Annotated in this window: 107 protein-coding genes and 2 tRNA genes (1 of these 109 only partly in view); 40 read left to right on the top strand and 69 right to left on the bottom strand. The window is 65.1% G+C overall.

Annotated features, from left to right (window positions below; all coding sequences use genetic code 11):
- Nucleotides 1–534: the 5' portion of a ComEC/Rec2 family competence protein gene (locus tag CN97_RS21270; RefSeq protein ID WP_248700102.1), read on the bottom strand. The gene continues 288 nt to the left of window position 1, outside the view; only the first 534 of its 822 coding nucleotides appear in the window; the start codon lies at nt 532–534; the stop codon falls past the left edge of the window.
- A gap of 99 nt (nt 535–633) precedes the next feature.
- Here CN97_RS21270 and gltX point away from each other — a divergent pair, with 99 nt between their 5' ends.
- From gltX to CN97_RS15385, 5 genes are all read left to right on the top strand, one after another.
- Nucleotides 634–2040: a glutamate--tRNA ligase gene (gltX, locus tag CN97_RS15405; RefSeq protein WP_035713154.1), complete on the top strand. Its 1407-nt coding sequence runs from the start codon at nt 634–636 to the stop codon at nt 2038–2040.
- Nucleotides 2041–2107: 67 nt separating this feature from the next.
- The gene (gltA, locus tag CN97_RS15400; protein ID WP_035713243.1) at nt 2108–3403 is read left to right on the top strand and encodes a citrate synthase; all 1296 of its coding nucleotides are present in this window, start codon (nt 2108–2110) and stop codon (nt 3401–3403) included.
- Between the two features lie 138 nt (nt 3404–3541).
- Nucleotides 3542–4651, top strand: a complete 1110-nt coding sequence (gene exbB / locus CN97_RS15395; protein ID WP_051911299.1) for a tonB-system energizer ExbB — start codon at nt 3542–3544, stop codon at nt 4649–4651.
- Between the two features lie 3 nt (nt 4652–4654).
- Nucleotides 4655–5101 (top strand): TonB system transport protein ExbD, encoded by a 447-nt coding sequence (gene exbD, locus CN97_RS15390; RefSeq protein WP_035713151.1) that lies wholly within the window; start codon nt 4655–4657, stop codon nt 5099–5101.
- Complete coding sequence (locus tag CN97_RS15385; protein WP_035713149.1) at nt 5098–5976, top strand: TonB C-terminal domain-containing protein; 879 nt, start codon at nt 5098–5100, stop codon at nt 5974–5976. Before exbD ends, CN97_RS15385 begins: the two co-directional genes overlap by 4 nt.
- 152 nt (nt 5977–6128) lie before the next feature.
- Here the strand turns inward: CN97_RS15385 and CN97_RS15380 are convergent, their stop codons facing one another.
- The 5 genes from CN97_RS15380 to CN97_RS15360 form a co-directional block, all read right to left on the bottom strand.
- A complete protein-coding gene (locus tag CN97_RS15380; protein ID WP_035713147.1) occupies nt 6129–6905 on the bottom strand; it encodes an enoyl-CoA hydratase-related protein in 777 nt (258 codons plus the stop codon).
- A gap of 73 nt (nt 6906–6978) precedes the next feature.
- Nucleotides 6979–7434, bottom strand: a complete 456-nt coding sequence (locus CN97_RS15375; protein WP_035713144.1) for a cytochrome c-type biogenesis protein — start codon at nt 7432–7434, stop codon at nt 6979–6981.
- Nucleotides 7431–9404, bottom strand: a complete 1974-nt coding sequence (locus CN97_RS15370; RefSeq protein WP_035713239.1) for a heme lyase CcmF/NrfE family subunit — start codon at nt 9402–9404, stop codon at nt 7431–7433. The genes CN97_RS15375 and CN97_RS15370 overlap by 4 nt, the downstream gene beginning before the upstream one ends.
- A 219-nt stretch (nt 9405–9623) precedes the next feature.
- A complete protein-coding gene (locus CN97_RS21525; protein WP_084684196.1) occupies nt 9624–9992 on the bottom strand; it encodes a holin family protein in 369 nt (122 codons plus the stop codon).
- Nucleotides 9983–10612: a holin-associated N-acetylmuramidase gene (locus tag CN97_RS15360; protein WP_035713141.1), complete on the bottom strand. Its 630-nt coding sequence runs from the start codon at nt 10610–10612 to the stop codon at nt 9983–9985. Before CN97_RS15360 ends, CN97_RS21525 begins: the two co-directional genes overlap by 10 nt.
- 155 nt (nt 10613–10767) lie before the next feature.
- Here CN97_RS15360 and CN97_RS20750 point away from each other — a divergent pair, with 155 nt between their 5' ends.
- The gene (locus tag CN97_RS20750) at nt 10768–10911 is read left to right on the top strand and encodes a hypothetical protein (protein WP_156969591.1); all 144 of its coding nucleotides are present in this window, start codon (nt 10768–10770) and stop codon (nt 10909–10911) included.
- Between the two features lie 167 nt (nt 10912–11078).
- On the opposite strand, the gene ccmE is transcribed toward CN97_RS20750, so the two are convergent.
- The 4 genes from ccmE to CN97_RS15335 all read right to left on the bottom strand — a co-directional run bounded on the left by ccmE (nt 11079) and on the right by CN97_RS15335 (nt 14181).
- A complete protein-coding gene (gene ccmE / locus CN97_RS15350; RefSeq protein WP_035713139.1) occupies nt 11079–11525 on the bottom strand; it encodes a cytochrome c maturation protein CcmE in 447 nt (148 codons plus the stop codon).
- A gap of 9 nt (nt 11526–11534) precedes the next feature.
- Entirely contained in the window at nt 11535–12563 is a 1029-nt protein-coding gene (gene argC / locus CN97_RS15345; RefSeq protein WP_035713136.1) for an N-acetyl-gamma-glutamyl-phosphate reductase, read from the bottom strand.
- A gap of 91 nt (nt 12564–12654) precedes the next feature.
- Nucleotides 12655–13266 (bottom strand): hypothetical protein, encoded by a 612-nt coding sequence (locus CN97_RS15340; protein ID WP_035713133.1) that lies wholly within the window; start codon nt 13264–13266, stop codon nt 12655–12657.
- Nucleotides 13267–13368: 102 nt separating this feature from the next.
- Complete coding sequence (locus tag CN97_RS15335; protein WP_035713130.1) at nt 13369–14181, bottom strand: glutamate racemase; 813 nt, start codon at nt 14179–14181, stop codon at nt 13369–13371.
- A 253-nt stretch (nt 14182–14434) separates the two neighbouring features.
- Between CN97_RS15335 and CN97_RS15330 the strand changes: the two genes are divergently transcribed.
- The 5 genes from CN97_RS15330 (at nt 14435) to CN97_RS15310 (ending at nt 19254) form a co-directional block, all read left to right on the top strand.
- Nucleotides 14435–15343 (top strand): LysR family transcriptional regulator, encoded by a 909-nt coding sequence (locus CN97_RS15330; RefSeq protein ID WP_035713129.1) that lies wholly within the window; start codon nt 14435–14437, stop codon nt 15341–15343.
- Nucleotides 15344–15691: 348 nt separating this feature from the next.
- Nucleotides 15692–17854, top strand: coding sequence for a phosphoribosylformylglycinamidine synthase subunit PurL (gene purL, locus CN97_RS15325; RefSeq protein ID WP_035713125.1), 2163 nt, complete (start codon nt 15692–15694; stop codon nt 17852–17854).
- A gap of 92 nt (nt 17855–17946) precedes the next feature.
- A complete protein-coding gene (locus CN97_RS15320) occupies nt 17947–18189 on the top strand; it encodes a BolA/IbaG family iron-sulfur metabolism protein (RefSeq protein WP_035713124.1) in 243 nt (80 codons plus the stop codon).
- A gap of 43 nt (nt 18190–18232) precedes the next feature.
- Nucleotides 18233–18610, top strand: coding sequence for a Grx4 family monothiol glutaredoxin (gene grxD / locus CN97_RS15315; protein WP_035713122.1), 378 nt, complete (start codon nt 18233–18235; stop codon nt 18608–18610).
- 2 nt (nt 18611–18612) lie between these two features.
- Nucleotides 18613–19254: a bifunctional 4-hydroxy-2-oxoglutarate aldolase/2-dehydro-3-deoxy-phosphogluconate aldolase gene (locus CN97_RS15310; protein ID WP_407059738.1), complete on the top strand. Its 642-nt coding sequence runs from the start codon at nt 18613–18615 to the stop codon at nt 19252–19254.
- A 455-nt stretch (nt 19255–19709) separates the two neighbouring features.
- On the opposite strand, the gene CN97_RS15305 is transcribed toward CN97_RS15310, so the two are convergent.
- Entirely contained in the window at nt 19710–20936 is a 1227-nt protein-coding gene (locus CN97_RS15305; RefSeq protein WP_035713117.1) for a UbiH/UbiF/VisC/COQ6 family ubiquinone biosynthesis hydroxylase, read from the bottom strand.
- A gap of 130 nt (nt 20937–21066) precedes the next feature.
- On the opposite strand from CN97_RS15305, the gene CN97_RS15300 reads away from it, so the two are divergent.
- The 4 genes from CN97_RS15300 to CN97_RS15285 all read left to right on the top strand — a co-directional run bounded on the left by CN97_RS15300 (nt 21067) and on the right by CN97_RS15285 (nt 27407).
- Complete coding sequence (locus CN97_RS15300) at nt 21067–22404, top strand: amidase (RefSeq protein ID WP_035713114.1); 1338 nt, start codon at nt 21067–21069, stop codon at nt 22402–22404.
- A 130-nt stretch (nt 22405–22534) separates the two neighbouring features.
- On the top strand, nt 22535–23716 hold the full coding sequence (locus CN97_RS15295; protein ID WP_035713113.1) for an aminotransferase class I/II-fold pyridoxal phosphate-dependent enzyme: 1182 nt from the start codon (nt 22535–22537) through the stop codon (nt 23714–23716).
- An 8-nt stretch (nt 23717–23724) separates the two neighbouring features.
- Entirely contained in the window at nt 23725–26757 is a 3033-nt protein-coding gene (locus CN97_RS15290; protein ID WP_035713110.1) for a DNA translocase FtsK, read from the top strand.
- Between the two features lie 47 nt (nt 26758–26804).
- Nucleotides 26805–27407 carry a LolA family protein gene (locus CN97_RS15285; protein WP_035713107.1) on the top strand — a complete coding sequence of 201 codons (603 nt, stop codon included), beginning with the start codon at nt 26805–26807 and terminating at the stop codon, nt 27405–27407.
- Nucleotides 27408–27563: 156 nt separating this feature from the next.
- On the opposite strand, the gene CN97_RS15280 is transcribed toward CN97_RS15285, so the two are convergent.
- A complete protein-coding gene (locus CN97_RS15280; RefSeq protein ID WP_035713105.1) occupies nt 27564–28145 on the bottom strand; it encodes a transglycosylase SLT domain-containing protein in 582 nt (193 codons plus the stop codon).
- 222 nt (nt 28146–28367) lie between these two features.
- Between CN97_RS15280 and hspQ the strand changes: the two genes are divergently transcribed.
- Nucleotides 28368–28694: a heat shock protein HspQ gene (hspQ, locus tag CN97_RS15275; protein WP_035713104.1), complete on the top strand. Its 327-nt coding sequence runs from the start codon at nt 28368–28370 to the stop codon at nt 28692–28694.
- Between the two features lie 37 nt (nt 28695–28731).
- Here the strand turns inward: hspQ and zapE are convergent, their stop codons facing one another.
- Both zapE and CN97_RS15265 read right to left on the bottom strand, forming a co-directional pair.
- Nucleotides 28732–29826, bottom strand: coding sequence for a cell division protein ZapE (gene zapE / locus CN97_RS15270; protein WP_035713101.1), 1095 nt, complete (start codon nt 29824–29826; stop codon nt 28732–28734).
- Nucleotides 29814–30710 (bottom strand): hypothetical protein, encoded by an 897-nt coding sequence (locus tag CN97_RS15265; RefSeq protein WP_035713098.1) that lies wholly within the window; start codon nt 30708–30710, stop codon nt 29814–29816. The genes zapE and CN97_RS15265 overlap by 13 nt, the downstream gene beginning before the upstream one ends.
- Nucleotides 30711–30873: 163 nt before the next feature.
- On the opposite strand from CN97_RS15265, the gene CN97_RS15260 reads away from it, so the two are divergent.
- Nucleotides 30874–32124, top strand: coding sequence for an MFS transporter (locus CN97_RS15260; protein WP_035713095.1), 1251 nt, complete (start codon nt 30874–30876; stop codon nt 32122–32124).
- A 681-nt stretch (nt 32125–32805) separates the two neighbouring features.
- Here the strand turns inward: CN97_RS15260 and CN97_RS15255 are convergent.
- The 10 genes from CN97_RS15255 to CN97_RS15210 form a co-directional block, all read right to left on the bottom strand.
- Complete coding sequence (locus CN97_RS15255) at nt 32806–33729, bottom strand: ornithine cyclodeaminase family protein (RefSeq protein WP_035713092.1); 924 nt, start codon at nt 33727–33729, stop codon at nt 32806–32808.
- Nucleotides 33726–34358, bottom strand: coding sequence for an HAD family hydrolase (locus tag CN97_RS15250; protein WP_035713090.1), 633 nt, complete (start codon nt 34356–34358; stop codon nt 33726–33728). Before CN97_RS15250 ends, CN97_RS15255 begins: the two co-directional genes overlap by 4 nt.
- Nucleotides 34355–34813 carry a YaiI/YqxD family protein gene (locus CN97_RS15245; protein WP_035713087.1) on the bottom strand — a complete coding sequence of 153 codons (459 nt, stop codon included), beginning with the start codon at nt 34811–34813 and terminating at the stop codon, nt 34355–34357. The genes CN97_RS15250 and CN97_RS15245 overlap by 4 nt, the downstream gene beginning before the upstream one ends.
- Nucleotides 34810–35739 (bottom strand): AEC family transporter, encoded by a 930-nt coding sequence (locus CN97_RS15240; RefSeq protein ID WP_035713085.1) that lies wholly within the window; start codon nt 35737–35739, stop codon nt 34810–34812. Before CN97_RS15240 ends, CN97_RS15245 begins: the two co-directional genes overlap by 4 nt.
- A gap of 539 nt (nt 35740–36278) precedes the next feature.
- Entirely contained in the window at nt 36279–36755 is a 477-nt protein-coding gene (locus CN97_RS20970) for a c-type cytochrome (RefSeq protein WP_051911297.1), read from the bottom strand.
- A gap of 720 nt (nt 36756–37475) precedes the next feature.
- The gene (locus CN97_RS15230) at nt 37476–38600 is read right to left on the bottom strand and encodes an acyl-CoA dehydrogenase family protein (RefSeq protein ID WP_035713082.1); all 1125 of its coding nucleotides are present in this window, start codon (nt 38598–38600) and stop codon (nt 37476–37478) included.
- A 9-nt stretch (nt 38601–38609) separates the two neighbouring features.
- Nucleotides 38610–39401, bottom strand: coding sequence for an enoyl-CoA hydratase/isomerase family protein (locus CN97_RS15225; RefSeq protein WP_035713079.1), 792 nt, complete (start codon nt 39399–39401; stop codon nt 38610–38612).
- Nucleotides 39398–40780, bottom strand: coding sequence for an enoyl-CoA hydratase-related protein (locus CN97_RS15220; RefSeq protein WP_051911296.1), 1383 nt, complete (start codon nt 40778–40780; stop codon nt 39398–39400). The genes CN97_RS15225 and CN97_RS15220 overlap by 4 nt, the downstream gene beginning before the upstream one ends.
- A gap of 5 nt (nt 40781–40785) precedes the next feature.
- Complete coding sequence (locus CN97_RS15215; RefSeq protein ID WP_035713076.1) at nt 40786–41994, bottom strand: acetyl-CoA C-acetyltransferase; 1209 nt, start codon at nt 41992–41994, stop codon at nt 40786–40788.
- A gap of 17 nt (nt 41995–42011) precedes the next feature.
- Nucleotides 42012–42773, bottom strand: a complete 762-nt coding sequence (locus CN97_RS15210) for a 3-hydroxyacyl-CoA dehydrogenase (protein ID WP_035713075.1) — start codon at nt 42771–42773, stop codon at nt 42012–42014.
- Nucleotides 42774–43051: 278 nt separating this feature from the next.
- On the opposite strand from CN97_RS15210, the gene CN97_RS15205 reads away from it, so the two are divergent.
- A complete protein-coding gene (locus CN97_RS15205; protein WP_035713072.1) occupies nt 43052–44206 on the top strand; it encodes a phosphoserine transaminase in 1155 nt (384 codons plus the stop codon).
- A gap of 66 nt (nt 44207–44272) precedes the next feature.
- Nucleotides 44273–45868 carry a phosphoglycerate dehydrogenase gene (gene serA, locus CN97_RS15200; RefSeq protein ID WP_035713071.1) on the top strand — a complete coding sequence of 532 codons (1596 nt, stop codon included), beginning with the start codon at nt 44273–44275 and terminating at the stop codon, nt 45866–45868.
- Nucleotides 45869–46037: 169 nt separating this feature from the next.
- On the opposite strand, the gene CN97_RS15195 is transcribed toward serA, so the two are convergent.
- From CN97_RS15195 to CN97_RS15165, 7 genes are read right to left on the bottom strand one after another with little or no spacing between them, the layout of a single operon-like run.
- Nucleotides 46038–46976, bottom strand: coding sequence for an AEC family transporter (locus CN97_RS15195; RefSeq protein WP_035713069.1), 939 nt, complete (start codon nt 46974–46976; stop codon nt 46038–46040).
- On the bottom strand, nt 46976–47776 hold the full coding sequence (locus CN97_RS15190; RefSeq protein ID WP_035713068.1) for an MBL fold metallo-hydrolase: 801 nt from the start codon (nt 47774–47776) through the stop codon (nt 46976–46978). The genes CN97_RS15195 and CN97_RS15190 overlap by 1 nt, the downstream gene beginning before the upstream one ends.
- A complete protein-coding gene (locus tag CN97_RS15185) occupies nt 47773–48612 on the bottom strand; it encodes a TatD family hydrolase (RefSeq protein ID WP_051911295.1) in 840 nt (279 codons plus the stop codon). Before CN97_RS15185 ends, CN97_RS15190 begins: the two co-directional genes overlap by 4 nt.
- A 7-nt stretch (nt 48613–48619) precedes the next feature.
- Nucleotides 48620–49717: a DNA polymerase III subunit delta' gene (locus CN97_RS15180; RefSeq protein ID WP_035713067.1), complete on the bottom strand. Its 1098-nt coding sequence runs from the start codon at nt 49715–49717 to the stop codon at nt 48620–48622.
- A complete protein-coding gene (gene tmk, locus CN97_RS15175) occupies nt 49714–50322 on the bottom strand; it encodes a dTMP kinase (protein WP_035713065.1) in 609 nt (202 codons plus the stop codon). Before tmk ends, CN97_RS15180 begins: the two co-directional genes overlap by 4 nt.
- A gap of 42 nt (nt 50323–50364) precedes the next feature.
- The gene (locus tag CN97_RS15170) at nt 50365–51537 is read right to left on the bottom strand and encodes a D-alanyl-D-alanine carboxypeptidase family protein (RefSeq protein ID WP_035713063.1); all 1173 of its coding nucleotides are present in this window, start codon (nt 51535–51537) and stop codon (nt 50365–50367) included.
- Between the two features lie 26 nt (nt 51538–51563).
- Nucleotides 51564–52268, bottom strand: a complete 705-nt coding sequence (locus CN97_RS15165; RefSeq protein WP_035713061.1) for an SPOR domain-containing protein — start codon at nt 52266–52268, stop codon at nt 51564–51566.
- 106 nt (nt 52269–52374) lie between these two features.
- On the opposite strand from CN97_RS15165, the gene CN97_RS15160 reads away from it, so the two are divergent.
- Nucleotides 52375–52462 (top strand) — tRNA-Ser (locus CN97_RS15160).
- Nucleotides 52463–52492: 30 nt separating this feature from the next.
- Here CN97_RS15160 and CN97_RS15155 read toward each other — a convergent pair.
- From CN97_RS15155 to pdxH, 6 genes are all read right to left on the bottom strand, one after another.
- The gene (locus tag CN97_RS15155; RefSeq protein WP_051911294.1) at nt 52493–55240 is read right to left on the bottom strand and encodes a vitamin B12-dependent ribonucleotide reductase; all 2748 of its coding nucleotides are present in this window, start codon (nt 55238–55240) and stop codon (nt 52493–52495) included.
- A 324-nt stretch (nt 55241–55564) separates the two neighbouring features.
- Complete coding sequence (locus tag CN97_RS15150; protein WP_035713060.1) at nt 55565–58084, bottom strand: cation:proton antiporter; 2520 nt, start codon at nt 58082–58084, stop codon at nt 55565–55567.
- Between the two features lie 828 nt (nt 58085–58912).
- A tRNA-Pro gene (locus CN97_RS15145) sits at nt 58913–58989 on the bottom strand.
- Nucleotides 58990–59051: 62 nt separating this feature from the next.
- Nucleotides 59052–59498: a DUF192 domain-containing protein gene (locus CN97_RS15140; RefSeq protein WP_088217310.1), complete on the bottom strand. Its 447-nt coding sequence runs from the start codon at nt 59496–59498 to the stop codon at nt 59052–59054.
- Between the two features lie 20 nt (nt 59499–59518).
- Complete coding sequence (locus CN97_RS15135; RefSeq protein WP_035713058.1) at nt 59519–60061, bottom strand: cold-shock protein; 543 nt, start codon at nt 60059–60061, stop codon at nt 59519–59521.
- Between the two features lie 144 nt (nt 60062–60205).
- Entirely contained in the window at nt 60206–60811 is a 606-nt protein-coding gene (gene pdxH / locus CN97_RS15130) for a pyridoxamine 5'-phosphate oxidase (RefSeq protein ID WP_035713057.1), read from the bottom strand.
- Nucleotides 60812–61002: 191 nt separating this feature from the next.
- On the opposite strand from pdxH, the gene fabI reads away from it, so the two are divergent.
- From fabI to CN97_RS15105, 5 genes are all read left to right on the top strand, one after another.
- Nucleotides 61003–61824 carry an enoyl-ACP reductase FabI gene (fabI, locus tag CN97_RS15125; protein WP_035713055.1) on the top strand — a complete coding sequence of 274 codons (822 nt, stop codon included), beginning with the start codon at nt 61003–61005 and terminating at the stop codon, nt 61822–61824.
- A gap of 1 nt (nt 61825) precedes the next feature.
- On the top strand, nt 61826–62461 hold the full coding sequence (locus tag CN97_RS15120; RefSeq protein ID WP_035713054.1) for a LysE family translocator: 636 nt from the start codon (nt 61826–61828) through the stop codon (nt 62459–62461).
- Nucleotides 62462–62473: 12 nt separating this feature from the next.
- Nucleotides 62474–62983 carry a xanthine phosphoribosyltransferase gene (gpt, locus tag CN97_RS15115; protein ID WP_035713052.1) on the top strand — a complete coding sequence of 170 codons (510 nt, stop codon included), beginning with the start codon at nt 62474–62476 and terminating at the stop codon, nt 62981–62983.
- A gap of 116 nt (nt 62984–63099) precedes the next feature.
- On the top strand, nt 63100–63684 hold the full coding sequence (locus CN97_RS15110; protein WP_035713051.1) for a Dps family protein: 585 nt from the start codon (nt 63100–63102) through the stop codon (nt 63682–63684).
- 18 nt (nt 63685–63702) lie between these two features.
- Complete coding sequence (locus tag CN97_RS15105; protein WP_165496678.1) at nt 63703–64710, top strand: FUSC family protein; 1008 nt, start codon at nt 63703–63705, stop codon at nt 64708–64710.
- Here CN97_RS15105 and CN97_RS15100 read toward each other — a convergent pair.
- Nucleotides 64670–65128: an Lrp/AsnC family transcriptional regulator gene (locus tag CN97_RS15100; RefSeq protein ID WP_035713050.1), complete on the bottom strand. Its 459-nt coding sequence runs from the start codon at nt 65126–65128 to the stop codon at nt 64670–64672. The two genes, CN97_RS15105 and CN97_RS15100, sit on opposite strands and share 41 nt — an antisense overlap.
- On the bottom strand, nt 65125–65580 hold the full coding sequence (locus tag CN97_RS15095) for an Lrp/AsnC family transcriptional regulator (protein WP_035713214.1): 456 nt from the start codon (nt 65578–65580) through the stop codon (nt 65125–65127). Before CN97_RS15095 ends, CN97_RS15100 begins: the two co-directional genes overlap by 4 nt.
- A 130-nt stretch (nt 65581–65710) precedes the next feature.
- Between CN97_RS15095 and ilvC the strand changes: the two genes are divergently transcribed.
- From ilvC to CN97_RS15075, 4 genes are all read left to right on the top strand, one after another.
- Nucleotides 65711–66733, top strand: coding sequence for a ketol-acid reductoisomerase (ilvC, locus tag CN97_RS15090; protein ID WP_035713049.1), 1023 nt, complete (start codon nt 65711–65713; stop codon nt 66731–66733).
- Between the two features lie 248 nt (nt 66734–66981).
- Nucleotides 66982–67488, top strand: a complete 507-nt coding sequence (locus CN97_RS15085; RefSeq protein ID WP_035713047.1) for an SH3 domain-containing protein — start codon at nt 66982–66984, stop codon at nt 67486–67488.
- Between the two features lie 58 nt (nt 67489–67546).
- Nucleotides 67547–68443, top strand: a complete 897-nt coding sequence (locus CN97_RS15080) for a cation diffusion facilitator family transporter (protein ID WP_035713046.1) — start codon at nt 67547–67549, stop codon at nt 68441–68443.
- A gap of 36 nt (nt 68444–68479) precedes the next feature.
- Nucleotides 68480–68755, top strand: a complete 276-nt coding sequence (locus CN97_RS15075; RefSeq protein ID WP_035713044.1) for a hypothetical protein — start codon at nt 68480–68482, stop codon at nt 68753–68755.
- On the opposite strand, the gene CN97_RS15070 is transcribed toward CN97_RS15075, so the two are convergent.
- From CN97_RS15070 to CN97_RS15045, 6 genes are all read right to left on the bottom strand, one after another.
- A complete protein-coding gene (locus CN97_RS15070; RefSeq protein WP_035713042.1) occupies nt 68752–70779 on the bottom strand; it encodes a M3 family metallopeptidase in 2028 nt (675 codons plus the stop codon). The genes CN97_RS15075 and CN97_RS15070 overlap by 4 nt on opposite strands.
- Before the next feature lie 125 nt (nt 70780–70904).
- Nucleotides 70905–71984, bottom strand: coding sequence for a HesA/MoeB/ThiF family protein (locus CN97_RS15065; protein WP_035713041.1), 1080 nt, complete (start codon nt 71982–71984; stop codon nt 70905–70907).
- A gap of 3 nt (nt 71985–71987) precedes the next feature.
- The gene (gene dut / locus CN97_RS15060; protein WP_035713038.1) at nt 71988–72455 is read right to left on the bottom strand and encodes a dUTP diphosphatase; all 468 of its coding nucleotides are present in this window, start codon (nt 72453–72455) and stop codon (nt 71988–71990) included.
- A gap of 14 nt (nt 72456–72469) precedes the next feature.
- Nucleotides 72470–73666: a bifunctional phosphopantothenoylcysteine decarboxylase/phosphopantothenate--cysteine ligase CoaBC gene (gene coaBC, locus CN97_RS15055; protein ID WP_035713037.1), complete on the bottom strand. Its 1197-nt coding sequence runs from the start codon at nt 73664–73666 to the stop codon at nt 72470–72472.
- 61 nt (nt 73667–73727) lie between these two features.
- Nucleotides 73728–74531, bottom strand: coding sequence for a ChaN family lipoprotein (locus tag CN97_RS15050; RefSeq protein WP_035713035.1), 804 nt, complete (start codon nt 74529–74531; stop codon nt 73728–73730).
- A complete protein-coding gene (locus CN97_RS15045; RefSeq protein ID WP_035713033.1) occupies nt 74528–75397 on the bottom strand; it encodes an RNA polymerase factor sigma-32 in 870 nt (289 codons plus the stop codon). Before CN97_RS15045 ends, CN97_RS15050 begins: the two co-directional genes overlap by 4 nt.
- A 102-nt stretch (nt 75398–75499) precedes the next feature.
- On the opposite strand from CN97_RS15045, the gene cobU reads away from it, so the two are divergent.
- From cobU to CN97_RS15030, 3 genes are all read left to right on the top strand, one after another.
- Nucleotides 75500–76048 carry a bifunctional adenosylcobinamide kinase/adenosylcobinamide-phosphate guanylyltransferase gene (cobU, locus tag CN97_RS15040; RefSeq protein WP_035713032.1) on the top strand — a complete coding sequence of 183 codons (549 nt, stop codon included), beginning with the start codon at nt 75500–75502 and terminating at the stop codon, nt 76046–76048.
- The gene (locus CN97_RS15035) at nt 76045–76629 is read left to right on the top strand and encodes a histidine phosphatase family protein (protein ID WP_084684194.1); all 585 of its coding nucleotides are present in this window, start codon (nt 76045–76047) and stop codon (nt 76627–76629) included. Before cobU ends, CN97_RS15035 begins: the two co-directional genes overlap by 4 nt.
- A gap of 76 nt (nt 76630–76705) precedes the next feature.
- Nucleotides 76706–77575 (top strand): glutathione S-transferase, encoded by an 870-nt coding sequence (locus tag CN97_RS15030; RefSeq protein WP_035713031.1) that lies wholly within the window; start codon nt 76706–76708, stop codon nt 77573–77575.
- On the opposite strand, the gene speB is transcribed toward CN97_RS15030, so the two are convergent.
- Nucleotides 77576–78538, bottom strand: a complete 963-nt coding sequence (speB, locus tag CN97_RS15025) for an agmatinase (protein ID WP_035713030.1) — start codon at nt 78536–78538, stop codon at nt 77576–77578.
- Between the two features lie 334 nt (nt 78539–78872).
- Between speB and CN97_RS15020 the strand changes: the two genes are divergently transcribed.
- Together CN97_RS15020 and ilvN are read left to right on the top strand one after the other, a co-directional pair.
- Nucleotides 78873–80660 (top strand): acetolactate synthase 3 large subunit, encoded by a 1788-nt coding sequence (locus CN97_RS15020; RefSeq protein WP_051911302.1) that lies wholly within the window; start codon nt 78873–78875, stop codon nt 80658–80660.
- Between the two features lie 11 nt (nt 80661–80671).
- Nucleotides 80672–81229, top strand: coding sequence for an acetolactate synthase small subunit (gene ilvN / locus CN97_RS15015; RefSeq protein WP_035713028.1), 558 nt, complete (start codon nt 80672–80674; stop codon nt 81227–81229).
- 148 nt (nt 81230–81377) lie between these two features.
- Here the strand turns inward: ilvN and CN97_RS15010 are convergent, their stop codons facing one another.
- Both CN97_RS15010 and CN97_RS15005 read right to left on the bottom strand, forming a co-directional pair.
- The gene (locus tag CN97_RS15010; RefSeq protein WP_035713026.1) at nt 81378–82544 is read right to left on the bottom strand and encodes a CaiB/BaiF CoA transferase family protein; all 1167 of its coding nucleotides are present in this window, start codon (nt 82542–82544) and stop codon (nt 81378–81380) included.
- The gene (locus CN97_RS15005) at nt 82544–83761 is read right to left on the bottom strand and encodes an acyl-CoA dehydrogenase (RefSeq protein WP_407059737.1); all 1218 of its coding nucleotides are present in this window, start codon (nt 83759–83761) and stop codon (nt 82544–82546) included. The genes CN97_RS15010 and CN97_RS15005 overlap by 1 nt, the downstream gene beginning before the upstream one ends.
- Before the next feature lie 66 nt (nt 83762–83827).
- Between CN97_RS15005 and CN97_RS15000 the strand changes: the two genes are divergently transcribed.
- On the top strand, nt 83828–84751 hold the full coding sequence (locus tag CN97_RS15000; protein ID WP_242685221.1) for a LysR substrate-binding domain-containing protein: 924 nt from the start codon (nt 83828–83830) through the stop codon (nt 84749–84751).
- A 154-nt stretch (nt 84752–84905) separates the two neighbouring features.
- Here CN97_RS15000 and CN97_RS14995 read toward each other — a convergent pair whose 3' ends face one another.
- From CN97_RS14995 to CN97_RS14970, 6 genes are all read right to left on the bottom strand, one after another.
- On the bottom strand, nt 84906–86042 hold the full coding sequence (locus tag CN97_RS14995; RefSeq protein WP_084684193.1) for an HlyD family secretion protein: 1137 nt from the start codon (nt 86040–86042) through the stop codon (nt 84906–84908).
- 39 nt (nt 86043–86081) lie between these two features.
- Nucleotides 86082–87812, bottom strand: a complete 1731-nt coding sequence (locus tag CN97_RS14990; RefSeq protein WP_051911291.1) for an MFS transporter — start codon at nt 87810–87812, stop codon at nt 86082–86084.
- A 2-nt stretch (nt 87813–87814) separates the two neighbouring features.
- Nucleotides 87815–88285 (bottom strand): MarR family winged helix-turn-helix transcriptional regulator, encoded by a 471-nt coding sequence (locus CN97_RS14985; RefSeq protein WP_035713023.1) that lies wholly within the window; start codon nt 88283–88285, stop codon nt 87815–87817.
- A 136-nt stretch (nt 88286–88421) separates the two neighbouring features.
- Nucleotides 88422–89714, bottom strand: a complete 1293-nt coding sequence (locus CN97_RS14980; protein WP_035713021.1) for an FAD/NAD(P)-binding protein — start codon at nt 89712–89714, stop codon at nt 88422–88424.
- Nucleotides 89711–90160 (bottom strand): RrF2 family transcriptional regulator, encoded by a 450-nt coding sequence (locus CN97_RS14975; RefSeq protein WP_035713019.1) that lies wholly within the window; start codon nt 90158–90160, stop codon nt 89711–89713. Before CN97_RS14975 ends, CN97_RS14980 begins: the two co-directional genes overlap by 4 nt.
- 62 nt (nt 90161–90222) lie before the next feature.
- On the bottom strand, nt 90223–91113 hold the full coding sequence (locus tag CN97_RS14970) for an NAD(P)-dependent oxidoreductase (RefSeq protein WP_035713017.1): 891 nt from the start codon (nt 91111–91113) through the stop codon (nt 90223–90225).
- A gap of 78 nt (nt 91114–91191) precedes the next feature.
- On the opposite strand from CN97_RS14970, the gene CN97_RS14965 reads away from it, so the two are divergent.
- Nucleotides 91192–93654 carry a penicillin acylase family protein gene (locus CN97_RS14965; RefSeq protein WP_035713016.1) on the top strand — a complete coding sequence of 821 codons (2463 nt, stop codon included), beginning with the start codon at nt 91192–91194 and terminating at the stop codon, nt 93652–93654.
- Nucleotides 93655–94369: 715 nt separating this feature from the next.
- On the opposite strand, the gene phoB is transcribed toward CN97_RS14965, so the two are convergent.
- The 8 genes from phoB to CN97_RS14925 form a co-directional block, all read right to left on the bottom strand.
- Nucleotides 94370–95056, bottom strand: a complete 687-nt coding sequence (gene phoB / locus CN97_RS14960; RefSeq protein ID WP_035713014.1) for a phosphate regulon transcriptional regulator PhoB — start codon at nt 95054–95056, stop codon at nt 94370–94372.
- On the bottom strand, nt 95053–95772 hold the full coding sequence (gene phoU, locus CN97_RS14955) for a phosphate signaling complex protein PhoU (protein ID WP_035713012.1): 720 nt from the start codon (nt 95770–95772) through the stop codon (nt 95053–95055). Before phoU ends, phoB begins: the two co-directional genes overlap by 4 nt.
- A gap of 12 nt (nt 95773–95784) precedes the next feature.
- Complete coding sequence (gene pstB / locus CN97_RS14950; RefSeq protein WP_035713011.1) at nt 95785–96582, bottom strand: phosphate ABC transporter ATP-binding protein PstB; 798 nt, start codon at nt 96580–96582, stop codon at nt 95785–95787.
- Nucleotides 96583–96594: 12 nt separating this feature from the next.
- On the bottom strand, nt 96595–97956 hold the full coding sequence (pstA, locus tag CN97_RS14945) for a phosphate ABC transporter permease PstA (protein ID WP_035713010.1): 1362 nt from the start codon (nt 97954–97956) through the stop codon (nt 96595–96597).
- Nucleotides 97953–99164, bottom strand: coding sequence for a phosphate ABC transporter permease subunit PstC (pstC, locus tag CN97_RS14940; RefSeq protein WP_035713008.1), 1212 nt, complete (start codon nt 99162–99164; stop codon nt 97953–97955). Before pstC ends, pstA begins: the two co-directional genes overlap by 4 nt.
- A gap of 58 nt (nt 99165–99222) precedes the next feature.
- Nucleotides 99223–100248 carry a substrate-binding domain-containing protein gene (locus CN97_RS14935; RefSeq protein ID WP_035713007.1) on the bottom strand — a complete coding sequence of 342 codons (1026 nt, stop codon included), beginning with the start codon at nt 100246–100248 and terminating at the stop codon, nt 99223–99225.
- 333 nt (nt 100249–100581) lie between these two features.
- A complete protein-coding gene (locus tag CN97_RS14930) occupies nt 100582–100911 on the bottom strand; it encodes a hypothetical protein (RefSeq protein WP_051911290.1) in 330 nt (109 codons plus the stop codon).
- Between the two features lie 32 nt (nt 100912–100943).
- A complete protein-coding gene (locus tag CN97_RS14925; RefSeq protein WP_035713003.1) occupies nt 100944–102005 on the bottom strand; it encodes a sensor histidine kinase in 1062 nt (353 codons plus the stop codon).
- 206 nt (nt 102006–102211) lie between these two features.
- Between CN97_RS14925 and CN97_RS14920 the strand changes: the two genes are divergently transcribed.
- Nucleotides 102212–102622, top strand: a complete 411-nt coding sequence (locus tag CN97_RS14920; protein WP_035713001.1) for a hypothetical protein — start codon at nt 102212–102214, stop codon at nt 102620–102622.
- Nucleotides 102623–102625: 3 nt separating this feature from the next.
- Here the strand turns inward: CN97_RS14920 and betA are convergent, their stop codons facing one another.
- The 3 genes from betA to betI are packed head-to-tail and all read right to left on the bottom strand — an operon-like array spanning nt 102626 to nt 106372.
- Entirely contained in the window at nt 102626–104335 is a 1710-nt protein-coding gene (betA, locus tag CN97_RS14915; RefSeq protein ID WP_084684192.1) for a choline dehydrogenase, read from the bottom strand.
- Nucleotides 104336–104348: 13 nt separating this feature from the next.
- On the bottom strand, nt 104349–105800 hold the full coding sequence (gene betB / locus CN97_RS14910; protein WP_035712999.1) for a betaine-aldehyde dehydrogenase: 1452 nt from the start codon (nt 105798–105800) through the stop codon (nt 104349–104351).
- Nucleotides 105797–106372 carry a choline-binding transcriptional repressor BetI gene (gene betI, locus CN97_RS14905; protein ID WP_051911289.1) on the bottom strand — a complete coding sequence of 192 codons (576 nt, stop codon included), beginning with the start codon at nt 106370–106372 and terminating at the stop codon, nt 105797–105799. The genes betB and betI overlap by 4 nt, the downstream gene beginning before the upstream one ends.
- A gap of 81 nt (nt 106373–106453) precedes the next feature.
- Between betI and choX the strand changes: the two genes are divergently transcribed.
- Genes choX through choV form a run of 3 tightly spaced genes read left to right on the top strand, consistent with a single transcriptional unit; the run spans nt 106454 to nt 109333 of the window.
- Nucleotides 106454–107383: a choline ABC transporter substrate-binding protein gene (gene choX, locus CN97_RS14900; protein WP_088217301.1), complete on the top strand. Its 930-nt coding sequence runs from the start codon at nt 106454–106456 to the stop codon at nt 107381–107383.
- A 46-nt stretch (nt 107384–107429) separates the two neighbouring features.
- Nucleotides 107430–108266: a choline ABC transporter permease subunit gene (gene choW, locus CN97_RS14895; RefSeq protein WP_035712997.1), complete on the top strand. Its 837-nt coding sequence runs from the start codon at nt 107430–107432 to the stop codon at nt 108264–108266.
- The gene (gene choV / locus CN97_RS14890) at nt 108263–109333 is read left to right on the top strand and encodes a choline ABC transporter ATP-binding protein (protein WP_051911288.1); all 1071 of its coding nucleotides are present in this window, start codon (nt 108263–108265) and stop codon (nt 109331–109333) included. Before choW ends, choV begins: the two co-directional genes overlap by 4 nt.
- Here choV and CN97_RS14885 read toward each other — a convergent pair.
- The 4 genes from CN97_RS14885 to CN97_RS14870 all read right to left on the bottom strand — a co-directional run.
- Nucleotides 109300–110226 carry a DMT family transporter gene (locus CN97_RS14885; protein ID WP_051911287.1) on the bottom strand — a complete coding sequence of 309 codons (927 nt, stop codon included), beginning with the start codon at nt 110224–110226 and terminating at the stop codon, nt 109300–109302. The two genes, choV and CN97_RS14885, sit on opposite strands and share 34 nt — an antisense overlap.
- 228 nt (nt 110227–110454) lie before the next feature.
- Nucleotides 110455–111195: a YebC/PmpR family DNA-binding transcriptional regulator gene (locus CN97_RS14880; protein WP_035712996.1), complete on the bottom strand. Its 741-nt coding sequence runs from the start codon at nt 111193–111195 to the stop codon at nt 110455–110457.
- 76 nt (nt 111196–111271) lie between these two features.
- Entirely contained in the window at nt 111272–111673 is a 402-nt protein-coding gene (locus tag CN97_RS20745) for a hypothetical protein (RefSeq protein ID WP_131389431.1), read from the bottom strand.
- A gap of 259 nt (nt 111674–111932) precedes the next feature.
- On the bottom strand, nt 111933–112419 hold a 487-nt coding region (locus CN97_RS14870; protein ID WP_211253706.1), incomplete at its 5' end, for a hypothetical protein.

Genomic DNA, 112419 nt, shown 5'->3' with positions numbered 1-112419 from the left:
TCCCGGCGCGAGGGCACGCTCCGGCTCCTCCATCAGCGACACGCGCACCCGATGCGGCGTCCGCTCGGGCGCCATGCGGGCCAGCGTCACCTGATCCAGCGTCAGGCGGAGCCGGTCGCTTCCAGACCGGTCGATCTCCACGAGACGCCCCTCCACAGGGCCGTAGTAACGGAAGGAGAGCACGGGGGCGGCGACCATATGGGTGCGGAGCAGGATCAGCAGGAACCCAGCCAGCACGAGACAGGGCACCGCCGCCACGGGTCGCCAGCGAGGCGGCCCCCAGAGCCAGAAGCCAGCGGAGACCGCGCAGAGAATCACAGCCAACCAGACGAAGACGTGGGATGGCTCCCGCAGAAGCGCCAGATACCACGCGATGCCAAGGCCGAGCAGCACCGGCACGAAGGGAAACAACTGCCCCCGCGCCTGCGCAAGCCCCTCGAGCGGAAGGGCCAGAAGCCACGAAATACGCCGCGAAGCCCCGCCTCCGTTCCGCGCGGCGTCGGGCGAGCGCTGTCCTTCGTCCAAGATCGCCATCGCGCGCGGCTTGCCCTCCCCCGGCCGATTGCCTACAGAGACGCCGAAGCCATAGCGCAGACATGGTTTCTGAATGGTTAATTCCGAAAGGCCCCGCGCATGTCCGCTGCCCGCCCGGTTGTCACCCGTTTTGCCCCCTCGCCCACCGGTTATCTGCATATCGGCGGTGCGCGGACGGCCCTGTTCAACTGGCTCTATGCCCGCGGACGCGGAGGCCGGTTCCTGCTCCGTATAGAGGATACGGACCGCGAACGCTCCACGCCGGAGGCGACGGCGGCGATCCTTCGCGGCCTGACCTGGCTCGGCCTCGAAGGGGACGGCGATGCCGTGAGCCAGTTCGAACAGCGGGGCCGTCACGCGGAGGTCGCGCATGAGATGATGGCGCGCGACTGCGCCTATCGCTGCTACTCCACGCAGGAGGAGATCGAGGCCTTCCGGGAAGCCGCGCGGGCGGAGGGACGCTCCACGCTCTTTCTGTCACCCTGGCGCGATGCCGACCCGGCGACCTGGCCCGATGGCCCCTATGTCATCCGCCTGAAGGCGCCCCGCGAAGGGACGACCGTCGTCGAGGATGCCGTGCAGGGCGAGGTGACCTTCCGCAACGATCAGCTCGACGACATGGTCCTTCTCCGCTCGGACGGCACACCGACCTATATGCTGGCGGTGGTGGTGGACGATCACGACATGGGCGTGACCCATGTCATCCGGGGCGACGACCACCTGAACAATGCCGCGCGGCAGACGCAGATCTACCGTGCGATGGATTGGGAGGTGCCTGTCTGGGCGCATATCCCGCTCATCCACGGGCCGGATGGCAAGAAGCTCTCCAAGCGTCACGGCGCGCTGGGGGTGGAGGAATATCAGGCCATGGGCTATCCCGCCGCGGGCATGCGCAACTATCTTGCGCGGCTCGGGTGGAGTCATGGCAATGACGAATTCTTCACCACGGAGCAGGCATTGGAATGGTTCGACCTGCCCGGCATCGGCCGGGCGCCTGCGCGACTCGATTTCAAGAAGCTCGAGAACATCTGCGGGCAACATATCGCCGCCACGCCGGACGAAGAACTTGTGCCTGAAATAGAGGCATACCTTGCTGCGGCCGGTGAACCGGCGCTGACCGAGAAACAACGCGCCGGCCTGCTGCAGGCCATGTATTCACTCAAGGACCGTGCAAAGACCTTTGTCGATCTCATTGAGAAAGCACGGTTTGTCCTGGTCGAGCATCCGATTTCGCGGGATGACGCAGCACAAGCCGCCTTGACGGAAGATGCGCGCGGTATACTGCGGGATACGGCTGCGCTCTTGCGGACCACACCCTGGGAGCGGCATACACTCGAAGCGGCGGTGGCGGAGGTCGCCGGAGCGCGCGGACTGGGCCTGGGCAAGGTTGCCCCGGCCTTGCGTGCGGCTCTGGCGGGGCGCATGCTTTCGCCGAGCGTTTTCGACATGATGCTTGTCATCGGTCGCGACGAGACGATTTCCCGCCTGGAGGATGCGGCTTCCTGAGCCGCCACCGGGCTTCCAAGACAACCGGCATCCCCGCCGGAGCATGAAAGGGACGAAGATGGCTGACATGGCAGAGACGAGCAAGAAGGCGACGCTGACATTCGAAGGCAAGACCATCGAATTGCCGATCATGTCGCCAACACTCGGCCCGGACGTGCTGGATATCCGCAAGCTTTATGCGCAGGGTGACGTGTTCACCTTCGATCCGGGCTTCACCTCGACGGCCGCCTGCGAATCCACGATCACCTATATCGACGGCGACAAGGGCGAGCTCCTGTATCGCGGCTACCCGATCGAGCAACTGGCCGCCGAGTCGCATCACCTCGAAGTCTGCTACCTGCTGCTTTACGGCGAACTGCCGACGGCCAAGCAGCTCGCCGATTTCGAGACGCTGGTCACGCGCCACACCATGGTGCATGAGCAGATGACCAACTTCTTCCGCGGCTTCCGCCGCGATGCGCATCCGATGGCGACCATGGTCGGCGTCGTCGGCGCCATGTCCGCCTTCTATCACGACTCCACCGACATCAACGATCCGTGGCAGCGCGAAGTGGCCGCCATCCGGCTGATCGCGAAACTGCCAACCATCGCGGCGATGGCTCATAAATACTCCATCGGCCAGCCCTTCGTTTATCCGAGGAACGACCTCGATTACGCGTCGAACTTCCTCTACATGTGCTTCGCCGTCCCGGCGGAGGAGTACAAGGTCAACCCGATCCTCGCGAAAGCGCTCGACCGGATCATGATGCTCCACGCCGATCACGAGCAGAACGCCTCCACCTCTACGGTGCGTCTCGCAGGCTCCTCGGGCGCGAACCCGTTTGCCTGCATCGCGGCGGGTATCGCCTGTCTGTGGGGCCCGGCCCATGGCGGGGCGAACCAGGCAGCGCTGGAAATGCTCCGCCAGATCGGCACCGTGGACAAGATCCCGGAATATATCGCCAAGGCGAAGGACAAGAACGATCCTTTCCGCCTGATGGGCTTCGGCCACCGGGTCTACAAGAACTTCGACCCGCGCGCCAAGGTGATGAAGGAAAGCGCTGACGAGGTGCTCGGCCTGCTCGGCGTCGAGAACAACCCGACGCTGCAGGTCGCCAAGGAGCTGGAGCGCATCGCGCTCGAGGATCCGTACTTCATCGAGAAGAAGCTCTACCCGAACGTGGACTTCTACTCGGGCATCATCCTTGAGGCGATGGGCTTCCCGACCGCGATGTTCACGCCGATCTTCGCGCTGTCCCGGACGGTTGGGTGGATCTCCCAGTGGAAGGAAATGATCTCCGATCCGCAGCTGAAGATCGGTCGTCCGCGCCAGCTTTATGTGGGCGCAACGGCCCGCGATTACAGCGATATCAGCACGCGCTGATCGCATCAAACCGCTTGTCGAGGCCGCCCTTCCGGGCGGCCTCTTTCATTTCCGGGTATTTCTGACAGTTTTAGGGGTGCAACTTTCAAAACACGGGCGTATGGAGAGGCGGAAAAGTTGACAAAAAGAATCTGCATCATGCTGAAAGCCCCGTCGAAGACCAAGTTGAGCCGGGCAGCAGGCGCTGCTCTCGCCTTCGCCCTTCTTTCCAGCGGTGCGATGGCGCAGGACGTGCCGCAGCCGCAGGTCCAGCCGCAGGCGCCGGAAATCACCGCGCCTTCTGCCCCCGTGCTTCCCAACGGAGAGGGCAGCGGCGCGCCGGCGGCCGAAAGCGTGCCTTCTGCTGCCCCCACCCCCACCGGAGTGGCACCGGAGGCAGCAGCTCCTGCTGATGCAGCCTCTCCCGCCCGCTCCGCTGCGCAGCCTGACGGAACATCGCCGGACACCGCAACCGCGCCCGCCACGGCGCAAGCGGACGCGGACATCGCTGCGGAAGCAGCAGCCCCGGACATGCTGGCGATCCCCGCCGATACCCTGCCCCATGACCTTTCCCCCTGGGGGATGTTCATGGCCGCCGATATGGTGGTGAAGGGCGTCATGCTTGGCCTTGCCATTGCCTCGCTGGCCTGCTGGACGATCCTTGTGGTCAAGGCGTTCGAGATCGCCGGCGCCAAGCGGAATGCGAGCCGCGCCCTGCGGGCCATCCATAGCGCACAGACCCTGGCGGAGGCGCGCGCCTCCGCGGGCGATCGCAGGGACCCCGCCGCCTTCATGCTCCGTGCCGCCGAGGAGGAATACCAGCGCTCCGAAGCCGCGATCGACGAGGCGGGCGGCGACGGCGTGAAGGAGCGCGTCTCCTCCCTGCTCGGCCGGATCGAGCTTCAGGCGGGGCGCCGGTTGTCACGCGGCACGGGCATTCTGGCCACCGTCGGCTCCATCGCGCCCTTTGTCGGCCTGCTCGGCACGGTCTGGGGGATCATGAACTCGTTCATCGGTATTTCCGAATCGCAAACCACCAACCTCGCCGTCGTCGCCCCGGGGATCGCCGAGGCGCTGCTGGCGACCGCCATCGGCCTCGTCGCGGCCATTCCCGCTGTGGTGATCTACAACATGTTTGCCCGGTCGATCACCGGCTACCGCGCGTTGCTCGGCGATGCCGGAGCGGGGATCGAACGGCTGGTGAGCCGCGATCTCGACTTCCGCAACGTGCGGCGTGGCGGTCTGCGTCACCGTCAGGCGGCGGAGTGAACCATGGCAGGCGGCATCCGCGAAAATCAGGGCGACGACCTTCCCGAAGCGCATGAGATCAATGTCACGCCGTTCATCGACGTGATGCTCGTGCTGCTCATCATCTTCATGGTGGCGGCACCGCTCGCCACGGTGGATGTGAAGGTGGACCTGCCCGCCTCCACGGCACAGCCCGCGCAACGGCCCGACAAGCCGCTCTACGTCACCGTGGGGTCGGACCTCGGCCTGTCGATCGGCAACGATCCGGTGACGGAGGACGGGCTGAAGGCGGCGCTCGACACCTTCACCGGTGGCGATCATGAGCAGCGGGTGTTTCTGCGCGCCGACAAGACGGTGGCCTATGGCGACCTGATGGAAGTGATGAACAAGCTGCGCGAGGCGGGGTATCTCAAGATCGCGCTGGTCGGGCTGGAGAGCTTCGCGACCCCGCCCGCGGGGTTGCAGCCATGACCGCCGCCCATGTCGACTGGACCGATACCATCGGAACGGGTCGTCGGCTGGGCGAAGTGTCGCTCTGGGCGGGGGGCGCGGTTCTGGTGCTTGGCGTCCACATGGCTGCCGCGGCCTATCTGCTGAACCATACCGCACCGCCGCCGCCCGGCATGCCCGAGACCTATGTGATCGACATCGCGCCGGAGATGTTCGCCGCGCCGGAGGATCTGGTTTCCGACGACTCCCCCATGGCGATGCAGGCCGCCCCCGACCTGCCGCAAGCGCCCGAGGAGATCGAGGCGGAGGACATGCCCGACCCGGTCACCGACCCGATCCAGCAGGCGGAGATGACACCGCCGCCGGACGTCACACCGCCCGATACGCAGCCCATCATGGATGAGCCGCCGCCACCCGAGCCGGTGGAGGAGCTGCCAACCGTCGCGGAGCAGGCGGAAGTCGCCTTGCCTCAGGTCTCCTCACCCCCGCCGCCGCGGCCGCAACGCCGTCAGGCCACCACCACCCGGCCGCCCGCGCCGCAGACGCAGGCGCCGCCCCGCGTGGAAGCCCCGCGCGCCCAGGCCGCTGCTGCACCGCGCGCCGCGCAGGGCGCCAGCAATGCGCAGGTTGAACAGAAGTGGCGCGACCGTGCCTATGCCGTTGTCGCACGGCACATGAAGCGCTGGCGCAACACCAGCCGCAAGCCGCTGACCGTCATGATGACCATTCAGCATGACGCAGGCGGGCGGATCGCCGCCGTATCTCTCCGGGGTTCCACAGGGGATTCGCGGCTCGACCAGTCGCTGAATGCCCATGCGCAACGGCTGCCAAATCTGCCTCCGCATCCGGGCGGGAGCGGCACGGTGAGCGTGCCGCTGGTGCTTGAGGGGCTGTAGGCCCCGCTGGCGGACCGCATCGCCCCATGGTCGTGCGGTCCACCTTGCGTTGAAAACAGGGGCTGCCGTCTTTGCGTCTGCGGGGGCGACGTAAGGGTAACCGAGTCAATAAACTCCTCAGCCCTGGCGTCCCCGCGTCTGCGGGGGCGACCTTACACGCCGCTGAAGACCGGTTGCCGCTTCTCCCGGAAAGCGGTGACGCCCTCCACAAAATCCGCTGTTCTGCCACAGGCGGTCTGCAACTCCGCCTCCAGCGAGAGCTGCGCGGAGAGGTCGTTGTCGAGGCTCTGGCGCAGCGCCTGCTTCACCGCGCCGAAAGCGACGCTCGGGCCACTGGCCAGCTGCATGGCGCGGCGTTCCCAATGGGAGCGGAATTCTTCATCCGGCACCGCTTCCCAGATCATGCCCCAGTCGACTGCCTTGGGCGCCGGGACCGGATCGGCAAACAGCATGGCTCCCATCGCGCGGGCGAAACCGATCTGACGGGGCAGGAAATAGGTGCCGCCCGCATCCGGGATCAGCCCGATACGGGTGAACGCCTGAAGGAACACCGCGCTTTCCGCAGCAATCACGACATCGGCAGCCAGGGCGAGATTGGCCCCTGCCCCGGCGGCGACGCCGTTCACCGCAGCGATCACCGGCACGGGACAATCTGCGATGGCCTTCAGCATCGGCTCGTATTCGTCGCGCAGAACGCGGCCGAGATCCATGGGGCCGTCGCCGCTCTCCGTCAGGTTCTGCCCGGAACAGAAGGCCCGCCCCTCACCGGTGAGGACCAGCACCCGCGCACCGAGGGAGGGCGCCTCCTCCACCGCGCTGCGGATCTCGCTCCTCATGCGGGAGGAGAGTGCGTTCATGGCGCGCGGGTCGTTCAACGTGATGACGCCAACACCGTCGTGCTGCTGCCAGAGAATGGTTTCGTAAGTCATGACTGCCTCCCTTTGTCCGGGAGCATAGCCCTGCCGAAGCGCCACGGAAGGGCCAACCTTGCGTCACCCGGCGCTACTCTCCAAGGATGCGGCGCACCTTCTCCGCCTCTGCCTCCGTCAGCGGTTCGGGCTGCTCCCGACTGGATGAGCGCCGGCGGACATAGGCAAAGGCGATCCCCCCGGCGGCCAGCAGCATGACAGGCCCGGCAAGCCAGAGCACCCAGTTCACGCCCGTCACCGTCGGCTGGAGCAGCACGAATTCACCATAACGGTCAACGACGTAATCGACGACCTCGCCGTCGCTATCGCCCGCCACCAGCCGCTCCCGCACCAGCAGGCGGAGGTCTCGGGCAATTCCTGCATTCGATTCGTCGATATTCTCGTTGCGGCACTGGGTGCAGCGCAGGCCCTGGCTGATCTGTCGCGCCCGCGCCTCCAGCGCCGGATCGGACAGCATCTCATCAGGCTGGACGGCAAAGGCCGGCCCGGCAAGCAGCAGAACCGCGACGAGCAGGCGGAGAACCCTCATTCCGCCGCGACCTGCACCGACGATTGCCGCCGCGCGCCCGCCGCGACACGGTAGCGCCGGTCCGTGAGACTGAGGACGCCGCCCAGCGACATCAGGATGGCACCCCCCCAGATCCAGTTCGCGAAGGGCTTGATATAGCTCCGGACCGCCCAACCGCCCCCCGTCTGCGGATCGCCGATGACGAGGTAGATGTCGCGCAGGAAGCCGTTGTGGATCGCCGCCTCCGTGGTGGGCATGCCGGCAACGGGGTAGAAGCGTTTCTCCGGGTGCATGGTGGCGATGAAGCGCCCGCCCTCCCGTACGGTGATATCGGCGGTGGTGGACTGATAGTTCGGCCCCTGCACACGCCGGACGCCATCGAGCGTGATGGTATATTGCGCGACCTCGAAGCTTTCTCCCGTCTGGACGACGCGGATATCCTCCACGTTCCAGGCGAGCATCGCGGCAATGCCGATGAAGGTCACGCCCAGGCCGCCATGCGCGACCGCCCGGCCCCAGTCGGCCCGCGGCAGACGGGTCAGGCGGCCAAGGCGGCGGCTGATCCCCTCCCGCCCCGTGCGCTGCCACAGGTCCACGCCCGCGCCGAGGATCAGCCAGACGCCGAGCGCCACGCCGATCGGCCCCAGCCCGGAATGCCCGGTCTGTACCGCATAGACCAGCAGCCCGATGGCCACCGACAGCGCCAATGCGCCCCGCAGCGGCAAAAGGACACGACGCACCTCCCCCCGCTTCCACGGCAGAAGGGCGCCGGCCGGCAGGATCAGCGCCAGCACGATCATGAAAGGGGTGAAGGCGGCATCGAAGAAGGGCGGCCCGACGGAGAGGACGCGCCCGAAGGCAAGCTCTGCAATCAGGGGCCAGATCGTTCCGATGAACACCACGAAAGCCGCGACGGCGAGCAGGATGTTATTCGCTACCAGCGCGGATTCACGGCTGACGAGGCTGAAGATGCCCTTGGCCTGCATCGTTCCCGCCCGCGCGGCATAGAGCGTGAGCGCACCGCCCGTGAAGACCGCGAGGATACCCAGGATGAATACCCCCCGCGTCGGATCCGACGCGAAGGCATGGACGGAGGTGATGACGCCCGACCGCACGATGAAGGTGCCGACCAGCGAGAAGCCGAAGGCGAGGATCGCGAGCAGGATCGTCCAGCTTTTCAGCGCCTCGCGCTTCTCCACCACGATGGCGGAATGCAGCAGTGCCGCCGCGATCAGCCAGGGCATGAAGGAGGCGTTCTCCACCGGATCCCAGAACCAGAAACCGCCCCAGCCCAGCTCGTAATAGGCCCACCAGCTTCCAAGCGCGATGCCGATGGTCAGGAACAGCCACGCGGCCAGTGTCCAGGGCCGGACCCAGCGCGCCCAGGCCGCATCCACCTTGCCCTCGATCATCGCGGCAACGGCAAAGGAGAAGGACATGGAGAGCCCGACATAGCCGAGGTAGAGGAACGGCGGATGGAAGGCGAGGCCGGGATCCTGCAGGAGCGGGTTCAGGTCCGTCCCGTTGAAGGGCGGCACGGCAAGCCGCAGGAACGGGTTCGAGGTGAAGAGGATGAAGGCGAGGAAGGCCACGCCGATCGACGCCTGCACCGACAACACCCGCGCGCGGAGCCGGGGGGGCAGATTGCCCCCGAACCAGCCCGCACAGGCCCCGAACAGCGCGAGGATCAGCACCCAGAGGAGCATAGACCCCTCATGGTTCCCCCAGACCCCGGCGACCTTGTAGAGCATCGGCTTATCGGTATGCGAATTGGCAACCACCAGCCGCACCGAGAAATCCGATGTGACGAAGGCATAGGTCAGCGCGGCGAAGGAGAAGGCGAGCAGGAGGAACTGTGCGGAGGCCGCGGGCTCCCCTATCGCCATCCACGCGCGCCAGCCTTTCTGGGCACCGATGAAGGGAACGACCATCTGCAGGATGGCCACCATGAAGGCGAGGATGAGGGCGAAGTGGCCAAGCTCTACAAACATGGCGGCGATCATATGCCCTGACCGCAGCCGCGCCAATCCCCCGGAAGTCTGGTCACGAAGCGCTGATGTCGCGGCTTGAGGGCTCGGCATGTCCGATGCTCGGAGTTGGGGGAAGCCTCTGCGCGGATCGGCGCGGGTATCGACCATATCCAGTGCTCGCACAGGCGGAGGTTTCGGGCGTGGCCAGCCCGGCGGAACGACAGGCGCTCTGCCGGACCGTCAGCCGTTATCCTCTGGCGGACCAGAGCGGCCGGAGCGGAGATAATGCGCCTCGCGCGCGCCGAAATGGAAGGACACGACCGCTCCCAGCAGCCACCAGAGCGGCTCGGGGACGGCGGCGAGGCCCGTCATGCGGCGGGCAAAAGCCTCCGGCTCCATCATCGCATGGATGAACAGCCCGATCGTTCCCAGAGCGAGCAGCGGGCGTGGCAGGCGGTTCAGCCCGTCGATGACCCGATCATAACGCGACAGCTGACCCGGCTTGCGCAGCAAGACATCCTCCCTCCGTGCGGCAATCTGACCAAAGAGCGCGGCGGCCGCCCCCAGCGCCTCCACCGCCCGCAAACCTGCGCGCGGTGTCAGGCCCATGTTGCCACCCGCGCGCGATGCTGGGCCGGGGTATAGTGCAGTGCCGGGGGCAGGAACGCCTCGGCCCGGACGATCCAGCCGCCCTTGCCCCCATCGCGGCGGAGGCAGTATTTGCGGCTGGCCGGTCGCCTGTCGGCGAGGCGGTAGTAATGGTCCCGCCGCGCGATGCCATAGCTTTCGGCCAGCCGATCCTCCCCGGCCTGGCGGGCGGCACGGCGGGCGGCGGCGGCGGTCTGCGGCCCGACGATACCGTCCACGGCGCAGGGCTGACCCAGACGGACGAGCATCTCCTGCAGCAGACGCACCGCCGTATCGCCGGAATGGACGCGCATGTCGAAAACCGGCGGCTGAAGCGCACCGGGCAGCAGGTCGAGCCGCGGCCTGCGCCAATAGTGCTCAAGGTAGATATCCGTGGCCAGCGGCGGGGTCAGCGCCAGAAGGTCGTTCTCCGTCACCCGGCCGTCTCCGTCGATGTCCAGCCCCAACCCCCGCAGGGTATTCAGCGTGATGCCAAGGTTGGTGACCCCGCCCGGATCGTCGGGATCGTTGACATAACCGCCCTCGCGCAGGACGATTTCCTCGGCAACGCGGCGGATCGACAGATGGCGGCTCGGCAGCATGACAGTCCCTTTCTGAGCGGTTGCTCTAATCGGGGCATCATGGGCAAGGAGACCTAAGGTGAGGTTTGGGCACCGTGCGTTGCAGGGAGGGGCCGTTCGACTGGCAAGATCCGGGCTGCACGGCCGGGATACGGCGATAGCGGGCTGCGCCGGGCGTGCTCCACCGCAGGCGCCACCGGATCGAGAATCTACTCGGCAAGCTCAAGGGCTGGCGGCGCATCGGCACCCGCTATGACTGGTGCGCCCGCACCTTCATGTCCGCGATCGCCATCGCCGCAGCTGTCAGGTTCTGGATATGATCCATGAGTCCTGAGCCGAGGCAAGCGCGTGGCCTGCCGAACTGGCGCAGGCACCCACGCTGGTCCGGCGCAATCGCGGTGGAGGGAGAGAAATCAGGGCCGGGCTGAGCCTCAGGCAGGCAGATCCGACGCGATCAGCCGACGCGATCAGCCGGGGCGCCGGGCCGTCAGCTCGCGCCCGGCTCCTTGTAGACGCCCTGTTCCTTCAGCGCATCCACGACCTCTTTCGGCATATAGGTCTCATCGTGCTTGGCGAGGATTTCGGTCGCCTCGAAGACGCCGCCGACAAGCCTGCCCATGCCGACCATGCCCTCATCCTCTCCGAACAGGTCTGGAAGGACGCCGGTGAAGGTCACGGGCACGGAAGCGCCGCCATCCGTGACACGGAAGCTCACGGTCGTGCCCTCCCCCCGGATCAGGCTGCCCTTTTCGACCAGTCCGCCGATGCGAAAGACCTCACTGGGGCCGGGGGGCGCCTCCACCACCTGACTGGGCGAGCGGAAGAAATTGATCCCGTCGCGCATCGCATAGCCGATCATGGCGGTGGAGAGCACGAGTGCGACCACCGCCACGAGGATCACCTGAATCCTGCGCTTTTTCTTCAGTCCCCTCATCCGACCCCCTTACGGGAAGACAGGTGCCAGTGTCAGCCCCGCCGTCTCCTCCACTCCCAGCATCAGGTTCGCATTCTGGATCGCCTGACCAGACGACCCCTTGGCAAGGTTGTCAAGCACCGCGACGACCATGGCACGGCCGGGAATGCGGTCGCCGATCACGCCGATATGGACATAGTTGCTGCCGCGCACGTGACGGGTTGAGGGCAGTGTACCAAAGGGCAGGACGTGCAGGAACGGCTCCGTCGCATAACGCTCCGCCAGCGCCTGATGCACGGCCTGCGGATCGCCCTTCACATAGACATTGGCGAGGATGCCGCGGTTCATCGGCAGCAGATGCGGCGTGAACTGGACCCGGACGGGGCGACCCGCGGCCTTGGAGAACTCCTGATCGAACTCGCCCAGGTGGCGGTGGGTGCCGCCCGCGGAATAGGGATGCGCGCCCTCCGACAATTCCGCGTGCAGGTTCGGCTCCTTCAGGCTCCGGCCCGCACCGGAGACACCGGCCTTCAGGTCGATCAGAATATCGTCGAGGTCGATCACCCCGGCCTCGATCAGCGGACGGAGCGCATACTGGCCGGTCGCGGCGTTGCAGCCGGTGCCCGCAACGAGACGCGCACCGCGGATGTCGTCACGGTAGAATTCCGTAAGGCCATAGACGGCCTCTTTCTGAAGCGCCACGGCGGCATGGGGCTTGCCGTACCATTTCTCATACTCCGCCGGATCGCGAAGCCGGAAATCGGCGGAAAGATCGACGATCTTCAGGTCGCCGGGAAGCGTGCTGATGACGGCCTGCGACGTGGCATGGGGCAGCGCGCAGAAGCACAGGTCCACCTTCGTGAAATCCACATCCTCGATCTTCTCCAGATCGGGGAGGGTCATATGGCGCAGGAAGGGGAATACGTCGCCCATGGACATGCCGGCCTTTCGGTCGCCGGTGAGTGCGGCGATACGCAGCTCCGGATGCGTAGCGATCAGGCGGACAAGCTCCGCTCCGGTATAGCCGGACGCACCAAGGATGGCGACGGAAAGGGTCATCGGACGGGTTCCCTCTTGCATGGACGATCAGGGCCGGACGATCCCGACCGGCCCCCTGACGGCACCCTTTTCGACCGCACCACCCCCAAGGTCAAGAAGCCGTTGCGTCGCGCCTCCGGCGAAGGGCGAAAAGGCCGCCCGCGCCAATCGCGGAGCCGAGCAGCATGAGACTTGCCGGAAGCGGAACGGCGGCCGGAACCTCCGGCTGAACACGGGCGGCGCTGGGAGCCATCAGCCCGTTGATCGCATAATCCATCGTACCATGGGTGTTGTAGAGCGCGAGGTAGAGCGTGCCCGCGAACGTCTCGTCCAGCGAAAGCTGCAGGATCCGGTCTGCCTGCTGGTTCCAGTCGATCTGGACCGTGCCGAGCGTCGCCCCGGACCAGCCCCATGGAAACCCGGTCAGCGAATACATCAGCGTAGAACCGGCGGAGTAGGAATAGCCCATGCGCGACCCGGCCGAGAAGCTGATCGTCAGCTCACGCGCGCCGCCCGGCAGATCGAAGCGGAACATATCGTAGCCGTCGCCGGTCGTGCCCGTGACCTCCGACATGCCGGAGACGATGCTGGGGCTTGACCATTCATGGCTGAACATCCCCACATCGGCTTCGCTCAAGGTCGCTGCCGCAGCGGGAGAGGCAAGAAATCCCCCCGCCGCAGCGAGGCAGAAAAGGCGGCCTACCGCCCTTGAGGTGAAGCGCATGGTCGATCCCCTGTGATGGAGACAGGAAGATCATACCGGCCCCGTGCGGACGCAAGAGGGATGATCGGAAATATTTATTTAAATTAGTATCTTAACAAGGCACTAAGCGGCTTCGAATTCCAGACGACGGCGCAGGAACTGTGTCGCCTTGTGAGAGACGGCGACAGGATCGCCGGTGGTCAGGAAACGCGTCTGCCCGCCCCTGCCCCGCATATGGGTATGGCGGGAGAGGTAATCCGCGAGGCTCTCCGCCACGATATCTGCCTGCGAATAGACCTTCACCTCCGGCCCCAGCGCCTCGCGGAACACCCGCTCCAGCAATGGGTAATGGGTGCAGCCGAGGATCGCGGCCTGCGGGCGCGGCATGCGGCGTTTGAGGGCTTCCACATGGGAATGCACGAGCGCCTCCGCCAGCATCTCGTCCCCCTGCTCGATCGCATCCACGACACCTGCACAGGGCTGCGCCTCCACATCCACGCCGATGGCACGAAAGGCGAGTTCCCGCTGAAAGGCGCGGGAGGAGACGGTGGCGGGCGTGGCGAACAGGGCGACATGCTGCACGGCCACCTCCCGCGGGGGAGAATTGTCGCCCCATTGCCGCTCGGTCAGCGCCTCTATGAGCGGCACGAAGACGCCCAGAACCCGCTTGTCGGCAGGAATCCACGTTTCCTGCATCCGGCGAAGCGCCGCGGCGGAAGCGGTGTTGCAGGCAAGGATCACCAGATCGCAGCCCTCATCCCACAGCCGCTCGACCGACCGGCATGTCAGGTTGAAGATGTCATCCGGAGTCCGCACCCCATAGGGCGCATGGGCATTGTCACCCAGATAGACGAAAGGCACGTCCGGCAGGCGACGGGCGACGGCATCGAACACGGTCAGGCCACCAAGCCCCGAATCAAACACTCCGACAGCCATGCCCGCACCTCCGACTCGCAGAGCCATTGCTTAAGCGGACGGATGGAGAAAATCCATTGGCACCATTTCGCTGCGATGCAGCGCAACTTCCGGCAGCAATGCGCTGAAAATGCGGGCACATAGGCCCAGAAGGGTCAGATGAACGCCCGCAAGTGCCATTCCGGCACCGAAAGACGCTGCGATGCGGCTTGCGCCTGTTGCATGGCTGACATTCCATTTTATATGGGAACTGTCAGAATGAGGGCGTGAAAAAATGGACTGGGACAAGCTGCGCATCTTCCACGCGGTGGCCGATGCGGGAAGCCTTACCCATGCGGGCGAGACGTTGCACCTCAGCCAGTCTGCTGTGAGCCGTCAGATCCGCGCGCTTGAGGAAAGCCTCAATGCCACGTTGTTCCACCGCCATGCACGGGGCCTGATCCTCACCGAACAAGGAGAACTGCTGTTCGAGGCCACCGATGCGATGGTCAAGCGGCTGGATGCCGCCGCTGCGCGGATCCGGGACTCCTCCGATGAGGTCTATGGCGAACTGCGGGTGACGACCACGACGGGCTTCGGCACCATCTGGCTCGCGCCGCGGCTGGCGTCGCTCTACGACAAGTATCCCGATCTGAAGATCGACCTGATCCTTGAGGAGCGGGTGCTGGACCTGCCCATGCGAGAAGCGGACGTGGCCATCCGCCTGAAGGAGCCGACGCAGGCCGATCTCATCCGCAAGCGGCTGATGAGCGTGAACATCCGCCTCTATGCCAGCCCGGAATACCTGGAGAAGCACGGCACGCCGACGCAGCTTTCGGAACTCAAGAAGCATCGGCTGATCTGCCAGAGCGCCTCCACCCCGCAGGTCACGGCGGGCAAGAACCTCATCCAGATGCTCACCACATATGAACCCGGGGCGACGCTGCACGTGAACAACTACTTCGGCGTGCTTCAGGCGGTGCGCAACAACCTCGGCATCGGGGTGCTGCCGCATTACGTGGTCGAATCGGACCCTTCTCTCGTCCGCGTGCTGCCCGATGTGGACAGCGGCGAGGTGCCGGTCTTCCTCGCCTATCCCGAGGAGCTGCGCCATTCCAAGCGGGTCGCGGCGTTCCGCGATTTCGTGCTGGAAGAGATTTTCCAGCACCGCAAGAAGCTTCAGGAAGAGGAAATCGAGGCCTGAAGACGCCCGCCATACCCATGACACATGTCAGGGTTGCAGGATGCGCAAGGCTCTCAGCCTTGATACCCCGGGCCGGCGGGCATAGATGGTCTCTCGAAGGCGCGGCAGTTGCTGCCGTTCCTTTACCTCCCTGTTGGACTTGGGCCGAGCTTTTGCTCGGCCTTTTTTTTGGTTTTCGGTATTCTCGGGGCTTAAAGCCAAAGAATAGGGCAGTCACACCCGCCCCTGCACGAAATCCCGCCGCTTCCCGCATGACTGCCTCTGCATTCCCACCTTTCCGGCGGGGGTATCATCGCTTAAGGAAACGCCCATATCTTCCATCCCCGCCAAATCTCCCGGAGACCGCCAATGGACGAGCCCAAGATCACTCCCGACCTGATCGCCGCACACGGGCTGAAGCCGGACGAATACGACAGTATCCTTGAGATCATCGGCCGCGCGCCGACCTTCACGGAACTGGGCATCTTCTCCGCCATGTGGAATGAGCACTGCTCCTACAAATCGTCGAAGAAATGGCTCCGCACCCTGCCGACCACCGGGCCGCAGGTGATCTGCGGGCCCGGAGAGAACGCGGGCGTGGTGGACATCGGCGATGGCCAGGCCGTGGTCTTCAAGATGGAGAGCCACAACCACCCCTCCTATATCGAGCCCTATCAGGGCGCGGCGACCGGCGTGGGCGGCATCCTGCGCGACGTGTTCACCATGGGCGCGCGACCCATCGCGGCGATGAACGCGCTCTCCTTCGGCGAACCCAGCCATCCCAAGACCGCGCATCTGGTCAAGGGCGTGGTGGAGGGCGTGGGCGGCTACGGCAATGCCTTCGGTGTACCGACCGTGGGCGGAGAGGTCCGCTTCCACCGCGCCTATAACGGCAACTGCCTGGTCAACGCCTTTGCAGCGGGCCTCGCGGATGCCGACAAGATCTTCTACTCCGCCGCCTCCGGCGTGGGGATGCCGGTCGTCTATCTGGGCGCGAAGACGGGGCGTGACGGCGTGGGCGGCGCCACCATGGCCAGCGCCGAATTCGACGACACGATCGAGGAGAAGCGCCCGACCGTGCAGGTCGGCGACCCCTTCACCGAAAAGCGCCTGCTGGAAGCCTGCCTGGAGCTGATGAAGACCGGCGCGGTCATCTCCATTCAGGACATGGGGGCGGCGGGCCTGACCTGTTCGGCGGTGGAGATGGGCGACAAGGGGGGCCTCGGCATCCGCCTCACACTCGACGCCGTGCCGCAGCGCGAGGCGAACATGACCGCCTATGAGATGATGCTGTCGGAGTCCCAGGAGCGGATGCTCATGGTGCTCCGCCCTGAGAAGGAGGCGGAGGCGAAGGCGATCTTCGACAAATGGGATCTCGACTTCGCCATCGTGGGCGAGACGATCCCGGAGGACCGCTTCCTCATCCTGCACGGGAATGAGGTGAAGGCGGACCTGCCGCTCTCCAAGCTCTCCTCCTCCGCGCCGGAATACGATCGCCCCTGGGTGGCGACGCCTGCCGCCGCGCCGCTGGGCGAGTTGCCAGACATCGACCCGATCGAGGGGCTGAAGGCGCTGATCGGCTCACCCAACCATGCGCGCAAGCAATGGGTCTGGGAGCAGTATGACAGCATGGTCATGGCCGATACCGTTCGCTCCCCAGGTCTTGGCGCGGGCGTGGTGCGGGTGCACGGCACGCAGAAGGCGCTGGCCTTCACCTCCGACGTGACCCCGCGCTATGTGAAGGCCAACCCGGTGGAGGGCGGCAAGCAGGCGGTGGCCGAGGCCTGGCGGAACCTGACCGCGACCGGTGCTCTGCCGCTTGCCGCGACGGACAACCTGAACTTCGGCAATCCGGAGAAGCCGGAGATCATGGGGCAGTTCGTCGGCGCGATCCGCGGCATCGGCGAGGCGTGCCGCGCGCTCGACTTCCCCATCGTCTCGGGCAACGTGTCGCTTTACAACGAAACCGACGGCGCGGGCATCCTTCCGACGCCGACCATCGGCGCCGTCGGGCTGATCGATGATGTGGCGAACCTGATCGCCGGCCGCCCCGCGGAAGGCATGGTCGCCATCGTGATTGGGGAGACAAAGGGCCACCTTGGCCAGTCCGCGCTGGCGGTGGAAGCCTTCGGCATCGAGGCGGGCGACGCGCCGCCGGTCGATCTTGCGGCGGAGCGGCGGAATGGGGATTTCCTCCGCGCGAACCGGGCGCTGGCAACCTCGGCCGCCGACCTGTCGGACGGGGGTCTGGCACTGGCGGCTTTCGAGATGGCGGAGGCGGCGGGTGTTGGTCTTGCGCTGGAGACGGCGGAAATCCCGGCACTGTTTGGCGAGGATCAGGCGCGTTACCTGTTGGCCTGCACGGATGAAGCGGCCGATGCGCTGCTTCGCGCGGCGACGGCGGCAGGCGTCCCGGCCGAGCGGGTCGGACGCTTCACCGGCAGCGAGTTCCGCATGGGCCATTCGGCGGCCCCGCTGACGGACCTGTCGGCGCTTTACCGTTCCGCCTTTGAAAAGGCAGTCGCGGCCTGAGCCTATCTGCCCATCCCGGTTGGCCAAAGCTTGCAGGCGGGGGGTGGGCGGATTACATCTTTGGAAACGGAAACAGGACGACGAGCCCCTTCATGCCGATGGAAGCCCAGGATATCGAAAACCTGCTTCGGGAAACGTTTCCCGAGGCCAAGATCGCGATCACCGATCTCGCCGGGGACGGGAACCATTTCGCGGCAGAGGTGATCGACGAGAGCTTTCGCGGGCTGAACCGCGTCCAGCAGCAACGCGCGGTCTATGCCGCGCTGAAGGGTCGGATGGACGGGGCGCATGGCGAGCTGCACGCGCTGGCGCTGACGACCAAGGCACCGGACTGACTTCGCGGGCAGACGCCCGCCCAACTTCATTATGAGGACCGAGATGAGCGACACAGCCTCCTCCCCCGTTCAGGACCAGATCCGCAATCTGGTGGACAGCCATGACGTCGTACTCTTCATGAAGGGCACGAAAACGATGCCGCAATGCGGGTTCTCCTCCCGCGTCGCGGGGGTGCTGAACTACATGGGCATCGACTATACCGACGTGAACGTGCTGGCCGAGGCGGATATCCGTCAGGGGATCAAGGACTTCTCCGACTGGCCGACCATTCCGCAGCTCTACGTGAAGGGCGAGTTCGTCGGCGGCTGCGATATCGTGACGGAGATGACGCTGTCGGGCGAGCTCGACCAGCTGCTCACCGCAAAGGGCGTGGCCTTCGATCAGGAAGCCGCCGACCGCATCCGTGAGGCCAACGGTTGAGTCTGTCGCCCGCTGAGGCCAGCCGCCAGACCCTGGAGATCTGCCGGAAAGCGCCCGTCATTCCCGTCATCCTGATCGAGAATGCCTCCACCGCCGTTCCGATGGCGGAGGCGCTGGTCGCAGGCGGCCTTCCGGTGCTCGAGGTGACGCTGCGCACGCCGGCGGCGCTGGATGCGATCCGCGCGATGGCAAAGGTGCAGGGCGGCATCGTCGGCGCGGGCACGCTGCTCCGCCGGGAGGATGTGTTGCGGGCCAAGGAGGCGGGCGCGACCTTCGGCGTGTCTCCCGGCGCGACATTCAGCATTCTTGAAGCTTGCGAAGAAGCGGAACTGCCGCTCCTTCCGGGCGCCTCCACGGCGAGCGAGGTCATGGCCCTGCTGGAGCGCGGCTATACCACGATGAAGTTCTTCCCAGCGGAACCCGCAGGTGGCGTGCCCTTCCTCAAGTCCCTCGCCTCACCCCTGCCTGCCGCGCATTTCTGCCCGACGGGCGGCATCACCCCGGCGAACCTGCCCCGCTATCTCGAACTGCCGAACGTGATCTGCTGCGGCGGGAGCTGGGTCGTTCCGGCCGACAAGGTGGCCGCTGGCGACTGGGCAGGGATAGAGGCTTTGGCAAAAGCCGCCGCGCATCCTTCTGTCTGACCCCGCCTGCCGGTCTGACCCCGCCAGTTTGACAGAGCCAGTCTGACAGAGCCGGCCTGACAGCGCTGCGCCGGAACCGGGCCGGGCGACAGGGCCCGCCGTTCCGGCGCAGAGCACCCGTCCGCCAAAGCGGATGGTACGAACGCATTCGGGACGCTCGTCTTCGCCTCGGCCATCCGGTCGTAACGTACAGCGCAGCCCCGAACGCTCACGCTGGCCTGGGCCGTCCGGACATAGAGGATGAAGCACCGAACGGAATGCTCTTCTCTTCCTCGACTGACTGCGGAGGCGCGACCGCCCCCTGAACTCTCCCCCTCACCGCGACCGGTCGCAGCGGATGGGGCAGTCGCAGCGGTTGGGGCAGTCGAACTCTGGATGCTTTTCTTCCCTTCGACCGTTCGGTCACAGCGTAGGGCGCGGCCGCAGCCCGGACGCTCCCGCCTATCAGATGGGCGTCATGCCGGCAGGCCGCGAAGCAGGCGCGGCGTATCGCCACCCAGACCCGCCGCTTCACGCATGAAAGCACGCCGAAGGGGGGGCAGCGCCTGAACCATGCCCATTCCTGCCCCTCGCATGGCGGCCAGCAGCGGATTGCCGTTGGAGAAGAGCCTGTTCATCCCATCCATGCCAAGCGCGAGCGCCGTCGCATCGAACCGCCGCCAGCGTTCGTAGCGTCCGAGCACCGGGAGCGTGCCGGGATCCTCGCCCCGCCGATGCGCTTCCGCCAGCACCTCGGCCAGTGCCGCGACATCGCGTAGCCCGATGTTGAGCCCCTGACCCGCCAGCGGATGCACCCCATGCGCCGCATCCCCCGCGAGTGCGAGACGAGGGCGGATGTAATGATCGGCGAGCGAAAGGCTCAAGGGATAGGAAAACCGCCCACCCGCCAGTGCGATATCCCCGAGAAAGTCCCCGAAAGCCGGGCGGAGAACCTCAAGAAACGCGGCATCGTCCAGCAACTTCAGCGCCTCCGCGTCACGCGTGGGCAGGCTCCAGACGATGGAGGACCGGTGGCCGCCCGGCAGGGGCAGGATGGCCAGCGGCCCCCCGGGCATGAAGAACTGATGTGCGGCGCCCTGATGGGGGTGTTCATGCGTCACGGCGCAGACCAGCGCGGTCTGTTCGTAGGACCAGCCGCTGCGGTGGATGCCTGCCCGCTCCGCCACGCCGCTCCGCCGCCCGTCGCAACCCACCGCCAGCCGCGCGGTGATCGTGGTGCCGGAGGACAGGCTGAGTGCCACACCGGCGGGGCCGATATCCTGCCCGGTCACTGCGGTATCATTGATGCGCCGAATCGCAGGGGTGGCGTCCAGCACGGTCGAAAGGGCGGCAGAAAGGTGGCGATCCTCCACCATCCAGCCCATCGGCCCGTCATCCAGCTCCGCATGGTCGAAATGCAGGAAGAAGGGCGATGCCCCCTCTCCCGCGCGGCCCTGACTGGCAACCACGTCAAGGATCGGCTGGCTCTCCGCCACCTGCTCCCACACACCCAGCACGGTCAGCAGCTTCTGCGATGCCGCGGCGAGCGAATAGGCCCGCCCGTCGAACCCTGCCTGCCCCCGCGCGCCTGCCGGGCCTGCGTCGATCAGCGTCACGGAAAACCCCGCCCCGGCAAGCGCGAGGGCAAGGGCCGGTCCGTTGAGGCCGCCGCCCACGATGGCAATGTCGCTGTCGGTCTGCATCGTCCGTCCTTTCGTCCCGCCGCCTGCATCGGGGGACACGGGTGGGAAACTAACGTTCCGGGCGGGATTGTCCATGCGACAAGGGAAAGCTAGCCTCCCGCCGATTCATGGAACCGCGGGGGATTGACGGATGAACGAGGACTGGCTCTGGATGACGGCCGCCGATCTGGGACGCGGGATCGAGAGCGGGCAGATTGATCCGCGAGAGGTGACCCGCGCCTATCTTGATGCCATCGCCGCCCATCCCGAACGCGACCGGATCTATGCCCGCGTCACCCCTGACCGCGCCATGGCGGAGGCCGAGGCCGCCCATGCCCGCCAGAAGACGGGCCAGCGCCGGGGGCTACTGGACGGGGTTCCGGTGTCTTGGAAGGATCTGTTCGACACGGCGGGCGTGGCGACGGAGGCCGGCTCCGCCCTTCTTGCTGGCCGCGTACCGGGCCGGGATGCGGAGGTGCTGATCGACGCCACGGAAGCGGGGCTGGCCTGCCTTGGCAAGACGCATATGTCCGAGCTGGCCTTCTCCGGGCTGGGGCTCAACCCGGTAACGGCGACGCCGTCCAATGTGAACGATCCGAAGGCGGTGCCGGGCGGGTCCTCCTCCGGCGCAGCAGCTTCCGTGGCCTTCGGCCTCGCACCGGCGGCCATCGGGTCGGATACGGGCGGCTCCGTGCGGCTCCCGGCGGCGTGGAACGATCTCGTCGGGCTCAAGACGACGCATGGGCGGTTGTCGCTGCAAGGGGCCGTGCCGCTCTGCGAGACGCTGGACACTGTGGGGCCGCTGACCCGGTCGGTGGAGGACGCGGGCCTGATCCTCGCGGCGCTGGAGGGGGGCAAGCCCGCCGATCTGCGGGGCGCCACGCTGGAGGGCACGCGATTCCTCGTGCTGGAGACGCTGGCTCTGGATGACGTCCGCGAGGCGCCCATGCGCGGGTTCGAGCATGGGCTGAAGGCGCTGGAGGCTGCGGGCGCGCGGCTCGAGCGGGGGCGGATCCCGGAGGTGACAGAGGCGGCGTCGCTCTCCGGCCTCCTGTTCGCCACCGAAGCCTATGCCATCTGGCGCGAGGCGATAGAGGCCGCGCCGGAGAAGATGTTCCCCCGGATTCTCGACCGATTCCGTGGCGGTGCGAATACCAATGGCGCGGATTACGTGGCCGCCATGCGCCGGCAGACCGCGCTGCGCAAACGCTGGCGGGAGGTGACGGCGGGCTATGACGCGGTGCTGACGCCAACCTCACCCATTCTGCCGCCCGAAGCGGATCGGCTGCTGAGCGACAGCGATTACTACGTGAAGGAAAACCTGCTCGCGCTCCGCAATACCCGGATCGGCAACCTGTTCGGTCTGTCCGCGCTCACGCTGCCGACCGGCGTGCCGTCTGCCGGGCTGCAACTGCTTGGCGCGCCGATGGGCGAGGAGCGTCTGCTCCGCCTTGGCGTCGCGGCGGAGGCGGCGCTCGCCCGCGCGTGAGCCGTCAGGACACCATGTCACACCCTCCGCGACAAGCCGCGGAGGGTGATGCGTTTTTCTGGACCGCCGTCCCGCTCCCGGCTATTGTCATCGCGAACGGGGCGCCACGACCCCGAGACGAGGCAGCAGTATGAAGTTTCCCGAGCGGTTCGCGGCTTTGCCAGAGTACGCCTTCCCGCGCCTGCGCGCACTCCTCGACCATCATGAGGCCGGGGGCGAACCCGTGTCCATGACGATCGGGGAGCCCACGCATCCCTTCCCCGACTGGGTGGCAGAGGTGCTCGCGAGCCACTTGGCGGGGTTCAACCGCTATCCGCCGAACGAGGGCACGCCCGAACTCCGCACCGCAGTCGCCGGTTGGGTGAAGCGGCGCTATGGCGCGGTTCTCGACCCGGCGACGCAGATCTGCAACGTCAACGGTTCTCGGGAGGCGCTGTTCAACGCGTGCCTCGCCGTTTCGCCGGAGCGGAAGGCGGGGCAAAGGCCATTCGTGCTGGTCCCGAACCCTTTCTATCAGGTCTATGCCGTGGCCGCCGTCGCCTCCGAGGCTGATCCGGTCTATGTGCCCGCGACCGCCGCGACCGGCTTCCTGCCCGATTATGCCGCCCTTCCGGCCGAGACGCTGGACAGGGTGACGGTCGCCTATCTCTGCTCCCCGGCCAATCCGCAGGGCGCTGTCGCCTCGCTCGACTACTGGCTGGAACTGCTCGCACTGGCAGAGAAGCACGATTTCAAGATATTCGCCGACGAATGCTATTCCGAGATCTGGCGGACCGCGCCGCCGCCGGGCGCGTTGGAGGCGCTGGTGCGTTCCGGGGCCGACCCGGAACGGGTTGTCGTCTTCAACTCGCTTTCCAAGCGCTCGAACCTGCCCGGAGCCCGCTCGGGCTTCGTCGCGGGCGGACCGGAGACGATGGCGCGGATCAAGCAGCTGCGCAGCTACAACGGCGCGCCCGTGCCGCTGCCGCTGCAGGCGGTTTCCACGCGCGCCTGGTCTGACGAGACGCATGTGATCGCCAACCAGGCGCTTTATGCCGAGAAATATGCTTTGGCCGACGAGGTCTTTGCCGGTGCGCAGGGCTATCAGCCCCCGGAGGGTGGATTCTTCCTCTGGCTGCCGGTGGAGGACGGGGAGGCGGCGGCGCTGAAACTCTGGACACAGACGGGTGTCCGCGTTCTGCCCGGCGCTTATCTCAGCCGTGATACAGACAGCGGAAACCCCGGAAAGGGATATATCCGCGTGGCGCTCGTCGCGCCGAAGGACGAATTGAAGCGCGGCCTGATCCGGCTCCGCGACTGTCTCTACGGGTGAGGTGAAGGATGGCTTCCTATCAGATGAGACAACGCGACCCGCTGTTTGACTCCTCCACACAGGCGGCACTTGAACGCCGTGGCAAGGAGCTGATCGGCGTTCTTCTGGTCGTGGTCGGGGTGCTGATCGGCATGATGATCGGCTCCTACCATGCCGACGACCCGAGCTGGATGTCCGCCACCGACGAGCCTGCTCAGAACCTGCTTGGGCGGACGGGAGCCTCCATCGCCTCGCCGCTGATCGTGATCGCGGGCTATGGGGCATGGGCGCTGTCCATCGCCTTCGTGGTCTGGGGATTGCGGTTCATCACCCACCGGGGGGAGGATCGGGCAATCAACCGTTCGGTTTTCGTGCCGATCGCCGCGGCGCTGGTCTCGGTCTATGCCTCCACGCTCGTGCCGTCGCACGACTGGGGCCATTCCTTCGGTCTGGGCGGGCTGTTCGGCGATACGATACTGGGCGCGCTTCTGGGTGTGGCTCCGCTGAGCGCCGGACTCGGACTGAAGATGATGTCGCTGCTGAGCTTCATCGCCGCCGTGGCTTTCGGGCTTTACGTGCTGGGCTTTGACCGTGCCGAACTGCGGGGGCTGTCGCGGTTTCTCGCCCGCGGGCTGGTCACCGGCTATGACCGGCTGATGAACGGTGCGGGCCGGGGCGCGAACGGGGCGTTCCGGGTGGCGCAGTCCGCCGCCCAGTCCGCCGTGCAGACGGCCGCCGAGAAGCGGCGGGAGAAGCGGGAGGCGGCGCTCGCCGCTCCGTCAAGCCGCGTGACGCGGCAGGCGGAACCGCAGGACGCATGGTCCGCCCCGCAGCCGATGGTTGCCGCAGCCACGCTCCGCGCCGAGCCGCGTTACGAGGAGGAGCAGCCGCCGAGAGAGCGGCCCGGCCTGCTGGCCCGTGCCTTCGTCAAACGCGCGCCGGAACCCGAACCGGAACCGGAGCTGGTGGAGCCGCTGCTCTCCCGGCACCTGCCGGAGGATCTGCCGGACAGCGACCGCGTCCGCGCCCGGATCACCAGCGTCGTCCGCGCCAGGGCGAGCCGCAGCGGCAGCCCCCGGCTGGAGCCGCCGATCGTCGCCGGTGCGCGGTCCGAGCCGCCGCTCGTGCGCGCCCGGCGGCCGATGCCGCTGATTGCCAATACGCGTCCCCGCCCTCCCCTGCCCCCTGTTGCCGCACCCGCTCTGTCAGAGGCGCTCGGAGAGGACGAACAGCTGCCGCTCGACCTTGCAGACGAATTCGACGATCTGGAGATGTTCGAGGATGTGATGCCAGAGCCGGTGATGCCGCCGGTGATGCCGCCGGCTGCCCCGCCCTCGCCCGCACCGCGCCGCTCCGATCCGGTCGAGATGGCCGACGAGGACGAGGAGGAGGACACCACGCGCAACATCTTCGCTCTGGAGGATGAGCGCGCTCCGCAGGAGGCGTTCGACGCCCGGCGGATCAAGGTGCAGCACGGCTCGCGCCGGACGGCACAGGCGACGACGGCACAGGTCGCGACTGCGCCCCGCCGCCCGCCGGTCCCGAGCTATCCCGATTACGAGCATCCGCCGCTTGCGCTGCTGATGGATCCGGCCGAGATCTCCCGCCATGTCCTGCCCGACGAAGCGCTCGAGGAGAACGCGCGCACGCTGGAATCCGTTCTGGACGACTACGGCGTGAAGGGAGAGATCGTCTCCGTCCGGCCCGGCCCGGTCGTGACGATGTATGAGCTTGAACCCGCGCCGGGGCTGAAGGCCTCTCGCGTGATCGGGCTGGCCGATGACATCGCGCGATCCATGTCGGCGCTCTCGGCCCGCGTCTCCACCGTGCCGGGGCGCTCGGTGATCGGGATCGAACTGCCGAACGAGAAGCGGGAAAAGGTCGTCCTGCGGGAAATCCTCACCTCCCGCGATTTCGGCGATACGGCGATGCGGCTGCCGCTGGCGCTCGGCAAGGACATCGGCGGTGCGGCTGTGGTCGCCAACCTTGCCAAGATGCCCCACCTGCTCATCGCCGGGACCACCGGTTCGGGCAAGTCGGTCGCCATCAACACGATGATCCTGTCGCTCCTCTACCGGCTGTCGCCGGAGGAATGCCGGCTCATCATGATCGACCCGAAGATGCTGGAACTGTCGGTCTACGACGGCATCCCGCATCTGCTCTCCCCCGTCGTCACGGATCCCAAGAAGGCGGTCGTCGCGCTGAAATGGGTCGTGGGCGAGATGGAGGAACGCTACCGCAAGATGTCCAAGATGGGCGTGCGCAACATCGAGGGCTACAACGGCCGCGTCCACGAGGCGCAGGCCAAGGGCGAGATGTTCAAACGCACCGTCCAGACCGGCTTCGATGAAGAGACGGGCGATCCCATCTTCGAGACGGAGGAGATCGAGCCGAAGACCATCCCGTTCATCGTGGTGATCGTCGACGAGATGGCCGACCTCATGATGGTCGCGGGCAAGGAGATCGAGGCCTGCATCCAGCGGCTGGCGCAGATGGCGCGGGCCTCCGGCATCCACCTCATCATGGCCACGCAGCGCCCCTCCGTGGACGTGATCACCGGGACGATCAAGGCGAACTTCCCCACCCGCATCTCCTTCCAGGTCACCTCCAAGATCGACAGCCGCACGATCCTCGGCGAACAGGGGGCGGAGCAGCTTCTGGGCCAGGGCGACATGCTCTACATGGCAGGCGGCTCCAAGATCACCCGCGTGCATGGGCCCTTCGTCTCCGACGAGGAGGTCGAGGAGATCGTGAACCATCTGAAGTCCTTCGGGCCGCCCGAATACATGTCGGGCGTGGTCGAAGGGCCGGATGACGAACGCGCCGACGACATCGACGCGGTCCTGGGTCTCGGCGGCAATACCGATGGTGAGGATTCCCTCTACGACCAAGCGGTTGCCATCGTGGCGAAGGACCGCAAATGCTCCACGTCCTACATCCAGCGCAAGCTCGGCATCGGGTACAACAAGGCCGCCAAGCTCGTGGAGCAGATGGAGGATGAGGGTGTCGTGTCCTCCGCCAACCATGTCGGCAAGCGCGAAGTTCTGGTCCCGGAGCCGTGATCGCGCGTGGGGATGGCAGAGCGCGCGGGATGCGATAGATAGGCGATATGAAGATCTTCTCTCGCGTTATCGCCGTCATCCTCGTGCTCCTCATGGCGCTTCCCGCCTTTGCGCAGGAAGTGCCGCTGGCGGAGTTGTCGCGTTACCTGAACGGGCTGCGCACCGCGGAAGCGCCGTTCACGCAGATCAACGCTGACGGCTCCCGCGCGGAGGGTACCGTCTATATCCGCCGTCCGGGGCGGATGCGGTTTGAATACAATGCCCCCGTTCGCAACCTCGTCATGGCGGGTGGTGGGCAGGTGGCGATCTTCGACGCGAAGTCGAACTCCGGCCCGCAGCAGTATCCGCTGAGCAAGACGCCGCTGAACCTGATCCTGGCTCCCACCGTCGATCTCGGGCAGGCGCGAATGGTTGTGGGACATGGGACGCAGGGCAGCGATACCTATGTGATCGCGCAGGATCCCAGGAACCCGCAATACGGACAGATTAGGCTGGTCTTTTCCTCCAACCCGATTGCGCTGAAGCAATGGGTCATCACCGACGAAGCGGGTACTCAGACGACGACTCAGCTGGGCCCGCTGAAACTCGGCGAGAACTACGCGCCCTCCTTCTTCAACATTCCGCTGGAGACGGCGAAGCGGCAGCGCTGATCTGCCGCCCCGCAGGCTTCAGGCCCGCTTGGTAGACGCTGTGATCAGGTTCTCATGTCTGACCGGGGTATCCGGGCCAGCTCTCCGCACTGTCGCGGCCATCTGCCGCACGGGGCCTGCCGAAATCTCATCGCCGTCAGCCGTGAAGCCGGCGCTTCAGATCTTGCGGCAGGAGACCAGCTGGGCACGATATTTCTCGGACCGCGCCGACATGCTGTTCGCAACCGACATGAGCCATGGCTTGCCCCGATAGGTCTTGCGCGCGTAGCCGCCCCGCCCCTCATGATAGGCGAGATACTGGTTGTAGATGTCATATACCGGAATGCCGAGGGCCCGACGTGTCTGGTTCATGTACCAGCCCATGAAGTCGGTCGCGTCATGAATGTCCCGGCGGTCGGCTCCGCGGTTCCGGGTGTCGCGCTTGTATTCCTCCCAGGTGTCGTCCAGCGCCTGAGCATACCCGTAGGCAGATGACTGACGGCCCATCGGGATGATCCCGAGCGTGTAGCGGAACGGCGTCTTGGCGTCGCCGATGAACTTGCTCTCCTGGTGAATCACTGCCATCTGAACGTAGACCGGCACGCCCCAGCGCGCCTCCGTCCGCCGCATGGCTGAGAGATATTTCGGCCGTTCCCTCACGATGGCGCAGGCATCGTCGAGATTCTGCGGGGCCGTGTATTTGCCGCCGCCGCATGCCGCCAACAGCAACAACACCGATAGCCGGAGGTATCTGCCCATCTGCCCCTCGTGTTCTGTCTTATTGTTTTCCAAGGTTATACGCGAAACAGGACGCCAGAGAAATGCCGCTGTCGTCCGATTTGCGATCAGATCCGCGAGAGCGCGCCCCTTTACCCCTTGCCAAGCGCGCATCAGACACCGCTGCGAGACAGATTGTGGCCGGGGAGATCATGGACTTTTCGGCCGGCAAATCGTAACAATGATTAAAAAGAGGCCCCGCTCATGATCAAGTCAGAGGCGAAGTATCATCTCGGACAGGTCCTGCGCCACCGGAAGCATCCCTTCCGGGGGGTGGTTTTCGACGTGGATCCCGAGTTCAACAATACCGAGGAATGGTATGCCTCCATCCCGGAGGACAGCCGCCCCTCGCGCGAGCAGCCGTTCTACCATCTGCTGGCCGAGAATGACCGGAGCTACTACGTGGCCTATGTCTCGGAACAGAACCTGCTGCCCGACGAAACCGGTGAGCCGGTCGAGCATCCCGACCTGACCGATCTGTTCGGTGAGTTCGAGGGCGGGCGCTACTCGCTGCATTTCCGGCTGAACTGATGAGGCGAACGCCAATGAACAGGCACGCAGCGCGGATCTAAGTCGCGGTCGACGTCGCGGCCCAATCCGCGCCCTGCATCTCCCGCAGGCGGCTTGCCGTGCGCTCGAACTCGAACGCCCCCTCGCCTTCCTGATACAGGTGCTCCGGGATGTCCGCTGCGGAGCAGATGAACCGCAACCGCGCCTCATAGACCGCGTCGATCAGCGTGACGAACCGTTTCGCCTCGTTGAAGTTGGACCGGGAGAGCCGGGGGATTTCCTCAAGGAGAAGCACCCGCGCCGCCCCTGTCAGGGCAAGGTAATCCGCCGGGCCGAGCGGCTTGGCACAGAGATCCCAGAACCGGGCCCGCGCGACACCATTGTGGAAGGCCGGGATCTCCACGTCACGCCCATTGACCTTCAGGAACATCGGGCGCTTCGGCGCATGGCCGGTCAGGTCGTTCCATATCCCTTCGATCGCCGCGGAGGCAGCGGCATTGGCGGGAGAGAAATAGACCGGCGCACCGGAAAGCCGGTGCTGTCGGTAATCCGTCTCGCTCGCGATCTCATGGACGGCAAGGCGCTCCTTCAGAAGCGCGATGAACGGCAGGAAAAGCTGCCGGTTCAGCCCGTCCTTGTAAAGATCGTCCGGCGCGCGGTTGGACGTGGTCACGACCACCACCCCCGCATCGAAGAGCTTCTGGAACAGCCGCCCCACGATCATCGCATCGGCGATATCGGTGATCTGCATCTCGTCAAAGCAGAGCAGCCGGAGTTCGGTCGCGATCTTCTCCGCCACGGGGAGGATCGCATCCTGCACCCCCCGCGCCCGCGCGTCATTCAGCCCTGCCTGCACTTCCTGCATGAAGGCGTGGAAGTGGACGCGACGCTTCTCCGGAATATCGACGGACTCCATGAACAGGTCCATCAGCATGGACTTGCCCCGCCCTACCCCGCCCCAGAGGTAAAGACCGGGGATCGGCTCCGCTGGCTTGCGGGTCAACCGGGCGAGAAAACCCTTGGGCTTGGGCGGCTGCGTCTCCAGCGCCGTGCGGATCGTCTCCAGCAATGGCAGGGTGGCTCGCTGCCCCGGATCCGCGCGCAACGTACCCTCGGCGACCTTGCGGTCGTAGATTTCGGTCAATGTGGCCATGGGTCAGTCCGTCCGAGTGTCGCGCGGCAATGGTCAAGGATGCGGCGCCAGGCGGGCCCCATCGCGGCTGTGCTCCAGATGAGCTTGCGCCCCTTCCGGTCGGTCAGTTCCGCGCCCTCCGGCATGTCGATGAGGATCTCCGGTTTGATATCCTCGCCATTGAGGGTGATCGCCGCCTGACGGGCGCGCCGCGCCACCACCCAGGGGAGTTTCGCGCGAATGAGGATAGGCCAGCGCCACGGGAACATGAACTCCCATGTGAACTTCACCGCGTAATCCTTTGGTAAGGCGGTCATATGGGGTTGCGCGCACCAGCTGATGAACCGCTCATCCGCGATCATCGGGCGGAAATCGCCGTGATTGGGGAAACGGGCGTCCAGCTCCCTGAAACGTTGCGCGATGTAATGCCCCTCGACCGGATGCCAGACCACGACAGAGGAATTGCCCCGGGCATAGTGCTTTCCCTTCGACAGCCGGTAGACCAGCCGCCCGAGGGCGCCAAAGGGAATGATCGCGCTTTGCAGCATGAGCACGGATCGCCGATCCTTCATGAAAGCGATGCCCCGAGACATGTCGCCTGTGATCACGGTATCCAGATCGACATAGGTGGCCGGCAGATCGACCGGCACCACGCCATCCTCGAACATCGCCAGCTTCGCCTGACAGCCGGAGCGGCGGAAGCGCTCACGCAGGAAGAACTCCGGGAACGGCCGCAGTATCACTGCGGGATCCAGTCCCGGCTTGGGAAGTTCGGTAATGAGGACGAAGCGCGGCACGCTTGCTGCCTGCCTGCGGATTTCTCCGACCAGATGGTTCAGAACTTCCACCGGATAACGCGTGCCCCAGCAGACCATGACGCATTGCCATGTCTCCGCACCGGCCATGTTCATCCTCCTGAAAGATCGCGTGCGACCCTATCCGCTGCCCGCGGGGGAAACAACCACCCCTCCGTTAAGCAGCATTCGTATTCCGTGATGCTCACATCACAAATCATCAATTGACGGCGGGAGAGCCCCTGCGCAAAACCTGAAAGCGAGGAGACATCTCATGACCAGCACCCTGCCCCGCGACCGCCTGTTCACCCCCATTCTCATCGGCGGCTGCATCATCATCCTGATCAGCTTCGCGATCCGCGCTTCCTTCGGGGTGTTCCAGATCCCGGTGGCGGAGGAGTTCGGCTGGCCGCGTTCGTATTTCTCGCTCGCCATCGCCATCCAGAACCTTGCCTGGGGGATCGGGCAGCCGGTGTTCGGCGCGATAGCAGAACGCTGGGGCGACAAGCGGGCGATCGTCATCGGCGCGCTGTTCTATGCGGCGGGGCTGGTGCTCACCGCATGGGCCTCCACCCCCGGCACGATCCAGTTGCTGGAGGTGCTGGTCGGATTCGGCATCGCGGGTACGGGGTTCGGTGTGATCCTCGCGGTCGTGGGACGGTCCGCCTCGGATGACAACCGCTCCCTCGCGCTTGGCGTGGTGACTGCGGCGGGCTCGGCGGGACAGATCATCGGTGCACCCATTGCCGAACTGCTGCTCGCTCAGTTCCCGTGGCAGACCGTGTTCATCATTTTCGCCATGGCCATCCTTTGCGCGCTCTTTGCCCTGCCCCTCATCCGCACGCCGGAGCGGGCAAGTACGGAGGTGGATGAGCCGATGGGGCGTGTCCTCGCCCGGGCGGTGAAGGACCCCTCCTATATCCTTATATTTCTTGGTTTCTTTTCCTGTGGCTATCAACTCGGGTTTATTACGGCGCACTTTCCTGCCTTCGTGACGGAACTTTGCGCTCCCATTACTGCCGGAAGCTGGCTCGCCTCCATCGGCATCACGACGACCTCGGCGCTGGGGGCACTGGCCATCGCGGTCATCGGGCTGATGAATGTCGGCGGCACCATCCTTGCGGGGATGCTGGGCAAGACTCATTCCAAGAAATACCTGCTCGCGGGCATCTACCTTGCCCGGACGGTCGTTTCGGCGGCCTTCATCATGGCTCCGGTGACACCCGGTTCGGTGCTGCTGTTCTCGGCCGCGATGGGGTCGCTCTGGCTCGCCACCGTGCCGCTGACATCTGGCCTTGTCGCGCAGATCTTCGGACTGCGTTATATGGGGACGCTCTATGGTCTCGTATTCTTCAGCCATCAGCTCGGCAGTTTCATGGGCGTGTGGCTGGGCGGCGCTCTCTATGACATGTATGGCAATTACACCCTGGTCTGGTGGATCGGCGTGGGGATCGGGGCGTTCTCGGCGCTCGTCCACCTGCCCGTGAACGAACGCCCCTATGCCATGCGCGGCGTGGCGGCTTGACGGTCAGGATTGCCAAGCTCACTGACCGGTTCAATTGCGACATAGATACGGCGCGACGCGGGACGGCGACACGAGATTTGCTGATATGCAAGCGGTGGAGAGGGCGGCTTAAGGCGACTTGCCCGAGCAACCGCCTCTTCATGACTGGATACCGCTGATGAGACGCGATGCCGCGCGCCATGGCAAACGGACGAGAGTGCATCGTGGCCTCACCCCCTGCCACCACGCCGGCGCTTTGGTGACACCCCTTCGACAGGACTGACGACCGGGACGGACAATATCCGATGATCCGAAGCGGAGAAGGCTCGCATTTGCTCGGGTGCTGGCGAATTCCCAAAGCGGACTGACACCCAAAGCCGACACCACAACGCTTAACCAATTGGCCGCGGCTTCGCGCCATGGATGCAGTTACCAGCAGCTTAACGGGCATCGCCCTCCGCGGCCAATGAGCCGGAGCCGCCCATTCCTTTGAGCAGGAGCGGGAAAACACAGCTCATGAGCAGGAGCAGGAGCAGGAGCAGGAAAAGCTCAGTCGCGTGACGCGACCATCTTCAACCTCTGCGCACCGACACGTCCGCCACAGGCGCTTCGGCCGCTTCTTGCGCGCCATGACCGGCGGGCCATCCGCTTCCGCGGCCAGTTAGCCACCCGCCGTCACGGCGAAGGAAATGTCGCTCTGCCCTATCCGTTCCGCGCGCGCCAGGCGTCGAGGATGTAGCGGCTCGTCATCAGGTCCAGATGCGCGCCGCCACCGTTCTTGCAGAGCGTGATTTCCTCCGCGCTCTCCCGCCGGAAATCACCCCGGTCGATGTCGTAGAAATCGGCGATCACGTCATCCTCGGTGATCACGCCCGCAGCGACAGGTTTCATCAACTCCCCGATGTGGTGAATGGTCGTCGCCCGCGCGTTGACGAAGATGCTGGCCCGCCGCATCGTCTCGTCATCCACCTCCCGCATGTCGGGGCGGTAGGCGCCGATCAGATCGAGATGCGTTCCCGGCTGGATCCAGCGACCCTCTATCACCGGTGTGGAGGACATGGTGCAGGTCGCGATGATGTCGGCGGTGCTCGCGGCCTCTTCCAGATCGCTCACCGCCCTTACGCCGGGATAGCGGAGCGCGAGCGCCTCGGCAGCATCCCTCTTTCGCGCCCAGACGCGGAAGCTCGCCTCGGGGAACGCGGCCGAATAGGCCTCGATCATGGAGGCTGCGACAGCCCCCGCCCCGACGATGAGGATGTGCCTGCTCTCCGGTCGTGCCAGCAATCGCGCGGCGAGCAGGCTGTCCCCCGCCGTCTTCCACTTGGTCACCAGATGAAAATCGACGAGGGCCAGGGGGTAGCCGGTCACATCGTCGAACAGCGTGACGACCCCGTTGACGAGCGGCCTGCCCGCCCTCCGGTTCTCCGGCACGATGGTCGCGGATTTCACCGCAACACCCAGCCCGTCGATCCAGGCGGAGCGCGAGAGAAGCGTATCGTCCTCCCGATAAAGAAACGTATCGCCGATGCCCGAAAGCGGCAGCAGGTGCCCCTGCTTCAACGCCTCCGTCAGCGCGATCCAGTCGAGATGGGCCTCCACCTCCGGACCGATGATCTCAATGGTCATGGCCGTGCTTCCTCCTCCGTCAGCAAGCCTTCCTGGACGAGCCGCCGCCCCCAGCCCTCAGGGCCGTCGAAATGGTGTGTCCGCCATCCTCGCGCGCTGGCCGCCGCGATATTATCGATCCGGTCATCAGTGAAGAGGAGGTCGCCGGGCGCAACGCCGCTGTCCTGCTCCAGAATCGCGTAGATGCGAGGGTCCGGCTTGATGACCTTCAGTTCGCCGGAGACATAGCGGCGGTCGAATTCATCCAGAAACGGATAGGCCTTCCGGGCGAGCGCGAATGTCTCCACTCCGAAGTTGGTCAGGGCAAAGACCGGGATCCCCTTCCGCCGAAGCGCCCGCAACAGATGCACCGAACCGGGTATCGCCGGCTGCGCGATATCCAGCCAGCGGTCGTGCCACAGCCGGATCTGCGGCCTCCAGGCGGGGTGACGGTCGGCGGCGGCATAAACGGCATCGCGAAAGCTCTCGCCCCGGTCTATGCCATCGTTCATGCCGTGCAGGTCGATCTCCGCGAACATCCGCGCGCGGTCTCCGGCGGGCATGACGCCATCGAAGAAGCGCTCCGGCTGCCATTCGATCAGCACGTTGCCGATGTCGAAGACAACGGCGCTTGGGGGCTGTGCGGTCATGGGGCTTCCTTCATCGCGGCGCGAAGCTCACGCTCCAGCGCATCCAGAAAACGGGATCGGTCGGCCTTGGCGAAGGGGCGCCCGCCACCCTGCAGGAAGGGATCGGCGGAACGGATATCCGCCATCAGGTTCCGCTGGGCCAGCACTGGACCGATATTGGCCTGTGTCAGCACGGACCCCTCCGGCCGCACGACGCGCGCGCCCCGTTCGATCACCCGCGCGGCGAGCGGGATGTCATTCGTCACCACGACATCGCCGCGCGCCGCCCGCTCGGCGATCCAATCGTCCGCAACGTCGGGCCCAGCCGGGACAAAGATCATCTCCACCAGCGGGTTCGGCGAGGGGCGAAGCCCGCCGTTCGACACCATGAACAGCCGCAGCGTGTGGCGAGTCGCGACCCGCTCCGCCTCCGCCTTGACCGGGCAAGCATCCGCATCGACATAGATCGCCGTCATGGCATGAGCACCCTTGCAATGATGAGCGGGAGCGTGATCACACTCGCCGCCGTGGAGAAGAGAATGGCCGTGGAAACGCGCAGCGGCGCCACGCCGTAGTGCTGGGCGAGCATGTAGACATTGCCCGCCACCGGCAGCGCGGCCGTCGCCACCATCAATCCCGCCGCGAATGGGTCCACAGGGAGCAGCCAGAACGCCACCACGGCGCAGGCGAGCGGATGCAGCAGCAGCTTCACCGCGGAGAGCCACGCGGCGACCGCAGGCCGCTCCGCATTCCGCCCCGCGAGCGAGGCACCAATGGCAAACAGCGCGCAAGGCGTTGCCGCCGCGCCAAGGAGCGTGACGAATTCCTTCGTGGGCGCGGGCAGCGGAACGCCCGAGGCCGACCACAGAACACCCGCCCCCATGGACACGATCATCGGATTGCCGATGAGGCCGCGCAGGAGCGAGGGGAAGATCCGCAGGTCGAACCGCCTGTCCCGCCACAGCGTCATGATGACGGTGATGAGCGTGGAGAACACGACAAGGTCGATAAGCAGCATGATGAGGATCGGCGCAGCCGCCTTGGGGCCAAGCAGGGTCACGAACATCGGCAGGCCGAAGAAGCCGGTGTTGCCCACCACGCCGCATTGCGCCTCCACCGCGGCCTCCGCCACAGAGCAGCCCCGAAACAGCGCGACCGCTCCCGTCAGCGCATAAACCGCGAGGCTCGCAGCAGCGTAGGCGGTAATGAAAACCGGCTCATTCAGCGCGGAGAGCGGAAGCTGCGCCGCAAAGCCGAACAGCATCGCCGAGAGCGGCAGGAAGAACACGAACCGTGTCAGCCACGCCGTTGCCTCCGGGGTGCAGAAACCCCGCCGCGCCGCGATCCAGCCAAGGCCGATCAGCGCGAAAAAGGGCAAGGTCTTGAGAAACACCGGAAGCATCGGTTTCGCCTAGCATGGTCGGCGCTGCCGAGCCAGTGTTCCGCGTATCCCGGCGCCATGCTGTGTCGGCGGGAGCGCGATGGTCGCCCGATACTCGGTCCGCGTGCAGGCAGGCGAGCGCCGGGAGAGAGGAGCTCGCCTGCCCCGATGGCGGGTGTGGGCCAGGGCGATGATTTTCAAGCTCCGGTGAGCGCGCGACGATGAGGAAGGCCGCAAGCGTCAGATGCAGCCTCGGCGTCGATCTTGACAGGATCATCGCCTGCCCGCGATCATCGCCCCCTCCATGCTGGCGTTTTCCGCCCCTCGCCGGCACGCGGACGATCTCTCTCTTCGCGTTCCAACGCTGTCAGCCGCCGTTCATGGCCGCCGTGGCTGCGCCCCCATCGCTGACAGCCGAACCCGTGCCGATCACCGCGCCCATGCCTGACCACGCGCATCGGATCGGCGGAGCATCAAGATGCCCCGACGGCATCCGCGCGGGCCGATCATGGCCCCCACTCCATCGGCTCCCCGTCTCCGGCTGCGCGCTGATCCGACGGTCAGTCGTCCATCCGGTAACTGTCATGGCAGCTCTTGCACGCCCCCGCCATCGGCCGGAAACCGGCGGCGAGCGTCTCTGCAGAGGTCGCGTCGATGGCTTTGGCGGCGGAGGCGAGCTTGTCGGCATGGGCGACGAAATCGTCCCATTTCTCCCAGATGACCGGAAGCGCTTCTGAGGCGGGATCGCTCTCTCGCGGCTTGAATACGGCTGGGATACGCTCGGCATCGGCGGCGATGGTGCCTGCTGCGGCTTGGGCGGCCTGGCCCTCGAACGGCGCCTTCTGCTGAACCATGTCGGCGATGGACTTCAGGTTCCGGCCGATATCCTTCATCAGCGCCATCCGCTCCCGCACCGCGGGGTTGGTTGCCTCGCCCTCCGCATGGACCGGGCCGGACACTGTGCCGAGGCAGAGAAGTCCGAGAGCGAGAAACAGGCCGGGCGCTCGCGCCGACCGAGGGGTAGCTACCGTCTTCACGTGGCTGTCTCCTCCAGATTGTCCATTGATCTTAACATGAACGAGGCGGTTGAACAGCTTATTGGCACCCGGCTCCTTCGCCGACAGGAATGTGCTGCTTAGGCGTCGGTTGCGGCTTGGACTGAACAGTCTTGGTGCCATCCCATGGCTCTGCTGCCCGCGGGGCGTCGCGGTGATGCATAAACTCGCCCAGACAGACGCGGGCGACGCGGGCTCTGGCGGGCCGCGCGGCGTCCGAAAAGCAGTTTTCGCGTCGAAAGGAGGCATCGGACGCAACGGACGCGGTTGGTCAGAAGTATCCGATCCGCGCCTGCAAGGCATTAAGGACTAAAACCGGCCTCGCGGCACCATGGGCGGCGACAGGATCTCCCTCGCCCTTCGTACCAACAGACCCACTTTGCGCCAGTTGACCAGCGGCAAACGAAGGCTGAGCGGCGCATGCCCTTCGGGGCGCAGAATGCCCGCGGGACCGCATGCAGGTCCACCGTCGAGCGGCTGCCGGGTAACGAGCGGATGCGGCCGCGGGACAGGCCGAGTGTAGGCGATCACCCACCACTCTTATGGCTCACGCAGAAGCGGCTTCAGGGACGGTCGTTGCACGGCGCGGCGGCAAGCCTCCGGCACCGCCGCGCTGCAACCACCGCCGCGGGGGCTCATCTGCAACCTGGCCCAAGTGTAGCCTCGACCCGAGCCGAGAGCAGGCCGCGCGAGCCGGGCTTTTCACTGATCGAGCTGCCGGGAGATGATGATCTTCTGGATGTCCGAGGTGCCCTCGTAGATCTGGCACACCCGCACATCGCGATAGATGCGCTCCAACGGAAAATCCTGCATGTAGCCATAGCCGCCAAAGGTCTGCAGGGCACCGGAGACCACCGCCTCCGCCGTCTCGGACGCGAAGAGCTTGGCCATCGCCGCCTCGTTCAGGCAGGGAAGGCCCGCGTCTTTCATCCGCGCCGCCAGCAGCACGAGCTGCCGCGCCGCCTCCAGCTTGGTGCGCAACTCCGCCAGCCGGAACGCCACGGCCTGATGTTCGATCAACCGCTTGCCCATGGAGGTCCGCTCGCGCGCATAGGCCACGGCTGCGTCGAAGGCCGCCTGCGCCATCCCGACCGACTGCGAGGCGATGCCGATCCGACCCGCCTCAAGGCTGGACAGCGCGATACGGTAGCCCTCCCCCTCTCCACCGATACGGTATTCCTCCGGGATCTCCAGCTCCGTGAAACGGAGGGAGCAGGTGTCGGAACAGCGCTGACCCAGCTTCTCCTCCACCTTCGCCACTTCGTAGCCCGGCGCGGAGGTCGGTGTCAGAAAGGCGGTGATCCCCTTCCGCGTACCGTCCAGCGTAGCGAAAAGAATGCACCACCCGCCGATCTGGCCAGAGGTGATGAATTCCTTGCCGCCGTTGATGACGTAGCGATCGCCGCGTTTCTCCGCCTTCGTGCGGATCGCGGCGGCGTCGGAACCGGCATGGGCTTCGGTCAGAGCAAAGGCGCCGATGAATTCCCCCTTTGCCGCGGGGCGGAGCACCTGCTCCTTCTGAAAGTCGCTGCCGAAGCGGGTGAGGATCGCGTTGAAAGGCGCGTTATGCACCGACATGATCGTCGAGATCGCGCCATCCCCAGCGGCGATCTCCATCAGAGCCAGTGCGTAGCTGACGTAATCCGCCCCGACCCCGTCCCATTCTTCCGGCACCGTCATGCCAAGGAACCCGAGTTCCGCCATGTCGGCAAACAGGGACGGCTCCACCGTCTTTGTCCTGTCGCGCTCGGCCGCGCCGGGCGCGAGGACATCCTGCGCAAAGGCGCGGGCGGTGTCGCGGATCAGGGTCTGTTCTTCGTTGTACATTCTTGATCCCTATCGACCGATAAAGGCAGGTGTCCGTTTGGCGGTGAAGGCAGCGGTGCCTTCGGCGAAATCCGCCGTGCCTGTGCCCGCGAGAAAGGCCGCGCGTTCCTTCTCCAGCTGCTCGGCGAGAATTGTACGCTCCGCCTCATCCACGAGCCGCTTGGACTGGCCGAAGGCGAGCGTCGGTCCCTGTGCCAGCGTCTCCGCGAGTGCCCGTACCCGGGTGTCCAGATCGTCGGGAGGCACCACCTCGTTGATCAGTCCCCAGTCGCGGGCGGTTTCCGCATCGAGCACCCGGCCCATCAGCAGAAGCTCCATCGTCCTCGCCCGTCCGATGAGCCGCGGAGCGAACCACGTGGCACCGCAATCGGGCGAAGAGCCGAGCTTTTCGTAGGCCATGAGGAACTTTGTTCCCGCAGCGGCGACGACGATATCAGCGGTCATCATCAGCGACAGTCCGGCCCCGGCCGCAGCCCCCCGCACGGCCGCGATCACCGGCGCATCCGCCCGCCGGAGTGCCACGATGGCCGGATTGAGGGCATCGAGAAGATCATTCACCACGGGCACCGCAACGTCGGGACCGCCGGCGAAGCTCGCCACATCGCCGCCGGCGACGAAGGCGCGTCCCTCCCCTGTCAGCACGATGGCGCGCACCCCCTTCAGCGCAACCACCTCCCGCACAGCAGCAAGGAACGCGCGTGCGAGCGGCACGTTCAGCGCGTTCAGCACCTCCGGCCGGTTGAAGGCGATACGCGCAATGCCGGTTTCGCCGTCAAAGTCGGTAAGGATCAGATCACTCACGGCTTGGCCTTGTCGGTGATGGCCGAAATCACCGGCGATGACACGAAACGCGGTCCATAGGCGTATTCCAGTGCGCCCATGCGCTTCCTGAGTTCCTCTTCTCCCAGGTGACGGGCGAAGTAAATCGGACCGCCGAGATGCACCGGGAACCCCCAGCCCATGACTGCGCCATAGTCAGCCTCCGCCGCGAGCGCCACCGCCCCGCCCTGAAGCGCGGTTGCCGCGGTCGAGACCTGACAGAACAGCAACCTGTCCTTCACATCCTCCAGCGAGACGGTGTCCACGGCCTTTTTGAAGGTGGTTATGCCGCTCGCCCCGTCACGGATGTCTTCCGGTGTGAGTGACATGCCGAGCTGGCTCGCCGCGGTCTGAAGCGTTTCATCCGAGACCCCTTCCGCCCGGAGCAGACGCGTCTCCTCCAGCAGCGCGGAAAGGCCTGCCGTCACATAGGGGCCCTTCGGATCGGTCACGTTGCGTCCTGCCTTAGCGGCGGCGACCCGCGCTTCGAACGTGACCCAGATCATGGCTGGCGCAACATCGCCGGTCACGAGCGTGCCGAAATAATCCCGCTCGATCTTCAACCCCGCGTCGATCGGCACGCGCGTGCCCTCGAACACGCAGGAGAGAATGGCCTTCGGAGCAGGCTGGTGACCGCCGGTTTCAGCCAGAACCTTTGCATTCCAGGTCGTGAAGAGATCCATCACCTCGGCGGATTCAGGCGCTGGTCCGGGCAGGGCGAAACCCTTCTCATCCCAGGGCTGGACGGATCTGACGCGTCCTTCGCGGATCGCGGATTTTGCAGCAGAGAGCAGGCTTTCCGGCGGCACGACCTCATCGAGAATACCTGCCTCCAAAGCCTCGGATACGGTCATCGGCTGCCCCTCGACCAGAACCGGCAAGGCGCCGGGAATACCGATGATCCGCGGCAGGCGCTGTGTGCCACCAGCACCCGGCAACAGGCCCAGCGTCACTTCCGGCAGGCCGAACCGCGCCTTCGGGTTCTCCGCCGCGATCCGGTAGGTGCAGCCGAGCAGGATCTCCAGCCCGCCGCCGAGCGCGGTGCCCGGCGCGGCACCCACAACGGGTTTGCCGGAGGTTTCAAACGCGCGGACCATCGCGCCCAGTGTGCCGATCCTACCGGAGGCGGCCTCCGGCGTCAGGTCATAGAGGTCGTGCATGATCGCGAGATCGGCTCCGGCGACGAAATCCTTCTTGCCGGAGGTCAGCACGACGGCCTTGACCGCCGGATTGGCCGCGAGCGCGCGCGCTTCCGCGTCCAGCGCATCGGTGAGCGCCCAGTCGATCACGTTCATGCTCCGCCCTGGCATGTCGATGGTGACTGTCGCGATGCCTTCTGCGTCGATATCGGTCGTGAACATGTCTCTCAGACCCTTTCGATGATCGTTGCAACGCCCATGCCCGCCCCGATGCAGAGCGTGACGAGGGCCGTCTCCTTGTCCTGCCGCTCCAGTTCATCGAGCGCGATGCCAAGGATCATCGCCCCCGTCGCCCCGAGCGGATGGCCCATCGCAATGGCGCCGCCATTGACGTTGACGCAAGCCGGGTCGAGGTCAAGCGCCTCGGTGAAGCGAATGGCAACGGCGGCGAAGGCCTCGTTGATTTCATAAAGATCAATGTCCCCCGGCGTCATTCCTGCCCGCCTCAATGCCTTCTCGGCGGCAAAGGACGGCGCGGTGAGCATGATCGTCGGTTCCGAGCCGATCTCGGCAAAGGCGCGGATGCGGGCGCGGGGACGCAACCCCTGTGCGGCACCCGCCTCCCGCGTGCCGATGAGCACCGCCGCCGCGCCGTCCACGATGCCGCTGGACGAGCCCGCGTGGTGCACATGGTCGATCTCGCCCACCTCTGGGTATCGCAGGCGGGCGATGGCGTCGAAGCCCATCTCCGACCCCATGCGCGCGAAGGAAGGGCGGAGCTTTGCCAGATCCGCCACAGTCGCATTGCCGCGCACCGTCTCGTCCCGGTCGAGCATCACCCGCCCGACCCGATCGCGTACCGGCACGACAGAGCGGTCGAACCGCCCCTCGCTCCAGGCACGGGCAGCGCGGCGGTGGCTTTCGACGGCGAAGGCGTCCGTCCGCTCCCGCCCGTAGTGCCATTTCGTCGCGATGAGATCGGCGGAAATTCCCTGCGGCACAAAGCGTGTGTGGAAGGAGACCTGCGGATCGGAACTCCATGCCCCGCCATCCGACAGCATCGGGATGCGGGACATGCTCTCCACCCCGCCGGTCACCACCATGTCCGCCTGACCCGCCATGACCTTGGCGGCGCCCATGTTGGTCGCCTCCAGCCCCGAGCCGCAGAAGCGGTTGATCTGGACCCCCGCCACATCCTGCGCATAGCCCGCCTGAAGTGCGGCGATGCGGGGCAGCACCTGCCCCTGCTCACCCACTGGCATGACGATGCCCATCACGATGTCGCTCACCGCCCCGGTGTCCAGCCCGTTGCGGTCCCGCACTGCCTCCAGCACGGTGGTGGCAAGGGTGACGGACGTTGCCGGATGCAGGGCGCCATCCGGCTTGCCCCGGCCGCGCGGGGTGCGCACGGCATCGTAGATACAGGCCTCGGTCATGATCCCCCCTTCGCGGCTTACCGCGGCGCCATGCGGATCGCGCCGTCCAGCCGGATCGTCTCGCCGTTCAGCATCTCGTTCTGGATGATGTGCAGCGCGAGCGCGGCATATTCCTGCGGGCGGCCAAGGCGCGAGGGGAACGGCACCATCTTGCCCAAGCTTTCCTGTGCCGCTTCCGGCAGGCCCTTCAGCATCGGCGTCTCGAAAATGCCCGGCGCGATGGTGCAGACGCGGATGCCGATCTGCGCGAATTCCCGCGCCGCAGGCAGCGTCAGCCCGGCGACCCCCGCCTTGGAGGACGCATAGGCCGTCTGCCCGATCTGCCCCTCGAAAGCCGCGACGGAGGCGGTGTTGATGATGACACCCCGTTCGCCGGAAGCCTGCGGCTCCAAGCCCTGGCAGGCATCGGCAAAGAGCCGCAGCATGTTGAACGTACCGATCAGGTTCACTTCGATCGCGCGGCGATAGTCGTCAAGCGGCATGACGCCGTTCCGCCCCAGCACCTTCTGAGCCGGCGCGACACCCGCACAGTTGATGAGCACGCGCGGGGCGCCAAGGTCATCGAGGATCCTCGCGAAAGCCGCTTCGCCGCTTTCCGCCTTCGACACATCGCACTGCACGGCGATACCGCCGATCTCCTCCGCAGTCTTGCGCGCGCCTTCCTCGTTGTAATCCACCAGCGCCACCTTTGCGCCGCCCGCGGCCAATGCCCGCGCCGTCGCATCGCCGAGCCCGGAGGCCCCCCCGGTGACGACAGCGACGATTCCCTTGATATCCATATGTCCCTCCTTCCGGCGCAGGGCCGGTGACTTCGGTCGAGACGCTAGCACGGCGATGAATGTTACTGAATAGTAAAATTCACAAATGATATTTCATTGTAATCAGCTACTTGCGAGATATTGCCAAAGGGTTGGCGATTTTCCTCTCTCGCGAGAGAGAATAACAGAATGTGCCAATCCGCCGCAGTCTCCGCTTGATTTTCGAGATGACGCGGCGTATCCGCATCAGCGGGACACCTCTCCCCAACGAGAGGCGATTATCTGTAAGGATACCAGCGATGGCGATCTCCGCTCCGGCTCAACGCCCGGCTAATCCGCGTTTTTCTTCTGGCCCCTGCGCCAAGATCCCCGGCTTCACCCTCGACATGCTGTCCGACGCGCCGCTTGGCCGCTCGCACCGTGCTGCCGTCGGCAAGGCGAAGCTCAAAGAGGCGATCGACCTCACCCGTGAAATTCTGAACGTGCCGGCGGACTACCGCATCGGCATCGTGCCCGCCTCCGACACCGGCGCCGTGGAAATGGCGCTGTGGAGCCTGCTGGGCCAGCGCCCGGTGGAAATGCTTGCCTGGGAAAGCTTCGGCGAAGGCTGGGTCACCGATGTGGTGAAGCAGCTGAAGATCGATGCGACGGTGAAGAAGGCCGGCTATGGCGAGATCGTCGATTTCGCCACAGTGGACTTCGACAAGGATGTCGTCTTCACCTGGAACGGCACCACCTCCGGCGTGCGTCTGCCGAACGGCAATGCGATCCCTGCCGACCGTCAGGGCCTGACCATCTGCGACGCGACCTCGGCGGCTTTCGCCATGGACTTGCCGTGGGACAAGCTCGATGTCGTGACCTTCTCCTGGCAGAAGGTGCTGGGCGGTGAGGGCGGGCATGGCGTCCTGATCCTGTCGCCCCGTGCGGTGGAGCGGCTGGAAAGCTATGCGCCTGCCTGGCCGCTGCCCAAGATCTTCCGCATGACCAAGGGCGGCAAGCTGATCGAAGGTATCTTCGTCGGCGAGACGATCAACACACCTTCCATGCTCTGCGTGGAGGACTACCTCGTCGCGCTGAAATGGGCGAAGGCGCTTGGCGGGCAGAAGGCGCTGATCGCGCGGGCGGAAGCCAATGCCAAGGCACTGAACGACTTCGTAGCGACCAAGGACTGGATCGCCAACCTCGCCGCCGATCCGGCCACGGCTTCCTGCACCTCCGTCTGCCTGAAGTTCACCGACCCGCGGATCAAGGATGCTGCCGCCTTCGCCAAGGCCGTCGCCAAGCGGCTGGAGAAGGAAGGCGTAGCGCTGGACGCCGGTGCCTACCGCGACGCTCCTCCCGGCCTGCGCATCTGGTGCGGCTCCACCGTGGAAACCTCCGACGTGGAAGCGCTGCTGCCCTGGATCGAATGGGCCTTCGAGGCCGAGATCGAAGCTCAGGCCGTCGCCGCCTGATCCCTGTCCCTTGCGAGACCGCCCCTGCTGACGCGGGGGCCAACCCCTCCATTCAAGGAGCCTGAAATGGCACCCAAAGTTCTGGTTTCCGACGAGCTTTCCGAAACCGCCGTCCAGATTTTCCGCGACCGCGGCGTCGAGGTGGATTACCTGCCGAAGATCGGCAAGGACAAGGACGCGCTGGCCGAGATCATCGGCAAGTATGATGGCCTCGCCATCCGCTCCGCCACCAAGGCCACGGAGAAACTGCTGGAGAAGGCCACCAACCTGAAGGTCATCGGCCGCGCCGGGATCGGCGTGGACAACGTGGACATCCCGGCCGCCTCCAAGCGCGGCATCATCGTGATGAACACGCCATTCGGCAACTCCATCACCACCGCCGAACATGCGATCGCGATGATGTTCGCGGTTGCCCGCCAGCTTCCCGAAGCCTCCGAATCCACCCATTCCGGGAAATGGGAGAAATCCCGTTTCATGGGTGTCGAGCTGTTCAACAAGACGCTCGGCGTGATCGGCGCGGGCAATATCGGCGGCATCGTCTGTGACCGGGCGCTCGGGCTCAAGATGAAGGTCGTGGCCTACGACCCCTTCCTGTCCGAAGAACGCGCCAAGCAGACGGGCGTGACCAAGGTCGAGCTGGACGAACTGCTGGCGAAAGCCGATTTCATCACGCTGCACGTGCCGCTGACCGACAAGACCAAGGGCATCCTGAACGCCGAGAACATCGCCAAGACGAAGCCCGGCGTGAGGATCATCAACTGCGCCCGCGGCGGACTGGTGGATGAAGCCGCTCTGGCCGAAGCGCTGAAATCCGGCCATGTCGCGGGAGCCGCCTTCGACGTGTTCGAGGTGGAGCCGGCCAAGGAAAGCCCGCTCTTCGGCCTGCCGAACGTCGTGGTCACGCCGCACCTCGGCGCGTCCACCACGGAAGCGCAGGAGAACGTGGCGCTGCAGGTGGCCGAACAGATGTCGGACTACCTGCTGACCGGCGCCGTGTCGAACGCGCTCAACATGCCGTCCGTCACCGCTGAGGAAGCCGCCGTGATGGGACCGTGGCTGAAACTGGCGGGGCATCTGGGCGCCTTTGTCGGGCAGATGACGGATGAGCCGATCAAGGCGATCAACGTGCTCTACGATGGCACCGTGGCGAAGATGAACCTCGCCGCGCTGAACGCCTCGGTGATCGCGGGTGTGATGAAGGCGAGCAATCCGGACGTCAACATGGTCTCCGCTCCGATCATCGCTAAGGAACGGGGAATTCAGGTCTCCACCACCAGCCAGGAGAAATCCGGCACGTTCGATGCCTATATCAAGGTGACGATGGTGACGGAGACGCGCGAACGCTCCATCGCGGGCACCGTGTTCTCCGACGGCAAGCCGCGGTTCATTCAGGTCAAAGGCATCAACATCGACGCGGAAGTGGGGGAGCACATGCTCTACACAACCAACAACGATGTGCCCGGCATCATCGGTGCGCTCGGCACCACGCTTGGCCAGCATGGTGTGAACATCGCGAACTTCACGCTGGGCCGCTCGTCTGTCGGCAAGGATGCGATCGCCATCCTCTATCTGGACGAGCCTCTGGATGGCCCGACGCTGGACGCGCTGCGGGACACCGGGCTGTTCAAGCAGGTTCGCCCGCTGGAATTCGCGGCCGCCTGAACCTGCCGCGATGCAAGATGAAAAAGCCGCGCCCCCGAGCGCGGCTTTTTCATGACGTGGGCGGGACATGTGAGAGCTGAAAGGGAAACTTCGGACCCTTCATCGCGAGGGCCCTCGGGAGGAGGCAACACTACTGTCCTGCTCGACGAGCGTGCGCGCCGCCCGGGCCTCAACCGCCCAGAAGCTTCAGCCAGACCCAGATCGTGAGCATGGAGGCCGCCGTTCCAAGCAGGACGGAGGAGGCAGCCACGCGCTTGGCAGCGCCATACATGTTGGCAAACAGATAAGCATTCGCACCCGGCGCCATTGTCGCTGTCTGCACGGCAGAGCGGAACCCGTCGAACGGAAGACCGAATGCCTTGCCCATAAGCCAGACCATCGCGGGATGCCCGATCAGGGACAGGAAGCAGATCAGCAGGATGAGCTTCATGTCCCCCTCCGGCCGGTAGCGGAACAGCACACCGCCCAGACCGAAAAGCGCCGCGGGCAGCGCTGCCTGCGCCATCATGTTGACCGCGCCCCACAGCGGCCCGGGCAACTGCAGACCGGTGAGATTCACGACAAGGCCGGTGGTTACGCCCATCACGAGCGGATTGTGGAACATCGCATTCAGCACCTGCACCGCCACCCGCGCGGGACTTTTCGCGGCATGACGGCTGCGGATCACTTCCATCATCGTGATGCCGAGGCCGTAGAGAATGGGCGAGTGGAACGCGATGATGAGGTAATTGCCCGCCAGCCCCTCCGGCCCGAAGGCGCGTTCCGCGATGGGAATGCCGAGCAGCAGGGAGTTGGAGAACATGCAGCAGAAGCCAACCGCCACGCAATCCTCCGGCGGCCGCTTGAAGGCATAGCGCGTGGCCCCGGCCCCGATCAGAAAGCACAGGATCGCCGGGATGAAGAAGCTCGCCAACAGCCGGATATCGAAGTTCTGACCGAGGTCGAGCGTGGCGATACCGCGGAACAGCACGAAGGGAATCGCGAAATTCTGCGTGAAGCGCATCAGCGCATCGACCATCTGGTCTGTGAACAACCCCCGCCATGCGATGAAGTAACCAAAGCCGATGACCAGAAAGACCGGGAGGATGACATCGACCAAAGCCTGCATCAGAGATCGTAGCTCAGGGTCAGCCCGTCATAAGCCGGCACGACGTTGTCCGGCGTCTCGGCCATCACGTCGTCGTAGTCCAGGTCGATGTGCATGTTGGTGATCACGGCCTCCCGCGGGGCGGCGCGCGTGATCCAGCCCAGCGTACGCTCCAGATGGGCATGGGTCGGATGCGGCTTGCGCCGGAGCGCGCCCACGATCCAGCAGTCCAGCCCGGAAAGCACGGGCCAGGCATCGTCGGTCAGTTCAAGCGCGTCGGGAAGGTAGGCCACGTCCCCGATACGGAAGCCCAGGGCGTCGATGCTGCCGTGGTTCGCGCGGAAAGGCACGAACGGGATCGTGCCCCCTGCACCCGTGACCTCGAATGCGCCGGTGATCGGCTGGAGGTTCAGGATCGGCGGATAGGAGGAACCGGGCGGCTGCACAAAGACATAGTCGAACCGGTGCAGCAGCGCCTCCGACGTCGGCTCGTCCGCCCAGACGTCGAGCCTGCGGCGGATGTTGAACACCACCTGCCGCAGATCGTCGATCCCATGAACATGGTCGGCATGCGCATGGGTATAGACAACGCCGTCAAGCTCCCCCACCCCGGCGCGGAGAAGCTGAGTGCGCAGATCCGGCCCGGTGTCCACAAGCACGCGTGTGATACCTTCCGGCGTCTCGCGCGTGACGAGCAACGCACAGCGGAGCCGTGCGTTCTTCGGGTTGGCCGGGTCGCATTCCCCCCAATGGCCGCCCAGGCGCGGCACCCCGGCAGAGGATCCGCAGCCCAGAACGGTATAGCTGATCCGCCCCGTCATGCCGCATCCGCCTTTCGCGCCGCGCGGGGGAAGAGGCGGTCGAAGTTATCGGAGGTCAGGCGCGCGAAATCGGCATAGTCCATGCCCAGCGTCTCCGCCCCCTTGCGCGCCGTGAAAGCGGTATAGGCCGGTTCGTTGCGGCGGCCCCGGTGGGGCGGCGGAGCAAGATAGGGCGAATCCGTTTCGACCAATATGCGTTCCCGAGGAGCGGCGGCGAAGATATCGCGCAGATCACCGGATTTCGGAAAGGCGGTGATCCCAGACATCGAAAGATAGAAACCGATGGCCAGCGCCGCTTCCGCCAGCTCGGCGGAGGAGGTGAAGCAATGCATGACGCCGGTGAAGGCGCCCCTTGCATGTTCCTCCGTCAGGATACGCGCCATGTCGGCATCGGCATCCCGGGAGTGGATGATGAGCGGCAGGCCCGTCCGCCGCGCGGCGTCGATATGGAGCCGGAGGCTCAGCGCCTGCGCCTGCGCACTGTCGGCGGAGTAGTGATAGTCGAGCCCGGTTTCGCCGATCCCCACGCATAGCGTATCCTCCGACAGCGCCAGAAGCTCCGCCAGCGTCACCGGCGGCTCCTCCGCCACCGACATCGGATGGAGACCCGCCGCATAGAACACGCCATCGAAGCGCCCTGCGATGCGACGGACGGTGGGCAAGCTGCCCATCCGCGTGCAGATCGTGACCATCCGCGTCACGCCAGCTGCACGGGCACGGGCCACCACATCGTCCAGCTCCCCCTGAAAGTCGGGAAAGTCGAGATGACAGTGGCTGTCAACGATTTCGGGAACCGCGTCGGCGGGGGAAGCGGAAGGGGAGGAATGATCGGTCATCGGTGCCTCAACGGGCGGCCACTGCCGCCGCCGTCTCGTCCAGTGTCAGAACCATATCAAGGAGAAGCGTGGCAGGGTCAAGGTTCACCGCCCGCCCCTGTCGCGCGCGGGCGCCTGCCGTCTCCTGGACCCGGGCCCAGAGGCGGGCGGCCGCGAGGTCCGGGGAAAGCCGCCCGAGCAGCGCCCCTTCCCCCGGCAGGGCCTCCAGTTCAGGCGGTCCCGCGACGCCCGTCCGGGCGAGGCGGGCCAGAAACAGGTCGAGCAGCGTGAGGATCAGATCGAAGGCCGCCTCGTTCCCCCGGCCCGCCCCACGTTCCGCCAGCGACAGGGCAGCCTGCCTGTCGATGCCCGGCGCCTTTGCCATGAGCGCGAGGATCTGGCCGTAAAGCTCGGCGCCTCCCCCTGTCCCAAGGCGCACTGCATCGCCCACGGATCCGCCGGAAAGCGCGGCCAGCGCCGCCCCCTCCCCACTCACGCCCGCGCCATCCAGGGCCCGGGACAGGTCGGCCTGATCCAGCGGGCGGAGCCGCAGCTCACGGCAGCGGGACCGGATGGTCGGCAGCAAACGGGAGGGCTGATGGCTCACCAGCAGAAGCACCGCCCCCTCCGGCGGCTCCTCCAGCACCTTCAGCAGCGCGTTCGCGGCATTGGGGTTCATCTCGTCGGCCGTATCCACAATCACCACGCGGCGACCGCCCTCCGCCGCCGAGAGGCCGAAGAAACCGCGCAGGCGGCGCACTTCGTCCACCGGTATTTCTGCCCTGAAGCGGCCCGCCTTTTCGTCATAGGGTCTGCGGATCAGCAGGAGGCGCGGCTCGCTCAATGCCCGCAGGCGATGGGCCAGAGCATCGTCCTGCGGCGGATCGAGGGTCGCACCGAACATCCCGGGCTCGGGAGGGTGAAGCAGGTAGCGCGCGATCCGCCACGCCAGCGTGGCCTTGCCGATGCCGCGCGGGCCGGTGAGAAGCCAGCCGTGATGCAGCCGTCCGGTCTCCACCGCGTCGAGGAAGGCTCCCTCCGACGCTTCCTGACCGTAAAGACGTTGCGTTTCACGGGGATGGGGTACGCCTTCCAGCCGGTCGGATTCAGGAAGATCGTCGCTCATTCCGCCGCACCCAGCGCCGCGCGTACGCGGGCCGCCACGGCGTCCTCATCACCACTGCCATCTATCACACGGCAACGGCCGGGAAACTCGCGCGCCAGCGCCAGAAACCCCTCCCGCATCCGCGCCTGAAGCGGAAGACCGAAATCCTCGAACCGCTGCTCCGCGCCAGGTCGGGCGCGGGCGCGGGAGAGGCCGGTTTCGGCGTCGATGTCGATGATGAAGGTCAGGTCCGGTTCCACCCCGATCATCAGGTCGTGCAGACGGTCCACCATGGCCCGCAGATCTCCCCGGCTAACGCCCTGATAGACGCGGGTGGAATCGGCGAAGCGATCGCAGACGACCCATTGCCCTGCCGCGAGCGCGGGACGGATCGTGCGTTCCAGGTGATCCCGGCGAGCCGCGGTAAAGAGCAGAAGCTCCGTTTCCGGCGACCAGCGATCCGGCTCCCCCTCAAGAACGAGACGCCGGATCTCCTCTGCGCCGCGCGATCCCCCCGGCTCCCGCGTGAGCAGAATCTCCTGCCCCTCCGTTGCAAGGGCTGCTGCCAGTCGACGGGCCTGAGTGCTTTTGCCCGACCCGTCTATGCCTTCAAAGCTGATGAACACGCGCCCCTCCGCCCGGTTCGGCGGGAAGCGGCCGGGATCCGCTCAGAACTTCGCCCCACCGGCGGGGGCGCTCTCCGCTCCCGTCATGCGGTGCACCAGCACACGCGCTGCCGTCAAGAGCCGCGTGCCGAAGCCGCCCTCCGCCACTGCCGTCGCGGTGACGAGTGGGACACGCCGCGGCTCCATGTCAGGCATACGGATGACCAGTTCGCCGACCTGCTGGCCGGCTGCGAGCGGTGCCTTGAGCGGCGCGGCATAGATGGCTTCCGCCGACATCTGCCCCTGAACCAGCGCCGGCACCAGGAGCTGAAGATCTTCGGCCACCGTCAGGCCGACCTTGGGTGTCCCGCCCATCCAGACATCCGCCTCTCCGACGATCTCGCCCTTCCGCGCAACCGTCTTTTCGACAAAGTTGCGGAAGGCCCAGTTCACGACGCTTTCCGACTCCTCCCGCCGCTCCGCTTCCGTCGCCATCCCGGTCAGCGTGAACACGACACGCCTGTCCCCCTGCAGCGCGGAACCGACGAGACCGTAGCCCGATTCCTGCGTGTGGCCGGTCTTCAGACCGTCCGCCCCGATGCCGAGGCTCAGGATCGGATTGCGGTTGTGCCGGTTGGCCGGTGCGCGGTTGTCGAAGGGAAACTCGGTGATCGCGAAGTAATGGTAGTACTCGGGAAATTCGCGGATCAGATGCACGCCGAGCGTCGTGAGATCCTTCATCGTCATCCGTTGCTGCGGGTCGGGCCAGCCGGAGGCGTTGGAGAAATGCGAGGCTTCGAGACCGATGGCCCGGCCACGTTCCGTCATCTGGCGGGCGAAAGCCTCCTCCGAGCCGGCGAGACCCTCCGCCACCACGACGCAGGCATCATTGCCAGACAGCACGATGATCCCCTTGATGAGCTGTTCCACCGTCGGGCGGTCACGTTCGTTGAGGAACATGGTGGACCCACCCATGGCCCGCGCCTTGGAGGAGACGGCGAAGGTGGTGTCCATCGTCACCCGCCCATCCCGCAACGCCTCGAACAGCATGTTGAGGGTCATGAGCTTGGACATGGAGGCGGGAGGCAACGAAACCTCCGCGTTCTTGTCCATGAGAACGGTGCCTGTCTTGAAATCGACCACATAGGCCGATCCCGCGCGCGTCTCGAACGCCGAGGCAGGGATGGGAAGGGCTGCGAAAGCCACGAGCGCGAGGGGGGCGAAAGGTTTGAACATGGCTCTCCATCCAGATCCGGGTGGCCTCATAGGGCGACAGCGTAGGCATCGGCAAACCCGAGCCGCTTCACTTTTGCGAGAACTTCGCCCGGAGCGCCATCCCCTGCGGCCCCGGCAAGCGGAATCGTGACCCGCCAGACAGCGCCGGAAGCCCGAATGTCCGCCCGAAGTCCGGCCTCCGCCAGCTTCTCGCGTGCGGCGCGTGCATTCGCCTCCTCCCCGAAGACAGCAACCTGAATAGCCTGCCGTCCACCGGCTCCAGGCGGGCCAGATCGCTCCTCGTTCGCCGTCCCCGGGGAAATCACGGCAGGAGCGGTCGCCGATGACGGGCCAGAGATCGCGGCGACCCCGGTATCAGCCGTGACAAGCGCCGTCACCCGCACCCGCATCTCCCGGCCCGCGGTCACCCCCAGCACCCCCGCGAGGTCGGAGGAAAGCTGGAAGCGCCGATCCCCGGACATGTTGGGGAGGAGCATGGCTGCGGCACTGCCGCTCCGCGTCTCGACCAGCACCCGGTGGCTCTCGGCGCCGGGACGCGCGATCCACAGGCCGCCGAGGGTCGGGCGCCCATCCCAGACCGCGGTCCCGGAAAGGCGCAGCATCTCCGGCGCGGGCCGTTCATCCGGCCGCGGCTCCGCCTGCTCCTTCACCGTGGGAACCGGCACGACGGGTTCCATGCCACAGGCCACAAGCGTCATTGCGGCCAGAACACCTGCCACAGCACGTCTCATCCGCTCTCCCGCTTACCGGCCATCCCTCAACGATCGCTAGCGCAAGTTCCGGCAACGCACCATTTATCTTTCCGAATCGCCCGCCACCCGTTATCCGCCCACCGACGGAAGAGTGGCCGAGCGGTTTAAGGCACCGGTCTTGAAAACCGGCGATGGGCAACCATCCGTGGGTTCGAATCCCACCTCTTCCGCCATTCCTTGGCAAACGGCATGCGCGCGGGCGTTCACGTGGTGCGGAAGTTGCGGTCGAGCAGGGATCGCGCGGCTGGGGCGGCGTCCGGCGGGGCGAGGGAATCCTCGGCCTCCTGGAGAACGGTGGCAAGTGCGGGATCGTGTTGCGAACCATCGCGTGAGAGCATGATCCCCTTCAGCCCAAGCGACCAGGCCAGCGTCTGGAGTTCGAGGCAGTCGGAAGCCGTAGCCCTGGTCGGCAAGCGGAGAGCGCCACCAATGCCGCCCGAAACGAAGGGCTGCGCTTCGGCCATCATGTGGATCTGACACGCCGCATCCACGTCGCCGTCGCCGGTCGACGCCTGACAGTGGAACGCGTGCAGATGGGCAGCCCGCAGGAAGGGCGCGCCCTGCAAAGTCCCTGCCCCGAAGACGTAAGCCGTCGCCGCCGCGATCTGCTCGGGAGTGAAACCGAGATGAGCCAACAGGTCGAAACCCGGATCCGCCAGTTGCGCAGCCGGCAGCCCCAGCACGTCGCGGCAGAAGCCCAGCCCCAGCGTCCAGGGCGTCAGGGCGAAACGGATATGCGTGGCAGATGCGAGCGCCGCCTCCACCCGCGCCAGCTCTCCCGCGCCCAGCCCCTGCCCCAGAAGGCTCGTGTGGTTGATCGAGGGCGCGTTTTCCAGAGTGCCGTGCCCGATGACATGCGCGGTGATCGCGGCGATTTCCACCCGCGTATAGCCAAGAGCCGCAAGACCCTCCTCCACCATGGGGGCGAGGACGCGCCGTGGCTGGCCTTCCGGAGAAGGCTCCCAGCGGATCAGCGCGCTTGCAGGAGCGATGCCGGCCGTGTCGCAATCCAGCAGGTGGTCCGTAACCGGATCCTGCCGGAGCGCTGTCACCTGCGCATGGCGGAACCCATGCCCGGCCGCGGCTGCGACCGCACTGGTCCAGCAGTCGCGCGCGCGCGCCGCGATGTCCGGCTGGAAGCATCGGTCTGCATCCAGCGGGCGGGGCAGGACACCCAACCCCTCAAAGACACCTTTTCCGACTGCCGCGTGATGATGGTTCCCGACCACGCGAAGCATTGACCGGGCGTTCCGCGGCCATGCCGGGAATGCGCCCTTCTCCGCCGCGAGCTCGGCAGAGGCGGCATAGGCGGCTCCGGTCATCAGCGCAGTGATTGCCGCGACCAGCGCGCGGCCCTCCTCCGTGGCATAACCGACCCCCATGGCCATCAGGAGGCCGCCGGCATTGGCGTGTCCCAGCGCCAGCGGCCGGTATTCCTGCGCGCGGGCGGCAAGCAGCGCATCGCCCCGCCGCATCATGTGCAGTGAGATATCGAGGGTCAGCACCCAGAGCCTCGCCGCATGTGAGAAGCCGCCGGTCTTGAATCCGTCCGGCCCGAGGAAGGCCCGCAGGTTCAGCGTCGCGGGCATCGCGGCGGTATCGGACAGGAACATGAAGGCAGCGTCGGGGGAGGAGCCGTCGATCATCGCCTCCTGCGCGCAGGTGTTCCAGCCATTGATCGTATCCCCGAACAGCACCCCCGGCTCGGACGTGGCCCAGACAGCGCGGGCAAGGCGGTCCTGCAACCGCCGCTCACGGCCCGCTCGGGCAGCGGGACGCGTCGCCGCGCGCAGGAAGGTGTCCGACAGCCGGATGGCCGTCGCGGTGCCCGCACCGGGGATGGTCGCAGCCGCCTTGCCGTCCCAGTCGGTCTCGAAGGTGGCAATGCGCGGGGCGCGGCCCTCCACCGCCTCGGCAAGTGTCTGTTGAATCACGCTGTCGGGCACCATTGCACGTTTCGCTGCCCGTATGGCCACCTGCAACGCAGGATTGCCGGCGATGTCCCGCCCGCCCCGGCGCAGAGCGAGGCGGATATCGCTCACCCGTGCAGCGATCAGATGCGATCCTGCCGTGAGGCTGGCGAGCTTGTGGGCCGCGGCCGGCTTCCATGCGATGAACTCGGCGGCCTCGGGGTGATCGGCGTCGCAGACGGCCAGCCTCGCCGGGCGACGGAGATGCCCCCGCTCCTGGACAAGCCCGGCGAGCCGATCACCGGCGTCAAGCTGTGCCATCATCCCCGCAGGACCGACAGGGAGCGTGGCGACGTTGACGCCATACTCAACACCCGCGCGCACAAGGCGTGCCTCCCGCGACCACATCTCGGGGGCGTCCTCCGGCTCCGGCATGGAGAGGATAGCCAATCCGGCAGCCTCGGGCCGTTCCAAGGCACCCGTCGCGCGCAACCCGCCGGTGGCGAGATCCGGGGCGAACCCATCGCGGCCTGCTTCCTGGATACCGTAGGCCCAATGCAGGCCGGTCAGCCGGCACTGGGCGGCGTCGGGTGCAGCCATCTGCAAAGCAAGCATGTGCCGCATCTCGTCATGATAGGCCCGTGCGTCTGCCTCTTCGGTGAAGTACCCCGCCTTCCAGCCCCAATAGGCCCATGCTCCTGCGAGGCGGTCGAACATCTGCCGCGCGGAGGTCTCTGCCGTGAAGCGGCGCGCTTCGGTCAGGCGGGAGAGGGCCACCTCATCCGCGACGGAGCGCCACAGGAATTCCGGCACACCCTCCTCCGGCACACGGCGGAGTCGGGCGGGCACCCCGCTGCGGCGGAGGCAATGCTGCGCGAGGATGTCCGCTGCGATCTGGCTCCAGCCCTCCGGCACCTCGAGCTTTCGGCATCGGAACACGATTTCACCCGATGGATGTCGCTGTTCGGACCGGGTCACGCGAAAGGCGATGCGGTCGTAGACGTCGCGCCCTTCTACCGTGAACTGCCTGTCGACCCTCATGCTTGCGTCTCCATCGCCGAACGGTTATCCCCCGCCTCCCGCGCCGTGGATATGGCTCCGCCATCTGCCCCTGCGGCGATGCCGAGGCAGGTTCATCACAGATCGCGGCTAGTGGAGCCTTCCATGACCACCACAAGATGTAGTGGTCCCCTTCTTCTTGCCTACAAATTGCCCAAGCGGTGACAGCCGGTCAACGGATTTCGCAGGTTTTCCACGGGTTTATGGCCTTGACCGGCTTTGGGAAAATTAGGGGCGAGTCGTCTCCGCCTTCCCCACAGAGTTATCCACAGGCACGGCGGGAAACCGGGGAGCGGAAGAAGCGAATCAGCCCCGCCGGTCGAGCATCGCCTCCACCTTCCCGGCGTCCATCCCATGGATCGAAGCCTGCGCCACGACCTGCGCCCGAAGGGCGGGTTCCGCCCTGACGAGATGGAGGAAGTGCTGCTCGCTCAGCATCATCAGCGCGCAGTGGGTGATCGCCTGGACCTGTGCCGTCCGGCGCGGACGCCGGGCAAAGATCGCCAGCTCCCCGAACATGTCGCCCCTCCCCAGCCGGATCTTCTGCGGCGCGGCGCCGTCAAGCTCCACGGCGCCGGAAGCGATGAAATACACCGCATTTGCCGGATCGCCGCGGTGAACGATCACTTCGCCCGGCTCTGCATAGATGTTGACCAATGCCCGCGCGAGGCGCGCACGCGTCTGCGGCTCCAGCCCCTGAAACATCGGGATCTGGCTGACGAATTCCTGTCGCTGCAGCAACAGGTCAAGCTTGGGACGCGCCTGATTGGCCACCCGCCGATCGGCAAGACCCCGCGTCAGCGAGCCGTAAAGCTCCGCGCCGATCAGCCCGTCGACATAGGCGGTCTGGTACTCGCTCTCCTCGAACCGCAGGGCCGCCCTTCTGATGAAACGGCGCTCGAACTCCTCCGAAAAGCCGGGATATTGCAGCCGCAACCCCTCGATGTCCCGCTCCAGATCCTCCTCCCGGCGCGAGAGGACTTCGTGGAGGATGTCCGTTATCCGCTGTCCGTGGATACGCAGGATCTTGGTATTCACGAAGTCATGCAGGTCGCGCAGGAACATGCGGGTGTTCAGCAGCACCTCGAACCGGCTGCCCATCAGTCGCTCCAGCGGAAACGAAATGGCGAGCTGCCGATGGAGCCGGAAGGCGAGCAGATAGGCTCGGCCGGGCGCGAGATTGGCGCGCGCCTGCGCCCGGTAGGCTCCCCTGCCCCCGGCACGGGTGGCCTCGATCAGCCGGTCAGCATCCAGCAGCAGTCGCTCCACGAGGGCCGAGGACACCTCCCTGTCGCGAAACGCCTCCAGAATGATTTCCTTCTCGCGGCTGGCGAGTGTGACGAGACTCAGCGTCAGCCTGTCACGGCCCAGGATCTCGTCCGCGGCCTCGGCTGTCTTGACGGCACCGTCGATCCGCGCGCCGAAGCTTTTGGCCTCCGAGCGGACGATCTCCCGGGTGAGGTGCTGTCGCTGGGTCAGGTCGGCAACTTCCTCCCGCACCGTTTGCAGCGCCACGGCCACCACCTGATCGCGGAGCGCCTCGTCTATCGGCGTCAGACGGTCGAGCCCCAGACGCCCGATCAGCCAGCGGAGCGTCGTCCCCTGCACGAGCAGGGTGAACAGCACGAATCCGGTGGCAAGCACGGCTACGGTATGCTTGGCCTCCGCCGGCACAAGCTCGTGCTCCGTCACGGCGAGCGCCAGTGCAAGGGTGACCGCCCCGCGCAGCCCGCCCCAGAGCATCACCGTGCGATAGGCCGGGGCGACGGGGGGCGACAAATGCAGCCGTGTCATCAGCGGGAGCAGCCCGAACAGCACCAGCGCGCGGGCCACCGTCGCCGCGACGATCAGCACCAGAAGCAGCAGCCCGTCGTGCCAGCTCACATCGTGCAGAAGCCGCGGCACGAAAATCGCGGCCAGAATGAAGATCAGCGAGCCGGACCAGTGCGAGAGTAGTTCCCATGTATCGGTGAGATACCGCCACTGCCCCGGCGGCATCCGCGAAGGGCCAAGAAGGTTCACCGTCATCCCGGCGGCCGCGACTGCGATCACACCGGAGACATGGAGCACATGTTCAGCGAGGATATAGGTCAGGTAAGGCAGCGCGAGCGACACCGAGATCATCGCCATCGGTGTGGACCGCAGATGTTCCATCGCGACGACGGCAATCACCGCCAGCGCATAGCCTGTCAGCGCACCCGCGACCAGAAGCACGATGAAGTGAACCACCTGATGACCTACGGTGACCTCCGGCGCCCAGGGCAAGATCTGGGTGATGAACACGCTGAACAGCGCGATGGCGGCGGCATCGTTCATCAGGCTCTCGCCCTCCGCCAGCCGGGAAAGACGGGCCGGGGCGCCGATGTCGCGGAAGATGCCGACCACCGCCGAGGGATCGGTCGTGGCCACGATGGCGCCGACCAGCAGACAGACGACCAGCGGTTGCGAGGTGAACGGGTCCAGCGACAGGCCGATCACGAACGTGGCGACGACCACGGCCACGATGGCCATGACCGTGATCGGCACCCAATCCTCCATCATCCGCCGCAGATCGAGCGTCAGCGATACCTGAAAGATGAGCGTCGGCAGGAAGATGTAGAGAAACGCCTCCGATGTGATCGGCAAACTCAACACGGAAAGAGCGAGTGGGTTCAGCGCATCCGTGATATCGGTGGAAAGCAGGAAGCTCGCCCCCGCGCCGATGGCGATGCCGAGCATTGCCAGAACCACGGTATAGGAAATGCGCAAACGCGCGGCGAGCGGCTCGCTGAAGGCGATGATGACGAAAAGCCCCGCGAGCACGGAGAGAAAGGCGATCAGGTTCATCCGCTCGATCCGCGTGTGGGAGGGGCTGCGAGCCGCCGTTCGCCCAACCGGCAGGAAGTCAGGTCAGCCCGCTTTTGCGGGCGATTATCGCCAAGGCCCGGATAAAGACAAGCAGCGATCACGGCTGAATTTCAGATGGTTGTGAGGCCGTCGGCGACGCCCTGTCCCGCCGGCAAAAGCACGCCCATCGCGCGCAGGCTCACGCCGCGCATGGCACGCGAATGCAAAGGCGTTACCGTGTGCGCAGGGTCAGGAACCATGGATCATGCATTTCGGCATGAGTGGGGCTTGCCCGAAGGTTTCATGTCCACCCTCGCTCTCACCGGCCGTCGGCATCTTCGGGCTATGATGGCAGAACGCGCCTGACTCTGGCGTCAGCGTTCGCCCATCCGCGCTACAAACGGTCACGCAGCAAGAAGGCGCATATGACCGCGGAGAACCTAGCAGCCGGATAAGGCGCGAAGGTGTTTGTCTGCCTCACAACGCGGCACAGCAAGGTGCTGACGCCATTGCGTGCGGAGGGCGCGCAGCAACCGGTTCCCTGCTTTCTCCAGCTCCCGACGCGTTTCCCAGACCGAAGGGAAATATCACTGCCTGGACGACTTGCCTTGTCAGCACGGCACGGAATGGCCGCAGCGAGCACGCGCATCTCCACAGAAATCGCTGATCTGGTGCCGAAAATACGGGTGGCGCAGTCTTTCCCCCGATTGAGCAATCGAACGTGCCCAACGGGCAGAGATCCGAAAGAAATCAGCCCACGACCAGCGATTGGTTACTTCGCGCCCCAGTTATCGGATGGAATTGCCCGGCGGCACATAAGCCCGCCTATGGTCGGGGCGAGAGGATTCGAACCTCCGGCCTCTGGTACCCAAAACCAGCGCGCTACCAGACTGCGCCACGCCCCGCCTGAACGGTTCCTACAGAGGCGCGCGAAATTTGGAAAGGGGCCTTTTGGCAAAAAGCGGGTTCAGCTTCCGCAGGGCCACGCGCCGCCTGGTCCGAAGGCGGGATGGCGCAGCACACCGCCTTCGACAAGACCGAGCCGCCGGGCAAGGCCGCCGTTGATCTCCAACACGGCCAGCACGCCAGCCCCGCCGTCAATCGCCGTTTCGTCATGCGGGCGGGCATTTTCATGGATCCGCGTGATGACCCCCCGCGCATTGAGAAAGATCATGTCCAGCGGGATCAGCGTATTTCGCATCCAGAAGGACACATGCTGCGGATACTCATAGATGAAGAGCATCCCGCTCGACTTCGGCAGGCTCGCACGGTTCATCAACCCGTAGGCGCGGCTGTCGGGAGTATCGGCGAGCTCCACGGAAAAGCGGGTTTCTCCCCGCGGACCGCGAATTTCCACCGTGTCAGGGCGACAGACCACCTCCGCCCCGACAGAGCCGGCGGCGGCGCTCAGCATGAGCGCGAGCAGAAGGAACTTCACGCCGGGACAGCTTTCTGATGCAACGCCGCCTCCCACGATGCGATGCGGACCGCCATGCGCCCGCGCCGACCTTCAACCACGCCAAGGCAGACCGCTTCCCCCGCCTGAAGATCAGACAGCCCGGAATGGCGCAGCACCTCTATATGGACGAAAACATCCTCGGACCGACCGAATACATTCGCAAAGCCAAACCCTTTTGCCTTGTCGAACCATTTGACCCGCGCAGGCTCCAATGGCCTGGTGAGCAACTCCTCCATCGGCGCACAAGCCAGATCCTCCAGCACCGGCAGCGGCACCGGAGGGGGAGGCGACACATCCATCACCTGCGCGGCCTGCATTCCCCGAGGGGTTTCTTGGCAGAGGATCTGGATGCCGGCTCCATCCGCAACGGAAGACTGGCCGAAGTTTCGCAGGACATTGGCGTGCAGCAGAATATCGGGACCGCCTTCCTCAGACACGACAAAGCCGAATCCCTTGTCGGGATCGAACCACTTGACCCAGCCTCGAACGAGGCGGGCGTCTTTGTCCGTTTCGGTCATGTCAGAAGTCGTCCCAAGGTCTTCTGTTTTTTGCGCAAGTTGGACGGTAAGTGCTATCTGAATTCAAGAGAATTATCTTCTGGGTTGATACAATTACCGTTAAACTATGCGTTCCGGCACTTCGCGGCGCGGATGTTACGCGTTTCACGGATACAACCGCTGTATTTCCCATTCGTCCTCCATAGCCGGGCGTTTCCAGCGATAACGGTCATGCAGGCGAAAAGCCCCGTCGGCCCAGAATTCCATCTGCGAGGGGAATATGTCGTACCCACCCCAGAATTCCGGGCGGGGCGGGCGTGGCCCGAGCCGGGCAGTGATCTTGGCCACCTCTGCCATCAGGGTGCCCCGGCTTTCCAGCGGACGGGACTGTTGCGACGCCCATGCGCCGAGCCTCGATTGCAGCGAGCGCGAGGCGAAGTAGGCATCTGCAGCGGCTCCGTCACTGCGGACAACGTGCCCCCGCACGCGCACCTGCCGGCGCAGGCTTTTCCAGTGCAGAACGAAGGCGGCCTTGCCCGTCACCTCGATTTCCTGCGCCTTGGCGGAGCCGTAATTGGTATAGAACGTGAAGCGGTCCGCGCCGATTTCCTTCAGCAGAACCATCCTGACATCTGGCATCCCCTCCCCATCCACGGTCGCGAGCGCGATGGCATTGGGGTCGTTCGGCTCCGTCGCTTCCGCCTCCGCCAGCCAGCGGCGGGCAATGGCAAAGGGGTCCTCCCCAGCGAAGATACCGTTTCTGTCTGTCATGTCCGAACTGAACCCTCGTCCTTCATCGAAGCCGCAAGCGCCGCTTTCCGATCCCTCCGAACACGGCGGATCGTCGGGCCGCGCATCCTGCCACTCTTGATGACCAAAAGGCAATCGCCTAAAGGTCCGGGGATATCGGGCCCGGTGCCCGCTAACCTTCGGTATCGAAGCAAAGCAAGGAGTATTGGGCGATGACGGGTCTTATGGCGGGCAAACGCGGGTTAATCATGGGCCTGGCCAATGACAAATCCATCGCCTGGGGTATTGCCAGGGCACTGGCCGATCAAGGGGCGGAAATTGCGCTGTCCTATCAGGGCGAACAGCTTCTGAAGCGGGTACAGCCGCTGGCCCAGAAGATCGGCGTGACCGAGATCATCGAATGCGACGGGGCGGACGAAGCCTCCATGGACGCGCTCTTTGCCCGTCTGGAAAAGGTCTGGGGCAAGATCGACTTTCTCGTCCATGCCATCGGTTTTTCCGACAAGAATGAACTGCGCGGACGCTATGTCGATACGAGTGCGGAGAATTTCCGCATGACGATGGACATCTCCGTGTTCTCCTTCACCTCGGCGGTCAAGCGCGCTTCCGCACTGATGACGGAGGGCGGCAGCTGCCTCACGCTGACCTACTACGGCGCGGAAAAGGTCATGCCGCATTACAACGTCATGGGCATCGCCAAGGCGGCGCTGGAAGCCTCCGTGCTCTACATGGCCGAGGACCTGGGCAAGGACGCGATCCGCGTGAACGCGATCTCCGCCGGCCCGATCAAGACGCTCGCGGCCTCCGGCATCGGCGACTTCCGCTATATCCTGAAGTGGAACGAGCTGAACTCGCCCCTGCGCCGCAACGTCACGCAGGAAGAAGTGGGCAAGGCAGCGCTGTATCTTCTTTCTGATCTCGGAACCGGCACGACAGGCGAGACGCTGCACGTGGATGCAGGCTATCATGCCGTCGGCATGAAAGCGGTGGACGCGCCGGATATCGACGCGACCGCAGGTCACAAGGAGAGCTGACATGACGCTCGCCGCGTTCTTCGCGGTCTGGTTCGTTCATCTGCTGGCCGCGATCTCTCCCGGTCCGGCCGTGCTGATGGCCGCGCGTGTGGGACTGACAGAGGGCGCGCGGCGGGGCGCATGGCTCGCGATCGGGCTGGGGCTGGGCGCGGTGTTCTGGGCGATGGCGGCGCTCTTCGGGCTGGTGATGCTGTTCCGGCTGGCGCCGAGCCTGCTCTGGGCGCTGAAGATCGGGGGAGCGGCCTATCTCATCTGGCTCGCCGTCAAGATGTGGCGGCATGCGGGCGATCCCGCAGATATGAAGATTACGCCGGCAACCGCTTCCGACGGGGATGCGCGGCCACGTTCGCCGCTGTCCGCGGTGTGGCTGGGCCTCGCGACCCAGCTTGCCAATCCCAAACCCGCCGTGTTCTTCGGCGCGGTCTTTGTGAGCACGATCCCGCGCGGAGCCTCAGCCGTTTCGCTGGCTCTCGTGCTCATTGCTGTTTTTCTGAACGAAGCTCTCTGGAATGCCTTCGTCGCCCGCATCTTCTCGCTGGACCGCGTGCAACGCGGCTATGCCGGACTGAAACCCGTGATCGACCGCACCTTCGGCGCCTTTCTTGCCGCCCTCGGTATCAAGATCGCCGCCACCTGATTGGGAGCCGCCATGAACGACCGTCTGCCGCATGAAAAGGGATTTCACGTCAGCTGGGACCAATTGCACCGCGATGCGCGCGCACTGGCATGGCGGCTCGACGGCAAGGGACCGGAGTCGGAGGCGGGCGGCTGGCGCGCCATCGTCGCAATCACGCGTGGCGGCATGGCGCCTGCCATGATCATCGCCCGCGAGCTCAACGTGCGGGTGATCGACACCGTTTCGGTCAAATCCTACAGCGACCAATCGCAAGGGGATGCCCATGTCATCAAGGCGCCGCAGGCGGAGCTGATGCGCGACGGCACCGGCATTCTCGTCATCGACGATCTGGTGGACAGCGGCAAGACGCTGGAACTTGTCCGCAAGCTTTACCCCAAAGCGCATTTCGCCACCGTCTATGCCAAGCCGAAGGGGCGCGCGATGGTGGACAGCTACATCACCGAAGTCAGCCAGGACACCTGGATCTTCTTCCCCTGGGACATGGCGCTGCAATACGTTCAGCCGTATCGCGGCGTGGATTGACGGAAAGCGCGCCTGCCCACTGGCAGGGCGGACGGCTTGCTCTACATCCTCCTCCGCCGGGGCGTTTCGCTGGGCGAAGCGTCGCGGCATCCGCACCCATCGGGCTGGAGGCCAGAATGGCGAAGCAACGCAAAACCGTCGAAGACATGTCGAGCCAGCCGTGGCTCCATCAGGAAGGCCGGATCATTCAGGAGTTCGGCACAGCGCGACAGTTTCCGCTGGGCCTGTCGCACAATGCGCGCCTCTACTCCTGCGAGCGCCTGAACCAGGTGCTGGCCGATACGCAAATCCTGCATGCCTTCTACAAGAAGTCTCATTGGCTGATGCGGGGGGCAACCTTCTACCAGCTTCACCTTCTGCTGGACAAACATGCGGGTGAGCAACTCGAACTCATCGACATGGTCGCGGAGCGGATCCAGACGCTGGGCGGCATCGCCGTCGGTGACCCGCGCCATGTGGCGGAGATCACCCGTGTGCCCCGTGCCCCCAACGGCGCGGAGGAGGTGCCCGCCATGCTCTCCCGCCTGCTCGAAGCGCATGAGATGATCCTGATCGACGCTCATGACGCGGCCGAGAAAGTGCAGGAACAGGGCGACGACGGCTCCAACGACGTGCTCGTCTCCAACGTGATACGGACGAACGAGCTTCAGTGCTGGTTCCTTGCCGAGCATCTGGTGGACACCCCGCTCGTCCGCGTCTGACACATGGCGCGGCGCGGCATGGCGGCGCGCATCCTTGACCGTTGGCGTAGCACATGGCTCGACGCGCTGGAAAGCGCGGCGGGCGCGACGCTCGCCTGGGTCATAGCACATGGCATATTCGGTCACGAAAGGCCGGTCTTTGCGGCGGTCAGCGCGATCGTCTGCCTGTCTCCGGCCCTGCCCAACCATGCCCGGCAGGCCGTTGGCCTGATGTCGGGCGTGGTGACGGGCACCGTGGTAGGGGAACTGGGCCTGCTCATGGTTCCGGACACCTATCCGGTTCTGCGACTGGCCGTTGTCAGCTTCGTCGCCATGATGATTGCGACGAGTTATGGCCAGCCTGCCGTCGTGCCGATTCAGGCCGGGGTTTCGGCGCTCCTGGTTCTCGCCATGGGGCCGCAGACGGCAGGGCTGTCGCGGCTGATCGACGTGGCGATCGGCACCGGGGTAGGTCTTCTGTTCAGTCAGGTGCTGTTCACGCGCGATCCCGTCAGCCTCGTCCACCGATCTGCTGCGGCGTTGACGACACAACTGGCCGCCGGGCTGCGGCAATTGGGCGATGCCATCGGCAGTGGCAATCTGGCCGGTGCAGAGGCCGCGCTGAAGGTCATTTCCCAGACGCACGGCCCGGTGGTCGCGCTCGGCGAGAGCACCTCCGCCGCCCGGCAGGAGGCGCGGTGGTCGCTGCGCGGCCGGTTGTCCGCCAAACAGGTGAACCATGTGACTGAAATCTACGATTCCCAGTCGATACGGCTCTATGCCTGTTCCCTTCTGATGGCGGAGGCAGGCGTTGAACTTCTCCGAAAGGAAGGCGCCGCGCCCCGCGTTGCCGACATGCTCTCGGAGCTGGCCATCGGATTGGAAGGGGGCATTGCACCCCGATCTCCGCACAGCGTCGATCCGGGTTGGGAGCCGATGCTGATCCACCTTCTGCGTGTCCGGTCCGCGATGCTGGCCTTTCGCGCCAGCGATCCAACCGAACGGGTCATCCCAGCGGCCCGGGACGATGTTCCTCCGACAGCATGACATTGGCCTCCACCTGCCCCACGCCCGGCAAGGTCATGATCCGCCGCCGCAGGATGCGTTCGAAATCAACAATATCACGGGCCACGACGCGCAGGCGGTAATCGAAGACGCCCAGCACATGCTGAACCGTCAGCACTTCCGGGATGGCTGTCACGGCACGTTCGAAATCTTCCAAGCTCACCCGCCCGCGCGTGGCGAGCTTGATGCCCAGAAAGACCGTCACACCGAAGCCGAGCGCCTGATGGTCAAGCAGTACCCGCCGCCCGCGGATCGCGCCCGCCTCCGTCAACCGTTTCAGTCGCCGCCACGTCGCAGGCTGACTAAGACCCAACCGCCGCCCCGCCTCTCCCGCCGACAGCCGCGCATCTTCCGTCAGGACGCGCAGAAGGCGCCGGTCCATATCGTCAAGCTCGATCATAGCGGCAGCGTTTCCGCCTCCTTGATGACGGAGACAAGCATCAGCGCCTCGATATCGGCGATATGCGGCAGCGTGAGAATGCGATTGCGATAGATCTCCTGATAATGCGCCATGTCGCGGGCGATGACTGACAGCCGCACATCGACACGGCCAAGGAAGGTCTGGATAGCCACGACCTCCGGCACGTCACGCGCGGCAGCAAGGAACTGATCGAACGCCCTGGGATCGGTCTTCTCGAGCGTGAACCGCAGGCTCACCTCCACCTCCCAGCCAAGCGCGCGCCAGTCGACGATCGCCTGCTCGCCCTGCACCACCCCGTCTTCCCGCATCCGCTCCAACCGACGGGAAAAGGTGGCGGGCGTCACGCCTGCGCGTTCCGCCAGCCGAAGCGCGGGTGCGTCAGGATCGGCAAGATAGTGGCGGAGAATGCGTCTGTCTGTATCGCTGAGCATGAATATCACCATATCTCGGCATAAAGCGAATTGAAACATCGCTTATTTGCGAATGTTTCGCGAGTTTGCATTCGCCATGCGGGGCGGACGTCTATGATCCGCCCTACAAATCAGCAAAAGGAGGCGCCCGATGCGCGTCTATTACGATCGTGATTGCGACATCAATCTCATCAAGGACAAGAAGGTCGTCATCCTCGGCTATGGCAGCCAAGGCCACGCCCATGCGCTGAACCTGCGGGATTCCGGCGCGAAGAACGTCGTCGTCGCGCTGCGCCCGGGTTCGGCTTCCGCCAAGAAGGCCGAAGCCGAAGGGCTGAAGGTCATGGAGATCGCTGAGGCTGCGGCATGGGCCGACCTCGTGATGTTCACCATGCCCGACGAGCTTCAGGCCGAAACCTACAAGAAATACGTCCATGACAACCTCAAGGAAGGCTCCGCCATTGCCTTCGCGCATGGTCTCAACATCCATTTTGGCCTGATCGAGCCGAAGCCGGGCGTCGATGTCATCATGATGGCGCCGAAGGGCCCGGGACATACCGTGCGCGGTGAGTTCGTGAAGGGGGGCGGCGTGCCCTGCCTGGTCGCCGTGGCGAACGATGCCTCCGGCAAGGCCCTGGAAATCGGTCTCTCCTACTGCTCCGCCATCGGCGGTGGCCGTTCGGGCATCATCGAGACGACCTTCAAGGAAGAATGCGAAACCGACCTGTTCGGCGAGCAGGCCGTGCTCTGCGGCGGTCTGGTCGAACTGATCCGCATGGGCTTCGAGACGCTGGTCGAGGCCGGGTACGAGCCGGAGATGGCCTACTTCGAGTGCCTCCACGAAGTGAAACTGATCGTGGACCTGATCTATGAAGGCGGCATCGCCAACATGAACTACTCGATCTCCAACACCGCGGAATACGGCGAATACGTCTCCGGGCCGCGCGTCCTTCCTTACGAAGAGACCAAGGCGCGTATGAAAGAGGTGCTGACCGATATCCAGAACGGCAAGTTCGTCCGCAACTTCATGCAGGAGAATGCTGTCGGACAGCCGTACTTCAAGGCCACCCGCCGGATCAACGACGCGCACCAGATCGAACAGGTCGGTGAGAAGCTGCGCGCCATGATGCCCTGGATCTCCAAGGGCAAGATGGTGGACAAAAGCCGCAACTGATCGCCGCACAGGGGGTCAAAGATCGGGGCGCCTTGGCGCCCCTTTCTGCATGGCGATGGCACAGGACGATGGCACCGGATGTACCGGGCGCATCCGATGGGATCGCGGCGGCGGAAGCAGCTTCACGTCTTTCCGCGTCCGGTTGCACGAAAACCTGCTGGCCTTCGGCACAACCAGATGAAATCCTGCGTGAGAGCAGACGCCACAAGGCGTGATTCGGTCCAACGAGACCAACGGGCAACGCACTTATGAAACAGGCCGTCTTCTGCGTGATCGCAGCAGCCATTGCGCTCCTTCTCGCGGCCATGGCCCATGCGCAGGAGGAGGAACGCGGCACTGTCACCAATCTGCCCGTCCCACGGTTCGTTTCTCTCAAGACCTCGGAAGGAAACGTGCGGCGCGGACCCTCGCTCACCCATCGGATCGACTGGGTGTTCACGCGACGGGACATGCCGCTCCGGGTGGTGGCGGAGCACGGCAACTGGCGGCGCGTCGAGGACCGGGACGGAGTTGGGGGCTGGATCCACTTCGCGCTTCTGTCGGGCGTGCGCACGGTTCTGGTGGAAACCGATATGGTTCCGCTCCGGGCGCGCCCGGAGGAGGATGGCCGCGTCGTTGCAGAAGCCCAGACGGGCGTGATCGCGCGGCTTGGCAAGTGTTTGCCGGACTGGTGCGAGATCACCGCCTCCGGCTCCGACGGCTGGGTTCCGAAGACGACGATCTGGGGCGTGGACCCGCAGGAAACCCGCGACTGACTCTGTACTCCGTCGTCTTTCCGACTATAAGGGGCTTTCCGCACTTCAGGAGAGTCCCATGGACAGACCCGCAACGCGCCAGAACCTTTCGGCGGGGCTGGCTTCCGTCTCCGTCGCTCTCATCCTTGTTGCCCTGAAGCTCTGGGCGGTGGTGGAGACGCGCTCCCTCTCCATCGCGGCGAGCCTTGCGGACAGTTCACTCGACCTGCTGGTGTCGCTGGGCGGACTGGCCGCGATCCTCTATGCCGCGCGCCCGCCGGATGAGGATCACGCCTTCGGCCATACCTCGGTGGAGGATCTGACCGCGCTCGGGCAATCGACCTTCATCCTGATGTCTGCCGCCCTCATCGCGTGGAATGGGTTTGGGCGGCTGTTCGGCCCGAAATCCCATGACCTCGCAGCGCAGGAGGGCGGCATCGCTGTCATGCTCGTCTCCATCGTGCTGACCATCGGCCTCGTGCTCTGGCAGCGGCGGGTGGTGCGGCAGACCGGAAGCAAGGTCGTTGCGGCGGATTCGGTGCATTACATCGGCGATCTCATTCCGAACATTGGCGCTATCGTGTCGTTGTGGGTCTCTGCCCGCTACGGGCTTGGTCAGGTGGACAGCATCGTCGCCATCGCGGCGGCGGCGGTCATGGCGTTCGGAGCGATCAGGATCGGGCGGGATGCGTGGAATGCGCTGATGGACCGGCGCGCGGACCCGGCCCTGATCGATGCGATTGCTGCGATCACGCGCGACTGTCCCGGCGTGCGTGGCTTTCACGACCTCAAGACCCGGACGAGCGGCAGCCGGGTTTTCGTGAACCTGCATATCGAGCTGGACGGCGATCAGCCGCTCCGCGAAGCGCATGCCATCAGCGCGGCACTCAAGCGGCGCATTATCGAAACCTACCCCCAGACGGATGTCATCATCCACAAGGATGTCGCCGACGAAGCGGAACAGCCGCGGTCATGAGCGCGTTATCCCGCTCCCTGACATAGGAGCCGCACCATGTCCCTCACTCCCGAACGCCTGGAAGCCATGATCGTTGCGCATCGCAAGGTATTGCGCGACCTGATGGTCAGCCTGCCACGCGACCGGCTCGATGACCTGCGGCAGCGCCTGACGCGGGGGGAAACGGTGCAGGACGGCGCGGAGGATCCGGGCGTACTTCCGCAGGAGGCGTTCTCCTTTGAGGCCGCCGTGGCGGAGGAGACGCGTCTCCTCCTCCGCATGGTAGGCGATATCGTCGATCAGCCGGCCCGCCGGCGCACGGGCGACCGTTAGGCAGCGTCGTCCAGCCCGCGTCCGCGGAGCAAGGCCTCGACACCGGGCATCCTGCCCCGGAACGCAGTGTATTCCTCTGCCGGATCGCGGCTACCACCGGCGGAGAGGATGTTCAGCTCCAGCCGCCGCGCGATCTCCGGGTCGAAGGGATCGCCTGCCTCCCGGAATGCATCGAAGGCGTCCGCGTCCATCACCTCGGACCACATGTAGCTGTAGTAGCCCGACGCATAGCCCTCCCCTGCGAAGACGTGGCTGAAATGCGGCGTCGCGTGCCGCATGCGGATTGCATGAGGCATGCCGATCTCTGCCAGAACCTCGGCCTGTTTCGCCATCGGGTCAGCCGGGGCCGGCCCTTCGTGAAACGCCAGATCGACCAGCGCGGAGGCAAGATACTCCACCGTGGCGAAACCCTGATCGAAGTTCTGCGCGGCCAGCAGGCGCTCCAACATCTCCTTGGGCATCGGCTCGCCCGTCCGATAATGGCGGGCGTGACGCTCCAGAACTTCGGGAACCTCCAGCCAGTGCTCATAAAGCTGGCTCGGCAGTTCGACGAAATCCCGTGCGACGGACGTGCCGGAGACGAAGCCGTAAGTCACGTCAGACAGCATCTGATGCAATGCGTGGCCGAATTCGTGAAACAGCGTGCGCGCGTCATCATAGGACAGCAGCGCGGGTTGCCCCTTCGCAGGCTTGGCGAAGTTGCAGACATTCACGACGATGGGCCGCACCTCGCCTCCCAGCTTGCGCTGACTGCGGAAGGCGGAGCACCACGCCCCCGAACGCTTGGAGGGGCGCGCGAAATAGTCGCCGATGAACACGGCCATATGCCTGCCGTCACGCGTCACTTCCCAGGCACGGGCGTCAGCATGGTAGAGCGGTACGTCGAGCGGTTTGAACTGCAGCCCGAAAAGCCGGCCTGCCGTCTCGAACGCTGCCTCCACCATGTGATCGAGTTGCAGATAGGGCTTCAGCGCCGCCTCATCCAGATCGTGCTCCGCCTTGCGCAGGCGGGCAGCATAGAACCGCCAGTCCCAGGGTTCGAGCCGACCGTTCAGCCCATCCTCATGCAGCAGTTGCGTCAAGGCCTCCGCATCTGCCTCCGCCTTGGCGCGCGCGGGGGTCCAGACGCGGGACAGCAACTCCTGCACCCGCTCCGGCGTATGGGCCATCTCGGGTTCCAGCTTGTAAGCGGCGTAGGAGGGATAGCCCAGCAACTCCGCGCGCTCCTGACGAAGCTTCAGGGTTTCGGCAACGATCGCGCGCGTGTCATTGGAATTGCCGTTTGATCCGCGTGCCGTCCAGGCTTCGTAGGCGCGCTGGCGCAGTTCCCTGCGGGGCGAGAGTTCGAGGAAGGGCACGATGAGTGAGCGGCTGAGCGTCAGCGTCCAGCCCTCCCGCCCCCGCTCCGCGGCAGCGGCGGCCAGCCCTTCGACCAGAAACTCCGGCAGGCCTTCCAGATCGGGCTCCGCCAGATCCATGGACCAGTCGCGCTCCTCCGCCAGAACCTTCTGACCGAAATCCGTACCCAGAGAGGCCAGCCGCTCCTTGATCGCGCGGAAGCGTTCGGCGGGCCCGCCGTCAAGTTCCGCACCGGCACGGACGAACATCTGGTGGTAGAGGTCCAGAACACGCAGCTGTTCCGGTGTGAGGGACAGTTGTTCGCGCTGCTCCCAGACGTTGCGCACCCGCTCATAGAGCGTGCGGTTCATCATGACCTCGGAGGAGAACTTGGCCATCTTCGGAGCCAGTTCCCGCTGCAGCGCCTCTCTCGCGGGATTGGCGTCGGAGCCAGCGAGATTGTAGAACGCCCCCGCCACCCGGTCGAGCCGCTCTTCCGCCAGTTCCAGCGCCTCGATCGTATTGGCGAAATCGGGCGCGGCAGGATCGGCGGCGATGGCCGATATATTGTCGCGCGCCTCTGTCAGAGCGGCCTCGAAGGCCGGGGCGAAGTCATCATCCGCAATACGGTCAAAAGGCGGCAGGCCAAAAGGCGCGGTCCAGGGCTCAAGCAAGGGATTGGTCATCTCGGCTCTCCTTCACCACGGAAGCTAAGCCGGGCGAGAGAGGCTTTCCAGCCCCGTCGCGCGGAAAGGCAGGAATGGCCCGCCGCCCCAATTGGAACGCGACGTTCCGGCCACCGGTGTAGAGTTCAGATATCGCCGCAGACAGGACAGCCGGGACGGCGGAGGACCGTGATCATGCGCGTCTCGCCATAAAGCCCATCATAGAGCAGAAGCCGCCCGCGCAGCCCGGTGCCCGCGCCTGTCAGTTCCTTCAGGGTCTCCAGCGCCATCATCGTGCCCAGAACACCCGGCAGCGGCCCCGCCACCCCGCCCTCCGCGCAGGTCGGAGCCAGCCCGGCGGCAGGTTCCACAGGAAAGAGACAGGCAAGACAGGGCGCCCCCCGCGCAGGATCGAAGAGGGAGATCTGGCCCTCCCACTGTCCGACCGACGCGGAGAGAAGCGGCACCCTCGCAGCCACCGACGCATTGTTCACCAACGCCCGCGTGGCAAACCCGTCGCTACCGTCAAGCACCAGATCGACCCCGGGGATCAGTTCCGCCGCCAGCTCTGCATCCAGACGCCGCTCAACGGGCACGACTGTGACACCAGGATTGAGGGCATGGATCCCGCGAGCGGCGGATGAGACCTTGGATCTGCCGATGTCTTCTGTGCGGTGAATCACCTGCCGCTGAAGATTGGAGAGATCCACGCTGTCGTCATCCACGAGGGTGATCCGGCCGACCCCCGCCCCGGCCAGGTAAAGGAGCGCGGGAGAGCCGATACCCCCCGCGCCTACCACGAGCACATGCGCATTCCGCAAGCGCCTCTGCCCCTGACCGCCGATCTCCCGCAGGATGAGGTGGCGGGAGTAGCGCTCCACCTCGGCATCGCTCAAGGCTGCCGTTCGGGGGGACGCCCCCACCCCGCCTGCGGTTGGCGCTGTCGCTTCACTCCTTGCCTCTGCGGCCGAACCTGCCCGCCTGCGGAGGCGGCCCAGCATCTGTGCGTAGCTCCAGACCGCCAGACCCGCCCCGCCGAACACCAGCCATGCACCGACGGACCATCCCAGCCAGCCCCGGAGCGCAGCCCCCTCAGGCAACACCACCAGCATCGCGAGGATCGCAACGTAGAGCAGCCCGATGACCAGCCAGCGTATCTCCCGCCGGATACCGAAGGCGGCGGCAAGCCCCCAGACCGCCGCTGCGAGGAGGAGAACAAACAGCACCGGTCAACCGCGACCGGTGGAGCCGAAGCCTCCCTCTCCCCGCGCGGTGGCGGAGAGCGCCTCAGCAGGCTCGAACCGCGCCTGCACGACCGGCGCGATGACAAGCTGGGCGATCCGGTCGCCATGATGCACGGTGTAGGGATCACGGCCAAGGTTCACCAGCAACACGCCAAGCGGACCGCGATAGTCGGAATCGATCGTGCCCGGCGTGTTCGGAAGGGTAATCCCATGCTTCAGCGCAAGGCCGGAGCGCGGGCGGATCTGCATCTCGAACCCCTCGGGGATCTCCACGCGAAACCCGGTCGGCATCACCACACGCCGCATCGGGTCGATGATGAACCCCGTTTCCCTGTCCTCCGGTTGCAGGTTGGCGCGGACATCGGCGCCAGCCGCCCCGGCTGTCTCATAGGAGGGCAGCAGGATGGATCGGTCCGCCCAAGGCTCCCACAGAATACGCAGCACGGGGGTCATCTTTGTCCTTCCTATCACTTGAGTGCTTCGGCAATCCGCCGGGCGAGCCGGGCCGCGACCTCCTCCTTGGGAAGACGGGGCCATGGCTCCTGCCCATCGGCACTGATCAGGGTCACGGCATTCTCCGTGCCGCCCATGATCCCGGTCGCCGGGCTCACATCGTTTGCGACGATCCAGTCGGCACCCTTGCGGGCAAGCTTCGCTGTCGCATGAGCGATCACGTCATTCGTCTCTGCCGCGAAACCCACAACCAGCCGGGGACGGCCCATGCCCATCTGGCCCACCGTCGCCAGAATGTCAGGGTTCTCGCGGAAGGAGAGTGCCGGAAGGCTGCCATCCGCCTGCTTCTTGATCTTCACCTCTCCCCGGTTCGCGACCTGCCAATCCGCCACGGCGGCGGTAAAGACAGCGGCATCGGCGGGCAAGGCGCCCTGAGCGGCGGCCAGCATCTCCTCTGCGGTCTCCACGCGGATGACGGCAACGCCGGAGGGCGGCGGCACGCTGGCCGGACCGGTGACGAAGGTCACGCTGGCGCCCAGATCGCGGAGCGCGGCAGCAATCGCCGTCCCCTGCGCCCCGGAAGAGCGGTTGGCGATGTAGCGCACCGGGTCGATCGGCTCATGTGTGGGACCGGAGGTGACAAGCACATGCCGGCCCGAGAGCGGCCCGCTGTCGAATACCGAAGCGATGGTCGCCACGATCTGCGGCACCTCGACCATCCTGCCGGGTCCGTATTCGCCGCAGGCCATAGGTCCGTCCACGGGGCCTGCGAACAGGACGCCATCCGAGCGGAGCCGCTCCACATTGCGCCGGGTCGCGGGATGTTCCCACATCCGCACATTCATGGCGGGAACGACGAGCACCTTCTTGTCGGTCGCAAGCAGAAGAGTGGAGGCCAGATCATTGGCGAGCCCGGCCACCATCTTGGCCAGCAAATCCGCCGTCGCAGGACAGACCACAACAAGATCGGCGGCCCGGGAAAGCTGAATATGCCCCATCTCCGCCTCATCCGTCAGGTCAAAGAGATCACGGTAGCACTTCCGCGCAGCAAGGGCGGAGGCAGAGAGCGGCGTCACGAAATGCTCCGCGGCCGGCGTGAGGACCGGAGTCACCTCCGCCCCCCGGTCGCGCAGGCGCCGGATCAGATCGAGCGCCTTGGTCGCGGCAACGCCGCCACCGATGATCATCAGGATATGTTTGCCGTTCAGCACGTCACGCCTCCGCCGTCCCGTTTCATCTATCCCCGTTCGATGCGGTGGGGGCAAGCCGCCATCACGGTTTGCTGAGCGAGGCACAGGGATCGTCGCGTGGCTGGGGCGGCGTGACGATCCAGAGGTCGAAGGGATACTGCTCGGCCCCGCCCTCCTCCACCTGCCCTACGGAGATCACATGAAGATCAGGGGCCGCGGCTTTCAGCAATGCCGGTACGGCCCCTGCCCGCACATGGCCCCCTCCGGCGATCACCACCACGGGCGGCCCGTGCTCCTCCAGCGCCGCCAGCGTCGCGCGCGCCAGGGCTGCATCCCTGATGCGTTGAGCCTCCACCATCATGGGAAGCAGGTCATCCGGCAGCATGCCGCAATGCGCCTGTCGTTGCTCCTCTTCCGCCGCCCGCTGGGCGTCGGAGGGGAGCGGTTGATCGAGGCCGAAGCGGTGTGCCTCCGCCCCGAACAGGGCTGCGGCACCTTTTTCCTTCAGCCCCGCCATATCCTCCCGCTTCACACCCGCACCGAAGATGGCCGCCTCCGGGGCCGCCGCGAAAATGGGCCAGTAGAGAGAGAAATCCGGCCAGCCGCTTGTCGCCCAACCCGTCGCAAGCGCCAGCGCCTCGGCCGAGTGACGCGCCTCCGGGGTGGCGAGAGCGGCTTGCGCCGGGGTCAGCATCTCAAAGACAATCGCCTTTGGCTTCAGGGCGGCGACGGCGCGGGCCTGATTTTCGTGATGATGAGGATTGTCATGAACCTCGCCAAGCAGGACGACGTCCGCCGACGGCAGATCATCCAACCGCGAGGCCGGAACGACATCCGCCGCGACCGGAGCCGCGGCGACGAAAAGCACAGGAACAAGCCACTTCATGAGAAGAAGTGGTGCACCTCACGGTTGCGGGTTTCAAGGCTCTTGCGAAGCCGGGCAAACGCCGCCGTCTCGATCTGCCGTACGCGTTCCTTGGAAAGACCGAGTTCCGTGCCGAGGCTGTCGAGCGTCCGGGGCTGCGGCCGCAGGCGCCGCTCCCGAACGATATACCGCTCGCGCTCCGAAAGGTCGCCCATGGCCGTCGTCAGCCAGGTACGGAGGCGGAGAGTGTCGTGGCGGGATTCGTAAACCTCTTCCGCCCGCGGGCTGTCGTCCTCCAGAGCGTCGATCCACTCCCGGCCCTCATCTGCCCCCTGAACCGCGTTCAGCGACTGATCCTGCCCGGACATCCGGCGCTCCATCTCGGTCACATCACGCAGGGAAACACCCAGCTCATCGGCAACGGCCTGCAGAAGCTCATCACCCGCGAGGTCTTCTCCCCGCTGCCGCGCTTCCCGCTCCAGCCGCGCGCGCACGCGGTGGAGATTGAAGAACAGCGACTTCTGCACTGTGGTGGACCCGGTACGCACCAGAGACCAGTTCCGCATCACGTGATCCTGAATGGAAGCCTTGATCCACCAGACGGCATAGGTCGAGAAGCGAACACCGCGATCAGGGTCGAATTTCTCCGCCGCCTTCATGAGACCAACGATGGATTCCTGCAGAAGATCACCCATCGGCACGCCGTAGCGGCGGAATTTCATGGCCATTGAGATCGCAAGCCGCAAATAGGCGGTAACGAGACGATGCAGGGCCGCTTCATCGCCGCGGTCGCGCCAGGCTTCGGCGAGCGAGCGTTCCGTATCTGCGTCAAGCATCTCTGCGGTCATCGCGCGGCGCATAAGGCCGCTTTCTCTGATTTCCAGCATGGTTCACCTGTCCTTCCGGGTGGCCCCTCAGGGCTCTTGCCTTGCGGCGTTTCCGTGCTACGCAGGCTGAAAACTCAGCAGAACGGAAAAAGTTCACGACATATGCAAAAAAAACTTTTTCTGATTTTGGGCGGCGCGGATTCAGGCAAGTCGGTTTTCGCCGAGGATCTGGTGAAGCGGCTTGCCGGATCGCGCGCAAGACTTTGCTATATTGCGACGGCTGATGTCGAGGATGAGGAAATGGCGCAGCGGGTGGACCGCCATAAGGCCCGCCGCAGATCCGAATGGCGCCTCGTCGAGGGAAACGCCGAGGCTGCCCTAACCGCATTGGCCGAGGAGGAAGTAGCCCTGCTCGACTGCGCGACGCTCTGGCTCTCAGGGCGAATGTCGGAGCTTGAGGATACCGATGAGGAAATGGGGACAGACCTTCCGGCGGCATTTTCGAAGCTGGAAGCCGCGCTCGCCGCGGCGCGGGGCAGCGTGGTAATCGTCTCCAATGAAACCGGGCTGGGTATCGTGCCCATGCACCCCCTATCGCGTGCGTTTCGCGCGGCGCAGGGCCAGCTGAACCAAAGGCTCGCGGCGCTGGCCGATGTGGTGGTGCTTGTCGTCGCAGGTCTCCCGCTGGTCCTGAAAGGAGAGCTTCCGTGACCCGCTGGTGGTGGGTGCGACATGGGCCGACCCATGCCAAGGGGATGGTAGGATGGACGGACCTGCCCGCAGATCTCAGCGACAGCGGCACCATTGAGCGCCTTATCGCCGCACTGCCTGAGCAGGCCCTTGTTATCTCCTCCGACCTCAGGCGGGCCGTGGCGACGGCGGACCTGATACCCGGAACCCGCCTTCCACACGAGGCCGGCCTGCGGGAAATCGGGTTCGGAGACTGGGAGCAACTCACCGCGGATGAGGTGTCGGCGCGGCATGGCGCACTTGCGCGCCGCTATTGGGAGCAGCCGGGCGATATCGCCCCGCCCGGTGGGGAGAGTTGGAACACGCTCTGTCAGCGCGTGGCGGAGACGGTGGACAGGCTCACCCTGCTGCATCCGGGGCGGGACATCGTCTGTGTTGCCCATTTCGGAGTAATCCTCTCGGAGCTTCAGCGCGCGAACGGCCAGACCGCAGTCGAAGCGTTCAGCCAGCCCATCGCGCCGCTTTCCCTTTCCCGCGTCGATATCAGCGCCGGTCAGCGCCACTGTCTGTTCGCCAACCGGCGTTTCCATCACGATCCCTGATGAACCGGACGACAAATCCGCATTTCCATGATCGCCCTCCCTCCGGCTAACTGAAGCGGCACAACGGGAGACTGCGATGTATGAACTATTGATCGGCGACCGCGCCTATTCGAGCTGGTCGCTGCGGGGCTGGCTGCTGTTCGATGCTTTCGGTATTCCGGTGAAGACGACGGCGGTGCCGATGTATACCGCGGATTTCGCAACTGCCCTTGGCGCCTTCCCCCCCGCCCGCACGGTTCCGGTGATCCGCACCGCGGAGGGCACCGTTATCTCCGATACCATCGCCATAGCGGAGGAACTCGCCTCGCGGGAGCCGAGCGCCGGTCTTTGGCCCGCTGCGCCAGCGGCCCGCGCCGTGGCGCGACGTCTGGCGGCAGAGATGCATGCGGGTTTCGCGGCGCTCCGCGATTACTGCACGATGAATCTCAGGGCGTCCTATACGGACAGCAGCCCACCGGAGGCCGCGCTGGCCGACCTCGCGCGGATCGAAACCATCTGGTCGGGCGCAAGACAGGAAACGATGAGCAATGGTCCGTGGCTCTGCGGTGCCTATTCGGCGGCGGATGTCTTTTTCGCGCCGATCGCGGCGCGGATCGCCACTTACAATCTGCCCGTGGGACCGGAGGCACTCGCCTATATGCAGGCGCATCTTTCCCACCCCTCCTTCCGCCGCTGGCGCGCGATGGCGATGGTCGACCTCCCCGATCAGGCGGTCTATCGGCGCGACTACCCCCGCCGCCCTTGGCCCGGCCCCGCGCCAATCCCTGCCGAGGCGGTCGAACAGGGTCCGGCAGAGAACGCGTCCTGCCCCTATTCCGGTCGCCCGGTCACGCATTTCCTGAAGGCCGAGGAGCGGGTCTTCGGCTTCTGCAACGCCCTCTGCCGCGACAAGACGGTGGCGGACCCGGAGGCCTGGCCCGCCTTCATGGCGCTGCTTCGCGGCTGACTAGCGGCGGCGGGGCCAGGCCCAGAGGCAGATCAGCTCCGTCGCCACATGCGCTCCGGCGACTGCCGTGATGCCCGCCGTGTCATAGGGCGGCGACACTTCCACCACGTCGCCGCCAACCATGTTGATACCCGCGAGCCGCCGCAGGATGATCGCCGCCTGCGCAGACGACAGGCCGCCCCACACCGGCGTTCCGGTTCCCGGAGCATAGGCGGGATCGAGGCAATCGATGTCGAAGCTGACATAGACCGGCCGATCCTCCACGATGCTTCGGACTTTCTCCGCCACGGCGCGGGGGCTGGTTTCATGCACGTCGAACGCGTCGATGATATGGAGGCCGAGCGTGTCGGCATTCGTGGTGCGCAACCCAACCTGCACCGAATGCGCGACGTCGATCACCCCCTCCTTCACCGCCTTGTAGAACATCGTGCCATGATCAATCCGGCCCGTGTCGTCATCGGCCCATGTATCGGAATGCGCGTCGAAGTGGATGAGCGCGAGCGGCCCGAACCGCTCCGCATGGGCGCGCAGGATCGGGTGGCTGATCGAATGATCGCCGCCAAGCGCGATCACCGCCGCCCCCTGATCGTGGATGCCGCGGATATGGGCGGCCAGCGTCTCGGGGAACTCCGCCGGACGGGCATAGTCGAAGGCGAGATCGCCATAATCGGCGATGGAAAAATCCGACAGCGGATCGAACCCCCAGCCATAGGGCGGGTCGAAGGCCTGGAGCGTGGATGCCTCCCGGATCGCGCGCGGTCCGAACCGCGTTCCGGGGCGATGGGTCACGGCCTGATCGAAGGGCACGCCGGTAACCGCAAGATCGTATCCGGCCAGATCCTTGGTATAGCGCCGCCGCAGGAAGGATGTCGCGCCACCGAAGGCGTTTTCATAGGAAAGGCCCCGCGCATCCCTCCGCGTGATAGCGGTGTCTACTTCGGTCTTCGCGTCTTCGAGCGCCATCATCGCCTCCGTCATACTGCCCGACTGCAGGGTAGCCTTGCCGCCGGTGAAAGCCAGCCCTCCATCGCATGCGCAACTTGTGGAAAGCCTGCCTCACATCACCGACAGATCGTTGCGCTTTTGGGTTGACGATGCCATCCGCTCATGCGATGAGGACGCCATCCAAGGGGGCGAGACATGAACGGCCTTATCGTAATCGTAGGAAGTTGGCGCATGGTCCGTTAAGGAAGCCGTATTTCCGTCCCATGCGCCCCCGAGTATCACTCCGGGGGCTTTTTTATTTGCCGAGACGAACGGCGGAGGATCTGAGATGACAGCGGAGAAACCCGGCCAGATGGAGGGCGCACGTTACGCCCGAGGCCCCGCGAACGGTGAGGCCCTGACAGGCGCTAAGATCATCGTGCAGGCATTGCGCGATCAAGGGGTCGAGGTGATCTTCGGCTATCCCGGCGGCGCTGTGCTGCCGATCTATGACGAGCTGTTCCAGCAGAACCAGATCCGCCACGTCCTCGTCCGGCACGAGCAGGCGGCGGTGCATGCCGCCGAAGGCTATGCGCGGTCCACGGGCAAGCCGGGCGTCGTGCTGGTCACCTCCGGCCCCGGTGCCACCAATGCGGTCACGGGACTGACGGATGCACTGCTCGATTCCATTCCGATCGTCGTGATGTCCGGTCAGGTGCCGACCTTCATGATCGGCACCGACGGCTTTCAGGAGGCGGATACCGTCGGCATCACGCGCCCCTGCACCAAGCACAACTGGCTGGTCAAGGATACCGACAAGCTGGCAGAGACGCTGCACCGCGCCTTCCACGTCGCCACGACCGGCCGCCCCGGCCCGGTGCTGATCGACATCCCGAAGGACGTCCAGTTCGCCACCGGCTCCTATCGCCGGCCGAAGCCCAAGGACAGCGATCCCTACAAGCCTCAGGTCCGGGGCGACGCCACGCAGATCCTGCGTCTGGTCGAGCTGATCGAGACGGCGGAACGTCCGGTGCTTTATACCGGCGGCGGGGTCATCAACGCCGGGCGGGAGGCGAGCCGCCTGCTGCGCGAATTCGCCGACGCGGCCGGCTTCCCGGTCACATCCACGCTGATGGGCCTCGGGGCCTATCCGGCGTCGGGCAAGGGCTGGCTCGGGATGCTCGGCATGCATGGTCTCTACGAGGCCAACCTCGCCATGCACGGCTGCGATCTGATGATCAATCTGGGCGCGCGCTTCGACGACCGGATTACCGGGCGGCTCGCGGACTTCTCCCCCGGCTCGATCAAGGCGCATGTCGATATCGACCCTTCCTCCATCAACAAGACCGTTCGGGTGGATCTGCCCATCGTGGGCGACGTCGGATCGGTGCTGTTCGATATCCTCCGCATCTGGAAGGAACGCGGCTCGAAGGTGAACCGCGAGGGTCTCGCCCGCTGGTGGCGTCAGATCGCGGAGTGGAAGGCGGTCAACTGCCTCGCCTATCGCGGGTCCGACACGACGATCAAACCGCAATATGCGCTCCAGCGGCTGGAAGCGCTGACCCGCGGGATGGACCGCTACATCACCACCGAGGTCGGGCAGCATCAGATGTGGGCGGCGCAGTTCCTGCATTTCGACGAACCGAACCGCTGGATGACCTCCGGGGGGCTGGGCACGATGGGCTACGGTTTCCCTGCTTCCATCGGTGTGCAGATGGCCCATCCCGATGCCCTGGTCGTCAATGTCGCGGGCGAGGCTTCGTGGCTGATGAACATGCAGGAGATGGGCACGGCCATGCAGTTCCGCCTGCCGGTGAAGCAGTTCATCCTCAACAATGAGCGGCTGGGCATGGTGCGGCAGTGGCAGCAGCTTCTGCATGGCGAGCGCTATTCGCACTCCTGGTCCGAATCGCTGCCGGATTTCGTCAAGCTGGCGGAAGCCTTCGGCGCGAAGGGCATCCTGTGCACCGATCCCGCCGATCTGGACGATGCGATCCGCGAGATGATCGCTCATGACGGGCCGGTGATCTTCGACTGCATGGTCGAGAAGCATGAGAACTGTTTCCCGATGATCCCGTCGGGCAAACCGCATAACGAAATGCTGCTCGGCGATGCCGACCCGGCGGATGCAATCGGCGCCCAGGGCGCAGTTCTGGTCTGAGGAGAACGATCATGGCGCTGAACCTCATGCAGACCTCGACCGGGCATTCCGCCTACGATCTTCGCGATCCCAATGCGGATGTGAGCGAGCGGCATACGCTGACCGTGCTGGTGGACAACGAATCCGGTGTTCTGGCGCGGGTCGTGGGGCTGTTTTCCGGGCGGGGCTACAACATCGACAGCCTGACCGTGGCGGAAACGGACCACACCGGCCACTTGAGCCGGATTACCATCGTCACCACCGGTACCCCGCAGGTCATCGAGCAGATCAAGGCGCAGCTCGGCCGCATCGTGCCTGTGCACGAGGTGCACGACCTGACCGTGGAAGGCGCGGCGGTGGAGCGGGAGCTTGCGCTCATCAAGGTGAAGAACACCGGTGAGAAGCGGGTGGAGGCGCTGCGGCTGGCGGATATCTTCCGCGCGAAAGTGGTGGATTCGACGCTGGAGAGCTTTGTCTTCGAAATCACCGGGACGCCGGAGAAGGTCGATGCCTTTGCCGATCTGATGCGTCCGCTCGGGCTGATCGAACTCGCGCGCACAGGTGTCGCCGCGCTGCGCCGCGGCAATTGACGGAGAAAGCGGGGGAGCAATCTCCCCGCTTTCTGCTATTCGTTGGGTATAATCCCCCGGATCCCCCCGAGCCGCTGCCGGAGAGAGCTGGCAGGTTGCGGAACGGTGACGTCGGGGGTCGCGGGGGGGCGTCCCCCGCGCCCAGGTTTCAGCTATCGGCCCCTTGCGAGAGGCGCGCGCGGATTGCCGCATCGTCCGCCCCGAGAAGCGGCGACGCATGATCGAGCGCCAGTTCGCTGGACGAAAAGGTTATCGGCGTCCGAAGCCCTGGAATACCCTCAGCCTCTATCCTCATGCCGCGCGCGGCGATCTGCGGGTCGGCAAAAACATCGGACAGGCTGTTGATCGGCCCTGCGGGCACTGTCGCGGCCTCGAGCGCGGCCAGCAAGTCGTCACGCTGCCAGCGGAGGGTCGCCGCGGCAATCGCCTCCGTCAGCTCGGCTCGCCGCTCCAGGCGGAGGGCATTCGTCGCATAGGCCGGGTCCGCGCCGAGATCGGGGCGCCCGATGACATCGCAAAAGCGCCGGAACTGTCCGTCATTGCCGACGGCGAGGATGAACCAGCCATCCGCCACCGGAAAGGTGGCATAAGGCGTGATGTTCGGATGCGCATTGCCCATCCGGTGCGGCGCGACACCGGAAACGAAATAGTTCATCGCCTGGTTTGCCAATACCCCGGTGAGACAGTCAAAGAGCGCGAGATCCACGTGCTGTCCCTGCCCCGTCTTTTCCCGCTCCGCCAGCGCCGCCTGAATACCGATCACCGCGTAAAGCCCGGTGAAGATATCGGCGAAGGCGACACCGATCTTCTGCGGCTCGCCCGCCGGATCGCCGGTCAGGTCCATGATCCCCGCCATGCCCTGGATCATGAAATCGTAGCCTGCGCGATTACGATATGGCCCGGTTTGTCCGAAACCGGTGATGGATGCGTAGATCAGACGCGGGTTGAGCGCTGCAAGGCTTGCGTAATCCAGCCCGTATTTCGCAAGCCCGCCTACCTTGAAGTTTTCGATGACCACATCCGCTTCCGAGATCAGACGGCGGACGAAATCCAGATCCGCGGGATTGCGGAAATCCGCGATCACGGAATGCTTGCCCCGGTTGCAGGCGTGGAAATAGGCGGCGGAGCGTTCCGAACCGCCATCCGGCGTCTCACGCTCCACGAAGGGTGGACCCCAGCGCCGGGTATCGTCGCCCTCGGGCGCCTCCACCTTCACCACTTCCGCCCCGAGATCGGCGAGCACCTGACCGGCCCAGGGGCCGGCCAGGATGCGGGCAAGCTCGACGACCTTCAGTCCTTCGAGCGGCGCCCCCATCAGAAGAACGCCTGAAGGCCTGTCTGCGCCCGGCCCAGGATCAGCGCGTGCACGTCGTGGGTGCCCTCATAGGTGTTCACCGTCTCGAGGTTCACCATGTGGCGGATGACGTGGAACTCCTCGGAGATGCCGTTGCCGCCGTGCATGTCGCGGGCCATCCGGGCGATATCCAGCGCCTTGCCGCAGTTGTTGCGCTTGATGATGGAGATCATCTCCGGCGCGGCGGCGGCCTCATCCATCAGACGGCCCACGCGGAGCGATGCCTGAAGCCCCAGCGAGATCTCGGTCATCATGTTGGCGAGCTTCAGCTGGAAGAGCTGCGTCTGAGCGAGCGGCTTGCCGAACTGCTTGCGGTCGAGGCCATACTGCCGCGCCGCGTGCCAGCAGAATTCGGCCGCGCCCAGCGCCCCCCAAGAGATGCCGTAACGCGCGCGGTTGAGGCAGCCGAACGGGCCCTTCAGCCCTTCGACATTCGGCAGCAGCGCGTCTTCACCGACTTCCACATTGTCCATCACGATCTCACCGGTGATGGAAGCGCGGAGCGAGAGCTTGCCCTGAATCTTCGGCGCCGACAGGCCCTTCATGCCCTTTTCGAGCACGAAACCGCGGATCTTCCCGCCATGGGCCTCGGACTTCGCCCAGACGACAAAGACATCGGCGATGGGAGAGTTGGAGATCCACATCTTCGACCCGATCAGGCGATAGCCGCTGTCGGTCTTGATCGCCCGCGTCTTCATGCCGCCGGGGTCGGAGCCTGCGTCCGGCTCGGTCAGGCCAAAACAGCCGATCCACTCACCGGAGGAGAGCTTCGGCAGATACTTCTTGCGCTGTTCTTCCGAGCCATAGGCATAGATCGGATACATGACCAGCGACGACTGCACCGACATCATGGAGCGGTAGCCGGAATCCACGCGCTCCACTTCACGCGCGACCAGCCCGTAGGAGACATAGCCCGCGCCAAGCCCGCCGTATTCCTCGGGAATCGTCACGCCGAGCAGGCCGGCCTCGCCCATCTCGCGGAAGATCGCCGGGTCGGTATGCTCTTCGGCGAAAGCTTTCTGAACCCGCGGCATCAGCCGGTCCTGCGCGAAGGCGTGCGCCGCGTCGCGCAGCATCCGTTCCTCCTCCGTCAGCTGGGTCTCCAGCCGGAAGGGGTCGTCCCAGGTGAAGGAAGTCAGGTCCGGCGCGTCCTTGGCCTTGAGCTTGGGCTTTTGCATGTCGTTCATGGCGGGTCTCCTCTGCTTGGCGCAGGATCTACTCCTCCCGCGCGAAGGATGCTAACGATGATTTATGGCATCTCGATGAGTTTTCCTCATACCATGCGACAATCCTACCTGCCTTCCATCCAGGAGCTCGCCACCTTTGCCGCCTGCGCGCGCACCGGCGCCACGACCCGCGCCGCGGAGGAGTTGAACCTGACACAAAGCGCTGTCAGCCGCTCTCTCAACACGCTGGAGGATCGGTTGGGGGTGAGGCTCTTTCACCGGGTGAAGGGGCGGCTCGTACTGGCCGATGCAGGGCGGGTGTTTCTGCCGGATGCAGAGCGGCTACTGGCGGAACTCAATCAGGCCGCCGTTGCGGTGATGGCGTTCGGCGGCCATGGCGATGTCATCCGGCTGGCGGTGCTGCCCTCCTTCGGCTCGGCCTGGCTGGTGCCCCGGCTTGCGGCGTTCCGGGCGCTCCGGCCGGATGTGACCTTCGACATCACCTCGCGGCTGACGCCTGTCGATTTTACCGACGATCCGTTCGACGCGGCGATTCAGCGGGCGGAGCATCGCCCGCCGGATGCCCATGTGGCGGAGTTGATGGAGGAGCAGCTCGTCGTCGTTGCCAGTCCCGCCGTCGTGACGGGCCCGTTGCCGGATCTGGCCCTCGCCCGCCTGCCGCTTCTTCAACAATCGACGCGGCCGACGCTCTGGCTGGATTGGTTCCGCGATGCGGGGCTGGATGCGCGGCCGATCCTGCGCGGCGCGCGCTTCGAGCATTTCGGCATGCTGGTCACGGCGGCGGTTGCCGGCCTTGGCGCCGCGCTTGTGCCCGAGGTCGTGGCGGAGGAGGAATTGCGTCGTGGCAGGCTGCTTCTCGCCTCGGAACGCAGGCTGCGGGTGGCAAGCCCCTACGCCATTCTCTACCCCGACAGAAGTGCCGCCAATCCGGTCTTCGCGGCCTTCCGTGACTGGCTGATGGGTGAAGCGCGGCCCTCCTGACAGGCTGCCAAACGCGCCCAGCATCGTTCCGCGCTTACATCGAAAGCAGGAGATCGGTCCGATCGGGAGCCCGAACCCGAGGTTTCTTAGACGATCTCCCGACAATGCGGAGATCCGCGATCCGGGGCCGCCCGGGAATGCTTTTCAGCGCCCGCTAGAACCGCGCGCCGCCGATCTCGGTACCGGGAGCGGCCTCTTCTGCATCGAGAGCCGATACCTGCGAGGGCGCGGAGGCGGATCCCTCATCAGGGGTTACACTGGTATCCACGCTCACCACGACGGAAAGGCCGGGCACGAGGCTCTGCACCAGCGGCTGGCCCGGATCGAGTTCGATTCTCACGGGAAGACGCTGTGCCACCTTGGTGAAGTTGCCGGTGGCGTTGTCCGTCTTGAGGAGACTGAATTCATTGCCGGTGGCGGGCGCAAAACCCGTGACATGGCCGGTCAGTTCCGCGCGTTTCATGGCATCCACGGTGATCCGCGCGGGCTGCCCGACGCGCATCTGGGCAAGCTGGGTCTCCTTCATGTTCGCGACGACCCAAAGCGCCTCCGGAACGAGCGGCATGAGCTGCGTTCCTGCGGACACATACTGCCCCGGCCGTGCCCCCACCTCTCCGACGCGGCCGTCCTGCGGCGCGCGAATTTCGGTATTGTCGAGGTCGATACGGGCAAGCTCCACAGCCGCCTCCGATCCCGTGACAGCGGCCTCCAGCGCCTGACGCCCGACGATCGTGGACTGCACCTTCTGTCTGGCCGTCTCCAGAGCGGCCTCCGCCTGATGCTGATTGGCGATTGCCTGATCCAGGGCGGCGCGGGTGGCGTCGCCGTCCGCCTGCGTGGCGACACCCTTCGCGAGCAAGGGGGTGATGCGCTCCCAGTTCGCATTGGCAACCTTCACCGAAGCCTTCGCGCCCTCCAGCGTGGCTTCCGCCGCGCGGACGCTCGCTTCCGCCACCAAGCAGTCCTGCGCGTTAGAGGCAAGGCTCGCCCGGGAGGAAGCAAGTGCGGCCTCTGCCTGCGCGAGCTTCTGGCGGAAGATGCGGTCGTCGATCTTCACCAGCGACTGACCGGCCTTCACCATGTCGAAGTCATGCACGAATACCTCGGCCACATGGCCCGCGACCTGCGGCGCAAGGAACGTCACCTTGGCCCGGGTATAGGCGTTCTCCGTCGTCTCAATGGCAGTGGTGAAGGGGGGCAGCTGCCACGCATAGAGCACCAGCCCAATGGCAGCGATGCCGGTGACAAAGGCGATATGCGTGGCGCGGGAGCGGATGATTTCGTGTGGCATGACAGAATACTCGAATAACTGGGTCAGCGGAGGGAGGCGTCAGTTCGGCAGCGGGCCACCGGGCGGTGCCGTTGCAGCCGCACGCTGCCGAAGCCAGACGTTCAGCGCCATGTGGCAGAGCAAAAGCCCCAGCGCGACCAACGCCATGATCCCCACGATGAGAAACACGTCATTATACGCCAGCACAGTCGCCTCCCGCTTGATGACGGTGGAAAGGAGCCGCGTCCCTTCCACCTGTCGTTGCAGGCTGTCGGGAATGACATTGGCGTAGCTGGCGCCGTATTGCTGGATCCGCTGGGCGACCAGGGGGTCTGACGGCGAGATCAGCTCGGACAGGCGGAGCGTGTGCAGGTTCGTCCTGATCGTCACCAGCGTGCCGAAGATGGCGGAGCCAAGCAGACCGCCGATGCTCTGGGTCATCAGAAAGACGATGATGAAGCTCAGGATGTAGTTCGGCCCCTTCTTCAGCGCGGACATCAGGCCGCTCGCCATTGCGGGGGGCAGGAACAGGGCCGTGGCATAGGCGATCAGCGCCTGGCTCAGCATCATCTGATCGGGTCGGGTGAGGCTCGTCGCCTGGCTATCCATCAGCGCGCCCGTGGCGATCAGGATGAGGGCCACGACATGCATCATCTCCTCCCGCCCCGGTTTGAGGATCGCCGCCGACGTCAGCCCGCCCAAGAGCGACCCCAGCAGGATGAGCCAATACATCAACTGCATCTGTGTATTCGACAGGCCGAGCGCGGTGAAGAACAGCGGCACGCCTGAGCTTTGCTCGGCCAGAACGATGCGGAAGAGAAACAACGCACCAGCGAAATGCAGGATGGCGGGGCTGGTCAGCCAGCGAATATCTAGCAGCGGTGAGTCTCTATTCAGCTCGATCATCGCGGCGGCTGTCAGGCAAAGCGCGGAAAGGGCCAGAACCCAGCCGATCCATGGCGCCTCGAACCACCAGTAGAGCCGCCCGGTGACCAGCACGACAGCCACGCAGCCAAAGCCGACGGCGATCAGCAGATAACTGACCACATCGGCACGGCTGATCACATTCGCCCGCGGCATGGGGGCGAGGGGCAGCTTGTACACGAACCCCAGTGCCGCGACGGCCAGAGCCAGCTCCAGCACGGTCAGCGCATGCCACCCGCCCCACAGCTCGATAAGATAAGGCGACACGATCCGCGCGATGGGTACACCGAGGGTGATGTTGGTGAGCGCGAGCGACAGACCGACACTGAGCTTCTTCTCAGGCGGCATCGGTTCCAGCATATAGAGGAAGGCGAGGCTGGACATCGGAGAGGCGGCCATCCCGCTCATGAATCGCACGACCAGTGCGGAATGCAGGTCGGAGATCAGGAAGTTCAGCAGCGCCGCAGCGACGAACCCCAGAATGGAGATCTCGGCGAAGTTACGCAGCCCGAACTGGTTCCTGATCTTGATGAGCGCCACGGCCAGCGAGACATTCGGCGCCATGTAGGCGGCCATCAGCCATGTGGCTTCCGTCTGCGTGGCCGAGAGGTCGCCCGCGATCTGAGGAATGTTGGCCGACACGAGGTTCATCCCGAAGCTCTGGGTGAGCGCCAGAAGCGTCGAGGCGACGATATAGGCCGCGACCATATGCGGCGGTTTGGCCACGAAGGGAGGCCGGTCCGGCTGCTGAGGCGCATCGGAAGCGGGTTGCGGAACTGGTGAGGCAGGCTGCTCCCCGGTTGCGGTGTCAGCCTCTGCCTCCGGCTCCACCGCCTGGACGCGTTGAATGATGGCGCGATCGTTCATGATCAGCCGTCCAGTTTGCCGGAATCGATGTTCTGCATGATGACGCGCAGGACGCGCGTCGCCGTCTCCAGATCGGCCGGAGAAATGCCTTCAAGCATATCCTCCCGCAGCCGACGGGAGAAATCGGTCAATCCACGCGCCTTCGTCCGGGCAGTATCGGTGAGATAGACGTTCTTGACGCGCCGGTCGCTCTCCTGCGCTTCGCGACGGATGTAGCCCAGCTTCTCCAGACCGTCGAGAATGCCGACCATGGAAGGCTGTTCCACCTCGAGCTTGCAGGCGAGCTGGCTCTGGGTCTGACCACCTTCCTCGCTCAGCCGCAAAAGGACGCGGGCGCGGGACAGTGTCAGATCCTGCGCCCGCACACGGGCATCGAACAGCGTGCGGATCTTGCGACTCACTTTCGTGAGTTCGTCGATGAACCAGGCGTTGCGCTGATCTGCGGGCGTGGGCTTTGTGTTGCTTTCGGGCATCGCGATAAAGACATAGGTGGATAACGATTAGCCACCTATGTATAGGCACCTATGCATTTCGGCAAGGGCCACAGCAATTTTTCAGCGGTTCGGCATTCCTTGAAAACGACAACCGGGAAAAGGCGTGATCTCCGCCCTATTCGCAACCGGGCACGAAGGAGGCGGCGAGCCGGGCGACCTGCTCCCGGATATCAGGGATCGCGGTGATTTCCCAAAGCGCCGCGCGGCTTGGCGGCCCGGCAGCGTGGATCGTCTGGGACACCGTGCCGTCCCGCGCGATGATGGCCCCCTGCGGCGTCACGTCCAGCCCGAGCCGCAGCGGGTCGATCCGCGCCATTCCGGAGCCGAGCAGCCCCGCAATCAGCGGTGAGGCGGAGCGCTCCGGGTCGCGCCTGATCCCCCGGCAGTCTATGACGGCGGCGGTCGCGACGTCCTCCACCCCGCCTCCCGGCAGGCAGAGGCGGGCTGTCCCATCCGCGAGTCCCTGCAGACGCGCCCGCTGCAGCCGAAACGATCCATCAGCCATTGCCGCATCAAGGCGGGCCCGCGAACCGGGCGGCATCCGGTGACGATGCACATCCCACCAGACGGCGCCGTGACGTAGAAACACCCTTCGGCCCGCCTCAGGCATGGCGCGCCACAAAGTCTGCACCTCCGGGCGCACGGCATCGACCACGCCGCGCCAGTCACCCCCCGAGGCGACCTCCCGCGCGACGGTGCGGCGGAGCCAGCGCGCGATGGTTGCAGGCCCCTCTCCGACAGGAACGTCATCGGGGAGTATCACCGGTCGCGGCGGCTCCTCCAGATGGTGCCTTGGCAGAAGACCGCGGCGCGAAATGGCCAGCATGCCGCCGCGATGGCCCGCTTCCAGCAGGCTCAATACCTCATCCACCATGGTCAGCCCGGTGCCGACCAGAAGTACCAGGCCATCCGGGGTGCCCCCTTCCCGCCACGGTTGGCGCATTCCGGGCTCCGCCTCCGGCACCGCATGACCGGTGGCCAGCACCAGACGATCCCCTGCCAGCACCTCGCCCCCAGCGCAGTGCAGGGTGACGCTCGTGCCCCTGTCGTCCACGGCCACGGCCTCATCCCGCAGGATGCGCAGACGCGGATGGCCCTGCCATGGTGCGAGGAGATGCTTGAGGTAGCGCGCGTAATCTGCCCGGCTCTCGAATACCGCAGGGTCCGCCTCCCCCCGGTCGCGCAGCAGCCAGTCCACGAAATCGCCCGGGATATCGGGGAAAGCGGACATCGCGGCGCTTCGGGTGTTCAGCAGATGCGCCGGATCGCGCGTGGAATAGGCGACCCCCTCCCCCACTGTGTTACGCTCGACCAGGCTGACCCGCGCGCCCCGCCGCAGAAGCTGTGCGGAAAGTATCGTGCCTGTGGCGCCACCGCCTGCGATGAGGATATGCGGAACTTCGGTCATTCGGCCACGAGCTGTCCAAAGCCTTCGGGCGTTCGGATGAGGTCGGCGAGCGTCAGGCTGTCCAGCAGGATGAGGTAAGACCAGAACAACTCGCCGAATACCCGGCGCAGACGACAGGTTTCCTCATCCGTGCAGTCCTCGCACCGCTGATAGGCCTTGCGGGAAAGACAGGGGAGCGGCGCGATCGGCCCGTCAATGGCGCGGAGCAGTTCGCTCAATGCCACGGTTTCCGGCGGTTTGACGAGCATGTAGCCGCCCCGGCGCCCCCGCAGGCTCACCACGGTGCCGGTCTTGCGCAGATCGAGGAGGATGTGCTCCAGAAACCGCTTGGGCGTCCCGGCGCGGCGCGCAATCTCCTCGATGGACAGCGGGTTGTGGGCTCCCTGCCATTCGTCGGCGAGCACCATCAGCGCCTTGAGCGCATATTTCATCCGCTGCGTTATCATGCCCCTTGGTAGGCTGGCGCGCGCCGCCGATCAAGCACGGCACGCGCAATAGGGATGCGAGATCAGCGTTGATCCGGATCCTCGCGATCAAATGCCTTCAGCCTGCGTAGAAGGGAGGAGGTATCCCACCGCCCGCCACCCATCGCCTGTACATCCTTGTAGAACTGATCGACCAGAGCGGTCAGGGGCAGAGGGGCGCCGATCTCATCGCCGGTCGCGAGGCAGATGCCCAGATCCTTGCGCATCCAGTCCACCGCAAAGCCGAAATTGAAACGGTCGTCCAGCATCGTGTCATGCCGGTTGACCATCTGCCACGATCCCGCCGCACCCTGACTGATGACCTCCACCACCGCGCGCCCGTCAAGGCCCGCCTTCTCCCCGAAAGCCAGCGCTTCGGACAGGCCCTGGACCACGCCCGCGATGCAGATCTGGTTCATCATCTTGGCGAGCTGGCCCGAGCCGGTCGGGCCGATCAGACGACAGATGCGGGAATAGGCGGCGATCACGGGCGCCGCCCGCGCGAAATCCTCCGGTGCGCCCCCGCACATGACCGACAGGATGCCGTTCTCGGCACCTGCCTGTCCGCCTGATACCGGCGCATCCACAAACGCGATGGACTGCTCCGCCGCGGCTGCGGCAAGCTCCCGCGTCACCCGCGCAGAAACCGTCGTGTGATCGACGAGTACGCTACCCGCAGCCATGCCGGCGAATGCCCCATCGGGCCCGAGACAGACGGAGCGCAGATCATCGTCGTTGCCCACACAGACCATCACGAATTCGGCACCCTCTGCCGCGGCGGAAGGCGTGCGCGCCGCCCGCCCGCCATTGGTTGCGACCCAGGCGGCCGCCTTGGAATACGTGCGATTATAGACTGTGACCGTATGGCCCGCCTTGGCCAGATGCCGCGCCATCGGTGCGCCCATCACCCCCAGACCCAGAAATGCGACCTTCATGTCCCCTCCTCGCGATTGCGTGTCTCACCGCTTTGACTTAACTACGGGCTCCATCGCCCGCGTCAACTGAAGGCCCCCATGCTCATCGCATTCCGCTGGCTCGTGCGGATTCTCACAGCGCTGATCCTGGTAACGGCTGCGACGCTCGCGGGCCTTTACTATGTCACGTCCCGCTCCCTGCCCGATTACAGCGCGTCCTACCGGCTTTCGGGCGTGGATCAGCCCATGGAGATCGTGCGCGACACGGCGAGTGTGCCGCATATCTTCGCCAAAACGGATGAGGACGCCTTCTTCGGACTGGGCTTCGTCCATGCGCAGGACCGGCTGTGGCAGATGACGATTCTGCGGCGGACCGCGCAGGGGCGGCTGTCGGAGCTTTTCGGCGCGCGCACGGTACGAACCGACGAATTCATCCGGCGTCTCGACCTTTACGGCTTGGCACAGGCCTCCTTCGAGGAACAGGACGACCCCACGAAACGCGCGCTGGAGGCCTATTCCCGTGGCGTGAACGCCTGGATCGAAACGGTGAACGCGCAGGCGCTGGGACGCGGCGCCCCCGAGTTCTTCCTGTTCCCGCCCGAGATCGCCCATTGGCAACCGGCGGATTCGCTGGCAATTCTGAAGCTCATGGCGCTGCAGCTCACCGGCCAGATGGAGCGGGAGGTGTTGCGCGCGCGGACATCGCTGCTGATGCCTGCAGACCGCGTGCGGGATATCCTGCCGGACGTTCCCGGTCCCGGCATCGCCGCCCTGCCGGACTATGCCAGCATCGTGCCGAACGTGACGCCTTCCTATGCCGCGCTGTCGGGGCCGGAGAGCGCCTTCGATCCCGTGCATCCGCAGGTTTTCGCCGGAGCCTCCAACGCCTGGGCGGCGGCGCCTTCCCGCTCCGCCTCGGGGGGGACACTGCTGGCAAATGACCCGCACCTCAACTTCTCGGCCCCGACGGTGTGGTATCTGGCGCGGCTGGACCTTGCAGGCGGCGGGGTGATCGGCGGGACGATCCCGGGCATCCCGCTGGTGATCGTCGGACGGAACGCCGATCTGGGCTGGGCGTTGACCTCCTCCTATCTCGACGATCAGGATCTGCATATCGAGCGGCTGAACCCCGAGAACCCGGAGGAATACCTGACCCCCTCGGGCTACAAGAGCTTCGAGACCCGCCGCGCGATTCTGTCGATCAAGGACGCGGCCCCCGTCACGCTCACCCTGCGCTGGACGGAGAACGGCCCCGTCCTGCCCGGCTCCCATTATGATCTGGGGACCGTCACACCGCCCGGTCACGTGATGTCTCTGACCTCGACGGCGCTTACTCCGCATGATCGGACGATGACCGCTGGCCTCCGGCTCATGACAGCGAGATCTGTTGCCGCGGGCCTGGCGGCGGGGGAGCTTTATACCGCACCGTCGCAGAACCTGATGCTGGCCGATTCCCATGGTATAGCCATGCAGGTCATCGGTGCCATGCCCATGCGCGACCCCGCCCACCAGACGCAGGGCCGGATGCCCAGCCCCGGCTGGATCGCACAGAACCGCTGGCAGGGGATATTTCCCTCTGCAGAGAACCCCCGCTTCGTGGAACCGGAGGGAGGCGTTCTCGGCAATACCAACAACAAGATGATCGACGCCCCCTTCCCCCGGCACGTGAGCTTCGACTGGGGCGACAGCCAGCGCATCGAGCGGTGGAAGCGCCTGATGCAGACGCGGGAAGTCCATACGCGGGAGAGCTTCATCGAAGCGCAGCTCGATACGGTGAGCCAGGGGGCGCGCACCCTTCTGCCGCTCATCGGCAAGGATCTGTGGTTCACAGGGGAGCCTGCGGCCGAAGGCACCACCGAACGGCTCCGCCAGAAGGCGCTGAACCTTCTCGCGGAGTGGAACGGGGAGATGAACGAGCATTTGCCCGAGCCGCTGATCTATGCCGCCTGGATGCGGAGCCTGCAGGAGAAGCTCATCCGGGACGAGCTTGGCCCGCTTGCCGACAGCTTTACCCATCCCGACCCGCTGTTCATGGAACGGGTGTTCCGCAACATCGACGGCGCGGGAAAGTGGTGCGACATCCTCCAGTCCTCCCCGGTGGAGACCTGCACCGATATCGCCCGGATGGCGCTGGATGATGCCTTGCTGCGGCTCACCGAACGCTATGGCCGCAATCTGGAAAGCTGGCGCTGGGGCGACATCCATCAGGCGGCCCATGACCACCCGGTGCTGGGGAATGTGCCGCTGCTGCGCTATCTCGTGAATATCCGGCAATCCACCTCGGGCGGTGACGATACGCTGATGCGCGGCTTGACCAGTGGAAGAGGCAGCAATCCCTATCTCAATGTCCATGGCGCGGGCTATCGGGGGGTCTATGACTTTGCCGACCCGGACAGTTCGGTGTTCATCACGGCGACGGGGCAATCAGGGCATCCGCTCTCGCGCCACTACGACGACATGGGAGAACTGTGGCGGCGGGGAGAATATATCCCGATGTCGCTGGATCCGGACCTTGCCCGCGCTGCTGCCATGGGCATCACCCGGATAACCCCAACGCCCTAAGGCGTCTGGCGCACCGCTGATAGCTGTCTGCGACGGGTGTCAGCCGCAACACGGTCCGCGCAGCTTCACGCTCCGCTGATAGTCATGATAAAAAAATGTTTACTCCTTCCGGGCGCCATGAACCGGATGGCGCTAAGGGAGCTGCCGGCGGAGAGTTTTTCCATGTCACTGGATACGGGTACGGGACACCGGCACTGGACACGGGCCTCGCTCACGCGCCTGCCGGGGGACCTCACCGGAATAACGCCTAATCCTAGGGAGATTCGCCCAGCCGATACCGATCTGAGCGAGCTGATATCATCGGCAGTGCGACCGTATATCAGTCATGGAGACGCGAGGGTATCAAACAGGATTTGCCCGGTTCTGGGCAACCGCCGGACCACGGCCCTCATCGTGATGCGGCTGCCGCGACCTGCGCCGTTGACGGCATGGGAATCGCGGCGCGGGAGGTGTCGCCGCCGGAAGGAATGCCCCGCCAATGCGCCTCGACATCCCGTTGGCCCGATCGCCGCATTCTGAGAGATGGGCTACGCTTTCAGATGGCGCAATACGGCGTTTGGCCGGTACCGCGCGGAACGCAGAAAATCCTATCCCCGTGGATGCCGAGCGCCTTGCCGAGCCTGCGATCAGGTCAGCGATGTCCGCCAATCCGGGCGGGCGCAAGATCGCCGCATTCGTCTTGTCGAGGCAAGTGACCCTGACGCTCTACAGGGGATTATCCCAGCGCGTAGCCGGCGCCGCGCACGGTCCGCAGAACATCCTCTCCGCCGTGGATGCCGAGCGCCTTGCGGAGCCTGCCGATATGAACATCCACCGTGCGGGTATCGACATAGATGTCGCGCCCCCACACCCGGTCCAGCAGTTGCTCACGGCTCCAGACACGGCCCGGCTTTTCCATCAGCGTGGAAAGCAGGCGGAATTCCGTCGGGCCAAGTTTCAGCAGCTTCTCCTCCCGCCAGACACGATGGCTCTCCGGATCGAGCCGGATGCCGCCGAATTCCAGAACCTCACCCACCGATGCGGGACGGGTGCGGCGGAGGAGCGCGCGGGCACGTGCCATAAGCTCCACGATGGAATAGGGTTTGACGACGTAGTCGTCGGCGCCGGTTTCCAACCCGCGTACCCGGTCCACCTCTTCCGACCGGGCGGAGAGCATGAGGATCGGCAGGCTGCGCGTTCCGGGGCGGCCCTTCAGCTGACGGCAGACCTCGATGCCGGATACATTGGGCAGCATCCAGTCCAGCAGCACCAAGTCAGGCGCCTCTTCATCTACCAGAAGCAGCGCCTCCTCCCCGTTGGAGGCCGGAATCACCCGGAACCCCTCCGCCTCGAGGTTGTAGGCCAGCACCTCGCGCTGCGAAGGCTCATCCTCTACGAGAAGGACGCTCGGCTTCGTGCTCATCCGCGTTCCTCCATGATCGGCTGGGCCGATGTGGCATCCGCCTTGGGTCGGTTATCGGAGGGCATCTCACCGGTGGCGAGGTAGATCACCTGCTCCGCGATGGATGTCACGTGATCGCCGCAGCGCTCGATGTTCTTGGCGATGAAATGCAGGTGCATGCAGGCGGTGATGTTGCGCGGATCCTCCATCATATGGGTCAGGAACTCGCGGAACAGCGCGTTGTACATCTGGTCCACGTCCTGATCGCGGTCGCGCACGTCGCGGGCCAGCTCCACATCGCGGTGGATATAGGCGTCGAGAGCATCTTTCAGCATCTGCTCCACGGCCTTGGACATGCGGCGGATGGATCCGGCAGCGCCCGAGATCTGCGGCATCTGGGCGAGGACGACGGACCGCTTGGCGAGGTTCTTCGCATAATCGCCGATCCGCTCCAGATTATTGGAGATTTTGAGCACGGTCAGCACTGTGCGCAGATCGGTGGCGGTGGGCGCCCGCATGGCGATCACGCGCGCGGCCTCCAGATTGATCTGCTCTTCAAGCAGATCGACCTGCTTGTCGGTGTCACGGACATGGGTCGCGAGTTCGTCGTCCCGTTCCTCCAGCGCCTGCACGCTGTCGAGCAGCTGGGTTTCGACGATGCCGCCCATCTTCATGATCATCGCCTGGATCGCTTCAAGATCGCGATCGAAGGCGGATTGGATATGTACCTCAGGCATGGTCGCTCCCGTTCACCCGATGCGGCCCGAGATATAGCTCTCGGTCCGGGGGTCTTTCGGATTGGTGAAGATATCCCCGGTCTCACCGAATTCGACGAGATGGCCGAGATGGAAGAAGGCGGTCTTCTGACTCACCCGCGCCGCCTGCTGCATGGAGTGGGTCACGATCACGACGGAGAAGTTCGCGCGCAACTCGTCGATCAGCTCCTCGACCTGAGCGGTCGCGATGGGATCGAGGGCCGAACACGGCTCGTCCATCAGCAGGACTTCGGGCGAGGTGGCCACGGCGCGCGCGATGCAGAGCCGCTGCTGCTGCCCTCCCGAAAGCCCGGTGCCCGGAGAGGCAAGCCGATCCTTCACCTCGTTCCAGAGCGCGGCACGGCGAAGCGACTTCTCCACGATCTCGTCCAGTTCTGCCTTGGACCGGGACAGGCCGTGGATCCGCGGCCCATAGGCCACGTTGTCATAGATCGACTTCGGGAAGGGGTTCGGCTTCTGGAACACCATGCCCACTTTTGCCCGCAGCTGCACCGGATCGACGCGGCGGTCGTAGATATCCTCGCTGTCGAGCAGGATCTCTCCCTCCACCCGGCAGCCCTGGATCGTGTCGTTCATCCGGTTCAGGGTCCGCAGGAAGGTGGACTTGCCACAGCCCGACGGGCCGATGAAGGCGGTCACCATCCGGTCGCGGATATCCACGCTCACATCCTTGATCGCGTGGGTATCGCCATAGAAAACCTGGACGTTCCGGGCGGCTATCTTGTTGCTGGTGTCGTCCACCAATCTCTCCGTAATGCGCATGTCGTTCATGAGCTTACTCCGTTACCAGCGGCGTTCGAAGCGCCGACGCAGCACGACGGCCACGATATTCATCACGAGCAGGAAGGCGAGGAGCACGATGATCGCGCCCGAGGCCCGCTCGACGAAGGCGGGATCCGCCCTTTGGGTCCAGTTGAACACCTGCACCGGCAGCGCAGAAGCGGGATCAAAAAGGCCCTCCGGCGGTGACGCCGGGAAGTCACGCACGAACGCGACCATCCCGATCAGCAGAAGCGGCGCGGTCTCTCCAAGCGCCTGTGCAAGACCGATGATCGTCCCGGTGAGGATCCCCGGCATCGCGAGCGGCAGGACATGGTGGAACACTGCCTGCATCCGGGACGCGCCCACCCCCAGCGCCGCATCGCGGATGGAGGGCGGCACGGCCTTCAGCGCCGCCCGCGTGGATATGATGATCGTCGGCAGCGTCATCAAGGTCAGCACAAGCCCGCCCACGATGGGCGCGGATTGCGGCAAACCGACAAAGTTGATGAAGATCGCGAGGCCGAGGATACCGAACACGATGGAGGGCACGGCGGCGAGGTTGGAGATATTGACCTCAATCAGATCGGTCCAGCGGTTTTTCGGTGCGAATTCCTCTAGATAGATGGAGGCGGCGACGCCGATGGGAAGCGCGAGCACCAGCACGATCAGCATCATGTAGAACGAGCCCAGGATCGCAATGCCCAACCCCGCGCTTTCCGGGCGTTGGTCGGAGGCGTCGGAGCCGGTGATGAATGAGGGGTTGAACTTCAACTCGAGCAGCCCGGCATCGCGCAACGCGGCGGCAAGCTGAAGCTGGCCCGGCGTGACCATGCTGTCCGTCTCTGCCGTTTCGCGCGTTACACGGCCCTTCAGGTAGCCGTCGATACGCCCGTTGGCCAGAACGTCGAAGACAACATCCGTGCCGATGACCTCCGGGTTGGCGAGGACGTAGCTGCGGAGCTGCGCGGCGGCATCGCGGGAGATGATGCCGGCTGCTTCTTTTTCGGGTAGCCCTTCGATGGCGATGCCACGAGCGGCCATCGCCTCCTGCATCGCCCGTTCGATCAGCGGTGCATAGCCGAAGGTCGTGACCTTGGCGATGGCGGCCGGGTCACGCGCCCCCGAAGGGTCGAGCTTGTCGGCGTCCAGATGAACCGTCAGTTCCACATAGGTCTGCCGGAAGGCGGAAAGGCCGTTGCCCAGCACGGATGTCAGAAGTCCGACGAGCGCCAGCACGCCCAGCAAGCAGGCAATGAGACCGTAGGACCTGAAACGCGACTCGGCCGCGTTCCGGCGGCGCGTGCGCGCATCCTGCTTCAGAAGGGAACGTTGGGCGCTCTCGCGGCGCGGCGCGGGCGTCGATCCGGCGGTTGCGTCGGTCATTCGTATTGCTCCCGGTATTTGCGCACGATGTGGAGCGCGAGCACGTTAAGCCCCAGCGTCATCACGAAGAGCGTCAGCCCCAGCGCAAAGGCCACCAGCGTCTCGGGCGAGGCGAAATCGGTATCCCCGGTCAGCTGGCTGACGATCTTGACCGTGACGGTGGTCATCGCCTCGAACGGATTGAGCGACATCTGCGCGGCCGCCCCCGCCCCCAGAACCACGATCATCGTCTCACCGATGGCGCGGGAGGTGGCGAGCAGCACGGCGCCCACGATCCCCGGCAGCGCCGCGGGCAGCACGACCTGCCGGATCGTTTCGGACTTGGTGGCACCGAGCCCGAAGGAGCCGTCGCGGAGGCTTTGCGGCACGGCGTTCATGATGTCATCGGAAAGGGAGGAGACGAAGGGGATCAGCATGATCCCCATCACCAGACCCGCCGTCATGACCGAAGAGCCGGACGTGCCAAGCCCTGTGGGCTGGGCGATCCAGTCGCGGAGCAGCGGGCCCACGGTGATGAGCGCGAAAAGGCCATAAACAATGGTCGGGATACCCGCGAGAATCTCGATCAACGGCTTCGCGACGGAGCGGAACGGCTTGGAGGCATATTCCGACATGTATATCGCGGCGAACAGCCCGATCGGCACCGATACGGCCAGCGCGATGAAGGAAATGTAAAGCGTGCCCCACAGCAGCGGCAGGATGCCAAGCTGGCTCTGGCCATGAAAAGCGGGCGACCAGGTGAGGGAGAAGAAGAAATCCTGCCAGGGATACTGGCTGAAGAAGTTCATCGTCTCGAACAGCATCGACAGGACGATGCCCAGCGTCGTCAGAATGGCGATGGTTGAGGCGAGGACCAGCATGAAGAGCACGAACCGCTCGACCACGTTCCGCGCGCGGAAGTCAGGCGAGATGTTCTTCAGCGACAGGGCAAGGCCGGCAAGAGCGAGCAGGACGGTAATGATCACCACGATGGTGAAGCCCTGCCCTCGCGCGCCGTCACTCGCAGCCAGCAGGGGAAGCGCCAGCAGTCCTGCGAGAAGCCACAACAGCGCAGGTGCTGCGGTGGACAGGGCGACAAACCACCCATGGAAAGAGGGCAGCGAATGAAGCAGTCGGGAATCGGGGCCGCTCAAAGCCCGCGCGCGGCCAAGCACAAAGCCCGCCGCGGCCAGAGCCAGCACGATGAGGATAATCCAGGGGAGGGACATGGCGCGCGTTCGAGCCTCTGAAAGGAAGGAGGGCGGCTTGCGCCGCCCTGTCCGGGTGTCAGTTCATTATCGCCTGTGACGCGACGGCGGCCTGCGTGTCGGCCAGTTTCGGATCAGGCACCAGCCCGTACTGCGCGAGCGGCCCACCCTCACCCGCGATATCGTCGGACACGAAGAATTCGGTAAACTCCAGCAGGCCGGGGATCTGGCCGATGTGCTGTTTTTTCACGTAGAAGAACAGCGGGCGGGAGACCGGGTATTCACCGGTGGAGATCGATTGCACCGAAGGGACGACCCCATCCATGGTGGCGACCTTCAGGGTGTTGGTGTTCTGCTCGTAGAAGGACAGGCCGAACACACCGATACCAGCCTTGTTGGACTGGATGCGGGCCAGCGTCTCGGTGTAGTCGCCGTCGATGTCGACGGAGCGACCGTCCGTCCGCAGCGTGGTGCAGGCCTTGAGTGCCTCTTCCTTGCCGAGAGCGTCCGTCATCGCCTTCAGCGCGCCGGTGGCCTCACAGCCCTCCTGGATAACCTTCTCGACGAAGACCTCGCGCGTGCCGTGCTTGGTGCCCGGGACGTAGGCCACGATCTCCTGCTTGGCGAAGGCCGGGTTGACCTGATCCCAGCTGGATACCGTGTTCGCAACCAGCTTGCCGTCCACGAAAGTCTGCGCAGCCAGTGCCTTGTACCAGTCGGCGGGGGTAAAGGCGAAATCCTGTGCGGAACGATCGGAGGCAAAGACGATGCCGTCGTAACCGATGCGCACTTCCATGATCTCGGTCACGCCGTTGGCCTTGCAGGCCTCGATCTCTGCCGGGCGGATCGGGCGGGAGGAGTTGGCGATGTCGATGGTATTGTCGGCCACACCTTCGCAGAACTGCTTCAGGCCGGCGGAGGAGCCGCCGGATTGGACGACCGGGGTCTTGAAGTCGAAATTCTCACCAAAGGCCTCGGCCACGATCGACGAATAGGGGAGAACGGTGGAGGATCCGGCCACCTGGACAACATCACGTGCAGAGGCGGCACAAGCCCCACCCGCGATGATCGCGACGGCGGAGACAGTGTTACGGACGATGGACATGGAAAACTCCTGTTAGCCCGATCAAGATGGCAGCCGCTGTAAGCGACCTTCCGCAGGTCTCCTAAGACCGGGATGCAACCACTATGTGACAGGAACGTAACAGTTTCATGACATCGTCAAAGACAGGGCAGAAGCCCTGGGGCCGGCAAGCTCGATGTGGCGGAGAATATCCGAATGATATCATAGCATTCGGGCTTATTTGACCGTCGGGTAACCTTTTCAGCAAGCACCAAGAGAAGGCTATTGCGGGTGAACCACGTCACGATACGGAAACCGGCGAATATGCCTGTCCCGCTTCTGGAGTTAGCTTCCCACCCCGCCGAGTCGCTGCAATCAGCAGTCTGGCGGAGCTTTCTTGACGCCCATGAGGTCAAGGCCAGAGGCCGTCTTCGGCTGCCAGGTCTTTGATTCAGGCAAGGCGCCCGCCGGCACCGTTCCCGTGTTGGAGCCGCCTGTCCCGCCGCTCCACCCCGTGGAACCGGCGTTACCCGGCGCTGTGCCGCTCGACGGACCCTGCGCCACCCCGGTCGCGGGCTGCGCAATGCCGCCCTCGCACTCGCCAGTTCCGCCGGTCTGCGCTTTATCCACGGCAGCCTGAGCGGCCAGGATTGCCGGAGTGAATACGATGGCAGTGGCGAGGAACGTGCTTCGGATGATAGACATTGGAAATCTCCCCATTTCACGATAACGTCCCGTCACTTCTCCGGTTCCATCGCCTCCGATCTGGGCAGCAGGACGGTGAAGCGGCTCCCCTCCCCCTTCCGGCTTTCGATCTTCAGACGGCCCCGGTGACGGTTGACGATATGCTTCACAATCGCAAGACCAAGCCCGGTCCCGCCCTTTTCGCGAGAACGGTGGCTGTCCACACGGTAGAACCGCTCCGTCAGGCGTGGCAAGTGCAGGTCGTCTATCCCCTCCCCCCGGTCGATCACGTCGATGCGGGCAACGGCTCGCTTCAGCACCGGGTCACGCGACTGAGCTGAAAGAGATACGGTGACCGGCCCCGGACCACCGTATTTCAACGCATTCTCGATGAGGTTGGTAAGCACCTGCGTCAATTGATCGGCGTCACCCGGGGCGGTAAGCGGCTCGACAGTTCCAGTCAGCTCGATCTCCACGCCTGCCGCTTCCGCCACCGGCCGGAGGCTCGCCGCCGCGGACCGCACCAGCGCGGCGAGATCAACCGGCGCGGTCGGCCGGACGCGCTCCTCAGATTCCACGCGGGTGAGCGAGAGCAGATCCGCGACGAGCCGGTTCATCCGCTCTGCTTCCCGCGCCATGATGGACAAAAACCGCTCCCGCGCCGCGGCATCATCGCGTGCGGCACCGCGAAGTGTCTCGATGAAGCCGAGCAGCGCCGTCAGCGGCGTGCGCATCTCATGACTGACATTGGCCACGAAATCGCGCCGGATACGGCTCGCCTGTTCCACATCGGTGATCTCCTCCAGCGAGACGAGCACACGCCTGTCGAGCACGGGTGTTGTCACCACCCGGAACGAACGGTCGAGCGACGGGCCGGCGATGAGCATTCTGCCCTGCGCCTCCCTCCCCGTTCGGCGCGCGGCCTCGATACAGCTCGTCACGGCAGGCTGCCGGATCACGGTGAGATAATGACGGGCCTCGACCGCAAGCCCGAAGAGACGGGCCGCCGCCTCGTTGGACGCAAGAATACGGTCGGCCTCATCAATTAGCAGAAGGGGAATCGGTACGCCCGCGACCAGCGACTTGAGAGCATCATCCACCGTCGCGCTGCTCATTGTTATAATCCTTTTGCTACTTTAAACGATGCTCATGCCTGTGTGACGTGCGCGAATCGACATCGCAAGTCGCTCTCCAACATCTTCCTTCAAAAATTGCTTGTAACGGTCACGGGATCGAGAATACTTTTGCGTGTGACCCACTCAAGGGTTTAAACCTTTGGATGTGCAGTCTTTTGACAGGACGGTGACATGGTAAATTCCGAATGAGAGGCCTCTCTTCGGCGCCTGACTGGCTCAAGCAATCGAAAGACGCGATAGGGCCGGAATCCGATCGCCTTTTGCTCGTGGAGCCGGATCCCTCATTCGCGCCGCTCATCCAGCAGTTCCCCGGCGGCGTTTCGATGATCTACTGCCGCTTCCCAACGATCAGCCCCGAATTCGTCCGTCGCATTGAGCCGGACTGCATCTTTTCCCCCATCGTTGCCCGCCAGTTCGATATCGTCGATCTCGTTCGCCTCCTCGACCGGTGCGACTATCGCGGCTCAGTCGTGGCCGTGACTGACCCGCTGCCGGAGCCGACAATGGTGTTGAGCGAGTTGCGCCGGTTCAACCGACGCCTCGACATGAGCCTTCTTGAACTCGCCTCCGCCGGGGGTCGGCGCCTGCACACCTGAGGTTTACCGCTGCGAAACCTGCCACGCGCGATTGACCCACGGCTCCGCGTTGGAGGGAGGCAACGGCACCCGGCCCAGCAGATGATCCGCCGCCTTTTCTCCCACCATGATGGATGGAGCGTTGAGATTGCCGTTCGTGATCCGCGGGAAGATGGAACTGTCGGCAACGCGCAGCCCTTCCACACCGATCACCCGGCATTCCGGGTCAACCACCGCCATAGGGTCCTCGGCCCTTCCCATACGGGCCGTGCCGCAGGGATGATAGGCGCTTTCCACATGCTCCCGCAGAAAGGCGTCAAGCTCTGCGTCGCTGTCCACGGCGGGGCCGGGCTGCAATTCGCCCTTCAGGTAGGGGGTCATGGCCGGCTGTCCGAAAATCTCCCGCGTGAGCCGGATGGCCCTGCGGAAGTCGCGCCAGTCCTCCTCCTTCGACATGTAGTTGAAGCGGATGCGGGGCGGTTCTGCCGGGTCGGCGGAGCGTAGGGTGACCTCCCCCCGGCTCCCCGACCGCATCGGCCCCACATGGACCTGAAATCCGTGCCCCTCCGCGATCGCCTTGCCATCATAGCGCACGGCGAGAGGCAGGAAGTGATACTGAATGTCGGGGTAGTCCACCCCAGCGGCCGAGCGGATGAAACCACATGCCTCGAACTGGTTCGACGCCCCCGGCCCGGTGCGGGTGAAGAGCCAGCGCGCGCCGACATATGCCTTGCCCAGCAGGTTCCAGTACCGGAACAACGTGATGGGCCGGGTCGCCGCATACTGCATGTAGATCTCGAGGTGATCCTGAAGGTTCTGCCCCACGCCCCGCCGATCCGCCACCACCGGCAGGCCGAGAGCCGAGAGCGCCGGGGCAGGCCCGATGCCGGAAAGCATCAGCAGCTTCGGAGTGTTGATGGAGGAGGCAGCCAGCACGACTTCCCGCCGTGCGCGGATCACTTCCGTCCGGCCGTGTCGCTGCAGCTCCACCCCCACCGCACGACGCCCCTCAAAGACCACGCGCCGTGCAAGGCCCCGCACGAGCCGCACGTTCGGTCGGCGCAACGCCGGTTTCAGATAGGCATTCGCCGCCGACCAGCGCTGCCCGCGCCAGATCGTCGCCTCCATCGCGCCGAACCCCTCCTGCTGGCGACCGTTGTAATCCGCCGTTACGGGATATCCGGCTTCCGCACCCGCTTCCACGAAGGCATCGAAAAGCGGGTTCTCGCGGGAACCGCGCGTGACATGCAGCGGGCCGGAGTCACCGCGGAACTCGTCCGGCTCCCCCCCATGCCAGGTCTCCATGCGGCGGAAATAGGGCAGCACATCGGCATAGGCCCAGCCGTCCGCGCCGGAGTCGCGCCAGTGATCGAAGTCCTTCGCATGGCCGCGCACAAACACCATGCCGTTGATGGAGGAGGAGCCGCCGATCACCTTGCCCCGGGGCACCGCAAGCTTGCGCCCATCCAGATGCGGCTCCGGTTCGGACTGGAAACCCCAGTCATAGCGCGACATGTTCATCGGATAGGAGAGCGCGCCCGGCATCTGGATGAACGGCCCGGCATCGGTTCCGCCGAACTCGACCACGATGACGCTCGCCCCCGCCTCCGACAGACGATACGCCATGGCGGAACCGGCTGAGCCAGCGCCTACGATGACGAAATCCGCCGTCTCGCCACTCTCGCCGTTCTTCAGGAAGCGACCGCCAACGCCGCCCGGAATGCCGCCGGTCATAATTCGCTCTCCTTCAATATGGGGCTTCGACGGGTCCAAGCCCGACATAGACGGATTTGATCTGCGTGTAGTGCTCCACAGCCGCGCGGCCGTTCTCCCGCCCCACACCGGAAAGCTTCATGCCGCCGAAGGGCGCCTCCACCGGGGTCAGGTTATAGGCATTGATCCAGCAGGTGCCCGCCTCGAACCCCGCCGCCATCCGGTGTGCCCGGGTCATGTCGGCAGTGAAGACGCCCGCGGCAAGACCATAGGGCGTGGCATTGGCGCGGGTGAGCGCCTCCTCCTCCGTCTCGAAGTCCAGCACGGCCATGACAGGACCGAAGACTTCCTCCCGCGCCAACGTCATTCCGTCGGTGACGCCCGCAAAGACGGTCGGCTCCACGAAAAGCCCCGCATTGCCCCACTGCCGCCCGCCGGTCATGAGTTGCGCGCCTTCCGCCTCTGCACGGGAGATGTAGCCCATCACCTTGTCGAACTGGGCCTGCGAGACGAGCGGCCCCATCTGCGTCGCCTCATCCAGCGGATCACCGAGCCGGATGGCCCTGCTCCGGCGCACCAGCCGGTCGAGAAACGCCTCGCGCACGGACTTCTGCACGAAGACCCGCGTGCCATTGGAGCAGATCTGGCCGGAGGAATAGAAATTCCCCAGCATCGCTGCGCCGACGGCACTGTCCAGATCGGCATCCTCAAACACCACGAGCGGGGATTTCCCGCCGAGTTCCATCGTGACGGAGCGGATACCCTCAGCCGCCGCGGCATAGACCTTTGCGCCCGTCGCGACGGAGCCGGTGAGGGAGACCTTGTCCACCCTCGGGTCCGTCACCAGCGCAGCGCCAACCGCGCCTCGCCCCTGCACGACATTGAAGAGGCCGGGCGGCAGGCCCGCCTCCACGAGAATCTCCGCGAGTTTCAGCGCGCCAAGCGGTGTCGTCTCGGAGGGCTTGAAGACCATCGCATTGCCGAGGGCCAGCGCAGGCGCGGCCTTCCAGCAGGCGATCTGCGTGGGGTAGTTCCAGGCGCCGATGCCGACGCAGACCCCAACAGGCTCCCGCCGAGTATAGACGAAATCCTGCCCCAGCGGGATCGTCTCGCCCGTCACGGTCGGAGCAAGGCCCGCGAAATACTCCAGCGCGTCCGCACCGCTCATCGCGTCCGCGACCAGGGTTTCCTGAAGGGGTTTGCCGGTGTCGAGCGTCTCCAGCTCGGAAAGCGCGCGGTTCCGCTCCCGCATGATCTGGGCTGCGCGGTTGAGGATGCGCCCCCGCTCCACCGGACGAAGTGCGGCCCAGTCGCGCTGTGCACGCCGCGCGGCATTCAGCGCGCGGTCCATGATCGCGGGCGTTGCCTCGTGAAGACGTGCGATCACCTCGCCCGTGGCCGGATAGATCACTTCGATCTCGGCGCCTGAAATGTCCTCGACAAAGGCCCCGTCGATGAAATGACTTGCCTGGGGCTGTGCCCTCATCCTGCGATCTCCTTTTCCAGATGACCCATGACGGCCCGCGTCGCCTCCAGTCCATCAGGCGTCCCTTCGCCCAGCGCCTCGCGCAGATAGACCCCGTCGACCATCGCACCGATGGCATAGGCCGCTTCCTCCGCCCGCTCACCCACGAGCGGACGCAGTTCGCGCAGAAGGTTGGAATGCAGCCGGCGACGGTAGATGTTCAGCAGGCGCCGCGCTTCCGTGCTGTTTTGCGCGAGCACATAGAAGTTCAGCCAGGCGTTCACCGTCTCACGCTGAAAGTTCGCGGGCGAAAACCCCGCCGAGACGATGGCGTCCAGCCTTTCACGTGGCGCATCGGCCTTGGCCAGGGCTGCACGAACCTCTTCGCCGTAGCTCGTCAGCACGAACCGCATGGCAGCCAGGAAGATCCGCTCCTTGCTGCCGAAGTAATGCAGCGCCAGCGCCGAGGAGACGCCCGCCCGCCGCGCGATCTGCGCCACGGTCGCGTCGAGACCCCCTACGCCTCCGATCTCCGCAATGGTCGCTTTTACCAGCGCGGCCCTTCGAATAGGCTCCATGCCACGTTTCGCCATGTTGACACCTCCGCTCGCGGGGGTACAACTACGCTCATCATGATTGAATAGTCAATCAACAACAAATCACGAAGGAATCCCATGTCCATCGTTCGCACAGCTCTTCTCACCTCCGCCCTCGTCACGGCCGCTTTGCCCGCCGCCGCCGCCAATTGCGACAAGGTCACATTTGCCGATGTCGGCTGGACCGATATCACTGCCACGACGGCGGTTGCGACGACGGTTCTTCAGGCGCTCGGCTATGACACGGAGATCAAGCTGCTTGCCCTGCCCGTGACGTTCGCCTCGCTCGCAAACGGGCAGATAGACGCCTTTCTCGGCCTCTGGATGCCTTCGATGGAGGCCGACATCGCCCCCTACCGGCAGGCAGGCACGATAGATGAGGTCCGAACGAACCTGACCGGGGCGAAATACACCCTCGCCACCAATGCCGCGGGCGCAGCAGCGGGGATCAAGGATTTCAAGGATATCGCGACCCAGGCCGACCTGCTGGACGGCAAGATTTACGGCATCGAGTCGGGCAATGACGGCAACCGGCTAATCCTCGACATGATCGAGAAAGGTCAGTTCGGCCTCAAGGATTTCGACCTGGTCGAAAGCTCAGAGCAAGGCATGCTTGCGCAGGTGCGGCGCGCGGATGGCCAATCGCATCCCGTGGTCTTCCTCGGCTGGGAGCCGCATCCGATGAACTCGAACTTCGACCTGACCTATCTGTCCGGCGGCGATGAGGTGTTCGGGCCGGATTTCGGCGGCGCGACGGTCGGCACGCTGGCGCGGAAGGGATATGTGGCGGAATGCCCCAATACCGGACGTTTTCTTGAGAACCTTTCCTTCTCGCTTGAGATGGAGAACGAGATCATGGGAGCCATCCTTGACGGCGGGGAGGAACCCGCCAAGGCGGCGGAGGCCTGGCTGAAGGCGCATCCCGATGTCGCGCAGCCCTGGCTGGAAGGTGTCACGACCAAGGATGGCGGTGACGCACAGGCGGCTGTCGCGGCAGCTTTCAAGTGAGCAGTGTCCCCTCCTTTCCTGAGCCAGCCGAAGGACGGACAAGCTGATGGACTGGATAACCTCGACCAAGATCCCGGTCGGACGCACGGCGAAACTTGTGTTCGACTGGCTCAACCTGCATGCGGCGGCGTTCTTCAATGCGCTGTCCACCGGAATGCAGGCGTTGATCGACGGGATATTGTGGCTCCTGCTGACGCCACCCCCGCTGGTCATCGTGGCGATCTTTGTCGCCGTCGCCTTCGCCATCCAGCGCAACTGGAAGGCGCCCCTGATCGTGCTGGTGGGTTTTCTCTTCGTGATGAACCAGGGCTACTGGCAGGCCACGATGGAAAGCCTGACGCTGGTGCTCTCCGCCTGCGTCGTGTGCATGGCGATCGGAGTGCCCGTCGGCGTGTTCCTCGCCCACCGGCCAAGGCTTTACGCCTGGGTCGCCCCAGTGCTCGACCTGATGCAGACGCTGCCGACCTTCGTGTATCTCATCCCCGCCATCGTGTTCTTCGGCATCGGCATGGTGCCCGGCCTGATCGCGACGGTGATCTTCGTCCTGCCTGCGCCGATCCGGCTGACCTATCTCGGCATATCCTCCACGCCCTCCGCGCTCACGGAGGCCGCGACGGCCTTCGGGGCCACGCCGCGCCAGAAGCTGTGGAAGGTAGAGCTTCCCTACGCCACTCCTCAGATCATGGCGGGCCTGAACCAGACGATCATGCTCTCGCTCTCCATGGTGGTGATCGCGGCGCTTGTCGGAGCCAACGGGCTTGGCGTGCCGGTGGTGCGGGCGCTGAACACGGTCAATACGTCGCTGGGCTTCGAGGCAGGCTTCGTCATCGTCATCGTCGCCATCCTTCTTGACCGGATGCTTCGCGTGGAGGGCCGCAAATGACCGCCGCGCAAACGAAGAGCGCTGTCGAGTTCGACAACGTCTCCATCGTCTTCGGGGACAATGCGCGCGGCGCGCTCCCTCTCATGGACGCGGGCGCCGATCGTGCCGAGGTGCGCGCGAAAACCGGCCAGATCCTTGGCGTGCACAACGCATCGCTGACGGTCAACACCGGTGAGATCGTCGTGCTGATGGGCCTTTCCGGCTCCGGCAAGTCCACCCTGCTTCGGGCAGTGAACGGCTTGAACCCCGTCACGCGCGGCGAGGTCAGGGTGAATGACGGCAACCGGATGGTCAAAGTGAACGGCGCCGATGCCCGAACGCTCCGCAATCTCAGGCTGCACCGCGTCTCCATGGTGTTCCAGCAGTTCGGCCTGCTGCCGTGGCGCACCGTGCGGGACAACGTGGGCATGGGGCTGGAGTTTGCGGGGCTCAACGCGGCGGAGCGGCGGACCAAGGTGCAGGAGCAGCTGGAGATCGTCGGGCTTGACGGCTCCGGCGACCGACGGGTGACGGACCTGTCTGGGGGTATGCAGCAGCGGGTGGGCCTTGCCCGCGCGCTGGTGACGGAGGCACCGATCCTGCTGATGGATGAGCCGTTCTCTGCCCTGGACCCGCTGATTCGCAACAAGTTGCAGGATGAGCTTCTGACCCTTCAGGAGCGGTTGAAGCGTACGATCCTCTTCGTATCCCACGATCTGGACGAAGCCTTCAAGATCGGCAACCGCATCGCCATTCTGGAAGGCGGAAGGATCGCGCAGACGGGCACCCCGCGGGAAATCTACTCCAACCCCGCATCGGACTATGTGTCGGATTTCGTGCAGAACATGAACCCTCTCGCCGTGCTGACCGCCTGTGACGCACTGGAGCCGCTGACGGAAAGCGCGGCAGGCACCCTCCCGGGCGGCCTGCCGATCCGCAAGGCGATGGCCGCGCTCGAGACATCCGGCCATGCGATGCGGGTCGTGGACGGAGCGGAGACACTGGGCCAGATCAGCCCTGCCAGCATTTCACGCAGGCTGCTTGCCCCAAACGATCAGGAGCTTTCCGTAACGCCGAGCGGGGTCTGACCCCGTTTCAGCCGCGCTTCGCGCAGCGTGACATAGGCGACGGCGGAGATGATCATCGCCGCGCCGACCACCACCCAGATGTCCGCCGCTTCGCCAAAGGCGACGGCACCGATCAGAGTGGCCCAGATGAGTTGCAGAAACGTCACCGGCTGGGTGACGGAGACCGGTGCAAGGCGGAAGGCGCGGGTCATCGCGTAATGCCCGAAAGTCGCGCAACCAGCGACGACCGCCATACCGCCCAGTTCGGCAAGGCTGGGCTGCACCCAGTTCATGAAGGCCAGCGGCGCAAGCAGGAGCGTCACCGTCACCGACATCCACGCCACGACAAGAGCCGGGTTCATTTCCTCCGACAGACGCTTGGCGAACAGGAAGGAGGCCCCGAAGCAGGCGGTGGTCGTCAGCATGGCCAGATGGCCCGGCTCGACTTCCCGCACGCCGGGCCGCAGGATCACCATCACGCCGATGATGGCGACGAGGATGGCAGCAATCCGCCGCATGGCCAGCCGCTCGCCAAAGAACACCGCCGCCCCCAGCGTCACGTAGATGGGGGTGAGATAGTTGATCGCGGTGACTTCCTGCAGGGGGATGGCTGTCATGGCGTAAAACCAGCAGATCACACCGACGGCATGCAGCCCGCCCCGCGCCCAGATCTCTGCCATGACCCGGCGGCTCGGCCTCTGACGCAGGAACGCAGGGGCGAGCGGAAGCAGGAAGAGGAGCCCGAAGCCAAACCGCAGGAAGGCCGATTCCGCCGCCGGCAAACCCTGCCCGAAAATCTTGACGAAGACATTCACGCCGACAAAGGACAAGCCCGAGGCGAACATCCACAGCATGCCGGCAAGCGGCTGGCTGTCAGCTTCCATGGAAACGGGGGGAACGGTGACGGTGGCCATACGCCTGTTCTGCGCCGCCTTGACGGAGTTCGCAAGGCCGGGACGAAGCGGACCCGTCGGTTGTGGCAGAAGCCCCTCGTCAGCGGACCAGTCCGTCACACGGCCAGCAAGCGCCGCAGTTCGTCGCTGCGGCATGGTCACATATGATCTGACACCGACCCGAATCCGGGCCGAACATTGGCGGCGCCCTGAGGGTTCGGCACCGCCAACAGGCGAACTGAGCTCAGATCAGAGTTGAGCCATCACCTCGTCCGAGATCTCGAAATTGGCGGTGACGGTCTGCACGTCGTCGTCATCCTCCAGATTGTCGATCAGGCGCATGAGCTTCTGGGCGGAGTCGAGGTCCAGCTCCGTCGTGGTGCTGGGCTTCCAGACGATTTTCGTGCTCTCCGCCTCGCCAAGCGGCGCTTCCAGCGCGGCAGAGACATCCGCCAGTTCCTCAAAGGCGCACCAGATGATGTGGCCATCCTCGGATGTCTCCACATCCTCGGCCCCGGCTTCGATCGCGGCTTCCATGACCGTATCGGCATCGCCCACGCTCAGCGGATAGGTGATCTCCCCCTTCCGCTCGAACATGAAGCTCACCGCGCCGGTCTCGGCCAGGTTGCCACCCGACTTGGTAAAGAGCGAGCGGACGTTGGAGGCGGTGCGATTGCGGTTGTCGGTCATCGCCTCGACGATGACGGCAACGCCGTTCGGGCCGTAACCCTCATACCGGATCTCCTCGAGGCTGTCGGCATCCGCGCCGCTCGCCTTGGCGATGGCACGCTCGATCACGTCCTTCGGCATCGACTGGGCCTTCGCCTCCTTCACCGCGAGGCGGAGACGGGGGTTCTTGTCGGGGTCGGGATCACCCATCCGCGCCGCAACGGTGATCTCGCGCGAGAGCTTGGAGAAAAGCTTCGACCGGGCCGCATCCTGCTTGCCCTTGCGATGCTGGATGTTGGCCCATTTGGAATGGCCGGCCATGGCATGCTCCGTCTGGATGTCTGAAATTTGCCGCATCTCTAGCGAAGGAGACCCAAGGGAGCAAGGGCGCGTCCGCCTATGCCTCTTCCATCACATCATTGCAGAAGTCGATCAGCGCGAAGAGATGGTCGATGGCGGCTTTGAGATCCCCGGCTGCCGGATCCCCCTTCAGCGGCTTCGCATGGGCGGCATCGTTTCTGTAGTGGTAAAGTTTCTCGACCGCTGCAAAGACCTCGGGCCTCTCATCCTCCAGCGAACGGATTTGCGCGCCCGGCGTCACATGCTCTTTCAGCTTGCTCCCGAAATAGCGCCACGGCCGCTTCGGATTTGTTCTGCATTCGTCAGTTTGGCCGGGGGAGCATCGTCCTTTCGCCTCCAAGCCATCCCAGAGTCGCTGACGACACAAATCCATCGCCAGCCCTGCTTGCAGGGCGGCTGCCGGAAGATTCTCATGAATTGCCTCCTGCTGGGCTTTCAACACAAGGTCCAAAGGGAGAACAGCCGGATTGGCGTCGAACTCTCGCCATGCGTCAGACCAGAGGCTCTGTGAGACCAGGCGCGTATGCTCGCTCCACGTGATTACATGTACCATATCTGCTGGGTCTGACCGGAGCCTCAGCTTGGCGTCGAGAGCGAAGGTCAGAACTCCCCATTCCTTAAGCTCTTCGTCCGGGGAGTTGACCCAATATTGTCTGGTTGAGCGGCGCAATGACGACATTGCAGATTGAGCCAGCCTCTCAGCCTCGTGCACTGAGCACTGAGCACTGAGCACTGAGCACTGAGCACTGAGCACTGAGCACTGAGCAAGAGATAATGACGGAAAGAGGATCATCATACCCCTCCGCGGCGGCACGCTCAGCCTGAACGGCAAAACGCGCCGCCAAGGCGGGGCCGGTTACGATATCAACCTCCACCGCGTTGATCAGGTGATAGCCAATAGTGGCCAGATCCGCTTCTTCATAGACTAACTGAATGCCTGCACTTCCATCCGCCGCAAGAAGGGTAGGAAAGTCGGCCATGAAACGAACGGTCTGGGCTTTTTCGCCCATGAGAGGGGCGAGATCGAACCGAGGTGCTGTACGGCGTGTCAGGTCGCCCATCAGGCGAGGCGCCCGTACGATATGGTCGATACCGTTGACGGAGCCCTCCACCAACGGCCAATTCAGAGCGTCGGTCTCACAATAGATGAAGAAAGGAACCTGCATTCCCCAAGTGGCGTGTCGT

The sequence above is a fragment of the Haematobacter massiliensis genome (assembly GCF_000740795.1).
GTDB lineage: Bacteria > Pseudomonadota > Alphaproteobacteria > Rhodobacterales > Rhodobacteraceae > Haematobacter > Haematobacter massiliensis.
This window is presented reverse-complemented; position numbering and strand designations above follow the sequence as displayed.

What these genes read in the sequence shown, in the direction of transcription:
- gltX (WP_035713154.1), top strand. Translation starts at nt 634, where the DNA reads ATGTCCGCTGCCCGCCCGGTTGTCACCCGTTTTGCCCCCTCGCCCACC.
- gltA (WP_035713243.1), top strand. Translation starts at nt 2,108, where the DNA reads ATGGCAGAGACGAGCAAGAAGGCGACGCTGACATTCGAAGGCAAGACC.
- exbB (WP_051911299.1), top strand. Translation starts at nt 3,542, where the DNA reads ATGCTGAAAGCCCCGTCGAAGACCAAGTTGAGCCGGGCAGCAGGCGCT.
- exbD (WP_035713151.1), top strand. Translation starts at nt 4,655, where the DNA reads ATGGCAGGCGGCATCCGCGAAAATCAGGGCGACGACCTTCCCGAAGCG.
- CN97_RS15385 (WP_035713149.1), top strand. Translation starts at nt 5,098, where the DNA reads ATGACCGCCGCCCATGTCGACTGGACCGATACCATCGGAACGGGTCGT.
- CN97_RS15380 (WP_035713147.1), bottom strand. Translation starts at nt 6,905, where the DNA reads ATGACTTACGAAACCATTCTCTGGCAGCAGCACGACGGTGTTGGCGTC.
- CN97_RS15375 (WP_035713144.1), bottom strand. Translation starts at nt 7,434, where the DNA reads ATGAGGGTTCTCCGCCTGCTCGTCGCGGTTCTGCTGCTTGCCGGGCCG.
- CN97_RS15370 (WP_035713239.1), bottom strand. Translation starts at nt 9,404, where the DNA reads ATGTTTGTAGAGCTTGGCCACTTCGCCCTCATCCTCGCCTTCATGGTG.
- CN97_RS21525 (WP_084684196.1), bottom strand. Translation starts at nt 9,992, where the DNA reads ATGGGCCTGACACCGCGCGCAGGTTTGCGGGCGGTGGAGGCGCTGGGG.
- CN97_RS15360 (WP_035713141.1), bottom strand. Translation starts at nt 10,612, where the DNA reads ATGCTGCCGAGCCGCCATCTGTCGATCCGCCGCGTTGCCGAGGAAATC.
- ccmE (WP_035713139.1), bottom strand. Translation starts at nt 11,525, where the DNA reads ATGAGGGGACTGAAGAAAAAGCGCAGGATTCAGGTGATCCTCGTGGCG.
- argC (WP_035713136.1), bottom strand. Translation starts at nt 12,563, where the DNA reads ATGACCCTTTCCGTCGCCATCCTTGGTGCGTCCGGCTATACCGGAGCG.
- CN97_RS15340 (WP_035713133.1), bottom strand. Translation starts at nt 13,266, where the DNA reads ATGCGCTTCACCTCAAGGGCGGTAGGCCGCCTTTTCTGCCTCGCTGCG.
- CN97_RS15335 (WP_035713130.1), bottom strand. Translation starts at nt 14,181, where the DNA reads ATGGCTGTCGGAGTGTTTGATTCGGGGCTTGGTGGCCTGACCGTGTTC.
- CN97_RS15330 (WP_035713129.1), top strand. Translation starts at nt 14,435, where the DNA reads ATGGACTGGGACAAGCTGCGCATCTTCCACGCGGTGGCCGATGCGGGA.
- purL (WP_035713125.1), top strand. Translation starts at nt 15,692, where the DNA reads ATGGACGAGCCCAAGATCACTCCCGACCTGATCGCCGCACACGGGCTG.
- CN97_RS15320 (WP_035713124.1), top strand. Translation starts at nt 17,947, where the DNA reads ATGCCGATGGAAGCCCAGGATATCGAAAACCTGCTTCGGGAAACGTTT.
- grxD (WP_035713122.1), top strand. Translation starts at nt 18,233, where the DNA reads ATGAGCGACACAGCCTCCTCCCCCGTTCAGGACCAGATCCGCAATCTG.
- CN97_RS15305 (WP_035713117.1), bottom strand. Translation starts at nt 20,936, where the DNA reads ATGCAGACCGACAGCGACATTGCCATCGTGGGCGGCGGCCTCAACGGA.
- CN97_RS15300 (WP_035713114.1), top strand. Translation starts at nt 21,067, where the DNA reads ATGAACGAGGACTGGCTCTGGATGACGGCCGCCGATCTGGGACGCGGG.
- CN97_RS15295 (WP_035713113.1), top strand. Translation starts at nt 22,535, where the DNA reads ATGAAGTTTCCCGAGCGGTTCGCGGCTTTGCCAGAGTACGCCTTCCCG.
- CN97_RS15290 (WP_035713110.1), top strand. Translation starts at nt 23,725, where the DNA reads ATGGCTTCCTATCAGATGAGACAACGCGACCCGCTGTTTGACTCCTCC.
- CN97_RS15285 (WP_035713107.1), top strand. Translation starts at nt 26,805, where the DNA reads ATGAAGATCTTCTCTCGCGTTATCGCCGTCATCCTCGTGCTCCTCATG.
- CN97_RS15280 (WP_035713105.1), bottom strand. Translation starts at nt 28,145, where the DNA reads ATGGGCAGATACCTCCGGCTATCGGTGTTGTTGCTGTTGGCGGCATGC.
- hspQ (WP_035713104.1), top strand. Translation starts at nt 28,368, where the DNA reads ATGATCAAGTCAGAGGCGAAGTATCATCTCGGACAGGTCCTGCGCCAC.
- zapE (WP_035713101.1), bottom strand. Translation starts at nt 29,826, where the DNA reads ATGGCCACATTGACCGAAATCTACGACCGCAAGGTCGCCGAGGGTACG.
- CN97_RS15265 (WP_035713098.1), bottom strand. Translation starts at nt 30,710, where the DNA reads ATGGCCGGTGCGGAGACATGGCAATGCGTCATGGTCTGCTGGGGCACG.
- CN97_RS15260 (WP_035713095.1), top strand. Translation starts at nt 30,874, where the DNA reads ATGACCAGCACCCTGCCCCGCGACCGCCTGTTCACCCCCATTCTCATC.
- CN97_RS15255 (WP_035713092.1), bottom strand. Translation starts at nt 33,729, where the DNA reads ATGACCATTGAGATCATCGGTCCGGAGGTGGAGGCCCATCTCGACTGG.
- CN97_RS15250 (WP_035713090.1), bottom strand. Translation starts at nt 34,358, where the DNA reads ATGACCGCACAGCCCCCAAGCGCCGTTGTCTTCGACATCGGCAACGTG.
- CN97_RS15245 (WP_035713087.1), bottom strand. Translation starts at nt 34,813, where the DNA reads ATGACGGCGATCTATGTCGATGCGGATGCTTGCCCGGTCAAGGCGGAG.
- CN97_RS15240 (WP_035713085.1), bottom strand. Translation starts at nt 35,739, where the DNA reads ATGCTTCCGGTGTTTCTCAAGACCTTGCCCTTTTTCGCGCTGATCGGC.
- CN97_RS15230 (WP_035713082.1), bottom strand. Translation starts at nt 38,600, where the DNA reads ATGTACAACGAAGAACAGACCCTGATCCGCGACACCGCCCGCGCCTTT.
- CN97_RS15220 (WP_051911296.1), bottom strand. Translation starts at nt 40,780, where the DNA reads ATGTTCACGACCGATATCGACGCAGAAGGCATCGCGACAGTCACCATC.
- CN97_RS15215 (WP_035713076.1), bottom strand. Translation starts at nt 41,994, where the DNA reads ATGACCGAGGCCTGTATCTACGATGCCGTGCGCACCCCGCGCGGCCGG.
- CN97_RS15210 (WP_035713075.1), bottom strand. Translation starts at nt 42,773, where the DNA reads ATGGATATCAAGGGAATCGTCGCTGTCGTCACCGGGGGGGCCTCCGGG.
- CN97_RS15205 (WP_035713072.1), top strand. Translation starts at nt 43,052, where the DNA reads ATGGCGATCTCCGCTCCGGCTCAACGCCCGGCTAATCCGCGTTTTTCT.
- serA (WP_035713071.1), top strand. Translation starts at nt 44,273, where the DNA reads ATGGCACCCAAAGTTCTGGTTTCCGACGAGCTTTCCGAAACCGCCGTC.
- CN97_RS15195 (WP_035713069.1), bottom strand. Translation starts at nt 46,976, where the DNA reads ATGCAGGCTTTGGTCGATGTCATCCTCCCGGTCTTTCTGGTCATCGGC.
- CN97_RS15190 (WP_035713068.1), bottom strand. Translation starts at nt 47,776, where the DNA reads ATGACGGGGCGGATCAGCTATACCGTTCTGGGCTGCGGATCCTCTGCC.
- CN97_RS15185 (WP_051911295.1), bottom strand. Translation starts at nt 48,612, where the DNA reads ATGACCGATCATTCCTCCCCTTCCGCTTCCCCCGCCGACGCGGTTCCC.
- CN97_RS15180 (WP_035713067.1), bottom strand. Translation starts at nt 49,717, where the DNA reads ATGAGCGACGATCTTCCTGAATCCGACCGGCTGGAAGGCGTACCCCAT.
- CN97_RS15170 (WP_035713063.1), bottom strand. Translation starts at nt 51,537, where the DNA reads ATGTTCAAACCTTTCGCCCCCCTCGCGCTCGTGGCTTTCGCAGCCCTT.
- CN97_RS15165 (WP_035713061.1), bottom strand. Translation starts at nt 52,268, where the DNA reads ATGAGACGTGCTGTGGCAGGTGTTCTGGCCGCAATGACGCTTGTGGCC.
- CN97_RS15155 (WP_051911294.1), bottom strand. Translation starts at nt 55,240, where the DNA reads ATGAGGGTCGACAGGCAGTTCACGGTAGAAGGGCGCGACGTCTACGAC.
- CN97_RS15150 (WP_035713060.1), bottom strand. Translation starts at nt 58,084, where the DNA reads ATGAACCTGATCGCCTTTCTCTCCGTGCTCGCGGGGCTTTTCGTCATC.
- CN97_RS15140 (WP_088217310.1), bottom strand. Translation starts at nt 59,498, where the DNA reads ATGCTGAGCGCCGCCGCCGGCTCTGTCGGGGCGGAGGTGGTCTGTCGC.
- CN97_RS15135 (WP_035713058.1), bottom strand. Translation starts at nt 60,061, where the DNA reads ATGACCGAAACGGACAAAGACGCCCGCCTCGTTCGAGGCTGGGTCAAG.
- pdxH (WP_035713057.1), bottom strand. Translation starts at nt 60,811, where the DNA reads ATGACAGACAGAAACGGTATCTTCGCTGGGGAGGACCCCTTTGCCATT.
- fabI (WP_035713055.1), top strand. Translation starts at nt 61,003, where the DNA reads ATGACGGGTCTTATGGCGGGCAAACGCGGGTTAATCATGGGCCTGGCC.
- CN97_RS15120 (WP_035713054.1), top strand. Translation starts at nt 61,826, where the DNA reads ATGACGCTCGCCGCGTTCTTCGCGGTCTGGTTCGTTCATCTGCTGGCC.
- gpt (WP_035713052.1), top strand. Translation starts at nt 62,474, where the DNA reads ATGAACGACCGTCTGCCGCATGAAAAGGGATTTCACGTCAGCTGGGAC.
- CN97_RS15110 (WP_035713051.1), top strand. Translation starts at nt 63,100, where the DNA reads ATGGCGAAGCAACGCAAAACCGTCGAAGACATGTCGAGCCAGCCGTGG.
- CN97_RS15105 (WP_165496678.1), top strand. Translation starts at nt 63,703, where the DNA reads ATGGCGGCGCGCATCCTTGACCGTTGGCGTAGCACATGGCTCGACGCG.
- CN97_RS15100 (WP_035713050.1), bottom strand. Translation starts at nt 65,128, where the DNA reads ATGATCGAGCTTGACGATATGGACCGGCGCCTTCTGCGCGTCCTGACG.
- CN97_RS15095 (WP_035713214.1), bottom strand. Translation starts at nt 65,580, where the DNA reads ATGCTCAGCGATACAGACAGACGCATTCTCCGCCACTATCTTGCCGAT.
- ilvC (WP_035713049.1), top strand. Translation starts at nt 65,711, where the DNA reads ATGCGCGTCTATTACGATCGTGATTGCGACATCAATCTCATCAAGGAC.
- CN97_RS15085 (WP_035713047.1), top strand. Translation starts at nt 66,982, where the DNA reads ATGAAACAGGCCGTCTTCTGCGTGATCGCAGCAGCCATTGCGCTCCTT.
- CN97_RS15080 (WP_035713046.1), top strand. Translation starts at nt 67,547, where the DNA reads ATGGACAGACCCGCAACGCGCCAGAACCTTTCGGCGGGGCTGGCTTCC.
- CN97_RS15075 (WP_035713044.1), top strand. Translation starts at nt 68,480, where the DNA reads ATGTCCCTCACTCCCGAACGCCTGGAAGCCATGATCGTTGCGCATCGC.
- CN97_RS15070 (WP_035713042.1), bottom strand. Translation starts at nt 70,779, where the DNA reads ATGACCAATCCCTTGCTTGAGCCCTGGACCGCGCCTTTTGGCCTGCCG.
- dut (WP_035713038.1), bottom strand. Translation starts at nt 72,455, where the DNA reads ATGACCCCCGTGCTGCGTATTCTGTGGGAGCCTTGGGCGGACCGATCC.
- CN97_RS15050 (WP_035713035.1), bottom strand. Translation starts at nt 74,531, where the DNA reads ATGAAGTGGCTTGTTCCTGTGCTTTTCGTCGCCGCGGCTCCGGTCGCG.
- CN97_RS15045 (WP_035713033.1), bottom strand. Translation starts at nt 75,397, where the DNA reads ATGCTGGAAATCAGAGAAAGCGGCCTTATGCGCCGCGCGATGACCGCA.
- cobU (WP_035713032.1), top strand. Translation starts at nt 75,500, where the DNA reads ATGCAAAAAAAACTTTTTCTGATTTTGGGCGGCGCGGATTCAGGCAAG.
- CN97_RS15030 (WP_035713031.1), top strand. Translation starts at nt 76,706, where the DNA reads ATGTATGAACTATTGATCGGCGACCGCGCCTATTCGAGCTGGTCGCTG.
- speB (WP_035713030.1), bottom strand. Translation starts at nt 78,538, where the DNA reads ATGGCGCTCGAAGACGCGAAGACCGAAGTAGACACCGCTATCACGCGG.
- CN97_RS15020 (WP_051911302.1), top strand. Translation starts at nt 78,873, where the DNA reads ATGGAGGGCGCACGTTACGCCCGAGGCCCCGCGAACGGTGAGGCCCTG.
- ilvN (WP_035713028.1), top strand. Translation starts at nt 80,672, where the DNA reads ATGGCGCTGAACCTCATGCAGACCTCGACCGGGCATTCCGCCTACGAT.
- CN97_RS15010 (WP_035713026.1), bottom strand. Translation starts at nt 82,544, where the DNA reads ATGGGGGCGCCGCTCGAAGGACTGAAGGTCGTCGAGCTTGCCCGCATC.
- CN97_RS15005 (WP_407059737.1), bottom strand. Translation starts at nt 83,761, where the DNA reads ATGCAAAAGCCCAAGCTCAAGGCCAAGGACGCGCCGGACCTGACTTCC.
- CN97_RS15000 (WP_242685221.1), top strand. Translation starts at nt 83,828, where the DNA reads ATGATTTATGGCATCTCGATGAGTTTTCCTCATACCATGCGACAATCC.
- CN97_RS14995 (WP_084684193.1), bottom strand. Translation starts at nt 86,042, where the DNA reads ATGCCACACGAAATCATCCGCTCCCGCGCCACGCATATCGCCTTTGTC.
- CN97_RS14990 (WP_051911291.1), bottom strand. Translation starts at nt 87,812, where the DNA reads ATGAACGATCGCGCCATCATTCAACGCGTCCAGGCGGTGGAGCCGGAG.
- CN97_RS14985 (WP_035713023.1), bottom strand. Translation starts at nt 88,285, where the DNA reads ATGCCCGAAAGCAACACAAAGCCCACGCCCGCAGATCAGCGCAACGCC.
- CN97_RS14980 (WP_035713021.1), bottom strand. Translation starts at nt 89,714, where the DNA reads ATGACCGAAGTTCCGCATATCCTCATCGCAGGCGGTGGCGCCACAGGC.
- CN97_RS14975 (WP_035713019.1), bottom strand. Translation starts at nt 90,160, where the DNA reads ATGATAACGCAGCGGATGAAATATGCGCTCAAGGCGCTGATGGTGCTC.
- CN97_RS14970 (WP_035713017.1), bottom strand. Translation starts at nt 91,113, where the DNA reads ATGAAGGTCGCATTTCTGGGTCTGGGGGTGATGGGCGCACCGATGGCG.
- CN97_RS14965 (WP_035713016.1), top strand. Translation starts at nt 91,192, where the DNA reads ATGCTCATCGCATTCCGCTGGCTCGTGCGGATTCTCACAGCGCTGATC.
- phoB (WP_035713014.1), bottom strand. Translation starts at nt 95,056, where the DNA reads ATGAGCACGAAGCCGAGCGTCCTTCTCGTAGAGGATGAGCCTTCGCAG.
- phoU (WP_035713012.1), bottom strand. Translation starts at nt 95,772, where the DNA reads ATGCCTGAGGTACATATCCAATCCGCCTTCGATCGCGATCTTGAAGCG.
- pstB (WP_035713011.1), bottom strand. Translation starts at nt 96,582, where the DNA reads ATGAACGACATGCGCATTACGGAGAGATTGGTGGACGACACCAGCAAC.
- pstA (WP_035713010.1), bottom strand. Translation starts at nt 97,956, where the DNA reads ATGACCGACGCAACCGCCGGATCGACGCCCGCGCCGCGCCGCGAGAGC.
- pstC (WP_035713008.1), bottom strand. Translation starts at nt 99,164, where the DNA reads ATGTCCCTCCCCTGGATTATCCTCATCGTGCTGGCTCTGGCCGCGGCG.
- CN97_RS14935 (WP_035713007.1), bottom strand. Translation starts at nt 100,248, where the DNA reads ATGTCCATCGTCCGTAACACTGTCTCCGCCGTCGCGATCATCGCGGGT.
- CN97_RS14930 (WP_051911290.1), bottom strand. Translation starts at nt 100,911, where the DNA reads ATGTCTATCATCCGAAGCACGTTCCTCGCCACTGCCATCGTATTCACT.
- CN97_RS14925 (WP_035713003.1), bottom strand. Translation starts at nt 102,005, where the DNA reads ATGAGCAGCGCGACGGTGGATGATGCTCTCAAGTCGCTGGTCGCGGGC.
- CN97_RS14920 (WP_035713001.1), top strand. Translation starts at nt 102,212, where the DNA reads ATGAGAGGCCTCTCTTCGGCGCCTGACTGGCTCAAGCAATCGAAAGAC.
- betA (WP_084684192.1), bottom strand. Translation starts at nt 104,335, where the DNA reads ATGACCGGCGGCATTCCGGGCGGCGTTGGCGGTCGCTTCCTGAAGAAC.
- betB (WP_035712999.1), bottom strand. Translation starts at nt 105,800, where the DNA reads ATGAGGGCACAGCCCCAGGCAAGTCATTTCATCGACGGGGCCTTTGTC.
- betI (WP_051911289.1), bottom strand. Translation starts at nt 106,372, where the DNA reads ATGGCGAAACGTGGCATGGAGCCTATTCGAAGGGCCGCGCTGGTAAAA.
- choX (WP_088217301.1), top strand. Translation starts at nt 106,454, where the DNA reads ATGTCCATCGTTCGCACAGCTCTTCTCACCTCCGCCCTCGTCACGGCC.
- choW (WP_035712997.1), top strand. Translation starts at nt 107,430, where the DNA reads ATGGACTGGATAACCTCGACCAAGATCCCGGTCGGACGCACGGCGAAA.
- choV (WP_051911288.1), top strand. Translation starts at nt 108,263, where the DNA reads ATGACCGCCGCGCAAACGAAGAGCGCTGTCGAGTTCGACAACGTCTCC.
- CN97_RS14885 (WP_051911287.1), bottom strand. Translation starts at nt 110,226, where the DNA reads ATGGCCACCGTCACCGTTCCCCCCGTTTCCATGGAAGCTGACAGCCAG.
- CN97_RS14880 (WP_035712996.1), bottom strand. Translation starts at nt 111,195, where the DNA reads ATGGCCGGCCATTCCAAATGGGCCAACATCCAGCATCGCAAGGGCAAG.